At 56.9% G+C, this 82,252-nt stretch carries 75 protein-coding genes; 51 read left to right on the top strand and 24 right to left on the bottom strand.

What is annotated here, in order from left to right; translation table 11 throughout:
* Nucleotides 1–140: 140 nt before the first annotated feature.
* Together C5L39_RS04685 and C5L39_RS04680 are read right to left on the bottom strand one after the other, a co-directional pair.
* Nucleotides 141–602, bottom strand: a complete 462-nt coding sequence (locus tag C5L39_RS04685) for a carboxymuconolactone decarboxylase family protein (protein ID WP_123047685.1) — start codon at nt 600–602, stop codon at nt 141–143.
* A 12-nt stretch (nt 603–614) separates the two neighbouring features.
* The gene (locus tag C5L39_RS04680) at nt 615–1,577 is read right to left on the bottom strand and encodes a pirin family protein (RefSeq protein WP_123047684.1); all 963 of its coding nucleotides are present in this window, start codon (nt 1,575–1,577) and stop codon (nt 615–617) included.
* Nucleotides 1,578–1,675: 98 nt separating this feature from the next.
* Between C5L39_RS04680 and C5L39_RS04675 the strand changes: the two genes are divergently transcribed.
* From C5L39_RS04675 to C5L39_RS04590, 18 genes are all read left to right on the top strand, one after another.
* Nucleotides 1,676–1,984 (top strand): hypothetical protein, encoded by a 309-nt coding sequence (locus C5L39_RS04675; protein ID WP_123047683.1) that lies wholly within the window; start codon nt 1,676–1,678, stop codon nt 1,982–1,984.
* A gap of 49 nt (nt 1,985–2,033) precedes the next feature.
* Nucleotides 2,034–2,444: a nucleoside-diphosphate kinase gene (gene ndk / locus C5L39_RS04670; RefSeq protein ID WP_123047682.1), complete on the top strand. Its 411-nt coding sequence runs from the start codon at nt 2,034–2,036 to the stop codon at nt 2,442–2,444.
* Between the two features lie 542 nt (nt 2,445–2,986).
* The gene (locus C5L39_RS04665; protein WP_425453850.1) at nt 2,987–6,148 is read left to right on the top strand and encodes an Rne/Rng family ribonuclease; all 3,162 of its coding nucleotides are present in this window, start codon (nt 2,987–2,989) and stop codon (nt 6,146–6,148) included.
* A 199-nt stretch (nt 6,149–6,347) separates the two neighbouring features.
* Complete coding sequence (rplU, locus tag C5L39_RS04660; RefSeq protein WP_123047681.1) at nt 6,348–6,653, top strand: 50S ribosomal protein L21; 306 nt, start codon at nt 6,348–6,350, stop codon at nt 6,651–6,653.
* Nucleotides 6,654–6,696: 43 nt separating this feature from the next.
* A complete protein-coding gene (gene rpmA, locus C5L39_RS04655; RefSeq protein WP_123047680.1) occupies nt 6,697–6,972 on the top strand; it encodes a 50S ribosomal protein L27 in 276 nt (91 codons plus the stop codon).
* Between the two features lie 330 nt (nt 6,973–7,302).
* Entirely contained in the window at nt 7,303–8,811 is a 1,509-nt protein-coding gene (obgE, locus tag C5L39_RS04650) for a GTPase ObgE (RefSeq protein WP_123047679.1), read from the top strand.
* Between the two features lie 156 nt (nt 8,812–8,967).
* Nucleotides 8,968–10,068 carry a glutamate 5-kinase gene (proB, locus tag C5L39_RS04645; protein WP_123047833.1) on the top strand — a complete coding sequence of 367 codons (1,101 nt, stop codon included), beginning with the start codon at nt 8,968–8,970 and terminating at the stop codon, nt 10,066–10,068.
* A gap of 233 nt (nt 10,069–10,301) precedes the next feature.
* Nucleotides 10,302–11,579 (top strand): glutamate-5-semialdehyde dehydrogenase, encoded by a 1,278-nt coding sequence (locus C5L39_RS04640; protein WP_123047678.1) that lies wholly within the window; start codon nt 10,302–10,304, stop codon nt 11,577–11,579.
* 54 nt (nt 11,580–11,633) lie between these two features.
* On the top strand, nt 11,634–12,569 hold the full coding sequence (locus C5L39_RS04635; protein WP_123047677.1) for a hypothetical protein: 936 nt from the start codon (nt 11,634–11,636) through the stop codon (nt 12,567–12,569).
* The gene (gene nadD / locus C5L39_RS04630; RefSeq protein WP_123047676.1) at nt 12,566–13,168 is read left to right on the top strand and encodes a nicotinate-nucleotide adenylyltransferase; all 603 of its coding nucleotides are present in this window, start codon (nt 12,566–12,568) and stop codon (nt 13,166–13,168) included. Before C5L39_RS04635 ends, nadD begins: the two co-directional genes overlap by 4 nt.
* A 70-nt stretch (nt 13,169–13,238) precedes the next feature.
* Nucleotides 13,239–13,715 (top strand): ribosome silencing factor, encoded by a 477-nt coding sequence (gene rsfS / locus C5L39_RS04625; protein WP_123047675.1) that lies wholly within the window; start codon nt 13,239–13,241, stop codon nt 13,713–13,715.
* A 5-nt stretch (nt 13,716–13,720) separates the two neighbouring features.
* Nucleotides 13,721–14,431: a histidine phosphatase family protein gene (locus C5L39_RS04620; RefSeq protein ID WP_123047674.1), complete on the top strand. Its 711-nt coding sequence runs from the start codon at nt 13,721–13,723 to the stop codon at nt 14,429–14,431.
* Nucleotides 14,432–15,253, top strand: coding sequence for a DegV family protein (locus C5L39_RS04615; protein ID WP_123047673.1), 822 nt, complete (start codon nt 14,432–14,434; stop codon nt 15,251–15,253).
* 75 nt (nt 15,254–15,328) lie between these two features.
* Complete coding sequence (locus C5L39_RS04610; RefSeq protein ID WP_123047672.1) at nt 15,329–15,997, top strand: ComEA family DNA-binding protein; 669 nt, start codon at nt 15,329–15,331, stop codon at nt 15,995–15,997.
* Complete coding sequence (locus C5L39_RS04605; protein ID WP_123047671.1) at nt 15,994–17,646, top strand: ComEC/Rec2 family competence protein; 1,653 nt, start codon at nt 15,994–15,996, stop codon at nt 17,644–17,646. The genes C5L39_RS04610 and C5L39_RS04605 overlap by 4 nt, the downstream gene beginning before the upstream one ends.
* Before the next feature lie 26 nt (nt 17,647–17,672).
* Entirely contained in the window at nt 17,673–18,626 is a 954-nt protein-coding gene (gene holA / locus C5L39_RS04600; protein WP_123047670.1) for a DNA polymerase III subunit delta, read from the top strand.
* Between the two features lie 11 nt (nt 18,627–18,637).
* Complete coding sequence (locus tag C5L39_RS04595) at nt 18,638–19,027, top strand: ankyrin repeat domain-containing protein (RefSeq protein ID WP_123047669.1); 390 nt, start codon at nt 18,638–18,640, stop codon at nt 19,025–19,027.
* Nucleotides 19,024–19,668 (top strand): LysE family translocator, encoded by a 645-nt coding sequence (locus C5L39_RS04590; RefSeq protein WP_123047668.1) that lies wholly within the window; start codon nt 19,024–19,026, stop codon nt 19,666–19,668. Before C5L39_RS04595 ends, C5L39_RS04590 begins: the two co-directional genes overlap by 4 nt.
* A gap of 63 nt (nt 19,669–19,731) precedes the next feature.
* On the opposite strand, the gene rpsT is transcribed toward C5L39_RS04590, so the two are convergent.
* The gene (gene rpsT, locus C5L39_RS04585; protein ID WP_123047832.1) at nt 19,732–19,995 is read right to left on the bottom strand and encodes a 30S ribosomal protein S20; all 264 of its coding nucleotides are present in this window, start codon (nt 19,993–19,995) and stop codon (nt 19,732–19,734) included.
* A 203-nt stretch (nt 19,996–20,198) separates the two neighbouring features.
* Nucleotides 20,199–20,786 carry a type II toxin-antitoxin system PemK/MazF family toxin gene (locus C5L39_RS04580; RefSeq protein ID WP_123047667.1) on the bottom strand — a complete coding sequence of 196 codons (588 nt, stop codon included), beginning with the start codon at nt 20,784–20,786 and terminating at the stop codon, nt 20,199–20,201.
* Between the two features lie 251 nt (nt 20,787–21,037).
* Here C5L39_RS04580 and lepA point away from each other — a divergent pair, with 251 nt between their 5' ends.
* Nucleotides 21,038–22,882, top strand: coding sequence for a translation elongation factor 4 (lepA, locus tag C5L39_RS04575; protein ID WP_123047831.1), 1,845 nt, complete (start codon nt 21,038–21,040; stop codon nt 22,880–22,882).
* Nucleotides 22,883–23,098: 216 nt separating this feature from the next.
* On the opposite strand, the gene C5L39_RS04570 is transcribed toward lepA, so the two are convergent.
* The 5 genes from C5L39_RS04570 to C5L39_RS04550 form a co-directional block, all read right to left on the bottom strand.
* The gene (locus C5L39_RS04570; protein WP_123047666.1) at nt 23,099–24,286 is read right to left on the bottom strand and encodes an alpha/beta hydrolase; all 1,188 of its coding nucleotides are present in this window, start codon (nt 24,284–24,286) and stop codon (nt 23,099–23,101) included.
* Between the two features lie 1,133 nt (nt 24,287–25,419).
* Nucleotides 25,420–26,118 (bottom strand): YoaK family protein, encoded by a 699-nt coding sequence (locus C5L39_RS04565; RefSeq protein ID WP_123047665.1) that lies wholly within the window; start codon nt 26,116–26,118, stop codon nt 25,420–25,422.
* A gap of 48 nt (nt 26,119–26,166) precedes the next feature.
* Nucleotides 26,167–27,102, bottom strand: a complete 936-nt coding sequence (locus tag C5L39_RS04560) for a hypothetical protein (RefSeq protein ID WP_123047664.1) — start codon at nt 27,100–27,102, stop codon at nt 26,167–26,169.
* Between the two features lie 75 nt (nt 27,103–27,177).
* A complete protein-coding gene (locus C5L39_RS04555; protein WP_123047663.1) occupies nt 27,178–29,133 on the bottom strand; it encodes a BCCT family transporter in 1,956 nt (651 codons plus the stop codon).
* A 494-nt stretch (nt 29,134–29,627) separates the two neighbouring features.
* Nucleotides 29,628–31,334, bottom strand: a complete 1,707-nt coding sequence (locus C5L39_RS04550; RefSeq protein WP_123047662.1) for an FUSC family protein — start codon at nt 31,332–31,334, stop codon at nt 29,628–29,630.
* Nucleotides 31,335–31,523: 189 nt separating this feature from the next.
* Here C5L39_RS04550 and C5L39_RS04545 point away from each other — a divergent pair, with 189 nt between their 5' ends.
* Complete coding sequence (locus C5L39_RS04545; RefSeq protein ID WP_123047661.1) at nt 31,524–32,948, top strand: YeeE/YedE thiosulfate transporter family protein; 1,425 nt, start codon at nt 31,524–31,526, stop codon at nt 32,946–32,948.
* Nucleotides 32,949–33,053: 105 nt separating this feature from the next.
* On the opposite strand, the gene C5L39_RS04540 is transcribed toward C5L39_RS04545, so the two are convergent.
* On the bottom strand, nt 33,054–33,833 hold the full coding sequence (locus C5L39_RS04540; RefSeq protein WP_123047660.1) for an aldose epimerase family protein: 780 nt from the start codon (nt 33,831–33,833) through the stop codon (nt 33,054–33,056).
* Between the two features lie 32 nt (nt 33,834–33,865).
* Here C5L39_RS04540 and C5L39_RS04535 point away from each other — a divergent pair, with 32 nt between their 5' ends.
* From C5L39_RS04535 to C5L39_RS10700, 3 genes are all read left to right on the top strand, one after another.
* Entirely contained in the window at nt 33,866–35,152 is a 1,287-nt protein-coding gene (locus C5L39_RS04535; RefSeq protein WP_123047659.1) for an alpha/beta fold hydrolase, read from the top strand.
* Between the two features lie 113 nt (nt 35,153–35,265).
* On the top strand, nt 35,266–36,264 hold the full coding sequence (locus tag C5L39_RS04530) for a bile acid:sodium symporter family protein (protein WP_123047830.1): 999 nt from the start codon (nt 35,266–35,268) through the stop codon (nt 36,262–36,264).
* An 89-nt stretch (nt 36,265–36,353) separates the two neighbouring features.
* A complete protein-coding gene (locus C5L39_RS10700) occupies nt 36,354–36,494 on the top strand; it encodes a hypothetical protein (RefSeq protein WP_165857970.1) in 141 nt (46 codons plus the stop codon).
* 16 nt (nt 36,495–36,510) lie between these two features.
* Here the strand turns inward: C5L39_RS10700 and C5L39_RS04525 are convergent, their stop codons facing one another.
* The 5 genes from C5L39_RS04525 to C5L39_RS04505 are packed head-to-tail and all read right to left on the bottom strand — an operon-like array spanning nt 36,511 to nt 42,166.
* Entirely contained in the window at nt 36,511–37,452 is a 942-nt protein-coding gene (locus tag C5L39_RS04525) for a ribokinase (RefSeq protein ID WP_123047658.1), read from the bottom strand.
* Nucleotides 37,453–37,480: 28 nt separating this feature from the next.
* Nucleotides 37,481–38,917, bottom strand: coding sequence for an ATP-binding cassette domain-containing protein (locus C5L39_RS04520; RefSeq protein ID WP_123047657.1), 1,437 nt, complete (start codon nt 38,915–38,917; stop codon nt 37,481–37,483).
* Entirely contained in the window at nt 38,914–39,729 is an 816-nt protein-coding gene (locus tag C5L39_RS04515; protein ID WP_123047656.1) for an ABC transporter permease, read from the bottom strand. The genes C5L39_RS04520 and C5L39_RS04515 overlap by 4 nt, the downstream gene beginning before the upstream one ends.
* A complete protein-coding gene (locus tag C5L39_RS04510; protein ID WP_123047655.1) occupies nt 39,726–40,664 on the bottom strand; it encodes an ABC transporter permease in 939 nt (312 codons plus the stop codon). Before C5L39_RS04510 ends, C5L39_RS04515 begins: the two co-directional genes overlap by 4 nt.
* Nucleotides 40,661–42,166 (bottom strand): ABC transporter substrate-binding protein, encoded by a 1,506-nt coding sequence (locus tag C5L39_RS04505; RefSeq protein WP_123047654.1) that lies wholly within the window; start codon nt 42,164–42,166, stop codon nt 40,661–40,663. The genes C5L39_RS04510 and C5L39_RS04505 overlap by 4 nt, the downstream gene beginning before the upstream one ends.
* Before the next feature lie 144 nt (nt 42,167–42,310).
* On the opposite strand from C5L39_RS04505, the gene C5L39_RS04500 reads away from it, so the two are divergent.
* Together C5L39_RS04500 and C5L39_RS04495 are read left to right on the top strand one after the other, a co-directional pair.
* A complete protein-coding gene (locus C5L39_RS04500; RefSeq protein ID WP_123047653.1) occupies nt 42,311–43,219 on the top strand; it encodes an AEC family transporter in 909 nt (302 codons plus the stop codon).
* A gap of 13 nt (nt 43,220–43,232) precedes the next feature.
* Entirely contained in the window at nt 43,233–43,760 is a 528-nt protein-coding gene (locus tag C5L39_RS04495) for a hypothetical protein (RefSeq protein WP_123047652.1), read from the top strand.
* An 86-nt stretch (nt 43,761–43,846) separates the two neighbouring features.
* Here C5L39_RS04495 and C5L39_RS04490 read toward each other — a convergent pair whose 3' ends face one another.
* From C5L39_RS04490 to C5L39_RS04470, 5 genes are all read right to left on the bottom strand, one after another.
* A complete protein-coding gene (locus C5L39_RS04490; protein WP_123047651.1) occupies nt 43,847–44,869 on the bottom strand; it encodes an LLM class flavin-dependent oxidoreductase in 1,023 nt (340 codons plus the stop codon).
* Between the two features lie 119 nt (nt 44,870–44,988).
* On the bottom strand, nt 44,989–46,182 hold the full coding sequence (locus C5L39_RS04485) for a hypothetical protein (protein WP_123047650.1): 1,194 nt from the start codon (nt 46,180–46,182) through the stop codon (nt 44,989–44,991).
* The gene (treS, locus tag C5L39_RS04480) at nt 46,182–47,975 is read right to left on the bottom strand and encodes a maltose alpha-D-glucosyltransferase (protein WP_425453849.1); all 1,794 of its coding nucleotides are present in this window, start codon (nt 47,973–47,975) and stop codon (nt 46,182–46,184) included. The genes C5L39_RS04485 and treS overlap by 1 nt, the downstream gene beginning before the upstream one ends.
* A 204-nt stretch (nt 47,976–48,179) precedes the next feature.
* Nucleotides 48,180–49,322 (bottom strand): MalY/PatB family protein, encoded by a 1,143-nt coding sequence (locus C5L39_RS04475; protein WP_123047648.1) that lies wholly within the window; start codon nt 49,320–49,322, stop codon nt 48,180–48,182.
* A gap of 56 nt (nt 49,323–49,378) precedes the next feature.
* Complete coding sequence (locus C5L39_RS04470) at nt 49,379–51,253, bottom strand: ABC transporter ATP-binding protein (RefSeq protein ID WP_123047647.1); 1,875 nt, start codon at nt 51,251–51,253, stop codon at nt 49,379–49,381.
* Between the two features lie 156 nt (nt 51,254–51,409).
* On the opposite strand from C5L39_RS04470, the gene C5L39_RS04465 reads away from it, so the two are divergent.
* The 4 genes from C5L39_RS04465 to idi all read left to right on the top strand — a co-directional run bounded on the left by C5L39_RS04465 (nt 51,410) and on the right by idi (nt 54,978).
* Nucleotides 51,410–51,937 carry a hypothetical protein gene (locus C5L39_RS04465; protein WP_123047646.1) on the top strand — a complete coding sequence of 176 codons (528 nt, stop codon included), beginning with the start codon at nt 51,410–51,412 and terminating at the stop codon, nt 51,935–51,937.
* A 116-nt stretch (nt 51,938–52,053) separates the two neighbouring features.
* Nucleotides 52,054–52,674, top strand: a complete 621-nt coding sequence (locus C5L39_RS04460; RefSeq protein ID WP_123047645.1) for a DUF3558 domain-containing protein — start codon at nt 52,054–52,056, stop codon at nt 52,672–52,674.
* On the top strand, nt 52,658–54,376 hold the full coding sequence (locus C5L39_RS04455; protein WP_123047644.1) for a TrbL/VirB6 family protein: 1,719 nt from the start codon (nt 52,658–52,660) through the stop codon (nt 54,374–54,376). The genes C5L39_RS04460 and C5L39_RS04455 overlap by 17 nt, the downstream gene beginning before the upstream one ends.
* Before the next feature lie 41 nt (nt 54,377–54,417).
* On the top strand, nt 54,418–54,978 hold the full coding sequence (gene idi, locus C5L39_RS04450; protein ID WP_123047643.1) for an isopentenyl-diphosphate Delta-isomerase: 561 nt from the start codon (nt 54,418–54,420) through the stop codon (nt 54,976–54,978).
* Nucleotides 54,979–54,982: 4 nt separating this feature from the next.
* Here idi and C5L39_RS04445 read toward each other — a convergent pair whose 3' ends face one another.
* Nucleotides 54,983–56,269: a carboxylesterase family protein gene (locus C5L39_RS04445; protein WP_123047642.1), complete on the bottom strand. Its 1,287-nt coding sequence runs from the start codon at nt 56,267–56,269 to the stop codon at nt 54,983–54,985.
* A 32-nt stretch (nt 56,270–56,301) separates the two neighbouring features.
* Between C5L39_RS04445 and C5L39_RS04440 the strand changes: the two genes are divergently transcribed.
* Together C5L39_RS04440 and C5L39_RS10645 are read left to right on the top strand one after the other, a co-directional pair.
* Nucleotides 56,302–58,314, top strand: coding sequence for a M3 family metallopeptidase (locus C5L39_RS04440; protein WP_123047641.1), 2,013 nt, complete (start codon nt 56,302–56,304; stop codon nt 58,312–58,314).
* Between the two features lie 11 nt (nt 58,315–58,325).
* Nucleotides 58,326–58,613 (top strand): hypothetical protein, encoded by a 288-nt coding sequence (locus tag C5L39_RS10645; protein ID WP_126268727.1) that lies wholly within the window; start codon nt 58,326–58,328, stop codon nt 58,611–58,613.
* A 142-nt stretch (nt 58,614–58,755) separates the two neighbouring features.
* Here C5L39_RS10645 and malQ read toward each other — a convergent pair whose 3' ends face one another.
* Nucleotides 58,756–60,891 carry a 4-alpha-glucanotransferase gene (malQ, locus tag C5L39_RS04435; RefSeq protein ID WP_123047640.1) on the bottom strand — a complete coding sequence of 712 codons (2,136 nt, stop codon included), beginning with the start codon at nt 60,889–60,891 and terminating at the stop codon, nt 58,756–58,758.
* Nucleotides 60,892–61,058: 167 nt separating this feature from the next.
* Between malQ and C5L39_RS04430 the strand changes: the two genes are divergently transcribed.
* The 17 genes from C5L39_RS04430 (at nt 61,059) to C5L39_RS04350 (ending at nt 78,522) form a co-directional block, all read left to right on the top strand.
* Entirely contained in the window at nt 61,059–62,888 is a 1,830-nt protein-coding gene (locus C5L39_RS04430) for an AMP-dependent synthetase/ligase (protein ID WP_245974873.1), read from the top strand.
* Between the two features lie 95 nt (nt 62,889–62,983).
* Complete coding sequence (locus C5L39_RS04425) at nt 62,984–63,667, top strand: hypothetical protein (RefSeq protein WP_123047639.1); 684 nt, start codon at nt 62,984–62,986, stop codon at nt 63,665–63,667.
* Nucleotides 63,668–63,677: 10 nt separating this feature from the next.
* Complete coding sequence (hemW, locus tag C5L39_RS04420) at nt 63,678–64,814, top strand: radical SAM family heme chaperone HemW (RefSeq protein WP_219729210.1); 1,137 nt, start codon at nt 63,678–63,680, stop codon at nt 64,812–64,814.
* A gap of 373 nt (nt 64,815–65,187) precedes the next feature.
* Entirely contained in the window at nt 65,188–66,138 is a 951-nt protein-coding gene (locus C5L39_RS04415) for a type IV toxin-antitoxin system AbiEi family antitoxin domain-containing protein (RefSeq protein ID WP_123047638.1), read from the top strand.
* Nucleotides 66,139–66,189: 51 nt separating this feature from the next.
* A complete protein-coding gene (hrcA, locus tag C5L39_RS04410; RefSeq protein ID WP_123047637.1) occupies nt 66,190–67,218 on the top strand; it encodes a heat-inducible transcriptional repressor HrcA in 1,029 nt (342 codons plus the stop codon).
* Nucleotides 67,219–67,287: 69 nt separating this feature from the next.
* Nucleotides 67,288–68,418, top strand: a complete 1,131-nt coding sequence (gene dnaJ, locus C5L39_RS04405) for a molecular chaperone DnaJ (RefSeq protein ID WP_123047636.1) — start codon at nt 67,288–67,290, stop codon at nt 68,416–68,418.
* Nucleotides 68,415–69,137 (top strand): 16S rRNA (uracil(1498)-N(3))-methyltransferase, encoded by a 723-nt coding sequence (locus C5L39_RS04400; protein ID WP_123047635.1) that lies wholly within the window; start codon nt 68,415–68,417, stop codon nt 69,135–69,137. Before dnaJ ends, C5L39_RS04400 begins: the two co-directional genes overlap by 4 nt.
* A gap of 49 nt (nt 69,138–69,186) precedes the next feature.
* Nucleotides 69,187–70,155: a PhoH family protein gene (locus tag C5L39_RS04395; RefSeq protein ID WP_165857969.1), complete on the top strand. Its 969-nt coding sequence runs from the start codon at nt 69,187–69,189 to the stop codon at nt 70,153–70,155.
* Complete coding sequence (gene ybeY / locus C5L39_RS04390; RefSeq protein ID WP_123047634.1) at nt 70,152–70,784, top strand: rRNA maturation RNase YbeY; 633 nt, start codon at nt 70,152–70,154, stop codon at nt 70,782–70,784. The genes C5L39_RS04395 and ybeY overlap by 4 nt, the downstream gene beginning before the upstream one ends.
* The gene (locus tag C5L39_RS04385) at nt 70,785–72,089 is read left to right on the top strand and encodes a hemolysin family protein (protein WP_123047633.1); all 1,305 of its coding nucleotides are present in this window, start codon (nt 70,785–70,787) and stop codon (nt 72,087–72,089) included.
* Nucleotides 72,090–72,442: 353 nt separating this feature from the next.
* Complete coding sequence (locus C5L39_RS04380) at nt 72,443–73,225, top strand: hypothetical protein (RefSeq protein WP_123047632.1); 783 nt, start codon at nt 72,443–72,445, stop codon at nt 73,223–73,225.
* A 58-nt stretch (nt 73,226–73,283) separates the two neighbouring features.
* Nucleotides 73,284–74,135, top strand: coding sequence for a pyridoxal kinase PdxY (gene pdxY, locus C5L39_RS04375; RefSeq protein WP_123047631.1), 852 nt, complete (start codon nt 73,284–73,286; stop codon nt 74,133–74,135).
* A 196-nt stretch (nt 74,136–74,331) separates the two neighbouring features.
* The gene (locus C5L39_RS04370) at nt 74,332–74,703 is read left to right on the top strand and encodes a PH domain-containing protein (RefSeq protein WP_123047826.1); all 372 of its coding nucleotides are present in this window, start codon (nt 74,332–74,334) and stop codon (nt 74,701–74,703) included.
* Nucleotides 74,704–74,936: 233 nt separating this feature from the next.
* The gene (gene era, locus C5L39_RS04365; protein WP_123047630.1) at nt 74,937–75,845 is read left to right on the top strand and encodes a GTPase Era; all 909 of its coding nucleotides are present in this window, start codon (nt 74,937–74,939) and stop codon (nt 75,843–75,845) included.
* A gap of 9 nt (nt 75,846–75,854) precedes the next feature.
* Nucleotides 75,855–76,604, top strand: a complete 750-nt coding sequence (recO, locus tag C5L39_RS04360; protein WP_123047629.1) for a DNA repair protein RecO — start codon at nt 75,855–75,857, stop codon at nt 76,602–76,604.
* A 37-nt stretch (nt 76,605–76,641) separates the two neighbouring features.
* On the top strand, nt 76,642–77,376 hold the full coding sequence (locus C5L39_RS04355) for an isoprenyl transferase (protein ID WP_123047825.1): 735 nt from the start codon (nt 76,642–76,644) through the stop codon (nt 77,374–77,376).
* Between the two features lie 42 nt (nt 77,377–77,418).
* Nucleotides 77,419–78,522, top strand: a complete 1,104-nt coding sequence (locus C5L39_RS04350) for a VIT1/CCC1 transporter family protein (RefSeq protein ID WP_123047628.1) — start codon at nt 77,419–77,421, stop codon at nt 78,520–78,522.
* On the opposite strand, the gene C5L39_RS04345 is transcribed toward C5L39_RS04350, so the two are convergent.
* The gene (locus C5L39_RS04345) at nt 78,523–78,948 is read right to left on the bottom strand and encodes a Fur family transcriptional regulator (protein ID WP_123047627.1); all 426 of its coding nucleotides are present in this window, start codon (nt 78,946–78,948) and stop codon (nt 78,523–78,525) included.
* Nucleotides 78,949–79,031: 83 nt separating this feature from the next.
* Complete coding sequence (locus C5L39_RS04340; RefSeq protein WP_123047626.1) at nt 79,032–79,487, bottom strand: ArsR/SmtB family transcription factor; 456 nt, start codon at nt 79,485–79,487, stop codon at nt 79,032–79,034.
* Nucleotides 79,488–79,800: 313 nt separating this feature from the next.
* On the opposite strand from C5L39_RS04340, the gene C5L39_RS04335 reads away from it, so the two are divergent.
* From C5L39_RS04335 to C5L39_RS04325, 3 genes are read left to right on the top strand one after another with little or no spacing between them, the layout of a single operon-like run.
* Nucleotides 79,801–81,180 (top strand): glycine--tRNA ligase, encoded by a 1,380-nt coding sequence (locus C5L39_RS04335; protein ID WP_123047625.1) that lies wholly within the window; start codon nt 79,801–79,803, stop codon nt 81,178–81,180.
* 2 nt (nt 81,181–81,182) lie between these two features.
* On the top strand, nt 81,183–81,689 hold the full coding sequence (locus tag C5L39_RS04330) for a hypothetical protein (RefSeq protein ID WP_123047624.1): 507 nt from the start codon (nt 81,183–81,185) through the stop codon (nt 81,687–81,689).
* Nucleotides 81,690–81,703: 14 nt separating this feature from the next.
* Nucleotides 81,704–82,165, top strand: coding sequence for a hypothetical protein (locus C5L39_RS04325; protein ID WP_123047623.1), 462 nt, complete (start codon nt 81,704–81,706; stop codon nt 82,163–82,165).
* Nucleotides 82,166–82,252 lie beyond the last annotated feature (87 nt).

Raw genomic sequence — 82,252 nt, 5'->3', positions numbered from 1 at the left:
GCTGACCGTTCGAGCGCGACGTGGTTGTTGGCGCTGCGGTTGTACCTAGTTTGTGGGGGTTGGGGAGGTTAACTGCGGTGCGAACAACCGCACCGCAACCGCACCGCAACCGCACCGCAACCGCAACCAGATGCACACCTCTAGCGGGAACGAATCAGCGGATGCCCGGAGGCGATCGAAACGCGGTTGAAGGCGTTGATCATGATGATCGCCCATTCCAGGGCGGCGACCTGTTCCTCGGCGAATATGTTGCAAGCTTGAACCGCCGCCAGGCTGTTCTCGTGGTCCTTGGGGAGAATAGTCAGTGCCTCGGCCAGTTCTAGCGCCGCGCGTTCTTGTTCGCTGAATTCAGTAACCATGCGCCACGCCGGAAGCGCATCGAGTTTGTAGTCTTCAACTCCGGCGCGTCGAGCAGCGGGGACGTGGATAGACAGGCAAGTTCCGCAGCCATTGATTTGGCTGACGCGGACGCTCACCAGCTCGAGCAGGCTCGATGGCAGATCGACATCTGGGTAGATCATTCGGAGTTTCTTGTTCACGTCACCGAGCGCGCGGTAGACCTCGGGGTAGAACTTGTCTAGGTAGGGAGGCTTTTTAGTCATGGACACTGTTCCTTAGATTCGTAGTTCGGGTCGGGCGATCGGGGCAGGATTGGTACGAGGGGTGATTCTGGCGTTAGGCAGTCCGGGAGCTGGCAGCCACGTGGGGCCTTGTGGTTGGTGCCCGATATAGCCGAGGGTCTGACCAAAGCGTTTGTCGCCAGCCTGCCACTGGGCGCGGTAGCGCTCGATCTCCTCGAAGCTTCGTCCGATGAAATTCCACCACATGATGATCGGTTCGGTGAAGGGTTCGCCGCCAATGAGGATCATTCGAGCAGTCTCGGAACCGTTGTTGTGGATATTTAGGCGTTGCTCTCCGATGCCGGTATAGGCCAGCTCTGTAGGAGCGAGGGAGATGCCTTCCAAGACGATGGAACCGGCGTCGATTAGCAGTCCATGTTCGAAGGCCGGATCGACCTCGATGCTTATCGACGCCCCCGGCAACAGGCTCAGTTCCGCACCCACGAGGGGAGTAAAAGTCGGCACGGGAGAGGTGTATCCCAGCAGTGATCCGAGGAATACCAAGGCACTGCCACCGTCAAAGGAAATGCGTTCCGGTGCATGATGGTCGAAACGGCGGGGGCCATCGCGGTTAGATTCGGGAAGCACCGTCCACAGCTGGACGCCGTGGAGGACTTTTGTGTCTGTGGTGGACACTTCTGAATGACAGATGCCAGCGCCGGAGGTCATGAGATTGACTTCGCCGGGGACTACGACTGCATGGTTGCCGCCCGAGTCGTGGTGGGTGATAGCTCCTTGGAAAAGCCAACTAACTGTCTGTAACCCAGTATGCGGATGAGGGGCAACATCCATCCCGCTAGAAACGGATACATCGTTAGGGCCGTAATGGTCGAGAAAACACCAGGCTCCAATGAGGCTGCGTTGTCGCTGAGGCAATGTGCGATGAACGCTCATGGCACGCGGGCCACCTAGGGGGACCTCGCGGGAGGTGATGATCTCTACTTTCGTCACAGACATGGCGGCCGGTTCCTTTCAGTAGCTATCTTCATCATAACCACTAAGTTGTTGATTCGTCACCAAGAGTGTTTGGAGTGGAACGTTTATGCTTGTGCCTCATGCGTGCTCTTTATCTCGGACTCGCCGCCGTAGCTTGCGTGGTGGCCTTGCTTTTCAAATTCCTAGGAATAACTGACCTCGGTGCCGTCGTTGCGCTGCTTGTCGCCGGGACCCTGCTAGTCATGGGGCTTCGGGTTGTTGCTGGAGAACGGATCTCCCAACCATTGGCGCCTGATGAGAAACAATTGGCGACGTTGCGAGAGCTTAAATCCCGAGGTGACGAGGGTGCTGCCATTCGTCAGGTGCAATTGTGGTTTCGGGATACCACCGCTGAGCAAGCCCGCCGATTAGTCCATGATCTTGACTGAGCTGGCCTCGCTTAGCCGTAGCGTAGATGCTTCGGTAGAGTCTTGAGTTATGACTGAACGCACCCTCATCCTGATCAAGCCGGACGGCGTCAAAAACGGCCACGTCGGCGAGATTCTCGCCCGCATCGAGCGCAAGGGCCTGACCCTGACCGCTTTGGATCTGCGCGTTGCAGATCGCGCCACCGCTGAGCAGCACTACGCTGAGCACTCCGAGCGCCCCTTCTTCGGTGAGCTCGTTGAGTTCATCACCTCCGCACCTCTGGTAGCTGGCATCGTCGAAGGCGAGCGCGCCATCGAAGCATGGCGTCAGCTTGCAGGCGGCACCGACCCGGTCTCCAAGGCCACCCCGGGCACCATCCGCGGCGACTTCGCACTGAGCGTCGGCGAGAATGTTGTTCACGGTTCTGACTCCTCCGAGTCCGCCGAGCGCGAGATCAACATCTGGTTCCCGAACCTCTGATCTAGCCACCACCTTTAAGGCCGCCCTCCGGATTGACCGGAGTGCGGTCTTTATTCGTTTCCGGTGCTGTTGTTAAGGCCATGGCGCTCAGGTGTGCGACAATAGGCGAAGGTTGTCTCGACACCGACCCCGACGAGCGGGCAGAGACGGTGGAACAACCAAACGCATTAACTAAATACCGACACTGACGCGATTTTTCGAATTATCTCTGTGCGGCGGCGGCGAGCATGCTCGCCAGCGCCCGGAGATGATGTCGACCAACAATTACAGGAGCATCCGTGGCTGATTCCACTGAACCCACCAAAAGCACCGAAAACAACACCGAAAACAACGCTGAAAATAACAAAGCCCAAGAAGACTCCGGAGCCCAGGCCCCGAAACGGCGTCGATCGGCACGCAAGGCAGTAGCTAAAAAGCCGGCAGCTAAGAAATCCGTAGCGAAGAAAACTGTTGCGAAGAAAACTGCGGCTGCCACCCCGGACGTCGAGAAGCCGATAAAAAAGGCCAGTAAGAAGCGCGCGCCGAAGGCAGCGAAAGTCACAGTGCAGGAACCTGCCGTAGACGTTGTTGCTCAAGACGCAGTTGCCGTCGCTTTCCCGGATTTTGACCGCACCGCAATAGGCGAGCGGGCCCGTGTGCACGTATTAGCCAAAGCGCTGGGACTGACCTCTCGCCAGCTGATCGTGGCGTTGGAAAAAATGGGGCTAAAGAAGGTAGCTCAGTCCGCACTCAACGGTTCGGAAATTGATGCGCTGCTGACCGCGCTAGCCACCCCGCAGCAGCTGGAAGAGGCCAAGCCTGTCGAAGCTGAGTTGCCAGTTACTCCAGCAGCTCCGGCATCTCCGGTTGAACCAGAGGAAAAGATTCGCACCCGGGTGCGCAAAAATGTCGTCAATGAGATCAGCCAGATCGAAGAGAAGGTAGAGGCTGACCTCGCAGCAGTGCTCAGCGAGGAGCCACTCCAAGAGGTGCTCCCCGAGATCACCCCTATGCCTAAAGCTTCACCGGATGCCGAGGTGAAGAAATACACCCCGATCTTCCGTGCGCCTGAGGCTGAGATCTCAACACCAGCGCCCGCTACGGACCAGGAATCAGAAGATGGAGAGACAGCTTCTTCTCGACGTCGCCGTCGCGGGCGCAGAGGCGCCAGCCGAGGACGCGGAGTCGACGAGACCCCTGTCGAGGGCACACGCACCGAGCAGGCTCCGGTTGAGCCCGCCCCGGTCGCGGAGACAACGGTGGGCGAGCAGGATGTCGATAAGCAGATCGACCAGGACCTGCCGGTAGAGCCCGTCGCATTGAAGGGGTCGACCAGGCTTGAGGCCCAGCGTCGCCGTCGCACGGAGCTGCGGGAAGAAGGCAAAAAGCGCAAGCATATTGTCTCGCAGGCCGAGTTCTTGGCGCGCCGGGAATCAGTGGCCCGGACCATGGTGGTTCGGGAGCGCAACCGGAATGATCATCCGGGCACTGTGACTCAGGTCGGTGTGCTTGAAGATGATCTGTTGGTGGAGCACTTTGTCACCTCTGAGGCTCAAGCCTCGATGATCGGCAATATTTACCTTGGTCGGGTGCAGAATGTCCTGCCGAGCATGGAAGCCGCCTTCATTGATATCGGAGAAGGCCGCAACGGAGTGCTCTACGCCGGCGAGGTCGATTGGAAGTCTGCTGGTCTGGGTGGACGCGGCCGTCGCATCGAACAAGCATTGAAATCTGGCGATCAGGTTTTGGTGCAGGTCAGCAAAGACCCCGTTGGGCACAAAGGTGCGCGGTTGACCACCCAGATTTCCCTGGCTGGTCGCTACTTGGTCTACGTGCCAGGTGGACGCAGTGCGGGCATCTCTCGCAAATTGCCCGGACCGGAGCGTAAGCGACTCAAAGAAATCCTGACCAAGGTTGTGCCGGGACAAGGCGGGGCGATCATTCGTACAGCCGCAGAGAATGTCTCTGAGGAAGCTATCGGCGCCGACGTTGAGCGCCTGCACACGATGTGGGAAGACATCCGTACGCGCGCAAACAAGGAAATGCACTCCAAGGGTTCCCGTCCCGTGACCATGTATGAAGAGCCAAACATGCTGGTCAAGGTTATTCGTGATTTGTTCAATGAGGACTTCACTCGATTGATCGTCGACGGTGACCATGCTTGGAATACTGTGCATGCTTATGTGAAGTCTGTCGCTCCCGATCTACTTGATCGCGTCCAGCGCTTCAATCGTGGAGCAGACGAGCAGGATGCTTTCGCTAAGTATCGCGTTGATGAGCAACTGCAAAAGGCGTTGGCTCGGAAGGTCTGGCTGCCTTCCGGCGGAACGCTCGTCATCGATCGCACTGAAGCCATGACCGTCGTGGACGTCAACACCGGCAAGTTCACTGGCTCGGGAGGCAACCTCGAAGAGACCGTCACTCGTAATAACCTCGAGGCTGCGGAGGAGATCGTCCGCCAAATGCGCCTGCGTGATCTCGGCGGCATGATTGTCGTTGACTTCATTGACATGGTGCTCTCCGAGAACCAAGAACTGGTTCTACGCCGGCTTAAAGAGGCCCTCGGGCGTGACCGTACTCGCCACCAAGTTTCGGAGGTTACCTCGCTTGGTCTGGTGCAGATGACGCGCAAGCGTTTGGGAACTGGGTTGCTGGAGACTTTCGCTACGGAATGTGAGCACTGTGCTGGCCGAGGCCTCATCGTTCACGAGGATCCAGTCGAGGAGAATCTCGACGCTGGCGAAGGGCACTCGCGCCGGGATAGTGCTGAGCGGGGATCGCGTCGTCGACCAACTCCCATAAAGGCTGCTGCTAAGTTGCCTCCGACTAGTGAGACCAAGGCGTCAGACTTGGAAAAGCTAGCTGCCGCGGTCGTCGTCGCAGAGGATGAAGCTGCAGCGGAGGAGACGGTAAAGGAGCATCCTCAGCAGGGACAGTCTCGCCGTCGACGTTCCCGTCGTGGGCGTCGTAACGATACCCGCGACCGCCGTAACTCGGGAGAGAACAAGCCGGATCAGGCTCCGGCCCCCACCTCGGTTGAGCCTGAGGAAAGCGATCTAGAAAAGATCGTCTCCGAAGCTCTGCGACGCGCAGGTCAAGCAGACCCAGAAGAGCCCACTGGTGCGGATTATGCACCAGCAGAAGAGACGCCGGAAGAGGCATCCGATCTTGCCCTAGCCACAGGGGAAAAGACTTTCCAACAGGCAGTATCGGACTTCGAGAAGTCTCCGCGCCGTCGTCGTCGTACTCGCGGAAACTCCCGTTCGGATCATCGTCCGCAGCCACAGGAACACAAAAAATCAGCACCGAGTGAGTCGAAGGCTCAGCCGGTGGAGGTTGCTCGGGAAACTCCCGTTGCTGCCGAGATTCCTACGGGTCGGAAAAAGCAACAACGTCGCCGAAAGACTCGGAGCGTATCGACGCGCCGTTCCACGCCTGTGAGCGATGATCTTTCGGTGGCCCCAGCTGCAGCGCCGGTAACTCCTGCGCCGGCAGCCGCTCAGGCTCCCAAGGTTGCTTCCTCATCAGAGGTGAGCCGCAAGGGGCGCCGTCGTGCGGTGCGGCGAACCATGATCAAGCCTGAAGTAGCTCAGCAACATGCAGCTTCGAATTCTCAGCCGACCAGTGCTGAGAAAGTTGAGAGTAGTGCTGGTAGACACAAGGATCTGACGGTTGCTAGACGCGGTGGACGTCGACGGGTGACCAGGCGAACAACCCAGCGATAGCAGAGACAACCGGCGGTTTGTATTTTTACAGGCCTACGGGGTAATCTTTGACAGTCGCTGTTTCGGGGCTTATTGCGCTGTCGGACCATATGTTGATCCTGACGTGCTTGCATACCCGAAACGCAAGTAAATTATTCGTCCATTCAGGTGCACCGTGCGGCAGCGCCTGAGCCGAGTTTAGATAAGGGGTAACCCTCCTATGTACGTGATCGTCAAGACCGGCGGCAAGCAGTACAAGGTTGCCGAAGGCGACCTCGTCAAGGTCGAGAAGATCGAGGGTGAGCTGGGTTCTTCCGTGGCTCTCACCCCGGTTCTGCTCGTCGACGGTGCCAATGTCACTTCCAAGTCCGACGACCTCGCTAAGGTGAGCGTTGCGGCAGAGATCGTCGAGCACACCAAGGGCCCGAAGATCGATATCCTGAAATACAAGAACAAGACCCGCTACAAGCGCCGTATGGGCCACCGTCAGAAACTGACTGTGCTCAAAGTTACCGGTATCAACTGAGCCTGCGGGCTTTCCGAGCAGAAACCCCAGGGAGGGAAATGCAATGGCACATAAGAAGGGTGCTTCCAGCTCCAGCAATGGTCGTGACTCCGAGTCTAAGCGCCTTGGCGTTAAGCGTTTCGGTGGTCAGCAGGTCAAAGCCGGCGAGATCCTGATCCGTCAGCGTGGAACCAAGTTCCATCCGGGCGAGAACGTCGGACGCGGCGGCGATGACACGCTGTTCGCTCTGAAGACCGGTGCCGTGCAGTTCGGCATCAAGCGCAACCGTCGCATGGTTAACATCGTCGAAAGCGTCGAGAGCGAGACCGTCGACGCTTAATTGCGCTGATTCTCATTCTTGGAACGAGAATGAACCCGCTATGATCCGCTATGGATCATGGCGGGTTCGTCGTTATCTGGGTACTGAGTGTGTGGCCAGTGGTAGTTTCTGCAGCACCTTGGCACAAGTTCATGTGTTTGATGCGGACTAAGTGGCAGAAGGCAGAACCCATAACGGCGAAATTATCGTAACCTGGGCTGAGAGATCTTTTCTTGGGCACTTGGCGCTGGAATAGAGCGGCTGAGTCGGTACCGGATAAACGCCTTATAGCCTATGGCTTGGCTGGTGCTAGGATCGCCCTACCTGTAAACAATCGGAGGAAATCCATACATGTCCCGCTTCGTAGACCGCGTGGTTCTGCACCTAGCCTCCGGCGACGGTGGAAACGGCTGCTCGTCTGTCCACCGCGAGAAGTTCAAGCCGCTCGGCGGCCCTGACGGAGGCAACGGTGGGCACGGTGGTGACGTCATTCTCGAGGTCTCCGCACAGGTTCACACCTTGTTGGACTTTCACTTCCGCCCGCACCTCAAAGCTGGTCGTGGCGGCGGTGGCGCTGGCTCTTACCGCCATGGCGCCCGTGGCAAGGACCTCGTTCTTGAGGTTCCAGTGGGCACTGTCTTGCTCTCTGAGTCCGGAGATGTCCTCGCTGACCTTACCGTTCCAGGAACCCGTTTCATCGCGGCCCAAGGCGGTTTCGGTGGCCTAGGCAACGGTGCCTTGGCTTCTGCTAAGCGCAAAGCCCCCGGTTTCGCACTCAAGGGCGAACCAGGTGAAGAACATGATCTGATCATGGAGCTGAAATCCATGGCAGATGTGGGACTGGTGGGCTTTCCTTCCGCTGGTAAGTCCTCGCTGATTTCAGTGCTTTCCTCCGCCAAGCCGAAGATTGCTGACTACCCCTTTACTACTTTGGCACCGAACCTCGGAGTGGTCCATGTGGGCCACGAGACGTTGACTGTGGCCGATGTCCCGGGTCTGATTCCGGGTGCTAGCCAAGGCAAGGGTCTGGGGTTGGACTTCCTGCGTCATATCGAGCGCACTTCGGTGCTCGTGCACGTGGTTGATGCCGCGACACTTGAGCCCGGCCGCGACCCGGCCAGTGATATCGAGGCTCTGGAGGCAGAGCTGGCAGCCTATGAATCGGCACTCGATAATGACACTGGCCTTGGTGACCTCAAGGACCGACCTCGGCTAATCGTGCTCAATAAGGCGGATGTGCCGGAAGCTGAAGAATTGGCTGAGTTTGTCAAAGCCGATCTGGAAGAGCAGTTTGGTTGGCCGGTGTTCATTATCTCCGCGGTCGCCCAAAAGGGGCTGGAGCCGCTGAAATACAAGCTGCTAGAAATCGTGAAGGCTGCGCGTAAGGCTCGTCCGAAGGTTAAAGCGGATAAGGAACACACGATTATTCGCCCGCGGGCGGTTGACGCTCCCCGCGAAGACTTCACGGTGGTTGCGAACCCAGAAAACCCGGAAGCCTTTATCGTCTCCGGACGGAAGATCCAACGGTGGATCATCCAGACCGACTTCGAAAATGAAGAGGCTATTGGCTTCCTCGCCGATCGTTTGGCCAAGGCCGGCGTGGAAAAGGCGCTGTATAAAGCAGGTGCCCAAGAAGGCTGCACGGTCACTATCGGCGATATCTCCTTCGAGTGGGAGCCGTTGACTGGTTCTGGCATTGACCCGACCGTTGCTGGCCGTGGCTCCGATGCGCGTCTGGTGCGTAATGATCGAATCTCGGCTGAAGAGCGCAAGCGTGCTTCGCAGGCACGTCGTGGTTTGATCGACGAATACGACTTCGGCGATGGGGAGATCCCAGATCGCGAGCGCTGGCAGGGTTAGCCTCTGTCGGCTCGGTCTGTAGTGTGGAGTGCCATGACGATGCCTAGCTATCACGGCCTTCCCTTGTCTCCATATGAAAACACCGCGGAAGACGTTGAGTTTCCCGGTCCGACCGAAGAACCTGACGGTAACCCCGCTTTTGGCCACGAGTCCTCCATGCGTGAGCTCATCTCGAATGCCAAACGCGTGGTGGTTAAAATCGGTTCCTCATCGTTGACCAACGAAGACTTCACCGTCGATCCCAACAAGATCAACCACATCGTGGATGCACTTCAAGCTCGGATGAATATCTCCGACCTAATTGTTGTCTCCTCCGGCGCGGTCGCTGCCGGAATGGGGCCGCTGGGTTTGTCCCAGCGTCCCACCGACTTAGCCACCAAGCAGGCTGCCGCGGCAGTTGGCCAGGTGCATTTGGCTCACCAGTGGGCACGTTCTTTCGCCCGCTATGACCGCACGGTCGGTCAGGTCCTCTTGACGGCCTCGGATGCCGGTCGGCGTGAGCGTGCGCGAAACGCACAGCGAACGATTGACCGACTCCGCCAGCTGCGGGCTATCCCGATTGTTAATGAAAATGACACAGTCGCTACTTCCGAGATGCGCTTCGGCGACAATGACCGGCTCTCGGCGATCGTTTCTCACCTAACGGCAGCGGATGCTCTGGTGCTGCTTTCTGATGTCGATGGTCTCTTCGACCGCAATCCAGTCGAGCCTGATGCGCGTTTTGTCTCCGAGGTTCGCTCGGGTCGGGATCTGAAAGGTGTCATTGCTGGTGATGGTGGTTTGGTGGGTACCGGAGGTATGGCCTCGAAGGTCTCTGCTGCCCGCCTAGCCTCTCGTGGCGGCGTGCCCGTTCTATTGACCTCCGCGGCCAACATCGGCCCGGCTTTGGAAGACGCGAGCGTCGGCACGGTATTCCATCCCAGTGAAGACCGGCTCTCAGCGTGGAAGTTCTGGGCACTTTATTCCGCAGACATAGGCGGTACTTTGCGCTTGGACCGCGGTGCGGTCAACGCAGTAACTTCTGGCGGAACCTCCTTGCTGGCCGTAGGCATTACTGCGGTTGATGGTGAGTTCCAATCCGGAGAGATCGTGGAGATTATTGGCCCAGACGGCCAGATCGTTGGGCGCGGCGAGGCAGCCTATGACTCAGATACCCTTGAAGGCATGCTGGGTAAACACACTGAGGAGCTTCCAGAAGGCCAGCAGCGCCCAGTAGTCCATGCTGACTACCTTTCCAACTACGCTTCTCGGACCTAATTGAGATCCGACCGAGCACGAGTAGGTTAGTCGCACAGCAGGAGTGGGGGCTCCACCTGATAGTTGGGGGCAAGTGTTGTGTGAATAGATCTCGTCTGATCTTGACCTGAATCTGTTTTAGGATGTGTCGTCGTTGGCTGCGGCCAGCGATAGTGGTTCCTGGCTGGCAATACCGCCGGCATTGAGCAGATTCGGTCACCTGTTCGATCGATGTTTCGCTAGACTCGGGCACCATGACTGATCAGCGCACTATTGAAAGAGACGAAGTCCTTAACAAGGCCCGCGCGGCCAAGGCGGTCGCCCCTGTCTTGGCGCAGCTGCCTACCGTGCGGAAAAACGAGATTCTTCTTGCCGCAGCGGAAACCCTTATTGCCAAGACCCCAGAGATCCTCGCTGCTAATGTCCAAGACATTGCAGAAGGTCGTGCCAATGGCATGGCAGAGTCCCTCGTTGACCGGCTGAGCCTAGATGCCGCGCGCATTGAAGGTATCGCTGGCGGCCTCCGTCAGGTGGCCGGGCTACAGGACCCCGTAGGGGAGGTGCTCGGTGGTGGTGTGATGCCCAATGGCATCCAGATGAAGCAAATTCGAGTCCCGCTGGGCGTGATGGGCATGGTCTATGAAGCCCGCCCCAATGTCACCGTTGACGCTTTTGGCCTAGCCCTGAAATCAGGCAACGTTCCGTTGCTGCGTGGCTCTAAAACTGCAAAGTACTCAAATGCCAAGCTGGTGGAGATCCTGCAGGGCGTTGTGGAGTCCTTTGATCTTCCACGAGAAACTGTGCAGCTCTTGCCGTGTGAGACTCATGATTCGGTGCAGGATTTGATCACCGCTCGCGGGCTGGTGGACGTGGTCATTCCGCGTGGTGGAGCACGGCTTATCGAAGCGGTAGTCACCGGAGCCACTGTGCCGGCGATTGAGACTGGCACCGGAAATTGTCATTTCTACATCGACGCAGATGCGGATGTGGAGGAAGGCATCACTTTGGCCATCAACGGCAAGACTCGCCGTTGCTCGGTGTGTAATGCTACCGAGACCGTGCTTATCGACGCCGCTTTGAGCGACGCAGATAAAGCCCGCATCGTTGCTGCGTTCCAGGCTGCCGGGGTCACCGTGCACGGTGACGTCGATGAGCTGGAGGCATTCGGAGCCAGCGATATCGTCCAAGCGGATGACACGGACTGGGGTGCGGAATATCTGTCAATGGATATTGCTGCCAAGGTGGTCGACGGGGTCAGCGGTGCGATTGCCCACATTGCTAAGTGGACCACCGGCCATACCGAGGCGATCTCTACTACCAACATTATTACCGCGCAGGCCTTTGCCGATCAGGTTGATGCCGCAGCAGTGATGATCAACGCATCCACTGCCTTCACCGATGGTGAGCAATACGGCATGGGCGCAGAGATTGGGATTTCTACCCAAAAGCTGCATGCACGTGGTCCGATGGCACTTCCAGAGCTCACTTCCACTAAGTGGATTTTGCAGGGAACCGGCCACGCTCGCCCTTAGAGAAAGCTGACCGTTACCTGTATTTTCTTATGAGGCACTGTAAGGTTAGGCCTCATGAAGATGAGATCTCGGGCCCTTGTTGCTACCACCACCGCATTCGCACTGATTGCGGGGACGTTTTCTCCGGCCTTAGCAGCGGAAGCACCCGCTGATGGAGATGACCTGTGCCCATCAGTAGTTGTGGTGGCGGCGCGGGGAAGCGAACAAAATGAGGAGTTCCCTCCTACTAGCTACGCGGAAGGCTCACCATGGGTGTCTAATGGTTTTGAAGGCCCAAATATTAAGGGCTTTTTGAAACGGGCGCAGCAGCACCATCTGGACACTACCGGTGAGTCATTGATGGAAGACGTGCTGGTGATGGGCCTTGACGATGAGATCTATCCGGCAGATTTCCCAGTTCCGAAATTGGCAGAAGACGATGAGGAGCTAGAAACGCTAGAGATGGTTCGCCGGGTGCAGGTGCTATTAGCCGAGACTCCGGCCCAAGAGATTGTCGGAGATTCGCTGCAGTCTTTTGCCAAGAGCCTGCGTTCCGGAGTGCGCGGAGTCCGAGGGATGATCGAAGGCTATGAAGCCTCGACTGGCTGTGCGCCCGGATATATCTTGATTGGATATTCTCAGGGTGCGTTGGTGCTTGCTCCGCATGAAAAATGGTTGCAGGAAAGTGGTCGATTGGTGGGCAGCATCTACTTCGGTAGTCCACTGGTGACTGCCGGAGACCGCACTGCCATCGGAACAGCCGCTCATGGCGGCATGCTGAAAACATCTTCGGAGAATGCTCCCGATTCCGGCAATGTCAACAAGCTGAACTACTGCCTTCCGGATGATTTTGTTTGTGATCTTTCGGTGGATGCCGTTTCTAACGGGATCCAGGGCGCTTCTGGTGGAGTTCACGCTACTTATTTCCTCGATGGCCAGACTCAGCCAGAAGATGCCTCTGTCGCCGAACGCTTCGCGGGGTGGGTTAGCGGTTATACTTCTCGTTCATGAACTCCCGCAGGCGCATCGGCGTCATGGGTGGAACCTTTGACCCGATCCACCATGGACACCTAGTAGCTGCTAGCGAAGTTGCTGATCGGTTTTCATTGGATTCAGTCATCTTCGTTCCCACCGGTCAGCCTTGGCAAAAGGCACATAAACAAGTCTCGCCAGCAGAGCATCGCTATCTCATGACAGTGATCGCCACTGCCTCCAATCCGCGGTTTATGGCCAGCCGCGTGGATATTGACCGCGGGGGGGATACCTACACCATCGACACACTGCACGATCTGCGGAAGCAAAACCCGGATGCGGATTTGTTTTTCATTACTGGTGCGGATGCCTTGAGCTCGATTGTGACGTGGCGTGATTGGGAGCAGATGTTTGACTTGGCGCATTTTGTCGGTGTGACCAGGCCTGGTTATGAATTGACCGAAGAAATGCTGCCCCAGGTCCACCAACAACGCGTTGATCTGATTGATATTCCGGCCATGGCGATCTCCTCTACTGATTGTCGGAATCGCTCCAGCCAAGGCCGCCCAGTGTGGTATTTAGTGCCTGATGGGGTAGTGCAATATATTGCGAAGAATGACCTGTACAGCTCAAAGTAGGATATTTGGGCCTATCCGTGGGAAACTGGGGATTGAATTATCTCTACCGCATCAAAGATGAGGACATTGCGTGACTGTTTCTGACCAATCCCGCCGCCTGGCCGTTGTTGCCGCGCTGGCAGCCGATGAGAAACTGGGGCACAACATCATCGCCCTGGATGTCTCCGATGTTATGGGCATCACCGAGGTGTTCGTTGTCGCCTCCGCTGAGAGCGAGCGCCAGGTTTCCTCGATCGTTGAGGAAATCGAAGATAAGCTGACCGAAGCTGGCGCCGAGCCAATTCGTCGTGAGGGCAACCGCGAAAACCGCTGGGTGCTGCTCGACTACGGCTCTCTCGTCGTTCATATTCAGCGTGAAGCTGAGCGCGAATTCTATGGCCTGGATCGGCTCTACCGTGATTGCGCGGCCATTGAGATTGAAGGCATTGAAACTCCGGAGCGTCCCGGAGACTGGACCGCGGATGACGTTGATGTCCGCAAGGTCGATTCCATCGATCAGATTCCCCTCGCTTCGGCTGCTCCGGGGGACGAGGACGAGGAGGACTAAGTTACATGACCCGCCGCTTGGTATTGGTCCGACATGGTCAGACTCATTACAACGCCACCCGCAGGATGCAGGGGCAGCTCGACACCGAGCTGTCCGCTCTCGGCCGGGATCAGGCGCGCGCGGCGGGCCGGTTGCTTATCGACGCAGGCATCTCCCGCATCGTTTCCTCCGATCTTTCCCGTGCCTTTGACACCGCAAGCATCATCGCAGAGGTCTTAGGACTGGACGTCGTTAAGGATTCTCGGCTGCGAGAGACCCACTTAGGACAATGGCAGGCGAAGACCTCCATGGAGGTCGACGCCGAGCTACCTGGTGCTCGCGCAGCCTGGCGCCACGACGCAACGTGGGCCCCGCCAGGCGGGGAATCTCGCGTGGAGGTAGCCAAGCGTGCGCGGCCGGTCGTTGAAGAATTGATGGAAAGCTATGAAGGCTGGGATGGAAACGCCGTACTCCTAGTCGCTCATGGCGGCACGATCTCGGCATTGACTTCCCATCTTCTCGGCCTGGATGTTTCCATGTATCCGATTTTCTCGGGGCTTAACAATGCTGGTCGCTCAGAGCTGACCGCACGCCCGCGCTACCAGCCGGGCAGTCCAGATGCACTCGATGACGTCTCTCATGGAGTCGAAGGCGATGGCCGAGTCGGCCCGCCCCGATTTACCCCGGAGACAGTGACCGATGCCCAGTGGTACCTCGACGGATGGAACATGGGATAAATGCCAGTCCGCATCGTTACGGATTCCTCCGCCAGTCTGTCCGAGGATGTCATCGAAGAGCTAGGCATCACGGTCGTTGATTTGCACGTGATGGAAGACGAAGAAAGGCACGAGGCGTTTACCTCGGGGCTGTCTGCTCTTGAGCTGACTGCAGCCTATGCTCGTCAGCTCGAACGCGGCGGTGATGAAGGAGTCTTGGCACTGCATCTGTCTAAGAATCTCTCCTCCACGTGGTCGGCAGCAGTACAAGCAGCAGCAGTATTCCCCGACAATATGGTCAGGGTGCTTGACACCGGCTCTGTTGGGATGGCCATTGGCGCGGCTGCCATGGCAGCCGCGAAGCTAGCCAGCCAAGGCAAAGATCTAGACACCTGCCAGGAGATGGCGATAGACACGCTGGAGCGCTCTTCAACGTGGATCTATCTCCATCGGATCGACGAGATTCGTAAATCCGGAAGAATTTCCGCCACCACCGCAGTCCTGTCTGCCGCATTGCTAGCAACGAAGCCGATCATGCAGATCAAAGATGGCCGGCTGGAGCTAGTGGGTAAGACTCGTACTCAATCTAAAGCATTCACCAAGCTCGTTGAGCTGGTTATTGAACGCGCTCATGAAGATCCGGTCTTTATTGCTATTCAGCACAATGAAGCTGAAGAATCTGCTGGAGATCTCCGAGATATGTTCGAGGAAGTCTTGCCAGAGGGCTCAAGCTTCATGACTATGCCGATGGAAGAGACTCTCTCAGTGCACACCGGTGAGGGTGCGGTTGGGGTTTCTGCTGTGTTTGCAGATCGTCCAGAGGACTTCTCCACAGTTAGTTGATGCTTGGACATGATTGTCCACAGGTTTCTAAAGCGGTCCTACCTTGTAGGTGGCTGAGTACCTAGCGTGAGCGGCATGAGTGCTGCCGTTGATCGTTTGAAAGATCTCACCCGTCCCACTGGAGAAGAAGATCTCCTCGACGTTGCCTATCCCACCCCGCGGTTTTCGCTGAGCCTGCGGCATGCGGTCTTTGCTACCTGCTTAGTGGCCGTACTGCTTGGCGGTTGGTTAGTGCTCCGAGGTGATCCTGCGGATAGTTCGCTTCCGGTGGCAGACCAAGCGCTGCCGGCGCTCTCTTCGGTGAGCGAAGTTCCAGCTGAGCCGCTGGTGGTGTCAGTGGTAGGAGAAGTCGCCCGACCCGGTCTGATCACCTTGCCACCGGGTTCTCGAGTCGATGACGCGCTCGCTGTGGCTGGGCCACTACCTGGTGCACAGTTGGCGTCTGTGAATCTGGCTCAATTGATGATTGATGGCCAACAATTGTTAGTCCCTGCTCAAAGCGCAGAACTGGGTGGTGCGGAAGACACATTGGCTCTGGATGGCTCGGGTAATTCGTTGGTCTCACTGAACTCGGCTTCCGCAGCGGAGCTGATGAGTCTTGATGGAGTAGGTGAAAAAACCGCCGAAGAGATCATTTCCTATCGGGAAAGCTCGGGCGGATTTAGCACCCTTGATCAACTCATGGAGGTCAAAGGAATTGGGCCAGCGAAGTTTGAGGCGATGGTGGGTCGGGTCAGTTTGTGAGCGAACTGCGTCTGGTTCCTGGTGCGCTAGTGGTCTGGGCTGTGACATTGTTTCTGCTGTTCTATGGGGCGGAAATGGTGACAGTGCTGGTAGTGCTATTGGGACTGGTTATTGTCGCGGTGGTGTTGGTGTGGTGCCGGCAATCGGGTCAGGCGCTATTTACTACTGCGGTGGGGGCTACCGCAGTGGCGCTGACGGTGGTTCGGATTCAGCAGGCGGCGCGATGGATTCCTGCGAAACCATTGCTGGGAGAAGTCTCTGCCGCACCGGTTGAGGTGAGCTCTGGCGGATATCTGGTGCGGTTAGCTGTTGATGGTTATCCCGCAGTATTGCCGGTGTTTAGCGAGTTGGCGCCGGAGCACTTAGCTATAGGAAGTCAGGTACTAGCCCAGGTGAATATGAGCTCTTCGCAGCGGCCTGGGGTGGGCGACCAAGTGGCGACTGGTGAGCTTCAGCTGGTTGAGGGACCGACTGGAATGGCCGCGTTTGCAGCGCAGGTTCGTGAGTCGTTTTCACAGTCTGTTGTGGCGTCGGTGGGGACGTCTTCGCAGGGGTTGATTCCTGGGATGGTGTTGGGGGATACCAGTGGGCAGTCGGTTGCAGAGCGTGAGCTCTATATTGTGACTGGGCTCAGCCACCTTAGCGCTGTGAGTGGGGCGAATGTAGCGATTGTGACTACCGCTGCGGTCTTGGTTTGTCGGCTTTTGACTCTGGGGCCGCGGATTCAGATCGGGGTGGCTACCGGTGCACTGGTGGGATTTGTTGGATTGGTGGGGACTGAACCAAGTGTGTTGCGGGCCTCGGTGACTGGATTAGTGGGGCTATTAGCCGTCCTTAACTCTTCCCGGATGGAGCCGATCCACGGCTTGAGCTTGGCAGTGATCGGTTTGATCTTCTGGGATTCCGATCTAGCTGCCTCTTATGGCTTCGCGCTGTCGGTGGCAGCTACCGCGGGGATCATTGCGTTGTATCCCTTGCTCTATCGCCCGTTGGCGGCTACTGGTTTGCCAGCGATTCTCATGCGAGCGGTGGCTGTGGCAGTAGCCGCCGATATTGTCACCATGCCAATTATCGCGTTGATGGCAGGCGAAGTCTCGTTGGTATCAGTGGTAGCCAATGTCCTGGTGGCGGTAGTGGTACCTCCAGTAACGGTGCTGGGATTACTAGCTGCTGGACTATCGATGCTTCCAGGAGGACTAGAAGTGATCCTGCTGTGGGTGATCGAGCCCTGTACGTGGTGGATCCATCAGGTGGCCTCAGTCGGTGCTGGGCTGGGTTTAGCTACGGTGTCTGCCTCCCCGGCATGGGTGCTAGTGGCCTACGGGTGGATCATTGCTGCGGTGGTTGGCGGACATGCGGGAAAGACGTTGGTGGTATTGGCCATCTGGTTTGTTGTTGCCGCTCGTGGAGAGCAGACCGCACCTGAGCTAGACATAGGGGAGCTTTCAACTCATGTGGTCAAGACCGTGGAAGATCTAGAGAGTGTTCCACCAGGTACTCACGTGATCATCGTGCTTGATAGTTCTGGGCAGGCTGCGCAGCGGCCGACGGTGACAAGGCAGGGGATTCCGGTGCTATTTCCCCATCGTGACGGAGAAGTCACTGTGCATAGTGATGGCACCCAGCATGCTGGTGACGGGAGGTTCTAAAACAGAGGTGTGGCACGATAGTAGTCATGTCTGTGGGCCCTGTTCACCTGATCCTTGGCGAGGATAGCTTCCTTGCTGAACGCATTCGCCAATCCCTGGTTTTGGCCGTACGTGAAGAACTTCCAGCGGGCGCGGAGTTGGAAGTGACCACTCTGCGTGGTTCCTATGTCACCGTTCCTGAGCTTATTGATGCCACCAGCCCCTCTCTCTTTGGCGAGGATCGTGTGGTGGTCTTTACCCGGATGGAACTAGCCGGCAAAGAGCCCACCGAGATTTTGCTCAAGGCTTGTCGTGATGTGGCGCCTGGGATTCATCTGGTTATTCAACACACTGGTGGCGGCCGGCAGAAAGCGATGGTGGCTAAGTTTCGGAAGCTCGCCCAAGTCCATGAGGCCAACCCACTCAAGCCACGGGATCGTCCAGCCTGGGTAACTAATGAGTTTCGTACCCACGGAGTGCGTCCCACTCCGGATGTAGTGCACGCGCTGCTTGAGGGGGTGGGTTCTGATCTTCGAGAGCTGGCCTCCGCTGTATCTCAGCTGGTCTCGGATACCAATGGTGAGGTCACTGTGGCTACGGTGCGTTCCTATTACGAGGGCGTTGCCGAAGTTTCTGGATTTGATATCGCGGATTTGGCAGTCAATGGTCAGACTGCGCGTGCGGTAGCTAGTACGCGCCGCGCATTGCAGCTGGGCATGAACCCAGTGGCGTTGGCTGCAGCGCTCAGTAGCAAAGTCGGGGCGATTGCCCGACTATATTCCACCCGTACCAGTGACTATCGCTCTTTGGCTGGATCGTTGGGGATGCATCCCTTCGTGGTGGAAAAGACTGCAAAAGTTGCTCGGCGCTGGTCGGGAGATGATGTTTCCAAAGCCGTCATGGTCGTTGCGGAACTCAATGCCGAGGTAAAAGGGCAGGGTGGAGACCCAGAGTTCGCTATCGAATATGCAGTACGTCAGATCTCTGAGCTTGCGAGATAGACTAAGCAGCTATGAGTGAGATTCCCGATGATGTCCGCGAACTAGCCACCCGCTTGTTCGATATGGCGCGCACAGGTGAGCCGGTATTGCTTGATTACGTTGACAACGGCGTCAGCCCAGACCTAGCCAATGAAGACGGCAATACCTTGCTGATGTTTGCTGCCTATAGCGGGCATGCTGACTTGGTCCGTGGTTTGGTGGCGCGCGGCGCGGGCGTCGATAAGCAAAATCAGCGCGGACAAACACCACTGGCTGGTGCGCTGTTTAAGAAGTACGACGAAGTAGTCGATGTGCTCATCGAAGCGGGATCAGATCCGCACGCAGGTCACCCTTCTGCGGTGGAGACCGCTCGAATGTTCCAGATGACCGATGCACTCATCCGCCTCGGTGTGGAGGAGTGAACTTAGCGCAACTGGGTGCTTTATTGGCGCTGAATCTGGCAGGTGCCGCATCCCCTGGACCTGATGTTTTATTGATCACCCGGATGGCTACGCGCTCGCGTCGACACGCACTGGCGGCGACCGCAGGCATCCAAATTGGAGTGTTGTTTTGGTGCACCCTTACCGTTTTGGGAGCCGCAGCACTGCTTAATGCTTTCCCAGCGATCTTGGGACTGGTGCAGCTCATCGGCGGCGGATGGTTGTTGTGGATGGGCTACCAGCAGATCGTCGGTGGTCTAGCTCAGCGGCTCAACCCGCCAGCCAATGAGACTGAAGCTATCGCCAGGCTGGGATCCTTGCGCTCAGCATTTTGGTACGGACTCAGCACCAATCTGTCCAACCCGAAGATCGTGCTGTACCTCTCGGCGATGATTGCCCCACTATTGCCCGCCGAGCCATCGCTAAGCTTGTCTGTCTTAGTAGTCGCTTTGTTGGCACTATCGGCGTTGGTGGCGCAGATGACGATGGCGCTGGTGATATCTACTTCCGCTATGCGACGTCGCCTACTAGCGTGGGGCCCGAGCATTGACATCATCTCAGGAGTCCTATTTTTGCTGGTAGGTGCAATATTGCTGATGCGAGGAATGGCTGACCTACTCTGAGTAGGGCAAAGAAAACCCGGTTCCTGGTGAACCAGGAACCGGGAATCTTAAGCAAGAAGGGTATTAGCCCAGCTTGTTGAAAGCCAATGCCATGTTGGACTTCTTGTTGGCGGCGTTGTTGCGGTGCAGAACACCCTTGGTGACGGCCTTGTCCAAGGCGCGGCCTGCGGCACGCAGCTGGAGCTCGGCAGCAGCCTTGTCGCCGGCCTCGACGGCCGCGCGGAACTTGCGGGCCTCGGTGCGGACAGCGGAACGAACAGCCTGGTTGCGCTGGCGAGACTTCTCGTTGGTGAGAACGCGCTTCTGCTGGGACTTGATGTTAGCCATGAAAAATACCTCTTGGTCTCGAAGAAAATGGTGTTGGTAACCCACCAGCCGGATACACCCCTGGCCACTAGGGCCATTCGGCGCTGACAACTGATAAACGGACCCAAGGTCCTGCCCGTCCCAGTCAACGCATCCAGAAGATGAATAACAGATAGATCCTAGCAGTTGCTAAGTACTAGCTCAAAGTACTGAGGCTAATTTCTCTAGCCCCATTGGTAGCGGGAGCGTAGCCGGTTGGCAATGCGGTCGAAGCGCCGCTGGGGAAAGAGCGCACCTTGGCGGCGAACTGCTAATTCGGAGACCTCCAGCACTCGGTCGAGCCGAACCCAACACTGCCTACCTGCGGGGTCCCACTCGCCAGCACCGATATCCAGCCAGGCGTCGTCATTTTCATGTTTCGGGTTGGGCGAAATCAGCAGGCCCAAGACAGCATGACGGTCCCTTCCAATCACCAGCATGGCGCGTTCGCGAGGTAGTTTTTCGGCCCCATCTGTAGGAGTCCAGACCCAGACGACCTCTCCGGGTTCGGCCTGGCCATCCATATCGGGGGCGTAATAGACGTTGCGAGAAATTCTCCCCGTCGCCTCAACACGAATCTTTGCGGCTTGAGTTCGGCCGATGTCGCCTTGGTGGCCACTATTTAACCCGAGCCGGTCATTGATCCTAGACAAGCCGGTCTCAAGTGGGGATGAGGTAGGCCCTGCTAACAGCTGGCGAATGCGAGTCTTAAACCCCGGCTTTTCGGCATAAGTGTCGCTGTCGGTGTGTGACCGTGGTGTCTTAATGCCCATCTGGAAACCATCCTGGAAAGAGCTGGTGGGGTAAACCTTTGGTCCAGTGTATCGGTTGCTAAAAGACGCGGGGCGTCCTAGTGGAGGCAATAGCGCAAGTACCTTGGAGCGGCGCCCCCGGAGGGCAGCCGTTTAGCTTTGTCGGACCTGCAGGTACAATGCGTTGAGAGAGGTAGATCGCAATTTATGTGGACTTCCCCCTGCGGCCGGTCACTGAGGTGCCCGTCCAGCCCGATCGGATAAGGAATCAGTTGACCAGGAAATTTGCAGAGCAGACGTTCACCGATCCCGCCCGGATCCGAAACTTCTGCATCATCGCGCACATCGACCACGGTAAGTCGACCCTCGCGGACCGCATTCTCCAACTTTCGGAGGTGGTTGATGTCCGTGACATGCGCGCGCAGTACCTCGACAACATGGATATCGAGCGTGAGCGCGGAATCACCATCAAGGCGCAGAACGTGCGTCTGCCGTGGATCCCGCGATCCGGCCCGCTGCTGGGCCAAGAGATTGTTATGCAGATGATCGATACTCCTGGCCACGTTGACTTCACCTATGAAGTCTCCCGTGCACTGGAAGCCTGTGAAGGTGCCATCTTGTTGGTCGATGCTGCTCAAGGTATTGAAGCCCAGACACTAGCTAACCTCTATATGGCTATTGATAAGGACTTGGAGATCATTCCGGTCCTCAACAAGATTGACCTTCCCGCAGCTGATCCGGATAAGTATGCGCTTGAGGTAGCCAATATCATCGGCTGCGAACCCGAAGAGGTCCTTCGGGTGTCTGGTAAGACCGGCGTTGGCGTTCCTGAACTGCTAGATCGAGTATGCGAACTATGCCCACCGCCGAGTTCTGACTACAACGTGGACGCACCTGCACGTGCGATGATCTTCGACTCTGTCTATGACACCTACCGTGGCGTGGTCACCTATATTCGTATGATGGATGGCAAGTTGACCCAGCGTCAGCGCATCAAGATGATGTCTACTGGTGCGGCCCACGACTTGCTGGAAATCGGCATTGTTTCCCCAACTCCGAAAAAGTGTTCCGGGCTGGGGCCAGGCGAGGTTGGATACTTGATCACCGGTGTGAAGGATGTTCGTCAGTCCAAGGTCGGCGATACCGTCACCTGGGCGGTCAACGGTGCAGAAGAAGCACTACAGGGATATGCCGAACCTAAGCCCATGGTGTACTCAGGCCTGTTTCCCATTTCCCAGGGAGATTTCCCGGCATTGCGGGAAGCTCTGGAAAAGCTACAGCTCAACGATGCCTCGTTGACTTGGGAGCCAGAGACTTCTGTGGCTTTGGGCTTTGGTTTCCGTTGTGGCTTCCTTGGTCTGCTGCATATGGAGATCACCAGGGATCGCTTGGAGCGAGAATTCGACCTAGATTTGATTTCCACCTCTCCGTCGGTGGACTACCGAGTCGTTGCGGAAGATGGTTCAGAACACCGCGTGCATAATCCTTCGGATTGGCCGGGTGGAAAACTGCGGGAAATTCATGAGCCGATTGTTAACGTCACCATCATCGTGCCGAGCGAGTTTGTTGGCACCACGATGGAGCTGTGCCAATCCAAGCGCGGCGAGATGCAGAACATGGACTACCTGTCTGAAGACCGCGTCGAACTTCGATACATCATGCCGCTGGGCGAGATTATCTTCGACTTCTTCGACATGCTCAAGTCCCGGACTAAGGGCTATGCTTCCCTCAACTATGAGGAGGTCGGCGAGCAGACTTCTGATCTGGTCAAGGTGGATATCCTTCTGCAGGGCGAACCAGTCGATGCTTTCTCCGCCATTGTTCACCGTGATAATGCCCAGTGGTACGGCAATAAGATGACTGTGAAGCTGAAGTCATTGATCCCTCGCCAGCAGTTCGAGGTGCCCGTTCAGGCTGCTATCGGCTCCAAGGTTATTGCCCGTGAAAACATCAGGGCTATGCGTAAGGACGTCCTAGCCAAGTGTTATGGCGGTGACATCTCGCGTAAGCGCAAGCTTCTAGAGAAGCAAAAAGCGGGTAAGAAGCGGATGAAGCACATCGGTTCGGTTTCTGTTCCACAGGAAGCGTTCGTCGCGGCACTGTCTACTGACGGTTAAGGTGACTTCACGGATGAAAAATCTCCCCCTCACTGCCAGATTTCGAACTGGTTGTGAGGGGGATTATCGGTGATGCCGTGGTGGCTTGGATTCGAGTGGTTATTCGCACCGCGGTGCTGGCCAGTTTTCTGTAGCAACCGACTAGAAGTGCGGTGCTAATTACCCGCTAATTCCCGAGATCACGGTAGCGCCACTGACAGCGCTACCGAAGGGAGCTTAGTACAAGGAAGATTTAACGGAAGTCCAAGCCAAGGGCAGCTCTTCTTGGTAATTAGGCCAATTGTGCACGCCAGGACCTTTGTAGTGGACCACATGATGAGTCATCCCCAGGTCGGTCATCGCTGCATCGAGATCCTCGGTGCAGCTGAGAACTCCTCGTTCTAGGACAGAACCCGCAGTCATACTGATTACATCGCCAGCGTAGTGCGCCCGGTTTGTCTCAGTGATTGCGCCGTCAGCGGCAGAGAGATAAACCGCCATGTCGGCTAGACCTTCGGGATGGCTGACTACGTCGTGGTCGATCCACTCTTGGGAACCGAATGTGCCCCACATATTCTCGACGTCGCCACCACGTGATCCGGTGACTAGATTGACCATCTGCCGACCGATGGGGTCGAGGGTGGAATAGCATCCGGAGATGCCGAAGGTAGCGTCGAACATATCGGGGTTGGAATTGGCGAGATTCACCGCGCCGATGGCTCCCATCGAGAGACCGCCGACTCCGCGTTTGCCGTTGAAATTGAGCTCTGACTCCGCTTCAAGCAGAGGCGCAAGCTCTTCAACAATGAAGGTCTCCCACATATTCACGCCCAATGCGGGATCCTCGGACACCCAGTCTGAGTATAGGGAGCCGGGAGCCTCATTCGGCAATACCAGAGTGACATTCTCCTCTGCGAATACTGAATTGGCATCTCCCTCCCGGAACCACCCCGAGTTATAGGGAGCGCTGATTCCATCAAATAGATAGAGCATGGGGGAATTTGCAGTGGAATCTGCGGATTTCATGATTTGGACGGAGACATCGCGTTGCATATTCGGGGAGGCAACGGTCCAGCGTTCGAGCCGCTGTTCAGCATCGATGACACTTTTGTCGACGATCTCAGCGGTATCAATCTGGCGAGTTGCCAAAGGATAATCAGAATCGCTGGAGGTAAGCCCTCCACCCAGTGGAATCTCTGAGGATCCCAACAGTGATAGCGAACTGAGGGTGGCATCAAGAGAAGAACCAGAAGAAGCTATTGACTGGCTGGAGCTGACAACGGACCCTTCGCCGAAAGCGATGGATCCTTGAAGGGTTTCGAAGGCTTCATCAGTGCTACTTTGCGCAGCGGCAGGTGAAGCAGCACCTACTGCGAGGGCGGCAGCTGCGATAACTGAGAAAAAAGTGCGGGATTGTTTATGCATCACTCAAGGAATCTAACTTAAAGGTTTTACTTTTCCCAAAGATTGAGATCTATTATTAGCCTTTTCTAAGGCTGGATGTTTAATTGATGCCTTTTCTGTGATTATCCACTGTGATTATGCTCAGCGTTAAGACATCAAGATTGCAGTGAAGCTGAGGTCGTTGATCCTTGGTTGGTGGATTGAGGAAGCGTGTTGAGATCATCGGCACTATTCCTATTGCGCAGGGGGCGTTCATCGCAGCATTGTCTCCTGGCCGGTGAAATGCGTTCTTGTGGATCAAAAAAAGATCGCTCTCCAAGCCAGTCGGTGAACCTAACGGGCGTTGAAAAGGGGGATTTTTGCCGTTGTAGTGTTCATTCGCGCTGCATGTCTTGCGGTGGACCTAGAGGAATAGGTGGGAGGTGCAGTGCGAGTGAACAGCTATTTCCCGGGATCACGATGATTGCCAGTAAATGTGACAACTGGCCATAGTCGATAACGTCGAGGACGGGTTCGATCGTGTTCCAGGTATACACACCGTCTCCCTTGTCGTTGATGGTGTAAGTTCTCCTCGCTCATTCCCAAATCGCTCAGGGCTTGGTCAAGGTTCTGGGTGCAGCTGAGCTACCGCTTTCTAGGACTGCGCCGGTTGCCAGCGCGATGACGTCATCGCAGTAGGACTCGCCTTCGAAAGCTGCGGTTGCTCCGCTAGAAGCGCTGGATAGTCCATCGGCACTTTGAGCAAGGCAGAGTTTATGGTGGCTAGCGCGTGGGGGCCGGCGGCAGTGGCTGAGATGGGGGTGCGGGAAAATTCATGTTTCGCAGGGAGTGGATTTCGCCTATTGGTGTAATTCTGACTAAGGGGACAGTTATAAGCACTCCAGTAGGCTGTTGACTTCTCTAATCATTGGGCCACCCCGCAGAGCGTGGAGGCTCATGGTCTCTGTGGTTCTCTCAGTGAAGGTGCGGCGGATTTGGGAAGGTGGCTCAGACCCTGTTAGGGGCATAGGACATCGTCTTGTCGTTTCATCGCTGCCCAAAATTGGATCATCGAGTTCTTTTGACCTAAATAAAGGACTGCAAGATGCCTGGTGGTCTCGATGTGAGAGAGATGAACCTCCGCGCAGTCGGTTATCGCCTAGATCTTAGGCGCATCAGAAAGGCGCAACTTCCTCACGGACAATCGATCCATGGCGACGACCCTTGATTCGGATGATGACTGCGGTCAGGCTGATGAGCATAGTTAGGCCGGTGGCGATAAGGATGGCGTGCATGCCTAAGTTTTGGTAGGTCATCGCACCAAAGAAGGCTCCGGCGGACAAGCCCATCCACATTTTGAAATGCCCTAACCAAGCCTCATGCGTGCCGCCGAAGAAGGCATCGACAAAACGTTGACCCATCTTTACCAGCGTGCCGGTCATGTAAGTCAAGGGGATCGACACTTCCCCGGATCGTTCGAAAATGCTGTTCATGGAGCCGATGCCCAAGGAGGCAACGATGATGGCGGCACGGGGGGCGTCGATAAGCACGAGGATTGAGGAAAGTGTAAATAGCACGCAGAGGTTTGCCATCACCACCTCACGAATCCGATCCGGATGCAGGCGTTGCATCGCCAGACGCCTAACTAAAGCGCCTTCCATGACGCCGATGATGAAGAAGAAGACCGCGGAGCCCGCCAGCCAGGCTAGAGCGGTGTCGCCTTCAATCGCAGAGGTGGCGATTCGGGTGGTGTTGCCGGACATGAAGGAAAGGAACACGCCACCGAGGAAGATGAAGCCGACAGAGTCGAGGAATCCGGCGATGAACGCGAAACTTACCGCCAGATTCTTCTCGGCGGCGGTGTAGCTGCGCACGTGAGACTACTTTCTGGAGCTGATGAGTAGATCTTTGACTCATCTAGTCTAGTGCGCGATGACAGGTTCTGTGTCCCCTCTGAGGATGTCTTCAATTTCCGCGGCCGCGCGGAATACCGCCTCCCAGCGGAAGTCAGTGTCCATGGGCTCGCCGGATTTATAGCGCAGGAACCAATCGGTATGGCGGCTGCGTTGGGGGACCCACAATCTTTCTAAAGCGATATAGGCAGCGGCTTCAGATTCCGGGCCGCGTAGCGTGCCTGGTTCGGACTCTGGGCCCCAAAATTTCTCGACGTATCCTAGCGAGATTTCGGCCAAGCAGCGGGCGATCTCGACGACGGCGTCTCTTCCGATATCTGGATGGAGACGGATGTGGTACCACGCAATTGTGTTCGTAGTACCGGGATGCGGACGTTCCCCGGCTTGAGGGTAGTAGTCCGGATGGCACCACGAAGTTGCATCTTCACGGATCAATTCCCAGCTGGCGACGGCGCCAACCTTCCAGAGATTGCCCAACATTTCTATCCTGCGCTGGGGGATCCGGCGTCCGCGTTCGCTGGTGGTGAAATTTGCATACCTCGGGGAGGGTGCGGTGGCGGAACCTAGCCGCCGGCGCCAGCCATTGACGCACTTGTCATGCGGGATGAGGTGGGTAGCCTCATCGGAAACTCGCCGGGTATGTGCGGAGAGATAGTGATCGGCAAGTGTCACTGGGGCGGTAGATTTTTCCCGAGGTACTTCCAGCTTTATAGCGGGGGCATCTTCGGTTGGGGCATAGCCAAAGGCTTCCCACTCGGAGAGGGGACGCAGCTGCAAGCCGGCTACTAGCCCCCGAATGGAATTGAAATCCTGAAAATGGGAAAAATCCACTGACCCAGAAAGCTGAATGGAGGCAGAAAGCGCCTGCGGAATGGACAGCTGTGGCATAGCTCGGATCAGTTCCACAGTGAACTGGTCCGAGCGGGCACGGGCCTTAAGATCCATGGCAGGACACATCCCTTACGATGTAATAGTGCTATAGATCACATCGTAGTGGGAGTTCTGGCTGGAGTAAAGGGTCTAGCGCGGGGTGCCATCGTGGGCATCATCAGTCCACGAACCAGGATTTTCGGTCTCAGGCTTAGTATCATCCGTAGTCTTCGCGCTATCTGTGGAGCCAGCGGTCCAACCGTCGGCATATTCGCCAGTGTCGTAGTCGTACTCGACATTGTTGCCGAATTCATCGGTGCGTTGGTACCAGTCGGTCACCGAGTCCTTGGTGGAGTCAAAGCTTGCTCCGGCTCCACGGCCTTCTGGGGCATTGGCGACAGTGAGCTCAAAATCATCGCCGTATTCTTCGAGTCCGCGGAAGACCGCATTTTCGACGGCCGTCCGAGCATAGGTCCGGCGAATGGCTGCCGGGTCGCTATGTAGGTCACGGACAAAGGCGACCATCATGACTAGCAGGAGCACTGAGAATGGCAAGGCGATGAGGATGGTGAGGTTTTGCAAGCCGGTCAACGTGGTCGAACCACCAGCCAGCAACATGACCACAGCGATGCCCATCATGCACAGGCCCCAGAACACCACAACTGCCTTGTTGGGCTCGGGATCTCCCTTGGAAGACATGGTGCCCATCACTACCGAAGCAGAATCAGCCGAGGTGACGAAGAAGATCGCCAAGACTGCCATAAGCAGGAACGGAGTGATTTGTGCCAGCGGCAGCTGAGCAAACATGTCGAAGAGGACTTGCTCATAAGAATCGGTGCCATCGAATCCTTCTACGCCTTCTTGGCTAAGGCGGATAGCGGTGCCACCAAATACTGTGAAGGCCAAAACCAGAATAGTCGTCGGTGCCAACATGGTCACGAGAACGAATTCGCGCAGGGTTCGACCACGGGAGATCTTAGCGATGAACATGCCCACAAACGGAGTCCAAGCGATCCACCAAGCCCAGTAGAAGGCGGTCCACCAGCTTTGGAACTCAACCGTTTCTTCGCCCCAAGACAGTGACTTGCTGATCATCGGCAAAAGTTCGTCGAGGTAGACGGCGACACCGGAAGGAATGAGGTTAAACAGGAACAACGTGGGGCCGAATAGAAACACGAAGGCCACAAGGCCCAGTGTGAGGCTGATGTTGATATTCGAAAGATAACGGATACCGCGAGAGACACCAGAGACTGCAGAGATAATGAACGCTATCGCTAGCACGCCAATGATGATCAGCAGAGTGTTATTTGCCAGCGGTCCTGCTCCGGAGATGATCTCCACTCCATGGCCGATTTGGACTGCAGACAGACCCAAAGTTGCGGCGGTGCCGAACAGGGTGGCAATGATGGCCATGATGTCGATGAGCTTGCCCATGGGGCCATCGGTATCGCGAGAACCAAACAGTGGCTTGAAGACTGAGGAAATTAGCGGGACTCGGCCACGACGGTAGGAAGAATAAGCAATCGCGCCGCCCACCAAGGAGTACATTGCCCAGGGGGACAGGCCCCAGTGGAAATGAGCCTGTGCCATTGCCTGGTGGATGGCCTCAGGAGTGCCAGCCTCCGCGGTATGCGGAGGAGGTGAGAGGAAATAGGTCATAGGCTCGGAGGGGCCGTAGAAGAAGATACCGACACCGATGCCAGCGCCGAACATCATGGCGATCCAGCTGAACCGGCTGTACTCCGGTTTGGTGTCATCGGTACCTAGTCGGATGCGGCCCAATCGGGAAAATCCGATATAGAGCATGAGGATTAGCCCGATAGTCATGACGAAGTTGAGCAGCCAACCAGCGTTGGTCATTGCCCAACTAAAGGCAGTGGAGGATACTTCAGAAACTGATTCGGGGGAGATGACACCCCAAGCGATGAATGAGACGATAAGCACCGCGGTAACAAAAAAGATGATCTTATCTATGCCAAAGAGATTGCGCTGCTCCCCAACATCGATGCCACGGACGAGTCCTGGGTGAAGGTCGTGCGGATAGTTGGAAATAGAATGATCTGAGTCCGATTGAGCGGACTCGGTACTGTCAGGCTGTGAGGGCACAGGTAGTTACCTTTCGATGGCCCCTTGACAGGCCAAATTAGGAGTGAATTAGTTCTATTGTTGGGCACTGACTCATCAACCGCAAACCAGGGCAGTGTTTCTTGGGTTCAGTTGAGAAAAACACCAGTGACGTCTATTTGCGACAGAATCGGGTGCCTAGGTGAGTTTGGGTGGGGTGTCACAGCAGTCATATCAAAGGCACATTGTCCAGTGCTTGCAGGCAAAGAAGCACTATTTGCGCAGGTGACTAGTGGGTGCCTTTGGCTCACCCAGCTAGCCTTGGTCCTCTCGCGCACAGGCCGCCAACGTGGTGGGTTTCCCGTAGAAGTTCTAGGACTTGCTTCGGCACGAGAGAGATGGGTCCTTGAACTTCTGAGGAACTGGTTGGCAACAACCAGAGTGTGATCTGAAGTCTGATCGAAGGTAACGGTTGAGATTGCCCATCGCGGCGGTCGCCACTCCTGCCGGGAGGCGGCGTTCGTTGCGAGGTTTTTTTAAGATTCAGTCGATTGAATCCCTTTTGCCAGAGTCGTAATTTCCGTGAGTGAGGGCTGTTGATCTGGGTGAGCTTCGCAGTGATCGAGGATCGCATATCCCACCCGTTGGAGGCTGAGATGATCCGACCAACGTTGTTGGGCCAATTGTGGGCTATTGGCAGCTAGGGACTGCGCAGCTCGCCGTTCGCTCAAAAGTTCATATTGCAAATCGCGGCGCAGTTCGAGAGCTTGATCCGGGATATAAGTCAACAAGGTACCCAGCAGCGCTCCCATCGCTCTGCGGCATCGGTGCTGTAGTCGTGAGTGATGAAAAGGCTCGGCATTCGGTTTGTAGAGCCACAGTGCTCCCAGTGCGAAAACTACCGATAGCAGGATCTCAATTGTGCGGTCGATAGCTGTTTGTGCAGCCGACAATTCCATCGCCCCACCAAGCATGAGTGCGATGGGGGTGGTGAAAATAACGGCGAAGGCGTAATTGCGGCCAACGAAAATCTCAGAGAAAAATAGGCAGGCCGAAATCGCAAGCATTAAGGCCCAACCGTCGAGCTCTAGTGCGTAAAAAACCATGTAGAGCCCAATGCCCAGGATCGAGCCCAATAGTCGGTGGAGTCCGCGGATGGTGCCGGGAATGCGCTCGGGTCCCCACATTAAAATGAGCAACGCTGAGATGATGGCCCAGTCTGGGCGATCTAGTCCGAGCAGGATACTGGCTAAACCCGCGCCAAGGCAGGCAATAACTACTCGAATAGCGGTCATCGAGGCGTGGCTATAAGAATGTACGGAACGATAGAGGCGATAGCTGATCGACGGTCTGGCATGGGGGATTCGTAGCCGCGAAGGGTCAATATAGGAGACGGTGTCAGTCAGATCGTTGGCAGGAGAATACTCTCCAGAGTGTGCGCGAGCGAGTATGGCTTGTGCGTGGAGAGTGCGGTCTACTAAGCCGCGACGGCGGAGATCTTTTATTCGCCCGGCATGGATCACTCCGGCATCGACCAAGGTGAACCAGGTGTGGTTGAGCGCGGCTTGGGCCTGGTGGATCAATGCGAAAGGAACTGGGGATCCCGGTGGCGATTGCTCGAGATTCGCCACTGTGTGCTCGAGCACTTTGAGGGCTTGTTCTTCTGGACCGCGGGGGAAAAATAGTGCCGGAGTCATGCCGACGACCACTGAAGAAGCGACTCCTAGAAGTGACCAGGCGGCTACCTCTACCGGGTTGAGGCCTAGTCGGTAGGTCATGGTGGAAGCTCCAGCCACCAGCAAGATGAACCACGGCCCAGGCGGTGGCAACCGCAGGGCGTTAGCGATGTAGACCCCAACCCCAGCGATGGTGGTGGTAAACGCAACAGTGATCATCAGCCACCAGCTGCTGCCGCCTGCGTAGATCTGCCCCCAGACGACGGTCCCGACGAAGGCACCAGCCATCGCTCCGCTAGCGAAGAATGCGCCAGCAATCAGTAGTACCTTCCACCGAGCTCGGTAGGCATAGCCCTCGCCGTAAATCACGGTGAAGGATCCAGCTGCGATTAACAGCAGCTCCACGTGCAGCCCGAGGGCTAGGGCAATCGTTGAGGGAAGTGCCATCGATAAGCCAGCGCGCAGCGCGCTGGGCCAGCGGGGTCCTGGGGTGTTGAACGCAGTAAACAGCTGCCAGGGCCGAGGTCTAGCAGGAGGTGCATCGATGGGGCTCTCATGCGCGCTCATAGGTCGGGAGGTCCTTATCTCGGCGGATAATTAACTGCTGCTCGCCAGGGTATGTCGACGTCGAGGCCAAGGTGGCATAGGGCTCTTGAACCAATTTATATACAGGCTAGTTCACAAGGTATAGACAAATCGGTACATAAGGTCTAATGTCACCGACGAAATGGTGAGACTTTAACGAAAGGCAGATTCATGATCTTGACCGGTTTAGTCGTGGGCGCAGTCCTCGGCATCGTCCTGCAACGCGGGCGGTTCTGTGTAACCGGCATGCTGCGTGACATCTTCTTGCAGAAGACCTGGCGGAATTTTGTGGCGCTGTTGATCGTCATCTCGGTGCACGCCATCGGTATCGCCGCGTTGACCTCCGCCGGTGTTATCTCCCCGAATTACAACACCTTCGCACCGTTTGCCGTAGTTATCGGAGGCTTCCTCTTCGGCATCGGAATCATCCTTGCTGGTGGTTGCGCATCCGGCACCTGGTACCGATCTGCCGAAGGCCTAGTTGGCTCGTGGATCGCTCTGCTGTTCTATGCACTCTCAGCCGCTGCGATGAAGACTGGCGCTTTGGTGCCGCTGACTGAATGGATGACCTCCTACCGCACGGAGCTGACCACTATCCCAAAGACCTTCGGGCTCTCGGTATGGTTCTTCGCTATCCCGCTGGCTATTGGCACTTTCCTGCTGGCTCGTCACTTCCTTGCTAAGGAAGCTGCTCAGCCGAAGATTGCTACCTTGACCGGATCAGTATGGAAGCGACCGCTGCATGTCTACACCGCTGGCGTCCTCGTCGGCATTATCGGAGTCATCGCCTGGCCACTCTCAGCCGCCGCCGGACGCAACAGCGGCCTGGGTATCACCACCCCGACCGCCAACCTGGCTATCTACACCGTCAACGGCGACACCGACAGCATCGACTGGGGCGTCATGCTCGTACTCGGCCTGTTCATTGGCGCCTTCTTTGCTGCTCGTGCCACCGGTGAATTCCGGGTTCGAGTCCCCGATGCTAAGACCGCCACTCGGGCGATTTCCGGCGGCAGCCTCATGGGTATTGGCGCCGCACTCGCTGGCGGCTGCACCGTGGGTAACGGCATGGTTCAGACCTCATTGTTTAGCTACCAAGGCTGGGTTGCCCTGATCTTTATGGGCTTGGGAGTTGGCGTTGGTGCCAAGCTCTGGCTTAAGCCGGCTAAGGCAACCTTGACGGACGACTCTGGTACTTACTCGACTGAGGATTCCCTCGGAGAGCACCTCACTTCCGCTGAGGACTCTGTCCTCACCAGCACCGACGACGCTACTGAAGACAACACCTCCCCGGCATTCTCCGTGGCGACGGGAACAATAGCGCTAAAGACCAAGTCACGCTCGGTCGATAAGGCTCGCTCGCTCGGACAAGGTCGCTACGCCCTCGACACTCTCGGGGCAGTCTGCCCCTTCCCGCTCATTGAAGCTAAGGATGTGATGGACAGCCTCGAAAGTGGTGAGGAACTGGTCATCGATTTCGACTGCACCCAGGCTACCGAATCCATCCCGCGGTGGGCGGCCGAACAAGGCCACGAGGTCACTGATTTCCACGCCGACGGTGACGCCGGCTGGCAGATTAGCGTTCGCAAGGGCTAAATCTTTCGCACAATCAGCATTCGGCCGGGGCCGGTGAAGACTATGCATGTAGTCTCCACCGGCCCCGGCTTTGGTGCTTTTTGCCGAAACTAGGAAACTAAGAAACTAATTAGCCTCAATCGCGTTGACCGTGACCTCCATGACAAGCCTGCGGGTTTCTCCTGCTGCGATACTGACTCCCTGGTGAGCTGGGCCGAGTAAAGCTGGTTCCACGCAGAGGAAATTCGACCATTCACCTGATCCGATATCAGCCATGCTCGCTGCGGCCTGTTCCCCCGGATTCCATACCACGGTGGAATCTGCGCCTTGAGCGGTGATCGTGATGCTGCGCCCCAAACCATGGTCGACCAAGCAGGTCGAATGGGTTTCGAGGAAAATCCGGTCATATTCTCCAGAGATATTCACCAGGCCAGATTGCGTGAAATAATCACCACTGACGCGGTCGAGCGCTTCCACGTCAGCTAATCCACTGAGCGTGACTTGCTCAACATCGCTGACTAAGAAATAAGGATGAAAAGCCAGTTGCACCGTCTGGCTGTGTGCGCTGTCATTGTGGGCGGAAAGCTCCACGCGGACTCCATCGGGAAGTTCTGTGGCGCGATAAGTCAGCGTTATCCCATCCACGCTCAGCGTAGATTCCGCTCCCGAGTCGGTGACCTGTACCTCCCAGGGTTTGGTCCGCGCCCAGCCATGTTTAGGGCTTAACCCCAGAATGTCGGCGAACCAGGGTGCGATGACTGGTACCCCACCCCGGATGGCTTGGGCAGGTGGGAAACCAGTTGTCGAAGAGAGATAAAACAGTTCACCGAGGGAGGTTTCGGCGCTGATCAAATGAGATCCGCCACGGTTGAGCTGCAGGCGGCCAGTGGATAGGAGCTCGTTCATAGCTTCTAAGCCTAACCACTACTCTGGATTAAATGTCGGCACTTCACACCACCACGACCATGAACTTCGGACTCACCGTCCGAGAACACACCCTCACCGTTGATTGGGATCGTACTCAGCCAGGCGAGAGCCTAGAGATTTTTGCCCGTGAGCTCTCTCGGAATGATGAGCTACCCGCTTTGTTGTTCCTCCAAGGCGGGCCCGGACACGGTGCGCCACGGCCCACCGCCCTAGACGGCTGGCTTAACGAGGCGCTCAAAGACTACCGGGTGATCTTGTTTGATCAGCGCGGTACTGGCCGTTCCACTCGCATCGATCGCCACGCTGATCCGGCGCTTCTCGACGCCGCCCATCTCTCGCTGCTGCGCGCCGACCATATCGTCGAGGACGCGGAAGAACTACGCAGCGCACTCGGTTTCGATAACTGGGATGTCCTGGGACAATCTTTCGGTGGATTCTGCATCACCACCTATCTTTCCCGGCATCCTGAATCGATCCGCCAGGCCTTTTTTACCGGCGGATTGCCCAGCATTGACACTCATGCGCGGGATCTTTACCGAGCAACCTATGGCAAGCTGGCCGCCCGGCACGAGGTCTTCTACGAAGAGGTGCCATTTGCCCAGCAGCGCATTCGAGAAATCTGCCACCATCTGGATAACTCGGATGAACGACTGCCCACTGGGGAGCGGCTCAGTTCACGTCGGTTCCGGACCATCGGCATCGAGCTAGGACGTGGCCAGGGAATCCGCGCACTGGCTAATGTGCTCGAGGCGCCCTTCCATGAGTTCCGTGGCGAGCGACGCCTCCGTGGCGATACTCTCGCCGAGCTAGGCGAACGTCTGTCGTTTGAAGCAGCGCCCCTCTACGGCGTTATTCATGAATCGGTCTACGGCGGAACCGCCCCAGGTCCTACTGATTGGGCAGCACACCGAGTACGCGAGGAGATCGAGGGATTCGAAGAAAACCTGGACCCGATCCATAGCTCACGGTTCTTCCTCACCGGCGAGCACATCTTCCCCTGGCAGTTCGAGGAGGACCCGGCGTTGCAGCCATTCCAATCGGTGGCCGAACAATTAGCACAGCGGGAATGGCCAGCACTCTATGACGAGGAAACGATGGCCAGTGCACCCGTGGTTGCTGCAGCTGCGGTCTATACCAATGACATCTTTGTTCCCCGAGAACTTTCCTTGGAAACGGCTTCGAAGTTGAGCAACTGCCACGCCTGGGAAACCGCCTCCTACCAGCATGATGGTCTGCGTGTAGAGGGCGCAAAGATCTTCCGTGGACTCAAAGAAATAGCGGAGCAGTCGAGGAGTTAGAATATAGTTCGGCGCACACCCAGACGCGATTGAATCTCTCCTCACACAGCAGGCACACCCGTTCTACTGTCGTGGCCGGAGAAGTCACCATCTCCCATGGAGGATCAAGAGCCTTGTCTGTCGTTGCCAAATCCAAAGAGGACCGTTCCGCCGCCATCGCGGTGACCGCATTCCCGCTGTTTATTCTCGCCGGAACCGTTCTCGCCTACATCTTTCCCACGCCGTTTCTCCCGCTGCTGGATTTCATCACCTATTTTCTGATGATCATCATGTTCTGCATGGGCCTGACACTGACCATTCCGGATTTTAAAGAGGTCGCTCGCCGACCACTTCCGGTTTTGCTCGGAGTTATTGCACAGTTCGTCATCATGCCGCTGTGCGCGGTGGCCGTTGCCCGACTGCTGGGCCTGAATGAAGCACTGGCCGTGGGTCTGCTCATGCTTGGTTCGGTGCCCGGGGGCACTTCCTCTAACGTGATTACCTACTTGGCCAAGGGCGATGTGGCGCTCTCGGTGGCGATGACCTCGGTGTCTACGATGCTTTCTCCCATCGTGACCCCGATGCTCATGCTCTCGCTGGCAGATCAGCGCACTGATGTAGATGGAATGGGAATGGCGATCTCCCTGATCCAGACGGTCCTATTGCCAGTTATTGGTGGACTGGTTATTCGCTTCTTCGCAGACCGAGCAGTCAGTTCGATCACTCCGATTCTGCCGTGGATCTCCATCGTCGGTATCGGGGCAGTGGTCTTTCCCACGGTGGCCAACAACACCGAACGCCTAGCAGCGGTTGGCGCCCTCGTCTTTATCGCCGTATTGATCCACAATGTCTTTGGCTACGCCCTGGGCTACCTTTCCGGCCGGCTTTTCCATCTGCCGGAATCTAGCAATCGCACCATGGCAGTCGAGGTGAGCACCCAGTCCGCAGGTCTGGCATCGGGCATGGCTGCGAAGTTCTTCACCCCAGAAGCAGCTCTACCTGGTGCCGTTGCTGCAGTGCTCCACAACATCACTGGCGCGATCTACGCTTCCGTGGCACGCAAATTCCCGCTGCCGGAGGAAGAATCCAACGACGCCGTCACCATTGCCCCGGAGAAGGTGTCAGCTTCCTAAGCTGACCTAGCTTTAGAGGCTCAGCTGCGCTAATGGTCTGAGGCGACCCTCAACTGGCGCTGAACTGATCCGCAGGTACGCTAAGAACCATGGAGCTGCCCGAAAACCCCGAGCACGTGGCACTGTCGGTCGATGAAATCGATCGATTTGATCGGATGACTGAAGTCTTCGAGGTCAATGAGGAAAGAACCTTAGACTTCGGCATCCTCACCAGTGTTTACTCCGGGTAGAATTTAAGTCACCAGATTAGTCGATTGCTGGTAGCTGATCGTGCAAACCAGGGTAAGACACCTGTGCACCACGAGAAGTCACGGCGAACGCCCCAACACGGGCCGCCTGCTGGGCTGCAGCTACCAAGTTTGCACCGCCTTGCTTATCCGTTCCGGAAAGTAACTCAGCGACGAACGCACCTGCGAAGGCATCGCCTGCACCGGTGGTATCGACCACCGATACCTTCGGAGTAGGGATCGTGATCAGCTGCGTTCCTTGTGCAACCAGTGCACCAGCCCCACCGAGGGTGAGCACTACCGAGCGGAAACCCGCATCCAATAGTCCTTGAGCAAGATCCTGTGGGTCTTCGGACGCCGCCATGATCCCGAGCTGCTGCAAAATTAACCCAGCTTCATGCTCATTGGCCATGATCGGATCGGCGTGGAGTAGCGCAGCGCGATCGACGGGGATAACCGGCGCCAAGTTGACCACTACTCGGCCAGTAGCCAGCTTCACGGCCTGAGCAAAACCATCAGCAGGGATCTCTCCTTGGAGCAGAACAATGTCGGCGTCAGCGATCAGTTTTTTATGGGCAGCAACGGCGGTGGCATCCACCGTGGCATTCGCGCCGGGAACGACCACGATGGAGTTCTCACCATCTTCGGAGACGCTGATCACCGCTAGCCCAGTGGTTTCTTTCACCGTGCTTACTGCCGACATCTCCACTCCAGAGCTACACAGAAACTCGGTAGCCGGAGCCGCATAAGGATCATTACCGACGGCGCCGACGAGTGCGACGCTGGCACCTTGTAGTGCAGCTGCGACTGCTTGGTTGGCGCCTTTGCCACCTGCGGTGACTTCACCGCCGGTACCCAGCAAGGTTTCCCCAGGCAAGGGGTGTCGCCCCACCCGAACGGTGAGATCGGCGTTGATGGAACCAACGACGACGATTTGGCAGGTGGAGTCTTGAGTAGTCATGTAGTTATTGTCCCACGATGAGATTTTTCTAGAGTCTAGGGATCGCAGCCAAAAGAGATCGGGTGTATTCGTGTTGAGGATTTACCCAGATTTGCTCGGTGGGGCCATGCTCAACGATGCGGCCTTGGTGCATCACCGCCACCGTGGTGCAGACTTCGCGGATGACCGATAGGTCGTGGGAGACCATCACCAGCGTTAGTCCGTAGTCTTTGACCAATCGGTCAAGCAGCTCTAGTACTTGGGCGCGTACTGAGACATCGAGTGCGGAGACAGGTTCATCGGCCAGGAGTACTTCTGGGCGACCAGCTACTGCTCGTGCAATGGAGATTCGCTGGCGCTGGCCACCGGAGAACTGATGCGGATAGCGCTCAGCAGAATCGGGGGCAAGCCCGACTTCGGCTAAGACCTGGTTGATTCGCTCACTATCCTTTCGAGGCATTCCTTCGGCGATACTGCGGCCGACCTTCAGCCGCGGGTTGAGTGAGCTTTGGGGATCCTGGAAAACTACCTGCACCTGCGCACCCACCGTTACCGAACCCGAATCTAGGGCATCGAGTCCGGCGAATTGGCGCAGTAGGGTTGATTTTCCGGAACCGGAACCTCCCACTATCCCGAGGCGCTCACCACGGTGGACCACTAGGGAGAGATTATCGAGTGCGTTCTGGGATGCGAAACGCCTAGTGGCCTTATCTGCCGTGAGCACCACCTGGCCTACCGGTCCTGGGACCGCCGGGGGGCCTGGCTGAGCTGCGGCTACCAACTGTGCGGTGTAGGGGTGAGCCGGTTGACTGAGCACCTGAGAGGTTGCTGCTTCCTCAATGATCGCGCCGTCGGCAAGCACCAGCACTCGTCGGCACATGCGGTTGATCACGCCGAGGTCATGGGTAATAAATAGCAGGGATAGCCCACGTTGTTCGACCAACGCATCGAGCAGTTCGAGGATTTGGTCTTGGACGGTGACATCGAGAGCTGTGGTGGGCTCATCGCAGATGAGCAGGTCTGGATCATGCGCCAACGCCATGGCTATGAGCACTCGTTGACGTTGCCCACCGGAGAGTTCGTGTGGGTAAGCATCCATGCGTGCTGGATCGAGGGCGACGTCGATAAACAGTTGGGTGATATCTGCTTGCGCACTGCTATCGCAGGCCTCGGCGACCTGTCGGCCCACCGTCATCAACGGATCCAGCGCGCTCATTGGCTCCTGGAACACCATGGCCACCACCGGCCCGCGGAGTCGACGAACCTGACGGTCACTGCGGCCGATGACCTCGGTGCCGAGAAGTGTGATCGAACCGGTGGCGTTGAGACCACGGGGCAACAATCCCATGATCGACAGCGCAGTCAAGGACTTGCCAGAGCCGGATTCACCGATCATCCCTAGGCGCTCGCCACGGCAGATCTGGAAGGAGATGCCAGCGATAAGTCCTTCTCCGACGGTGAGATCTTTGACCTCAAGAACATTCATTTACTGCTCCGTTTCGGATCGAGGACATCGCGCAGACCATCGCCGAGCAGATTGAATCCCAAGACGCTGAGAGCAATAGCCAGACCTGGCCACAAAGCCAACTGTGGGGCGCTGCCGAGGGAGGCTTGCGCAGATTGCAACATCCGTCCCCACGACGCATCCGGCGGGGAAGTGCCCAAGCCCAAAAAGCTCAAGGCGGCTTCGGCCAGGATTGCCAGGGCGAAGGCTACCGAAGCTTGCACCACGAGCATGCCCGCAATATTGGGCAGAATATGCCGGGTGGCAATGCGCAACCCAGGAACCTGGGAGACCCGTGCGGAAGCCACATAGTCCTGGGTCATCACTTGCAGCGTTCCGGCACGAGCCACACGAGCGAAACTCGGAATCCCCGCAATCCCGATAGCTACCATCGCAGTAACGGTGGAAGTACCAAAAGCAGCGCCCAGAATAATCGCCAGCAATAGTGCCGGAAACGCCAGCATCAGGTCCGCCCCACGCATGGTGATCGATTCCACCCAGCCTCGCTGCATCCCTGCCCAAATCCCGACGGCAACTCCCACCACTGCGGAGATGCTCACTGCCACCACGCCAACCAGCAAGGTGATGCGTGCACCGCTCATAATCCGGCTGAGTACATCGCGACCGAAACGGTCAGTACCTAAAAGATGCTGTGGGCCAGCGCCCAGCAACCGATCGGCGGGCACCGCGTGCAAAGGGTCATAAGGAGTCCACAACAATGACACCAGCGCCGTGGCTATGGTCAGCGCGACGATGATCAAACCGATCCACCCGGAGATAGGAAGTCTTCTCATGCGTTACTCCCAATCCTCGGGTCAACTAGCCGGTAGGCCAGATCAACCAAGAGGTTGACCGTCAGGGTGAATACAACCAAGACCATCACGATGCTCTGCACCGTGGTCAGATCACGCTGGGCGAGGGCATCCAGCAGCATCGAGCCCAGTCCCGGAATAAGAAACACTCGCTCGATGACCACCGCGCCCACGACCAACGCCGTGAGCTGGAGACCAGTGACCGTCAGCACTGGTAGTGCGGCATTGCGCAGTCCATGCCGGCGCAATGCCTGGCTTATCGACGCTCCCGTGGACCGCGAAGTTCGGATGAAATCACCGTCGATGATCTCCAAGATTGCGGAGCGGATGTAGCGGGTGAGCATCGCCGCTTGGACCGCGGTCAACGCGATTACTGGCAAGACCAGCCGGTGTAAAAAGCCGAGAAAATCTGCCCCGGGTGGGATCCAGCCGTTGGCCGGAAACCAACCCAGCTGCACCGAGAACACCGTAACTAACAAGATTCCCGCCAAAAACGAGGGGATCGCAATGCCGATCTGAGAGGAACCTGCGACCAACGCGCCGTCGATACGCGAGGATCGGCGCGCCGCCCACATCCCCATCGGGATGGCAATCACTACCGAGAACACCATCGCGGTGCCCACCAGGATCATCGAGACCTGCGCCCGATCCAGAATCAGGGGAGTGATGTCTTGACGAGATGCCAGCGAGACCCCGAAATCTCCGGTGAGAAGTCCCCCGATCCAGCTGAAATACTGCGCGATAAGAGAACGGTCGGTGCCTAATTGGGCAGCTAGAGTCGCGACCGCTTCATCAGTGGCCGTGACTCCTAGCGCCACGCGCGCCGGGTCACCAGGAATGGCACGCAAGAGGGCAAAAACGATGAGTGAACCCAAAAATAGGGAGAGGAGATAGCGAAGCAATACCCGAATGATCACTGCTTATCGATCCCTGCCAACGCTAGCGCATCGGTGACCACGGTGGGTTCTATCCCAGTGATACCTGGTGCCGTGATGACAATATTGGGCTGGTTAAACACCGTTAGCGCACCTGTCTGCGCCATGATGGTCTCCACCGCGGAGATCATGTGACTGGTTTCATCGAGCTGCGTATCGGCTGCCAGCAGCTGCTCCTGAACCTCAGTGTTATCGAATCCGAGGTAGTAGTCGGGATCGCCGAACAAAGTGGGGAGATCGCGGGCTTCAACATGGGCCATGATCGACATGTCGTAGTCCTGCTCGCTAAAGACCTGGGAGAGCCATACTGCCGGGAATTCCACGCTTTCTAAAGTGACCTCGAAACCGACCTCGCTCAACTGGGAATAGAGCAGCTCGGAGATATTTTGGGCATAGGGAAGCGTCGGTACCGCAATGGTTATGTGGGGGCGGTTGTCATTGGAGTTATACCCAGCTTCTGCCAAAAGCTCACGGGCGCGTTCTGGATTGAAATCTAGATACTCGTCTCCGGTGAACCAAGGATCACTCGGAGGCACGGGAGCACCGCCAGTATCGGTGGCCAATCCTTCCCAGACCACGAGGTTGAGCGCGTCGCGGTCCACGGCATTAGCTGCTGCCCGGCGCACCCGCGGGTCATCAAACGGTGGGGAGTCATTGTTCATTGCCAGGAGTACCTCGCCATTGGTGGTGCCGACCTGGACGTCATATTCTTCGGGCAGATTGTCCAATAGTTCCGGCGCTTGCATCGACCAGACGACATCAATATCGCCAGAGCGCAGCGCATTGACTGCAGAGGTGGCATCGGAGAAATAACGAATGCTGGCATCTTGCTGCGCTGGTGTGCCCCAATAATCAGCTCGAGCGCTTAGCGAGACCGACTCGCCAACCGCGAAGCGCTCGAGCGTGAACGGTCCAGTTCCCACCGGATTGGTGGCCAGTTGATCAACACCGGTGGGGGAGAACATCGCCCCAGTTAAGGTGCCCATCGACCACAACCAGCGGTGAGACGGCTGAGTGAGGCTGACCTGGAGGGTGTATTCATCGAGTGCCTTCGCTGAGGAGACCACTGCCATCTGAGATTTGAGCCCGTTGGTCCAGGAGTCCTGGACATAATTGATGCTAAATACCGCGCTGTCTGCGGTGAAGGCAGAGCCATCGGAGAAGCGGACCCCTTCGCGCAGCTGGAAGGTATACACGGTGCGATCTTCGGAAACTTCCCAAGAGGTAGCCAATAACGGTTCGATCTGGCCATCATCATCGATGCGCACAAGGCCTTCGTAGATATTGGCCATCATTGCCTGGGGGATGGCTGCTCCCGCGGTGGTGGTGAAATCCAATGAAGCCGGTACTCCGGTAGTACCCACCACCAGGCTATCGGCATCGGCGATCCGGCCCACCTGAGTAGCAGTGGAACCTGCCGAGCACGCGGACATCGACAGCGCCGCGGCGAGCGCGAAGGCGACGGCTACCTGGCGGATGGTCATAGCGAACAAGGGTAATCGGCGGAGCTTCCATCAAGTAAACGGGATGCCATCACGGCGGATTCTCGCGCTGAGAGCTAGCGATGACGGGTATATGCTGTAGTTTTCTGCGCAGCCACGAAGATCATCGATGAAAGGGAGACCACCATGCTGGAGGTGATCACCGGTTTCGGAGTAGTGGCCGTGATCATCGCTGCGGGTTATCACCTAGCGCTCAAAGAGGCACTTGGGCCAGGCGCCCGGATGGTGTTGGCGAATGTGGTCTACCTGGTTGCCACCCCAGCATTGCTCTTCGACATTCTCATCGACACTGACCCTCGAGAGATTTTCTCCACCGGGTTTGTCGTTATCTCTACCTCTGCCCTGATCGCTGGCTTCTTAGGTTTTCTGCTCCTGCGCCTGCGTGGACGCAGCAAACCCGACAGCCTGATCGGTATGTTGGCGTCCTCTTATGCCAATGCTGGCAACCTCGGTATCCCTCTGGCGGTCTACATTCTTGACGACGCCGCCGCTGTCGTGCCCGTCATCCTCTTTCAGGTCGCCTTTTATGCGCCGAGCACCCTCACTGTGTTGGACTTGATGAACTCATCCAAGCAAGCCTCACTGATGCGCAATCTTCTTCAAGCCTTGACTAACCCCATGCTGATGGCAGCCATAGCAGGGATGACGGTGGGCTATGTGCGGATCCCGGTGCCAGTGATCCTGAGCGAACCTGTCGGATTACTCGCCGGGGCAGCCGTACCGTTGGCGCTTTTGGTATTTGGTATGTCTTTGCTTGGCTCTAGTGTGCGACCGAACTGGGATGTGGCGATCGTGGTCATTCTCAAGAACTTCGTGCACCCGTTGGTAGCCGGTCTCATCGCGCACCTCGTCTTCGGCATGGACGGAGCCGCACTGTTGGCAGCGGTGGTACTAGCTGCCCTGCCTACCGCCCAAAACGTGCTCACCTATGCGCTGCGATTTAGAACCAACGAAATCCTCGCCCGCGATGCCGGAGTGGTCTCTACTTTGGTGTCCTTCCCCGTCCTGATTCTGATCACTTACCTGCTGGGATAAACTCACTGTCATCATGAAACCGATCACCTTGCGCTGTTCCCCGCTGCATCTGGCAACCAGCCGGGCTGTGATCACCTGCGTGGTGTTTGTGCTAGCCCTCGTGCCAATCCTGCTGGGTTTACTGTGGTCGGCGGGCAATCAGCAACAGCAGGTAGTGGGCAATCTGTTCTATCTCGCAGCCCTTGCCCCCGCCATGGGGATCTTGATCTCTATCCTCATGCTGGTAATCGTCCTGTGGCGGCGTTCGCGGCCAGTATTGATAGTTGGCGAACAGATTCAGCTCATCTCAACTGGGGTGAGCTTTCCGCTATCTCAATTAGCCCACCTGCAGCTGTATTCCAAGCTTGGTCAGGGAACTTTCCTGGTCCTGTTGCCAGAACATATACCGGAGCGAATAGGCAAGGACTCGGCCGCTTTTCTTGCAGCGGCGCCTTATACTGTGCGATTTCCGGAAGGGCCAAAGCCGAAGCCGTTTGAGATGGTAGAGCTAATCGGGCAGCGAGCTCCAGCCATCAGCGTGGATAAGTTGGGCACCCTTTAAGCCGCTAGGACTGCGTGCGCTGGCAGCTGCTAGAAAAGCCCGGCGGCCCACTATCGGTGGCTCTTGGTGGCCTTGGCAGGGGGGCTTTAAGCCCCAGGCGCACCAGCAGTGTGAGCTGGGTCGAGACCCCAGACATCAGCCAGGATGCTCATGCTGCGCAGGACTTCCTCGTGCGAGGTTGCCTGCAATGAGACCATCAGCTCATCCGCTTGGGCGGTGGCGGTGAATTCTTCTAAGTAAGAGCGCACCTGTTCACCGGTACCAACGCCGCTGAATCGCATCATGTCAATGATCTGCTGGCCTTGCTGGGAAGCAATGATTGCATCGAGCTCCATGTCAGAAAAGCTGCGGCCACGCCCAACCATCGCGCGCACCCGATGGCGGTGAACTCGGTGCTGCTGGTCTTTGGCCTCTTCGGTGGTCTCAGCAGCGATGACGTTCACTGCTGCGATGACATAAGGCTCGCTCAGGGTCTCTGAAGGCTGGAAATTAGCACGGTAATAATCCACTGCACGCTCGAGATGAGTTGGTGCGAAATGCGAGGCAAAGGAATAAGGAAGCCCCAATTGTGCAGCCAGGGTCGCTCCGAACATTGAGGAACCCAAGATGTAGAGCGGCACGTTGGTATTGGCCCCTGGAATGGCGGAGACGCCCGGAATCTTGGACCTGCCCTTAAGATAACCGTCGAGTTCTAGAACATCCTGTGGGAAGTGCTCTGCGGCATTGCCGTCTCGACGCAACGCTCGGCCGAGGGTGTTCATATCGGTGCCGGGCGCCCGGCCTAAACCTAGATCGATGCGTTCTGGGTAGAGCTCCGCCAGGGTGCCGAATTGCTCGGCGATGACATAGGGGGAGTGGTTGGGCAGCATGACGCCACCGGCGCCGAGCCGGATCTTTTCCGTCTTGGCCCCAATATGCGAGATCAGCACTGCAGGGGCGGAAGAGGCGATCGAGGGCATGTTGTGGTGCTCGGAATACCAGATTCGTGAGTATCCGAATTGTTCTGCGCGCTGAGCCAGATCTACCGAGCGAATCATAGATTCGCCGTTAGTTTCTCCTGGATAGATCGTGCAAAAGTCGATCAGTGACAACGGGATGGTGGGGGACACAGAAATAGTCGCCTTCCAGGTCTGCGGTAAGTACTCCCAAATCTCAACCCAGATTATGGTGCGATTATTCCCGTATACCCGCAGCACCTGTTCAGGGGTTGTACCCCGAGCAGGTGGGTTTAGTGTGCAGCCAACAACCGGTCGATGGCAGCTAGCGGAATATCTACCCAATCCGGCCGATTATCACTTTCATAAACCACCTCGTAGAGGGCCTTATCCAGCACGTAAGCATCCAACACCGGGGAGCGTTCCACGCCATATCCTTCGAGGAAGGCCGCGGTCGCATCAGCTGCCCACCCTGCTGGGTTCGCGGGTCCGGAAGCACCACTGCGGGCAGGGAAATGTGCGGCATAGTCGAAGGAACGGATAATTCCGGCTAGATCCCGCAGCACCGAATCAGGACGTCGACGTTGCTCCAATGGTCGGGCAGGTTCGCCCTCAAAATCGATCAGCACATAACGCTCTGGGGTTCGCAGAACTTGGCCGAGGTGTAGATCCCCATGGATACGTTGAACACTGTGGGTCTCGTGCGGGAGCGTGCGATAGACCGCCCGGACTTGATCGGCGACTCGAGCTAAGACCGGAGCCCTAGTGACTAGCTCATCGAGGTTGTCCTCTAGCCCGGCGGCCAGCTGTGCGGAATCCACCTCCGTGGTGGGAAAAGCTCCAGCTAAAGCAGCGTGGACGTTCTGGGTCGACTCGCCCAATAGGGCCGCTTCTACGCCAAAGGACGCATCTACTCCGGCGAAGTTCAAAGCGAAGCGCCAGCCGTCTTCCGCATCCGGCACAAAATCCTGCACCATCGCTAGGGTGTGGCTTGCTCCATCGATGTCTTCGGTGACCCAGCCGCGTACGGGGGCGATATTGGCACACTCCGAGATCTGGGAAAGCAGCTCCACATCTGGATTTTCTCCGGCTTCCAACCGGCGAAAGACCTTAAGCATGGTCTTTTTACCAAAGATCAACGAGGTGTTGGATTGCTCGCCCGAAATCATCCGGCCCGGAATATCCAGGGTGGCAGAGAGCTGATCGCCGATGATTTCTAAGGTGCCGAATCCAGCTGGAGTACCAGCTGCCAGGGCATTGCCATAACGCGCAATCACGGCTGGGTTGGCGAAAACATCCTTGCCAGATTCATCGACGCAGACCTGATAAAGATCTCGCTTTCCGCCGTGGTGGACGCGCAGGATTAAGAGCCGGATCCCCGGAATCCCCGGCAAATCCGCCTCGTGGAGGGTCTCAATCTCATCTATGGGCTCGGATTTCGCACCATAAAATCGGGCATTCTCGAGCATTCGGGCCAGCTGATCCACTAGTCCTCCCGGGAGATATCGAACCAGAAGAACCCATGCGGAGGAAGCGTAACCACCCAAGGGCTAGTGCTGATAATGGGGAAGTCCTCACCACCGGAAAGCTCACGCGGGACCACTCCGGAGAACTCGCGGAGATCAAGAGAGACCGCCTGTGGGCGATCAGAGAGGTTGTTGACGCACAAGATTGCCTCATCTTTAAACTCGCGGAGGAAGGTCAACACTGACTCGTTGACGGAGTCGACCTCGCGATAAGAACCATGGCCAAAGGCTCGGTACTGCTTGCGGATATGGACCTGAGCGCGGGTCCAATGCAGCAGGGAATTATCCCGCTTCATCTGGTTTTCCACATTGATGGTGGCATAACCGTACTGGTCATTTTGGATCGCCGGCAAGTAGAGCCGCTCCGGATCAGCCTTGGAGAAACCACCATTGCGGTCCGCGGACCACTGCATAGGGGTGCGCACACCGTCACGGTCGAAGAGCCAAATATTGTCTCCCATACCGATCTCATCGCCGTAATAGAGCACGGGCGAGCCAGGCAAAGACATCAAGAGGCCGGTAAAAAGTTCCAGCTTATTGCGGTCACCGTTGAGCAAGGGGGCCAGGCGGCGGCGGATGCCGACGTTGGCCTTCATCCGAGGATCCTTGGCGTAGTGCTTGTACATATACGCGCGCTCATCCTCGGTGACCATTTCCAAGGTCAACTCATCATGGTTGCGCAAGAAAATACCCCACTGAGCCGTCTTCGGAATTGACGGGGTTTCCGCGAGGATCTCTGAAATTGGGGTCCGCGACTGGCGGTGGACTGACATGAAAATGCGCGGCATGACGGGGAAGTGGAACGCCATGTGGCACTCGTCGCCGATCTCCGGCTCGCCGAAGTATTCTACGACGTCCTCGGGCCACTGATTGGCTTCCGCCAAGAGCACTCGACCTGGGTACTCATCATCGATAACCCCGCGCACCTGCTTGAGGTAATCGTGGGTCTCTGAGAGGTTCTCGCAGTTGGTACCTTCGCGCTCGTAGAGGTAGGGGACCGCGTCGAGACGGAAACCATCCAGGCCCAGATCAAGCCAGAAACGCAGAACATCGATCATGGCAGCACGCACAGAAGGATGGTCGTAGTTCAAATCCGGCTGATGGGAGAAGAAACGGTGCCAGTAGTACTGTTTGCGCACCGGATCGTAGGTCCAGTTGGATTCTTCGGTATCGACGAAGATGACTCGAGCGTCCGCGTATTCCTTCGGGTCATCGGTCCACACATAAAAGTCGCCGTAAGGGCCTTCTGGGTCGTGTCTGGACTCTTGAAACCAGGCGTGCTGGTCGGAGGTGTGGTTCATGACCAAGTCAGTGATCACACGCAGACCGCGCCGGTGGGCATTATCAATCAGTTCCACGAAATCTTCGACCGTGCCGAACTCCGGCAGGATCTCTCGGAAATTGCGGATATCGTAGCCGCCATCGCGCAGCGGTGAATCGTAGAAGGGTGGCAGCCAGATGCAGTCGATTCCTAGCCATTGCAGGTAATCGAGCTTCTTGGTCACCCCGCGGAGAGTTCCCGAGCCGGTGTTATCCGGATCATAGAAGGCGCGAACCAGCACCTCATAGAAAACCGCATCCTTGTACCACTCAGGATCAGAGCGTTCCCAAGGGTTATTACCTGGGGCAGGCGCTGGAGTATCGAACTCCTCGGGGCCATGCTCAACAAAGAAACCCTCGGCATCGGTGGGCAGACGCGGAGTAACTGAGTTCTCCGCTTCCTCCGCTTCGACGCCGCGGCGCTCATCGATAATGACCCCATTGCGAGGTCCGGTGGAAAGCCCCGGCCGAGAGTCTTCCGTGGCGCCAGAAGCACCAGTAGCACCGGGCGGGATGTCGGTCTGTGTGCGGTCGCTCATAGATTCAAGCGTAGGCAAACCAGTGGATTCTCGCAGGCTGGGGGCCAAACTAGAGTGTCAATTGGCCTCCGATACCCATGCCCGGTGGGTAATCTTAGGCTAAGAATCTGCCAGCTCTGAAAAGGCGGATTCTAGCCGGTCAAGGGCATCTTCGAGCAGTTCCCGAGACGTGGCAAAGTTCAGCCTCGTGTGATGCAGGCCACCTGTACCAAAGAAGAGACCATCATTGAAGGCTAAGCGGGCGTTCTCGAGCAACCACACGGCCGGACGTTCCAGATGTCCGATGGCAGTCTCGGAGAAATCCAGCCACATGAGGTAGGTAGCTTCCGGGTTAGTCACCTTCAACCCGGGGACTCGTTTCGGCAGCTCCGAGACCAGCAAGTCACGATTTTCCCGGAGGTAGGCCGCCTGATCGGCGAGATAGTCCTCGCCCAAGCGATAACAGGCAATGGCGGCAAAGATACCCAGAGTGGAGGTGCCATCCTTGGCGACACCGGTCATCTTCGACCACGTCTTCCGATCCTCCGGATTAGTCAGGATCATCTGGGCACATTTCAGGCCAGCAATATTCCAGGCCTTGGAGGTGGCAGTGACCGTCACACACACCTGCGCAGCCACCTTGTTGAGGCCAGCGGCTGCGATATGAGTGCCGTCGAGGACCACTGGCGCGTGGATTTCATCGACCAAGACTCGGGCGTTATAGCGATCAGCGAGCGCGCACAAGCTGGTCAAGAATTCCTCATCGAAGGTGTAGCCCAACGGGTTATTGGGCGAAGCCAGCAAAATCGAGCCAGCCCCAGCTGCGAAAGCTGCTTCGATCTCAGCTAGATCCAAGCCACCGTAGGCATTGATTTCCACCATCTCGCGGCCAGCGGTCTTCGGGATTTCTAGAAATGGTGGGTAGGAAGGAACCGGAACGATCACAGAGGAATCGGGGCGAGTCATATGCTCTACCGCCAGCAGCAGTCCGCGAACCACATCGGGTACTGGGAGAACGGCTTCCGGACCAGGCCGCCAGCCGTAGTGATGTGCATAGAAATCACTCACCGCCTCAGGTAGATCAGAGCGAGCCGGGGTGTAGCCGAAGGACTCGTTTTCCACTGCCTTGGCGATGGCCTGCTTGATCGGCGGGAAGGTAGAAAAATCACTCTCCGCGATCCACATCGGCAGGACGTCGTCGTCATAGACAGTCCATTTGCGGGTCTGACGGTTCTTGAGCTGTTCCAAGGTGGGAAATTCCATGCCTCTAGGTTAGCCCGTGCTTATCGACGCCCGCCTATCCCCAGCAATGCGAGCAATCAGACCTCCGTCGGAGTGCTGCCGGCATCAGGGACGAAGCCATACTTCTTTAATCGTGCCCGGTCAGAGATTGAAGAAGAAGCAGTCAGTTGCAACAGCTGAGCATAGATACCGCCAGAGGCGGCAAGCTCATCGGGGGAGCCGATTTCATCGGCCTTGCCCTCCTGCAACGTGACAATGGTGTCGACATCCGCGATCGTCGATAAGCGGTGGGCAATGATCAACGTGGTGCGGTTTTTCATCAACTCATCGAGACCAGCTTGGACAGCACGCTCAGACTTGGTATCCAACGCAGACGTCGCCTCGTCGAGGATCAGCACGGGAGCATCTTTGAGCATGGCACGCGCTACTGCCACTCGTTGTTTCTGGCCGCCAGAAAGGCGAAGGCCACGCTCGCCGATGACCGTGTCATAACCGTTGGGGAAGTGCTCGATGAACTCGTGGGCATTGGCACGCCGGGCGACCTCGGTGACCTTTTCATCAGTGGCACCGGGGCGACCATAAGCGATGTTCTCTCGGATCGTGCCGGAAAATAGTGCAGCCTCTTGAAATACGACGCCTACTGACGCTCGCAACTGCTCGGCGGTGAGGTCATTGACATTGTGGCCACAGACCACCAAGTTGCCCTCGGTGATGGGATAGAGCCCCAACAAGAGATTAACCAGGGTGGATTTTCCGCCACCGGATTCACCAACCAAGGCGATTTGCTCACCCTCATGTGCGCTGAAATTGACGTCGTGGATCACCGGTTCATCGGCGTTATAAGCAAAGGTAACCCCATCAAATTCCAGAACTGGTTTGCCCGGTATTGGCACCAGAGGCGGAACCGGTGCCAGATCGAGTTCTGGTACGCCGGAAGCCTCGGTAGCGGCAACCAGCTCGGCGCGTGCGGTGGGTTCAAACTCCTCCTCCATGACCTGGAAGTAGTCCTTAGAACCAGCAATTGCTCGTTGAGCCGCATCAACAATCCAGCTCATCATGAACACCGGTTGCTTGGCCATGTTGACCAATTGGATGAGCATGACCATATCGCCGAGAGTGAAACGGCCATTAAGAGTCTGGAAAAAGAGCACGAGATAGATGCCAAAGAAGATGATATTCAAGGCCGCGCCGCGGAAAGAATCCATGAAATGCCACCAGCTGGACTGCGGGCGGGTGATCTCCACAGTTTTGCCATAGCGACGCCCAAAGTTATCGAGCTCGCGGACCTCACTGGTGAAAGATTTGACTACTTTGACCTGGGAGATTACCTCAGCGAAACGCCCGTTCGCCCGGTCGATCTGGTGGTTTTTCTGAGATTCGAGAGTCTGCCACCGCTTGCTGGTCAAGGTGGTCAAATACATATAAATCGGAAACAGTGAAGCCAGCAGAATTGTCAGTGGCCAGTAGTACCAAGAAGTAATCACCAGCACGGCGAACACCTGGATGATCATGGGGAAAAAGCTATTGGAAAAAGACTGTAGGAACTGCGTGATCGAGGTAATCGAACGATCTAGGCGAGCGATAACCGTTCCGGTGACTTGGCTATCGAAATAGCGCTGGGGCAGGCCAAGCAGTTTGGCGTAGTAGCGAGTCGAGAGGATTTGTCGCATTCGCATAGCCATCATGTCGCCGATGTAGCCACCAAGATTTGTCATAGCGGTATTAGCTAGGTCAGCGACCAAAAGCCCAATCGCTAACCACAGCAAGGTGCGCATCGCTGAGGAAGAATCCAGGTCACCGTTTAAGACAGCAACAATCGAATCGGTTGCTTCACGGAAAATAAAGGGCGAGACCAAAGCGAGCGCCGCCGCCACCGTGGAGACAACAACCACGCCGAGGTAGTAGGGCCATAGGGCTGAGGCGCTGCGAACAATTCGGGCCAGGGAATTCACGACTTCACTACTCCAGTTCAATGCCTGTGCGACAGAGTGGGATTATGCCACGTTGCACGGGGTAGAACACCAATGCTGCGGATAAGGCGGTTAGACTGTGGACACCTTATGCCCGGGACCAAACTCGGGTTCTCATCGGCCAGGAAAGGCAGTCTCGTGAACCTGAATCGCCCTGCACTCGGCGTCGCCGTCGTCTCCGTGCTCTTTCTTGCAGCTTGTGGAACAGATGCGGAGGAAAGCGACTCAGTCAACGATTCCGGGGAAACCACCGCCTCTGAGAGCATGCTGGCCCAAGGAAAAGATGTTGATCCGATTACCGCAGATAGCCTGTCGGAGACGGTCTTTGACACTGGCCTCAACGTTGAGTGGGACTTCCAAGGAGCAGTCAACGACTCCAACGGTGACGCCGTAGCGACTCTTCGAGCCAGAAACCTCAACGATCAACCGCTTGACCCAGAAGCTCTCGCAGAGCCCACCCTGTCTTATAACACCGGATCTAATAATTTCTCTGATGCAGATCTGGTCTCTGCCGATGATCTCGACCGGATAATTGGCTTGGATCTTCCGTTAGGCAGCCAAGCCTCTACTAATATTCAGTACGTTTTCGATGTCTCCTCAGGCAATCTTTGGGACGCAGAACTGCAGGTAGGAAACGTTATTTGGGAAGGTAACCTACAAAACTAAAATTCTCGGGAACCGAGCGCTGGTTTTCAGAGTCTAAGTGTGGCGAGCATGCCCAAGACGTGCTCCGGGTCTTTTCTATGTCGACCCGTCCGGACTCATGAGGGGATCGCCCGACCATGCCCGCCCGTCGATTTCTTGTCCTTGCCGTTTCAACGGTGGTGCTTTCTGCATGCAGTACCTCCGCCGAGGATTCACTGACCACAGAACCCACGGACCCGCCGGAATCTGTGGCGTCATCAGCACCAACCACCGCAGTGGCCCAAGAATCACTCGAACTGGGGGAGTTCGATCCGGAGGGGGATTTTGAGCTCTTTGATCCCTGCACCGAGATTCCTAGCGATGTCCTGGTAGCTGCTGGGATGGGGGAGGCAATCTGGGAGCCTGGATATGACCGAGACCTTTCGGTGCGTTGTGGCTTTAGTGCTGTCGATTACGAGCAGAATTTGGGTACCTTTGCTCTTACCGCTGACCGTAATACGAAAGAGAAGCTATTTGAGCGCAATCTGATGATTGCTGAAGACATAGATTCTTCGATACCGGGTGCTTACCTACATCAGCTAAGCGTAGGAAACGACAGTGATTGCCATGCTGCTGTGCATACCGAACGAGGTCGTTTCATCGTCAACTACGGCGAGATCTCGACGGATCGAAGTCTCGAAGAGATATGTGGAATCGCACTGGATCAGTTGGAATTTTTGTACGAACAAATGGGGGAAGAAAATGGATATTTCTATTGATAGTGCTTCGCTTCTGGGGGGAATCGAAGAGTTGAGACTTCTTGGCCAACAGGCAAACGAGTCGGCCAATTATGCAGCACAGACCACGCTTAACGGCAGCTATTCGGGAGTTTCCGGGCTGGATCAGCTTGGTGGGGGACATGGTGGAGTTATCAATGGAGGCACCGGATCTGCGATCAGCGTATTGAAATCCTATGCAGAGCAAGTCAACTGGCTTGATGAAGCCCTTGCCGCCAGCTACCAAGCTCTCACCGGACAGAATGCATTCGTTGCTCGGGGGATGGACATCGCTGATGAAGGCGGATCGGTAGGAGAAGATGCCGTGACGTTCCCGACTCGCCCAGCACCGCGTTTCGAGAACTTTAGTTTCACGCCGCCTTTGGTCACCCCAGCAGCATCAATTGATCAGCTGTCGGCGGAATTCTCGATGACCAAGATTCAAGAGTCGGTGGCGGCTGCAGCTACATGGAAGAAACTCTCGGCGGAGGCGACCGCCATTTCACAAGGCCTGCACTCTATCGCCGGGGAACTTGGCAGCAGCAATCAAGGGGAGGTGGTGGAAGCGGCCGTCGAGAAGATCTCTGAGGTAGCACGCGCGGGAGAGACCTTCTCACAGAATGCGGCCACCATGGGGACTTCTGTAGAACAACTGGCGGCGATCAAATCCCAAGGTGCGGTCAAGGTCAACCTCACCAAGGCGGCTTTGGCAGCGATCGTGGAACCTGCTGAGCGGATTGCTGCGGAACAGGCTTTTCTACAGAGCTTCCCAGCCTCTTTTAGTCCGTTTGTAGCCACCGGAGTTCCTCCGATCCGCAATCTCATGGTCATGGATGCCTCGGGCGATGGAGGCAGCAATATTGCACTCGGCATGAGCGAGATCGACGGTGATGGTGAGAAACACGATGCTGCTGGCATGCGTGCACCAGGTGCTTCCCAAGGGTTGTTGCACGCTGCTGGGCACGCGATGGGGGCAGGCAACTTTGGCACTGCCAGTCGCGGGATTGATGCGGTAGCAGGAGTAGATGGCAGTCAACTACTGCAGGCCAATCAAGTCGCAACGGTGGCTGCCAGTACTACTTCGGGTACTTCTGCGCTTTCAGGACCTGGATCGCTCGGCTCTGGCATTGGGACATCCGGTGGCACATCTGGTGGGCTAGCAGCAGGCTCTCCAGGCTTTGGCGGCCCAGTGCCGGCCTCTTTGCCTGGCGGACTGGCTGCAAGATCCGCAGTTAGTGGGCCGTCTCGAGGTTTCTCTACTGATCCAGCAGCACTGGCGAATATGGCTGGGATGGGTACTGCGCGGAACGGATCCGGCAGTGTCCTTGGCACAGGTGCCGGAATGCCAGCGGTAGGTAGAGCTTCAGGATCTGCCGGGTTGGGAGCGGCTGGCTCATCGGGCACTAGCGCGGGCACAGCTGGCTCGGGGGTGCGGGCAGCTACTCCTGCAGTCGGTTCGGGAATTGCTCCAGCAACAACTGCTAGCGGCACCAATGCGGTACGCCCGAGTAATGGACAGTCCTCGGGGCGGTCGATGATGCCGATGATGGGTGCGCCGATGACCGGTGGCGCAGGCGGCGGGTCAAAAACTCCGAGAATTAAGGCAGTGACTTCTGCAGTAGAGCAGGATGACAACACCGCGGCGCTACTTGGGGATCGAGGTTCGGTAGTACCGGGTGTGATTGGGGCATGGGCGCGCGGTTAACAACCTGCTAAGCCAGTGCGTGCCTGGGTAGGGTGTGAAGGATGACAGATGAGGTTGAGTTGGTTGTCCTGGCAGATGCGCAGGGTCGTCCTGCCGGTACCGCACCAAAGGCAACCGTGCACAGTGCCGATACTCCTTTGCATTTCGCTTTTTCCTGCTATTTGCTTGACGCGCAAGGACGTCTGCTGATGACTAGAAGAGCGTTGAGCAAGAAGACATGGCCGGGGGTATGGACCAATAGTTTCTGCGGCCATCCTGGCCCCGGGGAGGCGACCGCCGCAGCGATCCGCCGCCGCAGCGTACAAGAGCTTGGTTTTAAATCTGAAGCGATCGCGGAGATCGTTGAAGTACTGCCAGACTTTAGCTACCGGGCGGTAGATTCCAGCGGGATCGTCGAATGGGAGATCTGCCCGGTGTTTGTTGCCAAGCTCCATGAAGGACAAGGCCCGAATCAGAACCCAGAGGAGATTGATTCCTTGGCGTGGGTAGACCCAGCAGCACTCATCAGCGCCGTTGCTGCCGCACCGTTTACCTTTAGCCCATGGCTGGTGGAAGAGCTGGCGGAGGAGCGCCTGCGGAAGGCACTAGTGGGCAAGGACTAGCGTTCTAGTTCGGTCCGAAGGCTTCACGCACCATCTTCAGCGGGTCGGAGACTATCTCGGTAGTACCGCTGTCGAGGTTGGTGCGACAGACCTGCCGGCCGGTATTGGCCGTATAGCGTGGCCACAGTGGTTCTCGTCCGTGGGCGAACCTCAGCAGCTGTTCATGGGAGATGCCGGGTTCTAGCCCAAAGACATAGGGAATCTCCACGCAGTGCAGCGCAGGGGTGGCATCTCGCACGTATTCGCTCATCCACACTGGTCCGAGAGACTGTTCGGCTGCCTGTGAGACCCATCGGCGGTTGGAAGCATCACCGATGAGTCGTCCAACTACTCGTTCTGGATCCATTTTTTGGGCTGCGGCTATCCACGCAGATACTGATCCGCTAAGCCCCATCCGTTTGGCTAAGAACCGGGCGGCTCTAGGCCCCCAGCCCCGATCGTCGAGTGTGCGACCACCGGGCAGATGGTAAAACTCTTCGCGAGTACTGGTCATCCACAGGGGCAAATCGGTCATTTCGGCGCCGTCAAGAGGCGTCGGTCCTAATGCCATATCTAGTCCGTGCCAGGTACGGAATCGGGAGTAGCCGCGCTCTAATAAACGTGGGTTCTTCGCCGCCAGCTTGGTTAGTGATGCCCTCGTTACTGGTTTGCCCAGCACGGTGCGCAGGGAGCCTTTGCGGTGTTGAAAACTATCTCTTGGAAAGCAGGGAGACATCGCCATTACTCGGCGAAAACAACCCCGGTAGTGATCGCGTCGGCTCAGCCACAGGGCAGTAGTGGCGCCGGCGGATTGGCCCACGAGGGTGACGTTGGTGGGATCCCCGCCGAAGGATTCGATATTGCGTTGGACCCATTCCAAGCCCAGCTGACAGTCATCGATGCCACGGTAGCGGTGTGGCTCATCATTGTGGAATTGAGCGAAACCGGCGAGCTTGACGCGGTATCCGATGTGGACGGTAATGACCTTGGCTCGGGCATTGGGAGCGCCATCGGCGCGACGATCACCGTGCGTGCCGTTTTCGAAGCGGCCGCCATGGATGTAGACGATGACTGGCAGATCCGCTAACGGTCGGGAATCATGCGGGGTGGTTATCGACAGCGCAATGGACTCCGGTCGGTGAACGGTGGCGTCGATAGGTTCTTGAGGAGTGTTGGGTAGACGTTGCGCGTCAAAGAAGTCCCCAGGGATGTGTGAGTAGGGGATTGATCTGAAATTGGTTACTTGCCCGTCGCTGGTCCCGGTGATCTCTCCCGCGGGGCAGTACACGGTGACGCGTGCATCATCTGACATGTCGATAACGCTACCAACTACCATCGTCCATCATGACCGTGAATCCATTGCTTCATACATCCGACCTTCCCTATCACTTGCCTGCTTTTGCTGACATCAGGCTTGAGCACGCGATTGAAGCCTTCGATATCGCGTTGGTGACCCATCGTGCAGAGATCGATGAGATTTTGGCAGCAGAAGAACCGAATTGGGCTAATACCGTCGAGGCGCTGGAGGCTTCCGGACAAGACCTTGGGCGAGTGACCGCCTGGCTGTTTAACCTGCAAGGCACCGATGCCACTGAAGAACTTGATGCGGTGGTGGCACAAGTGGTGCCACGATTGTCCGAACACAGCGATGCGATCTACCAAGATGCGGAGCTCTACCGGCGATTGCTGGAGGTGGATGTTCCCGAGGACAACGAATCCAGCCGCCTTTATGCACAGCTTCTTCGGAGTTTCACTCGCCGGGGTGCTGGATTAAGCCTCTCAGACAAGCAGCGACTCAGTGAGATCAACCAGCAGCTCAGCTCGCTATCGGAGCAGTTTGGTCGCGCGTTGTTGGCCGATACGACCCGGTTGGCTGTGCGTTTCGACGACCCCGCTCAACTTGCTGGTCTGAGCCAGTCGCGCATCGACTCCGCCCACGCCGCGGCAGAAGGGCAGGGATGGTTGCTTCCGCTCGAGCTGCCGTCTGTGCAATCTGCGCAGGTAGTTCTAGAAAATCCGGCCTCGCGAGCACAGCTTCATGCAGCTTCCGGGCAACGGGGCGTTGAAACGAACGTCGATAATCTTGTGGCACAGGTTCGGCTACGCGCTGAGCACGCCCGGCTGCTGGGCTATGACACCCACGCTGACTACGTCATCGCAGAGGAGACTGCTGGTACCGCAGAGGCTGCTCGGGCCTTGCTTTTTGATTTGGCGCCCGCGGCTTCGGCCAATGCTGTGGCCGAGCACAAACTGGCCTCAGAACTAGCTGGGGAAGAACTCAGTGCCGCTGATTGGCCCTATTGGCAGGCGAAGGTACGCGAGCGCGACTACCAGCTAGATGAAGACGCGCTCTCGCACTATTTCCCTCTCGATCAGGTGCTCACTGACGGAGTATTCTTCGCCGCCCAGCGGCTCTACGGCGTCAGCGTCCAGCCGCGAGCAGACCTGCAGGGCTACGCCGAGGGCGTGGATGTGTGGGAGATCATCGACGCCGATGGCACCGGCCTGGGGCTGCTGCTGACCGACTACTTCGCGCGGCCGTCGAAACGCGGCGGGGCATGGATGAGCTCTTTTGTTGATCAATCGCAGCTGTTGGATACCAAGCCAGTGGTGGTCAACGTCATGTCGATCACTCAGCCCACTGATGGTTCGAGTCCGCTGCTGAGCATTGATCAGGTGACCACCCTGTTCCATGAGTTCGGCCACGCGCTTCATGGATTGCTTTCCAACGTGCGCTACCCGAGTCTGTCGGGCACCAACGTCCCCCGCGATTGGGTGGAATTTCCCTCCCAAATCAACGAAAACTGGGCCTTTGACCCCGAGGTGGTGCGCAATTATGCCCGGCACGTAGATACCGGCCAGGTCATCCCCGATGAGCTTATCGACGCCGTCCTCAGCGCCCGGCAGTTCGGCCAAGGCTTCGATACTTCCGAATACCTTGCTGCCGCCATCATCGACCTGGCGTGGCATTCGCTGACGCTGGAGGAAGCGAACGCACTCGGCGGGGACGCCGCAGCGGTGGAGGCTTTCGAACAAGCAGCCCTAGAAGAAGCTGGCCTGGCAGTGGACAATCTCTCGCCACGCTACCGTTCGAGTTACTTCAACCATATCTTCGGCGGCGGCTACTCAGCTGGCTATTACTCTTACCTTTGGGCAGAAGCACTCGATGCTGATGGCTTCGATTGGTTCGCTCAAGCAGGCGATATTGCCTCCGCGGGTAGCAGTTTCCGTGATCTGATTCTCTCCCGAGGTGCCTCGGTGGACTACCAAGAAGCCTTCCGCACATTGCGCGGACGCGAGCGCGATGTGCGCCCCCTGCTTGCCCGCCGCGGGTTGGCTGGCGTTGACGTGGGGTAGATTGAGATTTTATGTTCTCCGCCGCTGTGGACTGGACCACCCAACACCTGATTGTCACCCCGTTGTGGCTGCAGGCTGGGCTGATCTTGCTCGTGGCTGTGCCGCTGGCGGCAGTATCCGCCGTGGTGCTGGTTCGAATGGTGGACTCCGCTACATTCGCTGGACTGCGAGTGTGGCGATCGATAACCGGAGGCGACACAGTTCGCCCCACCCGACACTCAATCAGGAGCAATGACAACGATGGCCAATCCCGAGGAACTGCGCCGGCAAGATCAGAAGCTGCCGAAGGCCAAGCGTAAGTACCCGCAGTCACGGGTGACCCAATCGCTGTGGATTTTGTTAGCGATTGTGCTCATTACTTGGCTGATCACCTTATTCTAAGCAGATAGCAAAACACCCGGAGGCCATATGCGGTCTCCGGGTGTTTTGCTCTGAGAATTTTTACTGCGGACGGCGAGAGGCCTTAGCAACTTCTTGGAAAAGTTCGTTGTCGGCCAAGTCTTCGATCAAGACTGGGCGGCCCTTTCCATCACTGAGCGGGATACACCAGTTGGGGTACTGATCTCTGGTGGTGCCAGGCTGGTTTTGGGAGCGAATATCGCCGACCATATCGACCAGCGAGGTACAGCTGAGCGCTGAAGGGGTGCCGGAGATGAACTGGTGCAGGCTGACAATAAGCTCGCCGATTTCTCCGCGCTTATCACGTGCCAAGCCTTCAAATTCGGTGTGCGCCAGCTCCGTGCCTTCGAAACATCCGGTCTCCCGGATGCTGTCGAGGATCTTGGCCTGCCACTCAAGATCTTCGGCGTCTTCATCGGCGGCTGAGCGGGTCAGCACTCCAAGCTCATCACGCAAGGTGATGTGCTCGCCAGCGAGATAGCCAGCCGTGGGAGGCAGATCATGAGTATTGATTGAACTCAAAGAGAGTACGCGGTATTGATCCTGAGGCAATGGGCCATCCGGGGTGGCCTCGAACCAGAGGATCGATGTGCCCATAACGCCCTTGGACGCGAGGACGTCTCGGACCCAAGGCTCAAAGGTACCCAGATCCTCGCCGATGACTACCGCACCTGCGCGCTCGGCTTCTAGCGCCAAGATGCCCACTAGAGCTTCATGGTCGAATTGCACATAAGTGCCGGTGGTCGGGGACTGCATCCGCGGAATCCAGAAAAGTCGGAAGAGCCCGAGAATATGATCGACGCGGATTCCTCCGGAATGGCGCAGCACGGTGGTAAGCAGATTCCGCCACGCGCGGTAGCCATCTTCTGCCAACTTGACTGGGTGCCATGGCGGCTGCGACCAGTCTTGGCCTTGCTGGTTGTAGCCGTCCGGCGGGGCGCCAACAGAGGCCTCTGGAGCCAACCAGGGGGCAAGATTATGGGCATCGGCGCCGCCCGGGTGCACACCGACTGCCAAATCTGCCATGATTCCGATCTTCATGCCGGCGTCTTTGGCTCGCTTTTGAGCTGCGGCTAGCTGCTCATCGCAGAGAAGCTGCAACCAGATGTAGAAACCGGTTAGCTCCTCGATGCTGGGCCGAATGGCATGAGCGCGTTGAGTATGGATCTGGTCGAGCTCGCGCTGGGCACACCAAGAAGCGAAGTCCACGAGGCCTTGGCCCTCGCGCTCAACGAACGCTTGAAGATCCTGTTCCCGCTTGGCCGAACGCGGTAGTGCGTAGAGCTCGTGGAGTACATCGAGCTTGGCTTGGAATACCGGGTTGCGATCGATGATTTCTCCAGAGAGATTCATCTCGCGGAGTTCTTCGGCTAATTCTTCAACATCCGCGCGGGTATCTTTATCGAGCAACTCCACCTCGGGGACATCCTCGATGCGCAAGTAGATCGGGTTGGTGAAACGGCGCGTGGTGGGCAGATAAGGAGAATCCTCGACCGGCGGGAACGGTTCCGCCGCATGCATGGGATTGACCAAAAGGAAATCAGCACCGGCTTCAGTTGCCAGTACCTCGGCGAGCTGACCCATGTCGTGGAAATCACCGATGCCCCAAGAATCGGCTGAGCGCACCGAATACATTTGGGCCATCACCCCGGCTGCGGGGGAGTTGGTGTATTCATCGGTAGTGGAAAGCCGAACCGGAGTGATAATGAGCGCGCATTCGTTGCGGTACTCACCTGAAACCAGCTCGATGTGGTGCCAGCCCAGCGGTAGGTCATCGGGGAGTCGGAAAGTGGCCTCGCCCCACGTGATGCCCGCTACCGTCAGTGGCGCGCTCCAGTTTTCCTCCTGGTAGGCCTCCCGGATGCTGCCATCCTCCAAGATCAGGCGGACCTGAGCAGGCGCGCCATCATGGACGTGGACATTAAACGTCGGTGATGAGCCAACGGTGGTGACCACACACGGTGGCAACGGGCGAGTAGCCTCCGCATCACGGTAGGCAGCCAGCTGGGCGGCGGCGGCAGCTTCATCTGGATCATCGCCAAGCTGCACACCTAAGGCGCGCAGAGTTTTAATCAGCGTGTCCTGGGAAACACCGATTAGCTCCCCATCGCTGGCGGTGTACTGCGTGGCGACGCCATGAGCGTCCGCAAGGTCTCTCAACACGTCCTGGTAAGTCACAAGTCAACATATTGCCACCCCGAGTCCTCTTTCGCTGAAAAGTCCGGCAGATTACCTGGGCCTGTCACGACTCCAGAGGGCAGTATCCAAGGGTATGGTCAGGGAGAAAATGCTAGAAATTGCCGCCGACAGTGACGCTCCATGGACACAACGAGAGGACATTAGCAGTGCAGGAATACAGCACCCCGGCTGAGTTTGAAATCGCTCCGGGCGAGAGTTGCCTAACCGCAATGCTTGCTACCGCGAAGAACAATCCCAACGGGGTGATGTTTACCCGGCCAGCTAACTATGAGTGGGTCAATGTTACCTCTCGTGAGTTCGTCGATGAGGTATTTGACGTGGCCAAGGGCCTGATTGCCTCCGGCGTGAGCAAGGGTGATCGCGTCGCACTCATCTCGGGCACTCGATATGAGTGGTCGTTGCTCGATTTCGCTATTTGGGCAGCTGGCGCAGTGTCAGTGCCGGTCTACCCTTCATCATCTTTGATGCAGATGCAGTGGATTATCGAGGACTCTGGCGCAGTCATGGCGATCACGGAGACTCGTGAACATTCCGAACTGATTGCGCATTTGGTCCTAAGAGAAGACGGCAACGCAGGATTATATGGTTCGCCCTCACAATTGCGCCGAGTGCTTGAGATTAACTCCTCAGCCATTGCCACCTTGAAGTTTGAGGGCCGTCAGGTTGCTACTTCGGCAGTGGAAGAGCGAATTTCTTCCACCTCCACCGACGACCTCGCTTCATTGGTCTATACCTCGGGTACCACCGGCCGTCCCAAGGGCTGCCGTTTGACTCACCGCAACTGGCTCTCGGAAATTCGTGGATTGCTCACTCACCCGGTCGGCGCGATCGCGATGCCGGGTACCCGTGTCCTGACCTTCCTACCGATGGCGCACGTTCTTTCCCGTGCGGTTTCTCTCGCGGTGGTTATCGGCGGCGCAACTCAGAGCCACTGGGCTGATTTCTCTACCCTTTCGGTGGAGTTTTCCCGGTCGCGTCCCAACCTCATCCTCGGAGTACCGCGGGTGTTTGAAAAAGTGCGCAATTCCGCTGCCGCAAATGCGCTAGATGGTGGCTTGATTAAAGCGCGCATCTTCGCCAGTGCGGAGAGCACTGCCATCGATTACTCCCGCGCTTTGGACACTCCGGAGGGGCCTTCACGTGCGTTGCTGGCTCGCCGTCGGATGTTTGATCGGCTGGTCTACTCCAAGATCCGCGCTGGGATTGGCGACTCAGTGAAATATTGCATTACTGGTGGCTCAGCCATGAGCCATGATCTGCTGCACTTCTTCCGCGGAATTGGTGTCCCCGTCTACGAGGGCTACGGATTGACGGAGACAGCCGCCGCGGCTGCGGTTGATTTCGATGACCAGAAGATCGGCTCGGTGGGGCGCCCGATCGGCGGCACCACCATCCGAATCAACGAGGATGGGGAAATCCTGGTCAAAGGATCAACCGTCTTCGAGGGCTATTGGAATAACGACGAAGCTACTGCAGAGTCAATGCACAATGGTTGGTACAACACGGGAGATCTCGGAGAGATCCTAGAAACCGGACAACTGGTGATCACTGGCCGCAAGAAGGACCTGATCGTTACCGCAGGCGGAAAGAATGTTTCCCCTGGCCCGCTCGAGGATTCACTCCGGGCGCACCCGCTGATCTCTCAAGCGATGCTCGTCGGCGATGGAAAGCCGTTCATTGGTCTGTTGGTTACCCTCGACGAGGATGCAATGACTAGGTGGAAGCTCGACCACAACATTCCAGAGAACAAATCCATCAGCGATCTGGCTACTCACCCCACCTTGCGTGCAGAGATCCAAGACGCCGTTAACACGGTCAATGCCACGGTCTCCAGCGCGGAGGGCATCAAGAAGTTCTATATCCTCGACCAGGATCTGACCGAAGAAGGCAATGAACTTACCCCGACGATGAAGGTGAAACGCAACGTGGTCACCCAGCGGTATGCAGATGCCATTGATCATCTCTATCAGCGCTAGTCGAGGTATTCGGCGCGCCGACCAGAAAACCTCGGAGTCCTGACATAGAGTCAGCGAAGATCCAGCAAACGTCAAGGAAAAAGGGGTAGCTTCCGATGCAGAAGATCGCCGCCGAGCTACGCCACCGTGAGCTCACGCAGGAGATCTACAACATCGGTGACGAAGTCGCCGGTTACATCGAACACCTTGCTGAGGCTGTTGGTGATTGGGACGCAGAGCTTGTTGAGGACTGTCTTGCCGAGTTTAGTGAGATTCTCGATGATGCCCGTCGTGATTCTCGCACCATCGTCGGTGACCTCCTTGGCCTCCGACAAGCGTTGACATCAGGTGTTCGGGCCGGGGTCCTTTCTGCCTCCGCAGCTCCGGGGGCTCGGCTACCAGAACCCAATCTTCTCGACGCCGCGGTTCTCAACTCCGATTACCCGATTTCTGAGCAGCCGGGCGCTGTCCATGAATTATCCGATGTGCTCGATGCCCGCACTGAAGCGGTCACCGAATGGCTCGATGGGACCGTCGACTGGGTGCTTACCCAGACTGATCTGGTCGCTCGAAATCTCGATGCAGTCAGCCTTCCTCATCTTTATGCTCGTGTGGGTACCACTGTCACTGCGGCTGTTTCCGGCTGGCTTAGCACTGTAGCGGAAGCTCATCCGGCCTATACCCGCACCATGCGTGGCAACAATCCGCCGATGTTCCTCGCCGAACGAGCGCGTATCGACGCCATCGTCGCCAGCGTCGCAGCCAAGCGCGCTGCCCAAGGACGCGGCGCCGCCAGCTAGGCTGTCGGCCATGTCTGTTCCCTTCGGCGTGTACGTCCACGTCCCGTTCTGCGCAACCCGTTGTGGCTATTGCGATTTCAATACCTACACCCCAGGAGAGCTTGGAACCTCAGCCTCTCCTTCTTCCTATCTCGACGCTTTGGAACGAGAGCTTTCCTTGGCTGCAGAACAAGGTGGACGCCCAGCCGAGACAGTATTCGTCGGTGGCGGAACTCCTTCCTTACTTGGTGCAGATGGTTTAGCTCGCTTGCTGTCTGCGGTTCGAAATAGTTTCGGGCTTGCCCCGGGCGCTGAAATTACGACCGAGTCCAACCCTGAATCCACCTCCCCGGAGTTCTTTTCCGGGCTGCTGGACGCAGGATTCAATCGGGTTTCTCTAGGTATGCAGTCCGCATCGTCGTCGGTACTTCGGGTGCTCGATCGTTCTCATACTCCGGGACGCGCGATCGCCGCCGCCCAAGAAGCTGCTGCTGCTGGGTTCCAGCACGTCAATCTCGACATGATCTACGGCACCCCTACCGAGACTGACGATGACGTTCGACGCACTCTCGACGCCGTCTTGGCCGCCGGGGTCGATCATGTTTCCGCCTATTCTTTGATCGTTGAGGATGGCACAGCGATGGCTCGTAAAGTGCGTCGCGGAGAGCTGCCTGCCCCTGAAGAAGATGTTTATGCCGCCCGCTACGAGATCATCGATGAACGCCTCCGAGCCGAAGGTTTCGATTGGTACGAGGTCTCCAACTGGTCCAAGCCCGGCGGCGAATGTCGACATAACCACCTCTATTGGACTGATGGCGACTGGTGGGGTGCCGGCCCAGGTGCTCATTCCCACCTCGGCGACCAGCGTTTCTTCAACGTCAAACACCCGGCGCGCTACTCCGAGATGGTTTCCTCTGGACAGCTGCCCATCGCCGAGACCGAACAGCTTTCCGACGCCGACCGTCACACCGAAGCAATCATGCTCGGGATGCGCCTGCGCGAAGGCATTCCACTGTCGTGGATCAACCAGGCTGGACGCGAGGTGGTGGACGGATTTATCTCCCGCGGACTCCTGATCACCCATGGTGATCGTGTTGCACTCACCGCTCGAGGCCGGCTGCTGGCCGATGGCATGATCACCGACATCTTGGTGGCAGAAGAACAGTAGTCAGGGTGGTTGCTCGCGCCGCAGTTGTGGCCTGGTGCGGGGTGTCGGGGTGGTTTGGTGCGGTGCGAATAACCGTGGGGATGTGGGGTGGTTGCTCGCACTGCAGTTGCGACCCAACTTGGCACCTCCGGTCGACTTAGCGCGGTGCGAATAACCGTGGGGATGTGGGGTGGTTGTTCGCACTGCGGTTACAACCCAACTCGGCACTTCCGGTCGACTTAGTGCGGCGCGAATAACCGCGAGGACACGCCCTGGTTGTTCGCGCTGCAGTTGCGACCCAACTTGGCACCTCCGGTCGACTTAACGCGGTGCGAATAACCGCACATCGGGAACCCAATGGCCGATCGGCTGGTCTAAGAGTGCGGAGGTGCATATGGGCGGCAGATTGCCAGAGGGGCGGTTGATCTTAACTACAAAACAGCTGGCTGAATGTGGGTATCGGAACGCAACGGTCACCAGGATGGTGGCCAGGGGCGAGCTATTCCGAGTGGACCGAGGAATTTATACCACGGTAAAACCAGACGGCCGGTTGCTAGCAGAAGCCCTGCAGGTAAGTAGACCTGCCTTGGTATTGAGCGGATTGAGTGCCTATCAGGTCTATTCCAATCGGCAATTATCGGTTCCGTTGACTGGTGTGGTGCCTCGGGGGCTGAGCGCGGCGTCGACAAGGTTTGTTGAGATCAGGGAAGTCGCAGCAACCCCAGCCAATGAAATAGCCGGATTGAGAGTGACTCTGCCGGTGAAAGCCGGAATCGATCTAGCCAGGAGAAACTGGTCGAAAGCTATTCAGCTGCTGGAGGCGCAATATTCCGGGCGTGGTGGGAAAGGATTACTCAATGAGCATTTGGCCGAGATTGGGAGGATTCCACAGATTGGGAGAGAGCTTATCGCCAAGGCAGCGATTGGGTCAGACAGTCTGACGGAGCGGGATCTATTTCGGGTGCTCCGCTACCGAGGCCTCTCAGTGGAACAGAATGTGAAAGTAGGGCATTTTTGGTGGGATGGGGTCTTTAGAAAGGAGAAGGTCCTCGTCGAAATCGATGGCAGTAGCTATCACTCAGGAGAAGCCAGAAGTACTTTTATTAAAGACAGGTGGAAGCGCAATCAAGCCATGCGTCTGGGATATGTCGTGCTGACCTATACGCAAGTGTGCATCGATGAACACGTGGATATGGTTGTTGAACAAGTGTCAGATACGGTGGCTTGGCGGCTTTCTCACAACAATCGTGCTAATCGGCTTCCAGCTCCATTGACCTGGGAAAATGATCCAGTATGGCAGTGGCATGACTGGTGGCGACCCCCGGCTGAGCTGCAATACCTTTAGTCGGGAGGGTTAGTATGGAGAAACCTAGCAATCAAGGGAGGAGAGTGCCAGATGGCAGGATTGACTGACAGGCGCCGGCAGGAAGTCCTGCGGGCGATCGTGGCGGACTATATTCACTCCCAGGAACCGGTGGGTTCCAAGAGTCTGCTTGAACGTCATCAGCTCAACGTCTCTTCGGCGACTATCCGCAATGATATGGCGGTGTTGGAGTCCGAGGGACTCATCGCGCAGCAGCATGCCAGCTCCGGTCGAATTCCGACGGAGAAGGGCTATCGCCAGTTCGTCGATCACATTCATGATCTCAAACCACTCTCGGCGGCTGAACGTCGAGCGATCTTGTGTTTTCTTGAAGATGGCGTTGATATGGAGGACGTGCTGCGGCGCTCGGTGCAGTTGCTTTCACAGCTCACTCGTCAGGCAGCGGTGGTGCAGATACCTACGCTCAAGGTCTCGCGAGTTAAACACTGCGAGGTCGTGGCACTCGGCCCGATGCGGTTGCTGCTGGTGCTGATCACGGATTCCGGCCGGGTGGATCAACGCAATGTCGAACTAGACGATTCCCTCGATGCAGATGAAGTGATCCAACTGCGGGATTTGCTCAATTCAGCGTTGGTAGGCAAGTCGTTGCGGGAAGCATCGAGTTCTTTGGCGCAATTAGCAGTGGATGTTCCCCCCAATATTCAAGGGGCATTAGCCAAGTCGGCTAGGCGTTTGATCGAGACGTTGGTGGAACAACCCAGTGATCGACTGATCCTGACTGGTACCTCGCACCTCACGCGCAGCGCCAGAGATTTTCCCTCCGGTCTGCCGAGCGTCATTGAGGCACTTGAAGAGCAAGTAGTGGTTCTTAAACTACTTGCTAACGTTCCTGATCTGGGCAATGTTAGCGTGCTTATCGGTGGAGAGAACGAGGATGCGGAGCTGCAGGAGACATCGATCGTTGCGACCGCGTATGGTTCCGACGGGCATCCCCTGGGTGGACTTGGCGTGGTTGGTCCCACGTTTATGGATTACCCGGGAACAATCTCCAAGGTCTCGGCTGTTGCACGTTATGTCAGTCGGGTGTTGGCGGGCGAGTAGTCGCCACATCGACCAAGTAAACTCAAGCAATCGAAATACAAGCGACGATTTAAGGAAGTTCATTTAACCGTGGCACGTGATTATTACGGAATTCTGGGTGTGGATAAGTCCGCATCCGATGCGGAGATCAAGAAGGCCTACCGCAAGCTGGCTCGAAAGTTCCATCCGGATGTTAATCCGTCTGAAGAAGCGGCAGAGAAGTTCCGTGAGGCGTCGGTAGCTCATGAGGTGCTCACCGATTCGGAGAAGCGCCGCATTGTCGACATGGGCGGCGACCCGATGGAGCAGGCCAGCGGCGGTATGCCAGGAGGTCAGCCAGCGGGCGGCTTCGGGGATATCTTCGAGGCGTTCTTTGGCGGTGGCGGCGGAGGCGCGCGTGGTCCGCGTTCCCGAGTGCAACCAGGAAATGATGCTCTGCTGCGTGTGGCAATCACCTTGGAGGAAGCATTCTCGGGTCTGCAGAAGGACATCACCGTTGATACGGCTGTGGTCTGTGATCACTGTGAGGGCACTGGTTCGGAGTCTAAGGCTGCTGCAACTACCTGTGTGCAGTGCCATGGCCAGGGTGAAGTCCAAGAAGTACAGCGTTCCTTCCTGGGGAATATTATGACCTCGCGTCCGTGCCCGAGCTGTCAGGGATACGGCGAAGTCATCGCTGATCCGTGTTCTCGTTGTAGCGGCGAGGGCCGGATGAAAAAGCGTCGTAACCTGCAGGTTAATATTCCAGCAGGTATTGCTACCGGAATGCGGATTCGGATGTCCGGTCAGGGCGAAGTCGGCCACGGTGGCGGCCCAGCCGGTGACCTTTATGTAGAGATTGCTACCCGGACTCACCAGGTCTTCCAGCGGGAAGGCGATAGCCTGCAGCTGACGGTCTCGGTGCCGGTGGTCGATGCGATCTTGGGCAGCGATTTCAACGTCGAGGATCTCGCTGGCGATATGGTCGATATCAAGGTCCCGGCGGGTACCCAACCGGGCGAGCAGATCCGTCTCGCAGGCCAGGGCATGCCTCGTTTGCGGGCAGAAGGCCGCGGCGATCTCATCGCTCATGTCGATGTCGTGATTCCTACCGATATCGATGACAAGACCCGTGATCTGCTGGATCAGATCCGTGATCATCGAAACGAGCCGACCCACGTTAATCGTGAGGACGAAGAGTCATCGTTTTTCTCTCGTTTGCGCGGTAAGTTCCGCCGATGAGCCTGCCGGTATTCCTGCACCCCGGTCCCTTCGCGGGGGAAGTTACTCTCGCCGGCCCGGAGGGCAGGCATGCCGTGGCAGTCAAGCGGATCCAACCTGGGGAACAGATCATGCTTATCGACGGCCGCGGAGCCTTCGCCGAAGCCACCGTCACCGCCACCACCGGAAAGACGCAGCTGCTGGCACAGGTGGACCGAAGCGGCGTCGAAAAGCGTCCACGACCGGCAGTGACGGTCGTTCAAGCCTTGCCTAAGGCTGAGCGATCCGAGCTGGCGGTTGATTTGGCCACTCAGGCTGGCGCCGATGAGATCGTCCCTTGGCAGGCACAGCGATGCGTTGCCAAGTGGACCGGACCGAAGCTGGCTAAGGGCGTGGCTAAGTGGGAAACCACGGCGCTGGCTGCGGCCAAGCAATCGCGCCGCACCTTTATTCCGATCATCCATGATCCGGTTAACACTGCTGAGCTAGCGCAGCTGATCGCTGGCCGCCCAGCTTTGGTATTGCACGAGGATTCCGCAGTCGCTCTGAGTACAGTGGATCTCGACGTAGAAGATTTAGTGTTGATCATTGGTCCCGAGGGCGGAATTGGCCCAGAGGAAGTAGCAGAGTTGACCGCGGCTGGAGCGCAAGCAGTGCGGCTTGGCCCAGAGGTCCTGCGCACTGCGAGCGCGGCGATGGTCGCGCTATCAGCTATCGGTGTGCTCAGCAGTCGCTGGTAGAATTCTTAAACTAACGCCCAAGCGACAAGAAAGCAGGCCGAGGTACCCAGTGCCAGGACAGGTCATCACAAACACGGTGGAGCTTGACTCCGCTTATACTCAGGCGGTTCTAGGAGTCAACGACGGGAACCTGCGGGTGCTCGACAACCAGATTGACGCTGACTTTTTTGCCCGTGGCCACCAAGTACGCATTACTGGCCCCGGCCATGAGGTTGCCCGGGCAGTCAAGGTCCTCGAGGAGCTGGAATCGATTGCTCGACGGGGACATGTCATCTCTCCGGAGTCGGTGAAGCATGCAGTCTCCATCGTGACGGTGGAGGCTCCGCAGTCGGTCACTGAGGTCTTAGCTAGCGATATTGTTTCTCGGCGTGGGCGCACTATTCGGCCCAAGACGCTGGGACAGAAGGAATACGTCGACGCCATCGACGAGAACACCATCGTGTTCGGGCTCGGCCCGGCTGGTTCCGGTAAGACCTACTTGGCGGTGGCTAAGGCCGTTCAGGCATTGCAGGCAAAACAAGTCAGTCGGATCATTTTGACTCGCCCGGCGGTAGAAGCTGGTGAGAAGCTGGGATTTTTGCCCGGCACCCTCAATGACAAGATCGACCCGTATCTGCGCCCGCTCTATGACGCTCTGCGTGACATGCTCGATCCGGAGATGATTCCCAAGCTGATGGAAGCCGGGGTCATCGAGGTTGCGCCGTTGGCGTATATGCGCGGTCGCACGCTCAATGACGCTTTTGTCATTCTTGATGAAGCACAGAACACCACTGCGGCACAGATGAAGATGTTCCTTACCCGTTTGGGTTTTGGCGCTCAGATGGTGGTTACCGGCGATATCACCCAGGTGGATCTGCCAACTGGCCAAAAGTCCGGCCTGCGTTTGGTGCGCAATATCCTGCGTGGCGTGGATGATATTTACTTTGCGGAGCTCAGTAGCAGTGACGTGGTTCGTCACGCACTGGTTGGCCACATCGTGGACGCTTATGAAACCTATGAGGAGAAACAGCAGTCATGAGCATCGAGGTCTTCAACGAATCTGGGTTCGCGGGGGTCAATGAGGAGATGCTTATCGACGTCGCTTCTTTCGCCCTCGGCGAACTCGATATCCATCCCGATGCCGAGGCCTCCATCCACATCGTGGATCTGGCTACCATTACGGATTTACACGTGCGGTGGCTTGACCTAGAAGGCCCCACCGATGTGATGACCTTTCCGATGGATGAGTTGACCCCTGGCGGCGGTAGCTCCTCCGGCGGACGCCCGGATGCGCCCACACCGGGTAATGCCATGCTCGGCGATATTGTGCTGGCTCCCGAGTTTGCCGCCAAGCAAGCAGCCGCAGCTGGCCACGGATTAGACCATGAACTGGCGTTGCTGACCGTCCATGGTTGTCTTCATTTGCTTGGCTATGATCATGCCGTCCCCGCCGAAGAGCGGGAGATGTTTGCGTTGCAAAATGAGCTGCTAGCCGATTGGTACGACGACATTAAGCGTCGAGGAGTTCAGTACCAGCCCCGACCTACGGGTGCGCAGGCTTTCCCCTCGGCAGCTGATCGATTGGATCTTGACGGAATCGTCCCCGGCGGCGGAATCCCCGCTATCGCTGAGCCCAAGGCCAGCACGCCGGAACCTGGTGAGAACTAAATGGATCTTGGCATAGCCTGGCTGGGCACCGTCACTGTTATCGCATTGGCGTTGTCCGGCCTGATCGGAACTGTCGAATCGGCGGTTAGTTCAATTTCCCGCGCTCGCGTTGAAGCGATGAGCAAGGAAGACGTGCGCGGTGCTCGGACTCTACTGCGGGTTTTGGAGCGTCGCGCCGACCACATCAATTTATTGGTCTTGCTCCACACCTTGCTTGACGCCACTGCTGCAGTGTTTGCCGCAGTGCTGGCCTTGGCATTGTTTGATTCTGACCTCTGGGCGATCACGATTGCGATCGCGGTGGTGGCGCTTATTAGTTACGCCATCGTTGGGGTGTTTGCTCGGACGATGGGGCGCAAAAACCCCTATTCCATCTCGCTGCGTTCGGCGATGGTGCTCCAAGCGGTTTCTGTGGTGCTGGGGCCGTTGACCAAGTTGTTGATCTGGTTGGGCAATCTCATCGCTCCCGGCGATGGTTTCCGCGGTGGTCCTTATGCCACTGAGGTTGAACTGCGTGAAATGGTCGATATCGCCCAAGAACGCGGCATCGTAGAAATCAACGAGCGTCGAATGATCCAATCGGTATTCGATTTGGCTTCCACCACTGCCCGCCAAGTGATGGTTCCGCGCCCAGAGATGATCTGGATTGAGTCTGATAAACACGCAGGACAAGCCACCACATTGTGTGTGCGTTCGGGGCATTCCCGTATTCCGGTGGTGGGAGAAAATACCGATGACATCGTCGGAATTGTCTATCTCAAAGACCTCGTGCGTCGGACTTACCATCTGACAGATGGTGGTAGCTCGGTGAGCGTCGATGAGGTTATGCGCCCGGCTACCTTTGTGCCGGATTCAAAAAACCTCGACGAGTTGCTTCATGAAATGCAGCGCGATCATGTGCACATGTCCATGCTGGTCGATGAATACGGTGGCGTAGCCGGGCTGATTACTCTGGAAGACATCCTCGAAGAGATTGTCGGGGAAATCCATGATGAGTATGACCTCAGCGAAGTAACCCCGCTAGAGCGTATCGACGCCCACTCCTACCGCGCCGTCTCGCGCCTCTCCCTGGAAGATTTGGCCGATCGTCTTGATGAGGATCTCGACCTTGAGCTGGAATTTACTGAGGAGATCACTGAGCAAGTAGATACCGTAGCTGGATTGATCTCTTTTGAAATGGGAAGAGTGCCACTTCCAGGCTCCACCGTGACTACCTGTGGCCTGCGGCTGACCGCGGAGGGCGGCCGTGATCGCCGTGGTCGTGTCCGAGTGGGCACTGTAGTAGTAGAGGTGCTGGATAGTTAGCCCTCCGATGGGGGTGGAAGGCTATAGATTTTGGAGTGACTAAAGAGACATTCGGGGGTGTCTGGGTGTAGCCTCATCGCCGAGCTTCTAGCCTGGTTTTATCTGGTGAAGGCTACTCTAGGAAATCAGATCTGGGTGGGCCTCTCATAAAAAAATGTGCTCCCAACTGTGAATTTGCTTGACGATAGTGCAGAAAAGTCGAGTACATTGCCCTGCTAGGAAGATGCCCAAAAAGAAAGTCTCAAGTGGCTCTTTATCCCCATTGCCCCCATTTTTTGGGGCTTTTGCCGTTTAGACCGATGTCAGACAGTTAAGAGGCAAGCAAGCTGTAGTCGATCAGAGAGGGCATGCCTGTGTTGAACAAAGATGTGTTCGTACCAGTTGCTGTGGATCTGGCTATTAAAAACCGGGAACACTCTCGATTGATCTCGCCTCGCAGCCATAGCGGAGCGACCTTCGAAGATCATCTTCTGCTCGGCGATCTCCACCTGGAGACTCCGATCGACGCCGAGCGAGCAAGCTGGCATTACCGGCAAGCTCTTGAATTAGCCCGAAACACGGAGACTGCATCGATTGCTGCCTTGCGGATTTCTGAAGCGCTCCTGGAGGACTACCTCGTGTGGGATGCCTTCGATTTCATGAAGGAGTTTGCAGCACGCGAGCATGGCTACTCCGATCGTTTTCGTAGCATCTGGTTTCAGCAATGCGTCGATTTACTATCCCTGGAGTTTGGGTATGACGCTCAAGGCAAAGCCTATCCGACCTCGTCTTTTAGCTGTTTGCAATCGGTCGAACAAGCTCTGCAGGTGGAAGCCGCCCTATCCCAGATTCGCAATCTGACGAACTCGGAACAAGGCTTTTTGACTCAGCTGCGCCACGACCTTGACTCCAGCCAGCACCTAGTACGAGTGCCGTTGGACAGCACTCGAATTGCGGGTCTGCTGGTGGCATTGGCAGCAACATTGATTTTTTTCCTTGGTTTGCTGCCTGGGGCTTTCGGGTACATTGCCGGCTTGGTGGCCGTTGGTCTGGCAATAGGTATCTGGCTGCGTGGTCTGCGAGTTCCTTCGTGGGAGGCACATCGCCGTGGTGTGGAATCTCGCGGGTTTTCCTTCCCACATCTATCACTTCGTTGAGCCAGGTCTAAAGGGGGGCTGTTTGTTGCTCAAGCAATAGGTGGAGCACTATAGGACCATGAATATCTTGTCTATCCAGTCCGCCGTGGCCTACGGGCATGTGGGCAATTCCGCGGCCGTATTTCCCCTCCAGCGTTTGGGACATGAGGTGTGGCCGGTTTATACCGTCAACTACTCCAACCACACCGGTTATGGCGCCTGGCGCGGACCGATGATCCCCGCGAACGATGTTGCTGAGGTGATCACCGGCATCGAAGAACGCGGAGCTTTTGACCGAGTTGATGCGATTCTGTCGGGCTACCAAGGCGGGGCAGATATTGCAGATGTCATCATCGATGCCGTTGCTAAGGTCAAGCAGGCCAACCCGCAGGCGCTCTATGCCTGCGACCCAGTGATGGGCAATGCGAAATCTGGTTGTTTCGTCTCCGATCTCATCCCACCGTTGCTGCGTGACAAGGTCGTGCCGGTGGCAGATATCATCACCCCGAACCAATTTGAGCTGGGATACCTCACAGGTATCGAAGCCTCAGATCTGGATTCCACCCTTGCAGCCGTTGACGCCGCTCGCGCGATGGGCCCATCTACCGTTTTGGTGACCTCGGTTGAACGTCCGGATCGCCCGGAGGGCACCATCGAGATGCTTGCGGTCAACGACTCGGGCGCCTGGATCTTGCGCACGCCATTCCTACCGGTGAAGTTCAACGGCTCTGGTGACGTGACTGCAGCTCTATTTACTGGGCATTATGTCGCCACCGGAAATATCGCCGATGCGCTGGCTAAAACCGCCTCAAGCGTCTTTGATCTGGTCAGCAACACCTACGAAGCCAAGGTTCGTGAGTTATTGCTGGTGGAGTCCCAAGACGCATTTGCCCACCCTCGGATGCAGTTCCAAGCAACTCAAGTCCGCTAGGTTCGCAATCTGTCCAGTCCGCACCAGCGAAGTATTGAGAAACGGGCTCTGAATAGAGCGTCAGCCAGTTTTCAGCGACAGTCCTATACTTGCCGAAGGAGATCAATTCCGATCTCCTTCGCACTGGGCTGGACCACATTGCGGAGAAATTTCTCCGGCCATGAGGGTGTCTGCCCGAGATCTTTTGGAGCACCGTATGCCTTCTGAAATTGCTTCCCTGATGTCGTGGACTTTTGCGGAGGAAATTCCCATTCCGGATGACGTTAGCTTGATTCTCCTCCAGAATGAGGTGCCCAAGGCGGCTTATAAAGCCGCCCGAGATTCGGCAATTTTCACTAATCTCCGCATTATTTTCCGCGATGCGCAGGGGCTACGTGGCAAGAAAGTTGAGATTTACTCCTTGCCCTTTTCCTCAATCAACATGTGGTCTTCCGAGAATATGGGCGTTTTAGACTCAGACTCGGAGATCGAATTGTGGACCCGATCTGGCAACATAAAGATCAAGCTGGGGCGAGGGATTGACATCCGTCAGCTGGATAACCACATCACCGCTGGTGTGTGCCGATAAATCTCTTCGCTAACTCTGGTGCTTTCTAAATGGCGTGCCTTATCTCAAGGTGCGCCATTTTTAGTGGATTAAGTGGCTGCCACCAGCCCCGGCAATGCTGGAGCGAATGAGTGATCTGCCATCCTGAGAGTTGTGCTCAGTGGCGCTGGCATGCGGAAACCTTTGGGTGCCAGCGATAACGCGACTAGGGTATAGGGAAACCACCGACCTAGGAGTCACCCATTAGCAGTTTCATGGATATCCCGGAGGGCTTTCGCTCCGGCTTCGTTAGTTTCGTAGGACGCCCGAACACGGGTAAATCGACCCTCACCAACGCATTGGTGGGGGAGAAGATCGCGATCACGGCGAACCAGCCGGAGACCACCCGCCACCCGATTCGCGGCCTCGTCCACCGTGAAGATGCGCAGATCATTGTGGTGGATACCCCAGGCCTGCACCGCCCGCGCACCCTGCTCGGCGAGCGTCTCAATGAAATGGTCAAAGAGACCTATGCGGACGTCGATCTGATCGGTCTGACCATCCCCGCCGATGAGAAAATCGGCCCCGGCGACCGCTGGATCTTGGATAATGTTCGCCAGATTGCCCCGAATACCCCGATTGTTGGCATCGTGACCAAGCTGGACAAGGTCTCCAAAGACCAGGTCGGCGAGCAGCTGTTGGCATTGCATGAGTTGCTGGGTGAAAAATCCGAGGTTATCCCGGTCTCTGCTGCCGATGGGATCCAAATTGACGCGTTGCTTGATGTGATCGCTTCCCAGCTTCCTGAGGGACCCAAGCTCTACCCCGAAGGCCACGTCACCGACGAAAACACGGAGACTCGCATTGCAGAACTGATCCGCGAGGCGGCGCTGACCGGTCTGAAAGAAGAACTACCGCACTCGGTGGCAGTCTCCGTCGATGAGATGTTGCCGGATCCAGATCGCGGTGGATTGCTCAATATTCACGCCATCATCTACCTTGAGCGCGAAGGCCAGAAGGCGATCATCACAGGTAAGGCTGGCCGTCGAATGGGTCGGATCATTCACAATGCCCGCCAAGAAATCATCAAGCTGCTGGGTGAGAACGTGTACCTAGATTTGCGTATCAAGGTACTCAAAAACTGGCAGTCAGATCCGAAGTCTCTGGGCAGGCTTGGTTTCTAGGGCCACATTATGCGTCGGGAGTCCTATCGTGACCGTGCTCTGGTGGTACGCACCTACGCTTTTGGTGAGGCCGACCGCATCATCGTCTTGTTGACCAGAAATCATGGGATTAAACGCGGGGTAGCCAAAGGGGTACGCCGCGCTAAATCAAGGTTTGGTTCGAGGCTGCAACCCTTCGTCGACATTGACGTTCAGATGTATCCAGGCCGCAACCTCGAGTCGATTACTGGGGCCGATACCGTAGCTTTCTATGGCGCCGGCATCATCGATGACTATGAGCGCTACACCGCCGCCTGTGTCGCTCTGGAATCTGCAGAACGGCTGGCGTCCGCGGAAGGCCAAGAAGATCCTTGGCTGTTTGATCACCTTAGTGAGACCCTTGCGCGGCTTCAACGAACTAGCGACCCGGTCCTAGAACTGGATTCTTTTCTGCTCCAAGCCATGGGGCATGCTGGCTGGGCGCCGAGCCTGTTTAACTGTGCCCAGTGCTCGGCAGCTGGCCCGCATCACGCTTTTCATCCGGCAATCGGTGGGGCATGCTGTCTAAATTGTCGGCCACCCGGTTCCGCGGAGGTTCCAGAACAGTCATTAAGGCTGATGTGGTTTCTCGCCCATGCGCATTGGCCAGCTGCATTTGAGCTAGCTCATTCTGCTGAGGGACCTCAACTTGCAGCTGCAGCGCACCGAATGACTCGGGCACATTTGCAGTGGCACCTAGAACAGAAGATCATCAGCCTGACGGTGATGGACCAAGTTTAGGCTCTCAGGTGGCACAATGGATTGAGTGACTGATTCGATCTCTGCACTGACCCCTCCGGATATCCCCGCGCAGTTTATGCCCCGCCACATCGCCCTAGTGATGGACGGTAATGGACGTTGGGCCGAGCAACGCGGGCTCAAGCGCACCGAGGGCCACAAGCGTGGTGAAGCGGTGCTCATGGATGCCGTGGACGCTTGCTTGGCTATGGATGTGCCTTATCTGTCTGCCTATGCCTTTTCCACCGAGAACTGGCGTCGTTCCACTGACGAGGTTCGGTTTCTCATGGGATTTAACCGAGATGTCTTACGTCGTCAGCGTGAAGTCCTCCACGAGAAGAACGTTCGCATGCGTTGGGTTGGCCGTCGCCCGCGGCTGTGGCGATCGGTGATCCGCGAACTCGAAGCCGCAGAAGAACGGACCAAAGACAACACCGCTATGACTCTGGCGATGTGCGTTAACTATGGTGGACGAGCTGAGATTATCGACGCCGCGCGTGATATCGCCAAGGAGGCAGCCGCCGGCAGGTTACACCCAGAGGAGATCACGGAAGACAGCTTTTCCCGCTGGCTCGATGAGCCAGACATGCCGGATGTGGATCTGTTTCTGCGTCCTTCCGGAGAAAAACGCACCTCGAACTTCTTGCTCTGGCAATCGGCCTACGCTGAGATGGTCTACCAAGACAAACTATTTCCCGATTTCACCGTCGAGGACTTGTATGCAGCGGTAAAAGAGTACGCTTCTCGTGATCGTAGATTTGGTGGAACGAAATAGCGCTATGGGATACCCCGAGGCCATTTGTGGGAGGAAATCATCGTGGATTCGCACGTGACGCCGACTAATGCGCAAATCAGCAGGTGGCGACGCTACCTCGCCAATGAGCGGGCGGAGGCAGCTGTCTACCGTGAATTAGCACATCGTAAGACTGGAGAAGAACGAGAAATTCTGCTTGCCCTGGCCGAATCGGAAGCTCGTCATGAAGGATATTGGCGGGACAAACTAGGTGATTATGTTGGTTTTCCCAGACAACCCGACCTCGGTACGAGGTTCGTGGGTTTCTTAGCCAAGCGTTTCGGCTCGGTTTTTACACTTGCGCTCATGCAGACTGCTGAATCGCGGAGTCCCTATATCACCGATGTGGATGCTTCCGAGCAGATCGCGGCCGATGAACGTATTCATGCCGAGGTCGTTCGTGGGCTAGCTACCCGCAGCCGAGAGAAGATGTCCGGTGGTTTTAGAGCCGCAGTATTTGGTGCCAATGACGGTTTGGTATCCAATCTGGCACTCGTTGTCGGCGTGATGGGCTCGGGAGTGGGGTCTAATTTCATCCTCATCACTGGTATGTCTGGTCTGCTGGCTGGTGCCTTGTCGATGGCCGCTGGTGAATGGGTATCAGTGAAGTCTCAAAATGAGTTACTTGAAGCATCCACCCCCCGGCTCAAGGCAAACACGCTGCTTCCGGAACTGGATGTCAACGCCAACGAGTTGGTGTTGGTCTACCGAGCAAGGGGACTCAGCGAACAAGAAGCAGTGGCCAAAGCCGATGAGGAATTCTCGCGCATAGCGTTGGAACGAGCCATTGGGCTGAATTCAGAAGAGTCTTCGGATGAGGATGACACCTTAGGTAGACAACACACACCTGCGAACTCGGAATGGGCGGCGGCGATCTCGAGTTTCCTCTTTTTTGCCGTTGGCGCGTTTATCCCGATTATCCCATTCTTGTTCGGCGCGACCCCGGTTGTTGGGGCGATTATCGCAACGATCTTGGTCTCAGGCTCACTGCTTATTACCGGTGGGGTAGTGGGAGTACTTTCCGGTAAATCTCCATTGACCAGAGGATTCCGCCAGCTTCTCATTGGGATTGGGGCGGCTGGAATTACCTACCTATTGGGCTTAACTTTCGGCGCAGTGGTGGGCTGATCAGTCCTCTCGTAGGTGGCAGGTAGCGCAGAGCCCGAAGATCTCAGCATCGTGTCCGGACATGAAAAAACCGTGTTCGCTGGCGATTCCTCTGGCCCACGTCTCCACTGGGCCTCCATCAATTTCCTCGGTGCGGCCACAGCTGGTGCACACCAAGTGATGGTGGTGGGAATCCGAGGAACACTGGCGGTAGAGGGTCTCACCATTGCTCATATGCAGTACATCGACCATGTGAAGGTCAGCCAATGATTGCAACGTGCGGTAGACGGTGGTCAGTCCCACTTTCATGCCGCGACTATCGAGTTGTTCATAGATCTGTCGGGCAGAGGCAAACGTCTCTATTTCGGAGAGGACGGAGACCACCGCGGTGCGTTGACGGGTACTGCGGGCACCCAGTTTTGGGGGATCAGATGGAAGTGAGGACATAAGGAACGTACCTCCTAGGCGCAGAACAGGGACCTCAGTCTTTCCCTCATGTTACTGCGGTTGTGGAAGTTACCTAGATGGGGCTAGGGAGTCGGGGGCTGAGGAGCCGGATCCGGGAGAGCATCCGCGGGTGCGTTCTCCGCAACGACAGCGGCTGGGGCGTGAGCGTATTGCCCGAGGCCTTCGGTATCTGGGGTGCGGAAAGCATTCGGGAGTGTGATCACCGGTGCGAGCTGGCCTTCATCGCGGGTATAGCGGCCAATGGTGGCAGCAGCGCCGATGATGTCTGTGGTCTGAGGAAGAGCGAGCCGGTAGATAACCTCACGGCCATGGCGTTCGGAGTCAACGATTCCGGATTGCTTGAGCACTCGAAGATGTTGGCTTACCAGCGGTTGTGATTTGCCTAGACCACGGACAAGTTCGTGGACAAAATGATCACGGTCGGAGAGTCGCTGAATGATCTGGACTCTTAATGGAGAGTCGAGCGCGCTGAGAATCATCTCGGCGGCAGTGAGGTCAGTATCAGAAAGCGTGGCCATTCTTTAGCTCAGTCCTACTCATTTTTATCGGGCACAGTCGGGGGCTTCCGATCTGCAGCCTTCTTGTATGTCCGAAAAGTTGTACATACACCCTCTAGCCAGGCCTTTTATTGGCTGTTGAGTGAGTGCTATCGCGTCTATATACATTCTACTTTCGGGGAGGATAAGTCAAACTGATTTGTCTATATATCTGTTCTTGTGGGATCGGGCGATGTGGACCTATCCCCGGATTCCCCGATGGAATTGGCGGACGGCTACACTCAGGGAAATAACACTCGACTGAAACCATTAACCCGAGGAGTCTAAAATCCCCATGGCGCCCGTCATTGATACCGTCGTTAACCTCTGCAAGCGCCGCGGCTTGGTTTACCAGGCAGGTGAGATCTATGGCGGATCCCGATCTGCGTGGGACTACGGCCCGCTGGGTGTAGAGCTCAAGGAAAACATCAAGCGCCAGTGGTGGCGTCATATGGTTACCTCGCGTGCAGACGTGGTGGGTGTAGATACCTCCATCATTCAGCCGCGTCAGGTCTGGGTTTCCTCCGGCCATGTCAAGGTATTCACTGATCCGCTGGTGGAATCCCTGCACACTCACAAGCGTTACCGTGCGGATCATCTGCTCGAGGCCTACGAAGAAAAGCACGGTCACCCGCCGGTCAATGGCATGGCAGACATCAATGATCCAGAGACCGGTCAGCCGGGCAACTGGACTGATACCAAGGCATTTTCTGGCCTACTGAAGACCTACCTCGGCCCCGTTGATGACGAAGAGGGCTTGCATTACCTGCGTCCCGAGACTGCTCAGGGCATCTTCGTGAACTTCAAAAATGTCATGACTTCCGCGCGTATTAAGCCTCCGTTCGGTATTGCCAATATCGGCAAGTCTTTCCGCAATGAGATCACCCCAGGCAACTTCATCTTCCGTACCCGCGAGTTTGAGCAGATGGAGATGGAGTTTTTCGTCAAGCCGGGTGAGGACGAAGACTGGCACCAGAAGTGGATCGATGACCGCTACCAGTGGTACATCAACCTCGGTATCCGTCCCGAGAACCTGCGGTTGTTCGAGCACCCGCAGGAAAAGCTCTCGCATTATTCCAAGCGCACCGTGGATGTTGAGTACGCCTACAACTTCGCTGGTACCAAGTGGGGCGAGCTGGAAGGCATTGCCAACCGTACTGACTATGACCTGCGGGTTCATTCCGAAGGCTCCGGGGAAGATTTGTCCTACTTCGACCAAGAGTCCGGCGAGCGGTGGATTCCCTTCGTCATTGAGCCGGCTGCTGGTTTGGGCCGGGCCATGATGGCCTTCTTGGTCGATGCCTACACCGAGGACGAAGCTCCCAACTCTAAGGGCGGAGTGGACAAGCGCGTCGTGCTCAAGCTTGATTACCGGCTTGCTCCGGTCAAGGTCGCCGTGCTGCCGCTGTCAAAGAAGGAGCCACTCAGTGAGATGGCCCGGAAGATCTCCAATGAGCTGCGTAGCCTGTGGAACATCGACTTCGACACCTCTGGTGCAATCGGCCGCCGCTACCGTCGTCAGGATGAGATCGGTACTCCCTTCTGCGTGACCGTCGACTTCGACACCATCGAAGATGGTGCCGTTACCGTCCGTGAACGCGACACCATGGCGCAGGAGCGAGTCAAGCTCGTTGATCTGCAGGACTACCTGGCAATCCGCCTCGTCGGCTGCTAGCGATGGACTACACCAGTTGGGACCGTAATAAGCGCGGAGCTCCCATCCTCTTGGCTGAGGATGGTCCGCGCGAGTTGGGCAGCTTCACTGAGGATTCGGCTACCGTTGACGGCGATACCTGGGAGCTCACTTTTGACCGGGAAACCGGTGCTCAGGCAGTGCTTGCCGACGAACGTCTCTTCCGTGCCGTCGGCAATTTCCGCAAGGATAAAACCATCAACGCCATCCTGGGTGAGCATAAGTTCACGCTGATCAATGAGTCGGCGAACAATTGGATTATCGATGACGAGCATGGTGACAAGGTCGGCCAGTTTTCCGGCGGTAACAACGGCGTGCGCCGGGCGATTCTCGAGCTCGACGGTGACGTCAGTTTGTCAGCTGAGGAACTAGTCGCCTTGAGTTGGTTTGTTCGGCTGATTTTGGAAAACCGACTCAGCAGGACTAGCACCACGCTCATTGGCACGCTCATCGGTATGTCCGTGGTCGCGATCTTGGCGTTTCTCTTCTAGAGATCGTCAGTCCAATGGTTGAGAGCGCGGAGAATCCAGCCCAGTTGTGGTCGTGGCGGGGCAATGAGCTTTTTGGCGAGGACGGCCAATCTCTGGCCTTAGTGCGTTCCGATGTCATCTACTTCGGAGACCAGCGTTTATTAGTGGAATCGGTAGCTGGACCCATTCAGTTCCGTGCTAGGGCCACCACCGGTGAAGGTGAGGTATTTACCCTCCTTCAATCCGGATTTACCGTTCAAACCTTGAGTGCTGATTGCGCTGGACGCAGCTACCAACTACGTCGTTCTAGTGTGTGGCGCAAAGAACGCAACATCATCGGAGAAACTGGCACGGTGGCCACTGTTCGTCCCCTAATTAGTGGGCGAGTAGATATGCTCCACGGGCCAGCTTGGGAAGAGCTGCCACTAGCAGATGCAGTGTTTTTGAGCTGGGGATGTGTACTGGTGGACTCACCGGTGCGCCGACCACGGGTATAGCCTATCTAGCCCACTACAGAGTCCATCGTCATTGTTCTCAAGCGGCTGGTTTAACAACTCAATGATGACGGGGCGCATGCCTTGGCC

Origin of the sequence: Corynebacterium alimapuense, assembly GCF_003716585.1 — a bacterium.
Lineage (GTDB): Bacteria > Actinomycetota > Actinomycetes > Mycobacteriales > Mycobacteriaceae > Corynebacterium > Corynebacterium alimapuense.
This window is presented reverse-complemented; position numbering and strand designations above follow the sequence as displayed.

Bases quoted from the DNA above. Each gene is read 5' to 3' on its own strand.
- C5L39_RS04675 (WP_123047683.1), top strand. From the start codon at position 1,676: ATGCGTGCTCTTTATCTCGGACTCGCCGCCGTAGCTTGCGTGGTGGCC.
- C5L39_RS04460 (WP_123047645.1), top strand. From the start codon at position 52,054: ATGCCCGCCCGTCGATTTCTTGTCCTTGCCGTTTCAACGGTGGTGCTT.
- C5L39_RS04620 (WP_123047674.1), top strand. From the start codon at position 13,721: ATGACCCGCCGCTTGGTATTGGTCCGACATGGTCAGACTCATTACAAC.
- C5L39_RS04535 (WP_123047659.1), top strand. From the start codon at position 33,866: ATGTCGGCACTTCACACCACCACGACCATGAACTTCGGACTCACCGTC.
- C5L39_RS04580 (WP_123047667.1), bottom strand. From the start codon at position 20,786: ATGGGCATTAAGACACCACGGTCACACACCGACAGCGACACTTATGCC.
- recO (WP_123047629.1), top strand. From the start codon at position 75,855: ATGCGTCGGGAGTCCTATCGTGACCGTGCTCTGGTGGTACGCACCTAC.
- C5L39_RS04640 (WP_123047678.1), top strand. From the start codon at position 10,302: ATGACTGATCAGCGCACTATTGAAAGAGACGAAGTCCTTAACAAGGCC.
- C5L39_RS04595 (WP_123047669.1), top strand. From the start codon at position 18,638: ATGAGTGAGATTCCCGATGATGTCCGCGAACTAGCCACCCGCTTGTTC.
- C5L39_RS04330 (WP_123047624.1), top strand. From the start codon at position 81,183: ATGGACTACACCAGTTGGGACCGTAATAAGCGCGGAGCTCCCATCCTC.
- C5L39_RS04680 (WP_123047684.1), bottom strand. From the start codon at position 1,577: ATGTCTGTGACGAAAGTAGAGATCATCACCTCCCGCGAGGTCCCCCTA.
- C5L39_RS04475 (WP_123047648.1), bottom strand. From the start codon at position 49,322: ATGGAATTTCCCACCTTGGAACAGCTCAAGAACCGTCAGACCCGCAAA.
- C5L39_RS04495 (WP_123047652.1), top strand. From the start codon at position 43,233: ATGAAACCGATCACCTTGCGCTGTTCCCCGCTGCATCTGGCAACCAGC.
- hrcA (WP_123047637.1), top strand. From the start codon at position 66,190: ATGGCAGGATTGACTGACAGGCGCCGGCAGGAAGTCCTGCGGGCGATC.
- C5L39_RS04325 (WP_123047623.1), top strand. From the start codon at position 81,704: ATGGTTGAGAGCGCGGAGAATCCAGCCCAGTTGTGGTCGTGGCGGGGC.
- C5L39_RS04685 (WP_123047685.1), bottom strand. From the start codon at position 602: ATGACTAAAAAGCCTCCCTACCTAGACAAGTTCTACCCCGAGGTCTAC.
- C5L39_RS04550 (WP_123047662.1), bottom strand. From the start codon at position 31,334: ATGAGCGCGCATGAGAGCCCCATCGATGCACCTCCTGCTAGACCTCGG.
- ybeY (WP_123047634.1), top strand. From the start codon at position 70,152: ATGAGCATCGAGGTCTTCAACGAATCTGGGTTCGCGGGGGTCAATGAG.
- C5L39_RS04560 (WP_123047664.1), bottom strand. From the start codon at position 27,102: ATGGATCTTAAGGCCCGTGCCCGCTCGGACCAGTTCACTGTGGAACTG.
- C5L39_RS04515 (WP_123047656.1), bottom strand. From the start codon at position 39,729: ATGAGAAGACTTCCTATCTCCGGGTGGATCGGTTTGATCATCGTCGCG.
- nadD (WP_123047676.1), top strand. From the start codon at position 12,566: ATGAACTCCCGCAGGCGCATCGGCGTCATGGGTGGAACCTTTGACCCG.
- C5L39_RS04440 (WP_123047641.1), top strand. From the start codon at position 56,302: ATGACCGTGAATCCATTGCTTCATACATCCGACCTTCCCTATCACTTG.
- rplU (WP_123047681.1), top strand. From the start codon at position 6,348: ATGTACGTGATCGTCAAGACCGGCGGCAAGCAGTACAAGGTTGCCGAA.
- C5L39_RS04415 (WP_123047638.1), top strand. From the start codon at position 65,188: ATGGGCGGCAGATTGCCAGAGGGGCGGTTGATCTTAACTACAAAACAG.
- C5L39_RS04505 (WP_123047654.1), bottom strand. From the start codon at position 42,166: ATGACCATCCGCCAGGTAGCCGTCGCCTTCGCGCTCGCCGCGGCGCTG.
- obgE (WP_123047679.1), top strand. From the start codon at position 7,303: ATGTCCCGCTTCGTAGACCGCGTGGTTCTGCACCTAGCCTCCGGCGAC.
- C5L39_RS04345 (WP_123047627.1), bottom strand. From the start codon at position 78,948: ATGTCCTCACTTCCATCTGATCCCCCAAAACTGGGTGCCCGCAGTACC.
- ndk (WP_123047682.1), top strand. From the start codon at position 2,034: ATGACTGAACGCACCCTCATCCTGATCAAGCCGGACGGCGTCAAAAAC.
- proB (WP_123047833.1), top strand. From the start codon at position 8,968: ATGCGTGAGCTCATCTCGAATGCCAAACGCGTGGTGGTTAAAATCGGT.
- pdxY (WP_123047631.1), top strand. From the start codon at position 73,284: ATGAATATCTTGTCTATCCAGTCCGCCGTGGCCTACGGGCATGTGGGC.
- C5L39_RS04610 (WP_123047672.1), top strand. From the start codon at position 15,329: ATGAGTGCTGCCGTTGATCGTTTGAAAGATCTCACCCGTCCCACTGGA.
- hemW (WP_219729210.1), top strand. From the start codon at position 63,678: ATGTCTGTTCCCTTCGGCGTGTACGTCCACGTCCCGTTCTGCGCAACC.
- C5L39_RS04335 (WP_123047625.1), top strand. From the start codon at position 79,801: ATGGCGCCCGTCATTGATACCGTCGTTAACCTCTGCAAGCGCCGCGGC.
- C5L39_RS04635 (WP_123047677.1), top strand. From the start codon at position 11,634: ATGAAGATGAGATCTCGGGCCCTTGTTGCTACCACCACCGCATTCGCA.
- C5L39_RS04445 (WP_123047642.1), bottom strand. From the start codon at position 56,269: ATGTCAGATGATGCACGCGTCACCGTGTACTGCCCCGCGGGAGAGATC.
- C5L39_RS04455 (WP_123047644.1), top strand. From the start codon at position 52,658: ATGGATATTTCTATTGATAGTGCTTCGCTTCTGGGGGGAATCGAAGAG.
- era (WP_123047630.1), top strand. From the start codon at position 74,937: ATGGATATCCCGGAGGGCTTTCGCTCCGGCTTCGTTAGTTTCGTAGGA.
- C5L39_RS04545 (WP_123047661.1), top strand. From the start codon at position 31,524: ATGATCTTGACCGGTTTAGTCGTGGGCGCAGTCCTCGGCATCGTCCTG.
- C5L39_RS04425 (WP_123047639.1), top strand. From the start codon at position 62,984: ATGCAGAAGATCGCCGCCGAGCTACGCCACCGTGAGCTCACGCAGGAG.
- rpsT (WP_123047832.1), bottom strand. From the start codon at position 19,995: ATGGCTAACATCAAGTCCCAGCAGAAGCGCGTTCTCACCAACGAGAAG.
- C5L39_RS04570 (WP_123047666.1), bottom strand. From the start codon at position 24,286: ATGCATAAACAATCCCGCACTTTTTTCTCAGTTATCGCAGCTGCCGCC.
- C5L39_RS04525 (WP_123047658.1), bottom strand. From the start codon at position 37,452: ATGACTACTCAAGACTCCACCTGCCAAATCGTCGTCGTTGGTTCCATC.
- C5L39_RS04540 (WP_123047660.1), bottom strand. From the start codon at position 33,833: ATGAACGAGCTCCTATCCACTGGCCGCCTGCAGCTCAACCGTGGCGGA.
- C5L39_RS10645 (WP_126268727.1), top strand. From the start codon at position 58,326: ATGTTCTCCGCCGCTGTGGACTGGACCACCCAACACCTGATTGTCACC.
- C5L39_RS04385 (WP_123047633.1), top strand. From the start codon at position 70,785: ATGGATCTTGGCATAGCCTGGCTGGGCACCGTCACTGTTATCGCATTG.
- C5L39_RS04520 (WP_123047657.1), bottom strand. From the start codon at position 38,917: ATGAATGTTCTTGAGGTCAAAGATCTCACCGTCGGAGAAGGACTTATC.
- holA (WP_123047670.1), top strand. From the start codon at position 17,673: ATGTCTGTGGGCCCTGTTCACCTGATCCTTGGCGAGGATAGCTTCCTT.
- C5L39_RS04400 (WP_123047635.1), top strand. From the start codon at position 68,415: ATGAGCCTGCCGGTATTCCTGCACCCCGGTCCCTTCGCGGGGGAAGTT.
- C5L39_RS10700 (WP_165857970.1), top strand. From the start codon at position 36,354: ATGGAGCTGCCCGAAAACCCCGAGCACGTGGCACTGTCGGTCGATGAA.
- C5L39_RS04615 (WP_123047673.1), top strand. From the start codon at position 14,432: ATGCCAGTCCGCATCGTTACGGATTCCTCCGCCAGTCTGTCCGAGGAT.
- idi (WP_123047643.1), top strand. From the start codon at position 54,418: ATGACAGATGAGGTTGAGTTGGTTGTCCTGGCAGATGCGCAGGGTCGT.
- C5L39_RS04340 (WP_123047626.1), bottom strand. From the start codon at position 79,487: ATGGCCACGCTTTCTGATACTGACCTCACTGCCGCCGAGATGATTCTC.
- C5L39_RS04370 (WP_123047826.1), top strand. From the start codon at position 74,332: ATGCCTTCTGAAATTGCTTCCCTGATGTCGTGGACTTTTGCGGAGGAA.
- C5L39_RS04500 (WP_123047653.1), top strand. From the start codon at position 42,311: ATGCTGGAGGTGATCACCGGTTTCGGAGTAGTGGCCGTGATCATCGCT.
- rpmA (WP_123047680.1), top strand. From the start codon at position 6,697: ATGGCACATAAGAAGGGTGCTTCCAGCTCCAGCAATGGTCGTGACTCC.